This window comes from Flavobacterium sp. Root935, from assembly GCF_001429295.1.
GTDB lineage: Bacteria > Bacteroidota > Bacteroidia > Flavobacteriales > Flavobacteriaceae > Flavobacterium.
Window position 1 is genome coordinate 985,461 of sequence record NZ_LMJL01000012.1, and the last position, 115,343, is coordinate 1,100,803.

At 33.5% G+C, this 115,343-nt stretch carries 92 protein-coding genes and 2 pseudogenes (2 of these 94 cut by a window edge); 50 read left to right on the forward strand and 44 right to left on the reverse strand.

Features of this window, described 5'->3' with window-relative positions; genetic code table 11:
* The 6 genes from serC to ASE40_RS19000 form a co-directional block, all read left to right on the forward strand.
* A protein-coding gene (serC, locus tag ASE40_RS18975) for a 3-phosphoserine/phosphohydroxythreonine transaminase (RefSeq protein ID WP_057118723.1) crosses the window boundary here: on the forward strand, positions 1 to 696 show its 3' portion. The gene continues 375 nt to the left of window position 1, outside the view; 696 of the gene's 1,071 nt are visible here — the last part of the coding sequence; its start codon lies off the left edge, out of view; it ends in the stop codon at positions 694 to 696.
* Between the two features lie 144 nt (positions 697 to 840).
* A complete protein-coding gene (locus ASE40_RS18980; protein WP_057118726.1) occupies positions 841 to 1,791 on the forward strand; it encodes a D-2-hydroxyacid dehydrogenase in 951 nt (316 codons plus the stop codon).
* Positions 1,792 to 1,894: 103 nt separating this feature from the next.
* Positions 1,895 to 2,458, forward strand: a complete 564-nt coding sequence (locus ASE40_RS18985) for a DUF937 domain-containing protein (RefSeq protein WP_057118728.1) — start codon at positions 1,895 to 1,897, stop codon at positions 2,456 to 2,458.
* 177 nt (positions 2,459 to 2,635) lie between these two features.
* Entirely contained in the window at positions 2,636 to 3,073 is a 438-nt protein-coding gene (locus ASE40_RS18990; RefSeq protein ID WP_057118732.1) for a DUF6146 family protein, read from the forward strand.
* Between the two features lie 33 nt (positions 3,074 to 3,106).
* Positions 3,107 to 3,412 (forward strand): DUF6787 family protein, encoded by a 306-nt coding sequence (locus tag ASE40_RS18995; RefSeq protein WP_057118734.1) that lies wholly within the window; start codon positions 3,107 to 3,109, stop codon positions 3,410 to 3,412.
* 363 nt (positions 3,413 to 3,775) lie between these two features.
* The gene (locus ASE40_RS19000) at positions 3,776 to 6,556 is read left to right on the forward strand and encodes a T9SS type A sorting domain-containing protein (protein ID WP_057118736.1); all 2,781 of its coding nucleotides are present in this window, start codon (positions 3,776 to 3,778) and stop codon (positions 6,554 to 6,556) included.
* Positions 6,557 to 6,577: 21 nt separating this feature from the next.
* On the opposite strand, the gene ASE40_RS19005 is transcribed toward ASE40_RS19000, so the two are convergent.
* On the reverse strand, positions 6,578 to 6,874 hold the full coding sequence (locus tag ASE40_RS19005; RefSeq protein WP_057118739.1) for a hypothetical protein: 297 nt from the start codon (positions 6,872 to 6,874) through the stop codon (positions 6,578 to 6,580).
* Positions 6,875 to 7,096: 222 nt separating this feature from the next.
* Between ASE40_RS19005 and ASE40_RS22615 the strand changes: the two are divergent.
* The 4 genes and pseudogenes from ASE40_RS22615 to ASE40_RS19020 all read left to right on the forward strand — a co-directional run.
* Positions 7,097 to 7,309 (forward strand): annotated as a pseudogene (locus ASE40_RS22615) (ATP-binding cassette domain-containing protein); the annotation flags it as partial.
* A 216-nt stretch (positions 7,310 to 7,525) separates the two neighbouring features.
* Positions 7,526 to 7,975, forward strand: a pseudogene (locus ASE40_RS22620) (ABC transporter ATP-binding protein); the annotation flags it as partial.
* Between the two features lie 115 nt (positions 7,976 to 8,090).
* The gene (locus tag ASE40_RS19015) at positions 8,091 to 8,855 is read left to right on the forward strand and encodes a TIGR02757 family protein (protein WP_057118741.1); all 765 of its coding nucleotides are present in this window, start codon (positions 8,091 to 8,093) and stop codon (positions 8,853 to 8,855) included.
* A gap of 113 nt (positions 8,856 to 8,968) precedes the next feature.
* The gene (locus ASE40_RS19020) at positions 8,969 to 10,321 is read left to right on the forward strand and encodes a DEAD/DEAH box helicase (protein WP_057118742.1); all 1,353 of its coding nucleotides are present in this window, start codon (positions 8,969 to 8,971) and stop codon (positions 10,319 to 10,321) included.
* 151 nt (positions 10,322 to 10,472) lie between these two features.
* Here the strand turns inward: ASE40_RS19020 and ASE40_RS19025 are convergent, their stop codons facing one another.
* Complete coding sequence (locus ASE40_RS19025) at positions 10,473 to 11,585, reverse strand: lactonase family protein (RefSeq protein ID WP_057118743.1); 1,113 nt, start codon at positions 11,583 to 11,585, stop codon at positions 10,473 to 10,475.
* Positions 11,586 to 11,810: 225 nt separating this feature from the next.
* Here ASE40_RS19025 and ASE40_RS19030 point away from each other — a divergent pair, with 225 nt between their 5' ends.
* From ASE40_RS19030 to ASE40_RS19045, 4 genes are all read left to right on the forward strand, one after another.
* Entirely contained in the window at positions 11,811 to 13,739 is a 1,929-nt protein-coding gene (locus ASE40_RS19030) for a vWA domain-containing protein (RefSeq protein WP_057118745.1), read from the forward strand.
* Between the two features lie 70 nt (positions 13,740 to 13,809).
* On the forward strand, positions 13,810 to 15,060 hold the full coding sequence (locus ASE40_RS19035) for a dihydroorotase (protein ID WP_057118747.1): 1,251 nt from the start codon (positions 13,810 to 13,812) through the stop codon (positions 15,058 to 15,060).
* 4 nt (positions 15,061 to 15,064) lie between these two features.
* A complete protein-coding gene (locus tag ASE40_RS19040; RefSeq protein ID WP_057119856.1) occupies positions 15,065 to 15,391 on the forward strand; it encodes a hypothetical protein in 327 nt (108 codons plus the stop codon).
* A gap of 74 nt (positions 15,392 to 15,465) precedes the next feature.
* Positions 15,466 to 16,110, forward strand: coding sequence for an alpha/beta hydrolase (locus ASE40_RS19045; RefSeq protein WP_057118749.1), 645 nt, complete (start codon positions 15,466 to 15,468; stop codon positions 16,108 to 16,110).
* 72 nt (positions 16,111 to 16,182) lie between these two features.
* Here the strand turns inward: ASE40_RS19045 and ASE40_RS19050 are convergent, their stop codons facing one another.
* Genes ASE40_RS19050 through ASE40_RS19060 form a run of 3 tightly spaced genes read right to left on the reverse strand, consistent with a single transcriptional unit; the run spans position 16,183 to position 17,924 of the window.
* The gene (locus tag ASE40_RS19050; RefSeq protein ID WP_241774394.1) at positions 16,183 to 16,599 is read right to left on the reverse strand and encodes a hypothetical protein; all 417 of its coding nucleotides are present in this window, start codon (positions 16,597 to 16,599) and stop codon (positions 16,183 to 16,185) included.
* Between the two features lie 44 nt (positions 16,600 to 16,643).
* A complete protein-coding gene (locus tag ASE40_RS19055) occupies positions 16,644 to 17,147 on the reverse strand; it encodes a hypothetical protein (protein WP_057118752.1) in 504 nt (167 codons plus the stop codon).
* A 12-nt stretch (positions 17,148 to 17,159) separates the two neighbouring features.
* On the reverse strand, positions 17,160 to 17,924 hold the full coding sequence (locus ASE40_RS19060) for an MBL fold metallo-hydrolase (RefSeq protein ID WP_057118754.1): 765 nt from the start codon (positions 17,922 to 17,924) through the stop codon (positions 17,160 to 17,162).
* 90 nt (positions 17,925 to 18,014) lie between these two features.
* On the opposite strand from ASE40_RS19060, the gene ASE40_RS19065 reads away from it, so the two are divergent.
* A complete protein-coding gene (locus ASE40_RS19065) occupies positions 18,015 to 19,475 on the forward strand; it encodes a hypothetical protein (RefSeq protein ID WP_057118757.1) in 1,461 nt (486 codons plus the stop codon).
* An 825-nt stretch (positions 19,476 to 20,300) separates the two neighbouring features.
* On the opposite strand, the gene bcp is transcribed toward ASE40_RS19065, so the two are convergent.
* The gene (gene bcp / locus ASE40_RS19070; protein ID WP_057118759.1) at positions 20,301 to 20,753 is read right to left on the reverse strand and encodes a thioredoxin-dependent thiol peroxidase; all 453 of its coding nucleotides are present in this window, start codon (positions 20,751 to 20,753) and stop codon (positions 20,301 to 20,303) included.
* Between the two features lie 119 nt (positions 20,754 to 20,872).
* Between bcp and ASE40_RS19075 the strand changes: the two genes are divergently transcribed.
* Complete coding sequence (locus ASE40_RS19075; RefSeq protein WP_057118761.1) at positions 20,873 to 21,550, forward strand: endonuclease III domain-containing protein; 678 nt, start codon at positions 20,873 to 20,875, stop codon at positions 21,548 to 21,550.
* A gap of 44 nt (positions 21,551 to 21,594) precedes the next feature.
* On the opposite strand, the gene ASE40_RS19080 is transcribed toward ASE40_RS19075, so the two are convergent.
* The 3 genes from ASE40_RS19080 to ASE40_RS19085 all read right to left on the reverse strand — a co-directional run bounded on the left by ASE40_RS19080 (position 21,595) and on the right by ASE40_RS19085 (position 24,021).
* Positions 21,595 to 22,659 (reverse strand): tetratricopeptide repeat protein, encoded by a 1,065-nt coding sequence (locus tag ASE40_RS19080; protein ID WP_057118763.1) that lies wholly within the window; start codon positions 22,657 to 22,659, stop codon positions 21,595 to 21,597.
* Positions 22,660 to 23,242: 583 nt separating this feature from the next.
* A complete protein-coding gene (locus ASE40_RS22150) occupies positions 23,243 to 23,386 on the reverse strand; it encodes a hypothetical protein (RefSeq protein ID WP_166669294.1) in 144 nt (47 codons plus the stop codon).
* Positions 23,387 to 23,436: 50 nt separating this feature from the next.
* On the reverse strand, positions 23,437 to 24,021 hold the full coding sequence (locus ASE40_RS19085; protein WP_057118765.1) for an RNA polymerase sigma factor: 585 nt from the start codon (positions 24,019 to 24,021) through the stop codon (positions 23,437 to 23,439).
* 541 nt (positions 24,022 to 24,562) lie between these two features.
* Between ASE40_RS19085 and uvrA the strand changes: the two genes are divergently transcribed.
* A complete protein-coding gene (gene uvrA, locus ASE40_RS19090; RefSeq protein ID WP_057119858.1) occupies positions 24,563 to 27,358 on the forward strand; it encodes an excinuclease ABC subunit UvrA in 2,796 nt (931 codons plus the stop codon).
* A gap of 87 nt (positions 27,359 to 27,445) precedes the next feature.
* On the opposite strand, the gene ASE40_RS19095 is transcribed toward uvrA, so the two are convergent.
* The 5 genes from ASE40_RS19095 to ASE40_RS19115 form a co-directional block, all read right to left on the reverse strand.
* Positions 27,446 to 27,796 carry a hypothetical protein gene (locus tag ASE40_RS19095; protein ID WP_317039113.1) on the reverse strand — a complete coding sequence of 117 codons (351 nt, stop codon included), beginning with the start codon at positions 27,794 to 27,796 and terminating at the stop codon, positions 27,446 to 27,448.
* A 379-nt stretch (positions 27,797 to 28,175) separates the two neighbouring features.
* A complete protein-coding gene (locus ASE40_RS19100; protein ID WP_057118768.1) occupies positions 28,176 to 29,645 on the reverse strand; it encodes a polysaccharide biosynthesis C-terminal domain-containing protein in 1,470 nt (489 codons plus the stop codon).
* 46 nt (positions 29,646 to 29,691) lie between these two features.
* Complete coding sequence (locus ASE40_RS19105) at positions 29,692 to 30,981, reverse strand: glycosyltransferase family 4 protein (RefSeq protein ID WP_057118771.1); 1,290 nt, start codon at positions 30,979 to 30,981, stop codon at positions 29,692 to 29,694.
* Positions 30,982 to 31,045: 64 nt separating this feature from the next.
* The gene (locus tag ASE40_RS19110) at positions 31,046 to 33,499 is read right to left on the reverse strand and encodes a YfhO family protein (RefSeq protein ID WP_057118774.1); all 2,454 of its coding nucleotides are present in this window, start codon (positions 33,497 to 33,499) and stop codon (positions 31,046 to 31,048) included.
* Positions 33,500 to 33,547: 48 nt separating this feature from the next.
* Positions 33,548 to 33,829, reverse strand: coding sequence for a DUF4834 family protein (locus ASE40_RS19115; RefSeq protein ID WP_057119860.1), 282 nt, complete (start codon positions 33,827 to 33,829; stop codon positions 33,548 to 33,550).
* Between the two features lie 123 nt (positions 33,830 to 33,952).
* Between ASE40_RS19115 and ASE40_RS19120 the strand changes: the two genes are divergently transcribed.
* Both ASE40_RS19120 and ASE40_RS19125 read left to right on the forward strand, forming a co-directional pair.
* Entirely contained in the window at positions 33,953 to 34,918 is a 966-nt protein-coding gene (locus ASE40_RS19120; RefSeq protein WP_057118777.1) for a transporter, read from the forward strand.
* Positions 34,919 to 34,963: 45 nt separating this feature from the next.
* Positions 34,964 to 36,082 (forward strand): hypothetical protein, encoded by a 1,119-nt coding sequence (locus ASE40_RS19125; RefSeq protein ID WP_057118779.1) that lies wholly within the window; start codon positions 34,964 to 34,966, stop codon positions 36,080 to 36,082.
* 329 nt (positions 36,083 to 36,411) lie between these two features.
* On the opposite strand, the gene ASE40_RS19130 is transcribed toward ASE40_RS19125, so the two are convergent.
* The 3 genes from ASE40_RS19130 to azu form a co-directional block, all read right to left on the reverse strand.
* Complete coding sequence (locus ASE40_RS19130) at positions 36,412 to 36,897, reverse strand: hypothetical protein (protein WP_057118781.1); 486 nt, start codon at positions 36,895 to 36,897, stop codon at positions 36,412 to 36,414.
* 119 nt (positions 36,898 to 37,016) lie between these two features.
* Positions 37,017 to 38,276: an aminotransferase class I/II-fold pyridoxal phosphate-dependent enzyme gene (locus tag ASE40_RS19135; RefSeq protein ID WP_057118783.1), complete on the reverse strand. Its 1,260-nt coding sequence runs from the start codon at positions 38,274 to 38,276 to the stop codon at positions 37,017 to 37,019.
* A 181-nt stretch (positions 38,277 to 38,457) separates the two neighbouring features.
* Positions 38,458 to 38,982 (reverse strand): azurin, encoded by a 525-nt coding sequence (gene azu / locus ASE40_RS19140; protein ID WP_057118785.1) that lies wholly within the window; start codon positions 38,980 to 38,982, stop codon positions 38,458 to 38,460.
* 325 nt (positions 38,983 to 39,307) lie between these two features.
* Here azu and ASE40_RS19145 point away from each other — a divergent pair, with 325 nt between their 5' ends.
* Together ASE40_RS19145 and ASE40_RS19150 are read left to right on the forward strand one after the other, a co-directional pair.
* The gene (locus ASE40_RS19145; RefSeq protein ID WP_057118787.1) at positions 39,308 to 40,090 is read left to right on the forward strand and encodes an NYN domain-containing protein; all 783 of its coding nucleotides are present in this window, start codon (positions 39,308 to 39,310) and stop codon (positions 40,088 to 40,090) included.
* 37 nt (positions 40,091 to 40,127) lie between these two features.
* Positions 40,128 to 41,642, forward strand: coding sequence for an FMN-binding glutamate synthase family protein (locus tag ASE40_RS19150; RefSeq protein WP_057118789.1), 1,515 nt, complete (start codon positions 40,128 to 40,130; stop codon positions 41,640 to 41,642).
* Positions 41,643 to 41,697: 55 nt separating this feature from the next.
* Here ASE40_RS19150 and ASE40_RS19155 read toward each other — a convergent pair whose 3' ends face one another.
* The 3 genes from ASE40_RS19155 to ASE40_RS19165 form a co-directional block, all read right to left on the reverse strand.
* Positions 41,698 to 42,129 (reverse strand): hypothetical protein, encoded by a 432-nt coding sequence (locus tag ASE40_RS19155; RefSeq protein WP_057118791.1) that lies wholly within the window; start codon positions 42,127 to 42,129, stop codon positions 41,698 to 41,700.
* 254 nt (positions 42,130 to 42,383) lie between these two features.
* The gene (locus ASE40_RS19160; RefSeq protein WP_057118793.1) at positions 42,384 to 42,785 is read right to left on the reverse strand and encodes a hypothetical protein; all 402 of its coding nucleotides are present in this window, start codon (positions 42,783 to 42,785) and stop codon (positions 42,384 to 42,386) included.
* 6 nt (positions 42,786 to 42,791) lie between these two features.
* Positions 42,792 to 43,970 (reverse strand): glycoside hydrolase family 88 protein, encoded by a 1,179-nt coding sequence (locus ASE40_RS19165; protein ID WP_057118795.1) that lies wholly within the window; start codon positions 43,968 to 43,970, stop codon positions 42,792 to 42,794.
* Positions 43,971 to 44,184: 214 nt separating this feature from the next.
* Here ASE40_RS19165 and ASE40_RS19170 point away from each other — a divergent pair, with 214 nt between their 5' ends.
* Positions 44,185 to 44,562 carry a DUF2809 domain-containing protein gene (locus ASE40_RS19170; protein ID WP_057118797.1) on the forward strand — a complete coding sequence of 126 codons (378 nt, stop codon included), beginning with the start codon at positions 44,185 to 44,187 and terminating at the stop codon, positions 44,560 to 44,562.
* On the opposite strand, the gene ASE40_RS19175 is transcribed toward ASE40_RS19170, so the two are convergent.
* Positions 44,547 to 46,325 (reverse strand): ABC transporter ATP-binding protein, encoded by a 1,779-nt coding sequence (locus ASE40_RS19175; RefSeq protein ID WP_057118799.1) that lies wholly within the window; start codon positions 46,323 to 46,325, stop codon positions 44,547 to 44,549. The genes ASE40_RS19170 and ASE40_RS19175 overlap by 16 nt on opposite strands.
* Positions 46,326 to 46,401: 76 nt before the next feature.
* On the opposite strand from ASE40_RS19175, the gene ASE40_RS19180 reads away from it, so the two are divergent.
* The 3 genes from ASE40_RS19180 to ASE40_RS19190 all read left to right on the forward strand — a co-directional run bounded on the left by ASE40_RS19180 (position 46,402) and on the right by ASE40_RS19190 (position 50,085).
* The gene (locus ASE40_RS19180) at positions 46,402 to 46,980 is read left to right on the forward strand and encodes a non-canonical purine NTP diphosphatase (RefSeq protein WP_057118802.1); all 579 of its coding nucleotides are present in this window, start codon (positions 46,402 to 46,404) and stop codon (positions 46,978 to 46,980) included.
* 204 nt (positions 46,981 to 47,184) lie between these two features.
* On the forward strand, positions 47,185 to 49,104 hold the full coding sequence (locus ASE40_RS19185; protein ID WP_057118804.1) for a DEAD/DEAH box helicase: 1,920 nt from the start codon (positions 47,185 to 47,187) through the stop codon (positions 49,102 to 49,104).
* Positions 49,105 to 49,311: 207 nt separating this feature from the next.
* Positions 49,312 to 50,085 (forward strand): carboxypeptidase-like regulatory domain-containing protein, encoded by a 774-nt coding sequence (locus tag ASE40_RS19190; protein ID WP_057118806.1) that lies wholly within the window; start codon positions 49,312 to 49,314, stop codon positions 50,083 to 50,085.
* A gap of 310 nt (positions 50,086 to 50,395) precedes the next feature.
* Here the strand turns inward: ASE40_RS19190 and ASE40_RS19195 are convergent, their stop codons facing one another.
* Positions 50,396 to 51,856, reverse strand: coding sequence for an aminoacyl-histidine dipeptidase (locus ASE40_RS19195; RefSeq protein ID WP_057118807.1), 1,461 nt, complete (start codon positions 51,854 to 51,856; stop codon positions 50,396 to 50,398).
* A gap of 344 nt (positions 51,857 to 52,200) precedes the next feature.
* On the opposite strand from ASE40_RS19195, the gene ASE40_RS19200 reads away from it, so the two are divergent.
* Genes ASE40_RS19200 through ASE40_RS19210 form a run of 3 tightly spaced genes read left to right on the forward strand, consistent with a single transcriptional unit; the run spans position 52,201 to position 54,440 of the window.
* Positions 52,201 to 53,262, forward strand: a complete 1,062-nt coding sequence (locus tag ASE40_RS19200) for a DUF3810 domain-containing protein (RefSeq protein ID WP_057118809.1) — start codon at positions 52,201 to 52,203, stop codon at positions 53,260 to 53,262.
* Positions 53,263 to 53,304: 42 nt separating this feature from the next.
* Positions 53,305 to 53,799 carry an RNA polymerase sigma factor gene (locus ASE40_RS19205; RefSeq protein ID WP_008462500.1) on the forward strand — a complete coding sequence of 165 codons (495 nt, stop codon included), beginning with the start codon at positions 53,305 to 53,307 and terminating at the stop codon, positions 53,797 to 53,799.
* Positions 53,800 to 53,807: 8 nt separating this feature from the next.
* Entirely contained in the window at positions 53,808 to 54,440 is a 633-nt protein-coding gene (locus tag ASE40_RS19210; protein WP_057118811.1) for a hypothetical protein, read from the forward strand.
* Positions 54,441 to 54,574: 134 nt separating this feature from the next.
* Here the strand turns inward: ASE40_RS19210 and ASE40_RS19215 are convergent, their stop codons facing one another.
* Together ASE40_RS19215 and ASE40_RS19220 are read right to left on the reverse strand one after the other, a co-directional pair.
* Positions 54,575 to 55,384 carry a lysophospholipid acyltransferase family protein gene (locus ASE40_RS19215; RefSeq protein WP_057118813.1) on the reverse strand — a complete coding sequence of 270 codons (810 nt, stop codon included), beginning with the start codon at positions 55,382 to 55,384 and terminating at the stop codon, positions 54,575 to 54,577.
* Between the two features lie 126 nt (positions 55,385 to 55,510).
* Entirely contained in the window at positions 55,511 to 56,161 is a 651-nt protein-coding gene (locus ASE40_RS19220) for an NUDIX hydrolase (RefSeq protein WP_057118815.1), read from the reverse strand.
* Between the two features lie 91 nt (positions 56,162 to 56,252).
* On the opposite strand from ASE40_RS19220, the gene ASE40_RS19225 reads away from it, so the two are divergent.
* Positions 56,253 to 56,693: a DUF4268 domain-containing protein gene (locus tag ASE40_RS19225; protein ID WP_057118817.1), complete on the forward strand. Its 441-nt coding sequence runs from the start codon at positions 56,253 to 56,255 to the stop codon at positions 56,691 to 56,693.
* Between the two features lie 84 nt (positions 56,694 to 56,777).
* On the opposite strand, the gene ASE40_RS19230 is transcribed toward ASE40_RS19225, so the two are convergent.
* Genes ASE40_RS19230 through mnmA form a run of 5 tightly spaced genes read right to left on the reverse strand, consistent with a single transcriptional unit; the run spans position 56,778 to position 63,212 of the window.
* A complete protein-coding gene (locus ASE40_RS19230; RefSeq protein ID WP_057118820.1) occupies positions 56,778 to 58,958 on the reverse strand; it encodes a T9SS type B sorting domain-containing protein in 2,181 nt (726 codons plus the stop codon).
* A 33-nt stretch (positions 58,959 to 58,991) separates the two neighbouring features.
* Positions 58,992 to 59,402, reverse strand: a complete 411-nt coding sequence (locus ASE40_RS19235) for a hypothetical protein (RefSeq protein WP_057118822.1) — start codon at positions 59,400 to 59,402, stop codon at positions 58,992 to 58,994.
* A 20-nt stretch (positions 59,403 to 59,422) separates the two neighbouring features.
* Positions 59,423 to 60,367: an NAD(P)H-dependent flavin oxidoreductase gene (locus ASE40_RS19240; RefSeq protein WP_057118824.1), complete on the reverse strand. Its 945-nt coding sequence runs from the start codon at positions 60,365 to 60,367 to the stop codon at positions 59,423 to 59,425.
* Positions 60,368 to 60,376: 9 nt separating this feature from the next.
* Complete coding sequence (locus tag ASE40_RS19245; protein WP_057118826.1) at positions 60,377 to 61,984, reverse strand: S8 family serine peptidase; 1,608 nt, start codon at positions 61,982 to 61,984, stop codon at positions 60,377 to 60,379.
* A gap of 40 nt (positions 61,985 to 62,024) precedes the next feature.
* Complete coding sequence (mnmA, locus tag ASE40_RS19250) at positions 62,025 to 63,212, reverse strand: tRNA 2-thiouridine(34) synthase MnmA (protein WP_057118828.1); 1,188 nt, start codon at positions 63,210 to 63,212, stop codon at positions 62,025 to 62,027.
* Positions 63,213 to 63,354: 142 nt separating this feature from the next.
* Between mnmA and ASE40_RS19255 the strand changes: the two genes are divergently transcribed.
* Positions 63,355 to 65,232 (forward strand): PEP/pyruvate-binding domain-containing protein, encoded by a 1,878-nt coding sequence (locus ASE40_RS19255; protein WP_057118830.1) that lies wholly within the window; start codon positions 63,355 to 63,357, stop codon positions 65,230 to 65,232.
* On the opposite strand, the gene ASE40_RS19260 is transcribed toward ASE40_RS19255, so the two are convergent.
* Positions 65,229 to 65,786: a DUF4956 domain-containing protein gene (locus tag ASE40_RS19260; RefSeq protein WP_057118832.1), complete on the reverse strand. Its 558-nt coding sequence runs from the start codon at positions 65,784 to 65,786 to the stop codon at positions 65,229 to 65,231. The two genes, ASE40_RS19255 and ASE40_RS19260, sit on opposite strands and share 4 nt — an antisense overlap.
* An 89-nt stretch (positions 65,787 to 65,875) precedes the next feature.
* Positions 65,876 to 66,586, reverse strand: a complete 711-nt coding sequence (locus ASE40_RS19265; RefSeq protein ID WP_057118835.1) for a toxin-antitoxin system YwqK family antitoxin — start codon at positions 66,584 to 66,586, stop codon at positions 65,876 to 65,878.
* Positions 66,587 to 66,862: 276 nt separating this feature from the next.
* Here ASE40_RS19265 and ASE40_RS19270 point away from each other — a divergent pair, with 276 nt between their 5' ends.
* The gene (locus tag ASE40_RS19270; protein WP_057118837.1) at positions 66,863 to 67,843 is read left to right on the forward strand and encodes a fasciclin domain-containing protein; all 981 of its coding nucleotides are present in this window, start codon (positions 66,863 to 66,865) and stop codon (positions 67,841 to 67,843) included.
* A gap of 70 nt (positions 67,844 to 67,913) precedes the next feature.
* On the opposite strand, the gene yidC is transcribed toward ASE40_RS19270, so the two are convergent.
* From yidC to ASE40_RS19305, 7 genes are all read right to left on the reverse strand, one after another.
* On the reverse strand, positions 67,914 to 69,827 hold the full coding sequence (yidC, locus tag ASE40_RS19275) for a membrane protein insertase YidC (protein WP_057118839.1): 1,914 nt from the start codon (positions 69,825 to 69,827) through the stop codon (positions 67,914 to 67,916).
* Positions 69,828 to 69,905: 78 nt separating this feature from the next.
* Positions 69,906 to 71,519: a CTP synthase gene (locus ASE40_RS19280; protein ID WP_057118841.1), complete on the reverse strand. Its 1,614-nt coding sequence runs from the start codon at positions 71,517 to 71,519 to the stop codon at positions 69,906 to 69,908.
* Between the two features lie 241 nt (positions 71,520 to 71,760).
* Entirely contained in the window at positions 71,761 to 71,991 is a 231-nt protein-coding gene (locus ASE40_RS19285) for a DUF3820 family protein (RefSeq protein ID WP_057118843.1), read from the reverse strand.
* A gap of 353 nt (positions 71,992 to 72,344) precedes the next feature.
* The gene (nagB, locus tag ASE40_RS19290; protein ID WP_057118845.1) at positions 72,345 to 74,273 is read right to left on the reverse strand and encodes a glucosamine-6-phosphate deaminase; all 1,929 of its coding nucleotides are present in this window, start codon (positions 74,271 to 74,273) and stop codon (positions 72,345 to 72,347) included.
* A 27-nt stretch (positions 74,274 to 74,300) separates the two neighbouring features.
* Entirely contained in the window at positions 74,301 to 75,677 is a 1,377-nt protein-coding gene (locus ASE40_RS19295) for a sugar MFS transporter (protein WP_057118847.1), read from the reverse strand.
* A gap of 165 nt (positions 75,678 to 75,842) precedes the next feature.
* Positions 75,843 to 76,724, reverse strand: a complete 882-nt coding sequence (locus ASE40_RS19300) for a sugar phosphate nucleotidyltransferase (RefSeq protein WP_057118849.1) — start codon at positions 76,722 to 76,724, stop codon at positions 75,843 to 75,845.
* A 5-nt stretch (positions 76,725 to 76,729) separates the two neighbouring features.
* Positions 76,730 to 77,821, reverse strand: coding sequence for a mevalonate kinase (locus ASE40_RS19305; RefSeq protein WP_057118852.1), 1,092 nt, complete (start codon positions 77,819 to 77,821; stop codon positions 76,730 to 76,732).
* Positions 77,822 to 78,054: 233 nt separating this feature from the next.
* Here ASE40_RS19305 and ASE40_RS19310 point away from each other — a divergent pair, with 233 nt between their 5' ends.
* The gene (locus ASE40_RS19310) at positions 78,055 to 79,095 is read left to right on the forward strand and encodes a LacI family DNA-binding transcriptional regulator (RefSeq protein WP_057118854.1); all 1,041 of its coding nucleotides are present in this window, start codon (positions 78,055 to 78,057) and stop codon (positions 79,093 to 79,095) included.
* Positions 79,096 to 79,338: 243 nt separating this feature from the next.
* Here the strand turns inward: ASE40_RS19310 and ASE40_RS19315 are convergent, their stop codons facing one another.
* Positions 79,339 to 79,980 carry a carbohydrate-binding family 9-like protein gene (locus ASE40_RS19315; RefSeq protein WP_057118857.1) on the reverse strand — a complete coding sequence of 214 codons (642 nt, stop codon included), beginning with the start codon at positions 79,978 to 79,980 and terminating at the stop codon, positions 79,339 to 79,341.
* A gap of 681 nt (positions 79,981 to 80,661) precedes the next feature.
* Here ASE40_RS19315 and ASE40_RS19320 point away from each other — a divergent pair.
* From ASE40_RS19320 to ASE40_RS19355, 8 genes are all read left to right on the forward strand, one after another.
* Positions 80,662 to 83,748 carry a SusC/RagA family TonB-linked outer membrane protein gene (locus tag ASE40_RS19320; RefSeq protein ID WP_057118859.1) on the forward strand — a complete coding sequence of 1,029 codons (3,087 nt, stop codon included), beginning with the start codon at positions 80,662 to 80,664 and terminating at the stop codon, positions 83,746 to 83,748.
* A gap of 35 nt (positions 83,749 to 83,783) precedes the next feature.
* On the forward strand, positions 83,784 to 85,295 hold the full coding sequence (locus tag ASE40_RS19325; protein ID WP_057118861.1) for a RagB/SusD family nutrient uptake outer membrane protein: 1,512 nt from the start codon (positions 83,784 to 83,786) through the stop codon (positions 85,293 to 85,295).
* 99 nt (positions 85,296 to 85,394) lie between these two features.
* Positions 85,395 to 86,801 carry an aryl-sulfate sulfotransferase gene (locus ASE40_RS19330; protein WP_057119861.1) on the forward strand — a complete coding sequence of 469 codons (1,407 nt, stop codon included), beginning with the start codon at positions 85,395 to 85,397 and terminating at the stop codon, positions 86,799 to 86,801.
* 96 nt (positions 86,802 to 86,897) lie between these two features.
* Positions 86,898 to 87,896 (forward strand): c-type cytochrome, encoded by a 999-nt coding sequence (locus ASE40_RS19335; protein ID WP_057118863.1) that lies wholly within the window; start codon positions 86,898 to 86,900, stop codon positions 87,894 to 87,896.
* 40 nt (positions 87,897 to 87,936) lie between these two features.
* The gene (locus ASE40_RS19340; protein ID WP_057118865.1) at positions 87,937 to 90,936 is read left to right on the forward strand and encodes a glycoside hydrolase domain-containing protein; all 3,000 of its coding nucleotides are present in this window, start codon (positions 87,937 to 87,939) and stop codon (positions 90,934 to 90,936) included.
* Positions 90,937 to 91,144: 208 nt separating this feature from the next.
* Positions 91,145 to 94,240 (forward strand): DUF5107 domain-containing protein, encoded by a 3,096-nt coding sequence (locus tag ASE40_RS19345; protein ID WP_057118867.1) that lies wholly within the window; start codon positions 91,145 to 91,147, stop codon positions 94,238 to 94,240.
* A 20-nt stretch (positions 94,241 to 94,260) separates the two neighbouring features.
* A complete protein-coding gene (locus ASE40_RS19350; RefSeq protein ID WP_057118869.1) occupies positions 94,261 to 96,444 on the forward strand; it encodes a M1 family metallopeptidase in 2,184 nt (727 codons plus the stop codon).
* A 96-nt stretch (positions 96,445 to 96,540) separates the two neighbouring features.
* Positions 96,541 to 97,920, forward strand: a complete 1,380-nt coding sequence (locus ASE40_RS19355; RefSeq protein ID WP_128415000.1) for a Gfo/Idh/MocA family protein — start codon at positions 96,541 to 96,543, stop codon at positions 97,918 to 97,920.
* Between the two features lie 134 nt (positions 97,921 to 98,054).
* Here ASE40_RS19355 and ASE40_RS19360 read toward each other — a convergent pair whose 3' ends face one another.
* The 4 genes from ASE40_RS19360 to guaA form a co-directional block, all read right to left on the reverse strand.
* Positions 98,055 to 98,456 (reverse strand): OsmC family protein, encoded by a 402-nt coding sequence (locus ASE40_RS19360; RefSeq protein WP_057118871.1) that lies wholly within the window; start codon positions 98,454 to 98,456, stop codon positions 98,055 to 98,057.
* The gene (locus ASE40_RS19365) at positions 98,456 to 100,531 is read right to left on the reverse strand and encodes a LysM peptidoglycan-binding domain-containing protein (RefSeq protein WP_057119863.1); all 2,076 of its coding nucleotides are present in this window, start codon (positions 100,529 to 100,531) and stop codon (positions 98,456 to 98,458) included. Before ASE40_RS19365 ends, ASE40_RS19360 begins: the two co-directional genes overlap by 1 nt.
* A 96-nt stretch (positions 100,532 to 100,627) precedes the next feature.
* The gene (locus tag ASE40_RS19370) at positions 100,628 to 102,544 is read right to left on the reverse strand and encodes a LysM peptidoglycan-binding domain-containing protein (RefSeq protein WP_057118873.1); all 1,917 of its coding nucleotides are present in this window, start codon (positions 102,542 to 102,544) and stop codon (positions 100,628 to 100,630) included.
* 63 nt (positions 102,545 to 102,607) lie between these two features.
* On the reverse strand, positions 102,608 to 104,137 hold the full coding sequence (gene guaA / locus ASE40_RS19375; RefSeq protein ID WP_057118875.1) for a glutamine-hydrolyzing GMP synthase: 1,530 nt from the start codon (positions 104,135 to 104,137) through the stop codon (positions 102,608 to 102,610).
* A 219-nt stretch (positions 104,138 to 104,356) separates the two neighbouring features.
* On the opposite strand from guaA, the gene ASE40_RS19380 reads away from it, so the two are divergent.
* From ASE40_RS19380 to ASE40_RS19390, 3 genes are all read left to right on the forward strand, one after another.
* Complete coding sequence (locus tag ASE40_RS19380) at positions 104,357 to 104,884, forward strand: hypothetical protein (RefSeq protein ID WP_057118876.1); 528 nt, start codon at positions 104,357 to 104,359, stop codon at positions 104,882 to 104,884.
* A 295-nt stretch (positions 104,885 to 105,179) separates the two neighbouring features.
* The gene (locus ASE40_RS19385) at positions 105,180 to 106,916 is read left to right on the forward strand and encodes a thiamine pyrophosphate-dependent enzyme (RefSeq protein WP_057118878.1); all 1,737 of its coding nucleotides are present in this window, start codon (positions 105,180 to 105,182) and stop codon (positions 106,914 to 106,916) included.
* A 16-nt stretch (positions 106,917 to 106,932) separates the two neighbouring features.
* Positions 106,933 to 108,195, forward strand: a complete 1,263-nt coding sequence (locus tag ASE40_RS19390) for an MFS transporter (protein ID WP_057118880.1) — start codon at positions 106,933 to 106,935, stop codon at positions 108,193 to 108,195.
* A gap of 53 nt (positions 108,196 to 108,248) precedes the next feature.
* Here the strand turns inward: ASE40_RS19390 and ASE40_RS19395 are convergent, their stop codons facing one another.
* Positions 108,249 to 108,962, reverse strand: a complete 714-nt coding sequence (locus ASE40_RS19395) for a hypothetical protein (RefSeq protein WP_057118882.1) — start codon at positions 108,960 to 108,962, stop codon at positions 108,249 to 108,251.
* A 307-nt stretch (positions 108,963 to 109,269) separates the two neighbouring features.
* On the opposite strand from ASE40_RS19395, the gene ASE40_RS19400 reads away from it, so the two are divergent.
* The 7 genes from ASE40_RS19400 to ASE40_RS19430 all read left to right on the forward strand — a co-directional run.
* On the forward strand, positions 109,270 to 110,196 hold the full coding sequence (locus tag ASE40_RS19400) for a DnaJ C-terminal domain-containing protein (RefSeq protein WP_057118885.1): 927 nt from the start codon (positions 109,270 to 109,272) through the stop codon (positions 110,194 to 110,196).
* Complete coding sequence (locus tag ASE40_RS19405) at positions 110,186 to 110,491, forward strand: chaperone modulator CbpM (protein WP_057118887.1); 306 nt, start codon at positions 110,186 to 110,188, stop codon at positions 110,489 to 110,491. The genes ASE40_RS19400 and ASE40_RS19405 overlap by 11 nt, the downstream gene beginning before the upstream one ends.
* 150 nt (positions 110,492 to 110,641) lie before the next feature.
* Positions 110,642 to 111,025 carry a RidA family protein gene (locus tag ASE40_RS19410; RefSeq protein WP_057118889.1) on the forward strand — a complete coding sequence of 128 codons (384 nt, stop codon included), beginning with the start codon at positions 110,642 to 110,644 and terminating at the stop codon, positions 111,023 to 111,025.
* Positions 111,026 to 111,177: 152 nt separating this feature from the next.
* On the forward strand, positions 111,178 to 112,419 hold the full coding sequence (locus ASE40_RS19415) for a voltage-gated chloride channel family protein (RefSeq protein WP_057118891.1): 1,242 nt from the start codon (positions 111,178 to 111,180) through the stop codon (positions 112,417 to 112,419).
* A gap of 322 nt (positions 112,420 to 112,741) precedes the next feature.
* On the forward strand, positions 112,742 to 113,746 hold the full coding sequence (locus ASE40_RS19420; protein ID WP_057118893.1) for a DHH family phosphoesterase: 1,005 nt from the start codon (positions 112,742 to 112,744) through the stop codon (positions 113,744 to 113,746).
* A 5-nt stretch (positions 113,747 to 113,751) separates the two neighbouring features.
* A complete protein-coding gene (gldI, locus tag ASE40_RS19425) occupies positions 113,752 to 114,429 on the forward strand; it encodes a gliding motility-associated peptidyl-prolyl isomerase GldI (RefSeq protein ID WP_057118895.1) in 678 nt (225 codons plus the stop codon).
* 16 nt (positions 114,430 to 114,445) lie between these two features.
* Positions 114,446 to 115,343: the 5' portion of a peptidylprolyl isomerase gene (locus tag ASE40_RS19430; RefSeq protein WP_057118898.1), read on the forward strand. Its footprint extends 179 nt past the window's final position; the window shows 898 of its 1,077 coding nt (coding positions 1-898); it begins with the start codon at positions 114,446 to 114,448; the stop codon falls past the right edge of the window.

A 115,343-nucleotide genomic window follows, 5' to 3' on the forward strand; every position in this document is an offset into this window, starting at 1 on the left:
AATTATACTCATATTCCAAAAGGTTACGAAATCCCAGCTGATGCTGATTATTTCCACTGCACAAGTAATAACACCATTTTTGGAACTCAAATGAAAGATTTCCCAGCAACAAATATTCCTGTTGTATGCGATATGAGTTCTGATATTTTTTCACGCGAATTAGATTTTTCTAAATTTGATTTGATTTACGCTGGAGCTCAAAAAAATATGGGACCTGCTGGAACTACTCTTGTTGTGGTTAAAGAAGAAATCTTAGGCAAAAACGGAAGAACAATTCCTAGTATGTTAGATTATGCTAAACATATCAAAGCAGAAAGTATGTACAATACTCCTCCTGTTTTCTCTGTTTACGTTTCTCTTTTAACTTTACAATGGATCAAAGAAAAAGGCGGAATTGCTGCTGTTGAAAAATTAAACAACGCAAAAGCAGCTTTACTTTACGCTGAAATCGACAGAAACCCATTATTCAAAGGTGCAGCAGCAGTTGAAGATCGTTCGAATATGAATGTAACTTTCTTATTGAACAATCCAGATCATACAGCAACATTTGATGCTTTATGGAAAGAAGCAAATATCTCAGGATTACCAGGACACCGTTCTGTTGGTGGTTACAGAGCTTCTATCTACAACGCAATGCCAATCGAAAGCGTTCAGGTTTTGGTTGATGTAATGAAAGCGTTGGAAACTAAAGTTTAATCTTTTTTTCGGTTAATCGTTAATTCGTTTAACTGTTTAATCGTCAAAATGTTTCCTTTAGAAAAATATCAAAAAAGAAAAATCAAATAGCTGGTTTATCGATTAAACAAATAAACGATTTACCAAATAAACAATAAACACACAATGAAAGTATTAGCAAATGATGGAATTTCTAAAAGTGGAATTCTAGCCTTAGAAAAAGGCGGATTTGAAGTTATAACTACAAAAGTAGCTCAAGAACAAGTAGCTAACTATATAAATGAAAACAATATTGACGTAATTTTAGTTCGTAGTGCAACTAAAGTTCGTAAAGACATTATTGACGCTTGTCCTGGTATTAAAATTATCGGACGTGGTGGTGTTGGTATGGATAACATTGATGTTGACTATGCTAAAAGCAAAGGAATCCATGTAATCAATACTCCAGCTTCATCTTCAGAATCTGTTGCTGAATTGGTGTTTGGTCACTTATTTAATGGTGTACGTTTTTTACATGATTCTAACAGAAATATGCCTCTTGAAGGAGATACTAATTTTGACGGTTTGAAAAAAGCTTACGCTAACGGAACTGAATTAAGAGGTAAAACTTTAGGTATTGTTGGTATTGGCCGTATTGGCCAGGCTACTGCAAAAATGGCTCTTGGTTTAGGAATGAAAGTTATCGCTGCAGATAGTTTTATTCCAGAAGTAGATATTAAAGTTGAATTTTTCGACGGACAATCTATCACAACTAAAGTAGTTTCTCAATCTTTAGAATCTTTATTTAAAGAAGCTGATTTCATCACATTACACGTTCCTGCTCAAAATGGTTACATCATTGGAGAGAAAGAATTTGAAATCATGAAAGATGGTGTTGGAATTGTTAATTGTGCTCGTGGAGGTGTTATTGACGAGGTTGCTTTAGTAAAAGCATTAGATTCTGGAAAAGTTGCTTTTGCTGGATTAGATGTTTTTGAAAACGAGCCAAAACCAGAAATGGCAATTTTAATGCACTCTAAAATCTCTTTGACGCCGCACATTGGAGCTGCAACTGGAGAGGCACAAGATAGAATTGGTACAGAGCTAGCTTCACAAATTATTACTTTGTTAAGCTAATCAATTATAATTAAATCACTTACAAGGGATTTATTAACATCGTTTAATAAATCCCTTTCTTTTTTTTGTTTAAATTTGAGTTCTAATCTAAATCCTAAAAATCATGTTTGAACAATTAACCCAATTAGTACAACAATATGGAGGCGATGCAGTTGTAAACAATAACGCTGTTCCAAACGAACACAACGAAGCCGTAATCAATGAAACCAGTAGTTCTATTTTTGAAAGTCTAAAAAAGATTGTTTCTGAAGGCGGCACCGAACAAATTGCAGGATTGTTTAGCGGTAAAGAAGCTATTGATAGTTCAAATCCTGTAGTACAACAAATTCAACAACAATTAAGCGGCAGTCTTGGTCAGAAATTTGGACTAAGCAGTGCAGACTCAAACGGAGTTGCGTCTAATTTAATTCCGCAGATTTTAGGTTCTTTAGTTAATAAAGCAAAAGATCCAAACGATAATAGTTTTCAAATTTCTGACATCATCAATTCTATTTCAGGAAACAGCGGACAAGCTTCAGGAATAATGGATACAATTTCTAAATACGGAATGCAATTCGGTCTAGACCAAAACAACGACGGAAAAGTAGATGTTGCTGATGTTCTTGTAGTAACCAAAAGCAAAGGCGGTATAGCTGGATTTATTGGGAAATTGTTTGGAAGTAAATAGTCGTAAATAGTCTAAATACAAAGGTTCAAAGTGACAAAGGAACAAAGGCCTTAAGAAAACTCTAAAAACTGATTGCAAATTGTAATCAGTTTTTATTTTTATAAGTAAGAAGTTAAACCTTTGTGACTTTAAACATTTGTTCCTCTGAACCTTAAAAAAAATTCGTAAATTTAAATCATGAAAAAATGCGTTTCCATATTGATTGTAGTATTAACAGTAATTGCTTGTTCAACAGCTTCGCAGAATAATATTGCGAGCAATAATAATGTAGTAAACAAAAAAGGAAATGATACTGTTAGAATTGCAAACGATTCTTTAGAATACGAAGTGATAATTATAGATAATGGTTTCAATACTTGGTTGAATTCTCGTGCGCTGCCCAGACATTATTATACATTAAATTATCTCGAAAATAAAAATTATCAATATGTTGTGGAATGGAACATTCGAGCTTCACAACCCAATCGTTACAATCCGAATTTATACGAAATGACTATAGATTACCAACCGCAGATTCGTTATGGATACGAAGTGAATTATTTAATTTATAACTATATGATTTATTTTCAAAATACTTACAAACAAAAGCTCGCGGGGTATGTTCCGCAAAGATAATGTTAGTATATTTGTAATGGTTATAAATAAATAATGGACAGACTTAAAAAACGCTGGGGAATCACATCCAACCTACAAGCCATAATCATATTTATTGTTTTTGCTATCACTGGATCAGCATCTGCATGGATTTCTAGACCTTTCTGCGACTGGATCGGAATTTATAAAGAAGATTTCGGGGCTGTTTGGTTTACTTTAATCCGTTTATTAATCATTTTTCCTATTTACCAAGTTTTATTAGTTGCCATAGGAACCTTATTTGGTCAATTCCGTTTCTTCTGGAATTTCGAAAAGAAAATGCTCAAAAGAATGGGGCTTGGATTTCTTTTTAAAGATTAATTTTATTATTTCTTTTAAAACAAACCGTTCTGGTTAAGACCTATTCTTAATCACAATATTTTATTTATTTTAATTTCTTCAAGTCAATAAATCTTTTTCTCTCAAACCAATTCATTTTTACTCAATCCCTTTATTTATCTAATATAAACAATGTAAAAATTTATATAAAAAAAGTATAATCCGTTTTTTTTATATTAATTTACTACGAAAACAGCATACAGAACAGGATGGTGCAGGATAGTTTGTTTTGAAGTAATAATAATCTTTACAGTAGTGAAAATCGTTTTTTAAACCTGATAATCAGTTGTTTAAAATTATTTTCTAACTAAGATTATTTTACTTACTAACCAAACCACCATTGACATGCTGAAAAATTACTTAAAACTCTCCGTGATAGCGGCCATAACCTGCCTCATTGCGCCGATGACTTTAATTTTTGCCCAAAATCCAATCGTCAAAATTGACTTTGATCAATCAGGAAGACCTAAAGCCGAAGTAAACGATCCAGATTATACAGCCTGGGTAATAGCTTCTGTAAACACAAGTACTTATACCGAAAATGGAATTACATTTACCGTTACTAGAGTTGGAGACAAAGGAGATGCTCTAGGAACAAACTGGTACAAAGCAGGAATACAAGCTCCATACTATGCCAGATTAGTGAGCGATGGTCTAACTGTAAAAGGAACAACTGCAAATCTAGGAGCACAGATAGAACTTAAAATAAGCGGATTAACAACTGGCGAACATTCCTTTTTAGCGTTTTTTAATGCTGTAGACAGTCCGTCTGGAAATAACTTTAGCCCAATTGATATTTCTATTAATGGAAATTTGGTTGTCGATAATTTAATTCCGTCTGTAAGAGCTCTTAAAACTGCCGATGCCAAATCTACTTATTTAAAATTTCAAGCTGTAACAGGCACAGATGTTGTGATTTTAATTGCTGCAGAAACCTCAGGTACAGAAAATATTAAAAATATTATGCTTAACGGTTTTGAACTTAATACCCCTAATATTTTTTATCAAGCCACAAATCCAAATCCGAAACAAAATGACGAACATGTTGAATTAACCTCTGGCGGTAAATTACTGCAGTGGACAGCGGCGGCAAATGCGGTTTCGCACAACATCTATTTCGGTACAGATCAAGCAGCTGTAGACAATGCCACGACATCTTCGCCAGAATACAAAGGAAATCAAGCTTTAGCAAACACTTCTTATCAAGTAAACGGACTATATACTGGAGCTACTTATTATTGGCGCATTGATGAAGTTCTTGCAAATGGAGTTGAAAAAGGAAATATCTGGCGTTTTCGTCCAGCACAGCTTGCATTTCCAGAAGCTGAGGGATATGGGCGCTTTGCAAGAGGCGGACGAGGTGGAAAAATAGTTGCCGTAACTAATCTAAACGACAGCGGACCTGGAAGTTTCCGTGAAGCTGTTACAAATGATATTGGACCAAGAACCATCATTTTTAATACATCAGGAATAATCCAATTACAATCTCGTCTTGTTTTAAGTCAGCCTTACGTTACAGTTGCAGGACAAACCGCGCCTGGCAAAGGTATTTGCATTCGCTCTGCTCCTTTTGGAGTTACTGGAAATGATGCCGTAGTCCAAAATCTAAGAGTTCGACTTGGCGCTGGACCAACTTTTGACGGAATGGGATTAACTGGTGCTGACAATAGCATTATTGATCATTGTTCCATCAGCTGGACAATTGATGAATCTTTCAGCTCTAGATCAGGAAAAAATATAACTCTGCAAAAAACACTTATTTCTGAAGCTCTAAACGCTGCCAATCATCAAAATTATCCAACAGGAACAGAACATGGTTATGCAGCTACAATTGGTGGAGATATTGGTAGTTTTCACCATAATTTACTAGCACACTGCTACGGTCGTAACTGGAGTCTTGGCGGCGGATTAGACGGAAGCGGTGCCTATACCGGCAGAATGGACATCACAAATAATGTAGTCTACAACTGGGGAAGCAGAACAACCGACGGTGGAACCAAAGAAGTGAATTTTGTAAACAACTATTATAAACCAGGCGCAGGCTCAAAAATATTTGTAGCATTTAATCAGCAGAATGAAGGCGTTGGAACTGGAATGCAGCAATGTTATTTTAACGGAAATGTGATGCCAGGCTACTTCGACGAAAGCAATCAAACTGCTGGAAGAAAAGCTTCAGGAAATACTGTTACATATGAAAATTTTGTCAATACTCCCTTTTTTCCTTCTTATGTAACTACGCAATCTGCCAAAAATGCTTATAAAATTGTACTGTCGGATGTGGGATGTACACAGCCTGAATTTGACGAACATGACCAGAGAATTATCACAGAAACTTTAAACGGAACCTATTCTGCTGTTGGAAGCGTAACTGGAAAACCTGGATTTCCAGATAATGAAGCTGATGTTGGAGGATTTGAAATTTACCCAATTGTAAATAGAGATGCCAATTGGGATACTGATCAAGACGGACTTCCAAATTGGTGGGAAACTATTATTGGAACTAATGCAAACTCTGCAATTGGTGATTTTTCAGATGCAAATGCTGATAACGATTTAGATGGATACACAAATCTTGACAAATACCTGCAATGGATGTCTTTACCACATTATCAATCTCCAGAAGGAACAAAAATTGACATCAATATTCAAAAATTATCAAGAGGATTTACAAGTGGTGTTTCATATGCTATTTCAAATGTTGTGAACGGAAACGCAGTACTTAATACTGATACAGTTGCATTTTCACCAGCAGCCAACGGATTATGCTCTTTTGAATTTACAGTTACCGATTCTGAAGGCGGCACTATGAAACGAAAGGTAAATATTATAAGCGGACAAAGCTTAACTTTAGGTACTGAAGAAATTATTAGCGAAGCAAAAAGCAACTCTTTTAAGGTATGGCCTGTGCCAAGCAGTGGCTCTTTTTCGATCTTCATTGACAATCAAGAAACAGAAACTGCCGATCTTAAAATCTATGATATTGCTGGAAAAGAGTTAATACAACAAAATATTAGAACCAATACAGCCGAAACAATTCACTTATATTCAAAAGGAGTGTTTCTAATTAAAGTTGTTAATCCTCAAACAAAGAAAACACAATACATCAAAAAAATAATTGTTCAATAAAAGACATGATTAAAGACGGTTTTATAAGCCGTCTTTATTTTTTTGAAAGAAATAAGTATAAATCCATGTTAATGTAAAAGAAGGAATTACATCCGTAAAAGGTATAATTTCTTCTACAAAAGTCAAAATACTTGCCACCCTTCCTACGCGTCCTTTATACATTCTAGTCATAATAAAAGCAGCAATTGGCGCCCAAATCACATCCGAAAATTCGCCCACAAGCGGTATCGAAAATGAAACCATACCAATAGCATCCAAAATTAAACCGATTATTAATTTGGACGTTCTGTTATCTTCAACAACATTTAAATCTTGCATTTTGATCTGTATTTGAAGTTTATTCGAAATTAAAAATAAACCATTAAATCCTGTTATTTCTTTTTCCTATTTAATTTCCACAATTCCCATATCAAGAAACGTACCTTTTTATGATAGATTTCAATCCGATCTTTAATAATATTAAATTGGAAATTGGAATTTAAGACATTGAAATTTGATTGTATACATAATCTTCGTTTCTTTGTAAAAAGAGTTTTCTAAATGATACACGCAAAAAACATACATAAATTCTACGACAAACTTGAAGTTTTAAAAGGAGTCGATTTACATATTAAAAAAGGCGAAATTGTTTCAATCGTTGGTGCTTCAGGCGCTGGAAAAACGACTTTACTGCAAATTTTAGGAACTTTAGACAAACCAGATCATAGTCCAGATTCATCATTAACGATTAATGGTAAAAATGTACTGGAATTACAAGATCTCAAAAACGATAATTCAAAACAAGAAAAGACGTTTAAAATCATTACTTGGGCTGGCTCTCTTTACATTGTTGTTTTGGCCGTTTATTTGATGTTTTTCAGAACCAAAGTTTTCGATGATACACTTAGATTAGTAGTAGTTGGAGTCCTTTTTCTGCCAATATTTTCAATGCTTATTTATTATAACAGATATTTTAAAAAGAAAAGCAGACAAGACAAAACATTATCCGATTTTAGAAACTTAAACCTTGGTTTTATTTTCCAGTTTCATCAGCTTTTACCAGAGTTTACAGCTCTAGAAAACGTTTGTATTCCAGCTTATATTGCTGGAAAAAAAACTTCAGAAACCGAAGCCGAAGCTAAAAAACTGCTTACTTATTTAGGACTTTCACACAGAATTAATCATAAGCCAAGCGAACTTTCTGGCGGAGAACAACAGCGTGTGGCCGTTGCAAGAGCTTTGATCAATAAACCAGATGTTATTTTTGCCGATGAACCTTCTGGAAATCTAGACACGCATTCTGCCGAAAACCTGCATCAATTATTTTTTCAGCTTCGAGACGAATTCGGGCAGACTTTTGTGATCGTAACCCATAACGAAGAATTGGCTAATATGGCTGATAGAAAATTGATAATGGTCGATGGCTTAATTAGTAATTAGGAGCTATTTCCTGCTATCCGTTTCAATCTTTTATGCCGCTAAAGAAGCGTCATAAAAGGATTTTCACTTCTATCAGGGCTAGGGCACTCGAATAACAAGAACATTTCATTTAAAAATGAATAAAAAAGAACTCAAAGAATTTTTAGACGAAAAAGTCATTCAATATAATAATCAGGATTTTATTGAAAGTGATCCTGTACAGATTCCGCATCTTTTCAGCCAAAAAGAAGACATTGAAATTGCTGGTTTTTTAAGCGCATCAATTGCTTGGGGAAATCGCAAAATGATTATTAAGAATTCGCATAAAATGATGGAATTAATGGGCAATACACCTTATGATTTCGTCATGTCACATTCTGATGAAGATTTGGCCAGACTTGAAACTTTCGTCCATCGAACTTTTAACGGAAATGATTTTTCTGGTTTTATAAAAGGTTTAAAGCACATTTATGCAAACCACAACGGACTTGAAGCTGTTTTTGCTAAAAACCAACAAGAAAATAGTCTGCAGAAAAGTATTCACGAATTCAAAAAAATATTCTTTGAGATCGATCATTTAGCGAGAACGCAGAAACACATTTCAGATCCGTTAAACAATTCGGCTGCCAAAAGAATTAATATGTATCTACGCTGGATGGTACGTCAAGATACAAAAGGCGTTGATTTAGGAATCTGGAAAAGTATTTCTCCTGCTGCCCTATCTTGTCCGCTTGATGTACATTCTGGAAACGTTGCCCGCAAACTTGAAATTCTTTCGCGAAAGCAAAACGACGCAAAAGCTTTACTGGAATTAGATACAAAATTAAGAGAAATGGATGCGCAAGATCCTGTAAAATATGACTTTGCTTTGTTTGGATTGGGAGTTTTTGAAGGGTTTTAAAATTTTAAATCTGTATGTCAGGCTGACATTCAAGATGGTAATAAGACATCAAAAATTACAAATTCAACAAAAAACCGTGAATTTAACGTACATTTGCACAAAATTTAAAGCAAATGAGCACTTTCGAAAAATTTAATCTTCCAAAATCAGTACAAAAAGCTATAGACGATTTAGGGTTTGTTACACCAACTCCTATTCAGGAAAAATCTTTTTCAGTGATTACTTCTGGGCGAGATATGATGGGAATTGCACAAACCGGAACTGGTAAAACACTTGCTTATTTACTGCCGCTTCTAAAGTTATACAAATTTACCAACACCAATACACCTAAAATTGTAGTTCTTGTTCCAACCAGAGAATTAGTAGTTCAGGTTGTAGAAGAAGTTGAAAAACTGACTAAATACATGTCGGTTAAAACTTTAGGAATTTACGGAGGCGTAAACATTAACACACAAAAGAAAGCCGTTTACGAAGGTGTCGATATTTTAGTGGGAACTCCAGGTCGTACAATGGATTTGGCTCTGGATGCTGTAGTTCGTTTTGACGAAACTCAAAAACTGGTTATTGATGAATTTGACGAAATGTTGAATTTAGGTTTCCGCGCGCAATTGACAGCTCTTTTGGCAATGATGAAACCAAAACGTCAAAACATATTATTCTCGGCAACAATGACAGACGAAGTTGATGCGATTTTAAATGATTATTTTGATTTTCCTGAAGAAGTTACCTTAGCTGCTTCTGGAACTCCGTTAGAAAAAATTACACAGATTACGTATAATGTTCCAAACTTTAATACCAAAGTAAATCTTTTAAAGCATTTACTAGAGACGGACGAAAGCATGGAACGTATTCTGATTTTCGTTAATAATAAAAAGATTTCGGACATGCTTCATACTCGTATTGAAGAAATGTTTGAAGGACAGTTTGGAGTAATTCACTCTAATAAATCGCAGAATTATCGTTTAAGTACAATGGCAGAATTTCAAGAAGGAAATCTGCGCGGATTAATTACTACCGATATTATGGCGAGAGGTTTGGACATTTCTAATATCTCTCACGTTATAAACTTCGAACTTCCAGAATTACCAGAACTTTACATGCACAGAATTGGGCGTACTGGTCGTGCTGATGCAACAGGAACAGCGATCAGTTTTGTTACACCTCGTGAAGAAGAATTTAAAATTGAAGCCGAAGTTTTAATGAATCAGGAACTTAAAATTGCAGATTTCCCAGAAGAAGTTGAGATTTCATCTAAATTAATAGAACCTGAAAAAGACAGACAGCCAATTAAGTTTTTAATGAAAAAACCAAAATTAGACGGCGATGGTGCTTTTCATGAAAAATCGAAAAAGAACAAAAAAGTCAATCTTGGAGGCCCTTCAAAAACAAAAAAGAAAACACATGGTTCTGTTAACAGAAATATGCTGAAGACTAGAGATAAGAAGAGAAAAGATAAGGATAAATAGATTTTCTTAAAAGTTACAAAGGTTCAAAGAGGCAAAGCTTCAGAGGTTTTGCTATTTTTAAATATAAAAAAGGCTCAAAAATAAAGTTTATTTTTGAGCCTTTCTTGCCTTTGAACCTTTGTCTCTTTGAACCTTTGTTCCTTAAAAAAAGCTATATTTTAGTAAAAACCAATCCAACCGGCGAACACAACTCGATTCTTTTTCCGGTGTCTGTGATTTTTCCAGTTGTTTTATTTCTTTTAAAAATAATGATATCATTAGTATATTGATGACCAACTAAAAGATAATTTCCTGTTGGGTCAATAGCGAAATCTCTTGGACCTTTTCCTAAAGTGCTTTGCTGCTCTACCAATTCAATGGCTCCTGTTTTAAGGATTTTATAAACCGAAATAGAGTTTGCGTCTACACGATCAGAAACATATAAGAAGTTTCCGTCTGGAGAAATTTTAATTGCCGCTGCGCCTGTTCCGCCAGTAAAACCTTTTGGAAGAATGCTTGTTTCAGCAATTAGTTTTAGATTTCCAGTTTTATCATAACTAAAAGTCGTTAAAGTTCCGTCTAATTCCTGAACTAAATACACGAATTTCCCATCTTTACTAAAAGTCAAATGTCTTGGTCCGCTTCCTGCTTTTACATCGACACTTCCTTTAAGAGTCAGCATTTCGTTTGTAGAATTCGGATTGTATTTATAGATAAAAACTTTATCTAGACCTAAATCATTAGACAGAACGAATTTTTTATCTGGTGAAAAAACAACCATATGCACGTGCGCTTTTTCCTGACGCGCTGCGTTTGGTCCTTTTCCTTCATGCTGAATTATTTGCTGCACTTCAGTAAGACTTCCATTTGGTTTTTTCTTAAAAACGACAATGTTTCCGCCAGAATAATTGGCAACAATTACATTTTTATCATCATTAATTAAATGACATGGATCTGCACCTAAAGAAGCATTTGTATTTAATAACTTTATTTTTCCTGAAGCTGAATTATAACTAAAAGAACTGACAGCACTTTGAGTTCCGTTTTCGTTTACAGCGTAGATAAATTTATTATCAGCAGAAACCGATAAATAACTTGGACTGATAACATTTTCTGAAGAATTCTTTAATTTTAAACCGCCGGAAGATGCATCAAATTCATAAACATAAATTCCGTTGCTTTGACAGGTATTTGTGTAAGTTCCAACCAATAAGTTGAATTTATTTTGAGCTTTTACCGTGGTCAGGGATAAAGCAGAAAATAAAAATAAATATATTTTTTTCATAGTTTGTTTTTTTGAATCAGCTAAAATAAGGAATAAAAATCGTTTTGAAATAGTTTCTTTGTTACAAAAGAAATGGCAAAAGTTACATTTTTCGAACTCCATAAAGTTTATCCAGCAATAGTTAATCTCTTACATAAACTTATAGGGTTTAAATAATTTTTAATTCGTATTTTTGACCAGCATCTTCGCGAAAAACAAAACGTAGTGAAGTAAATCGAAGCCAGAATGCATTTTAAACATCCCGAAATTCTATACTTTCTGTTTTTATTGATCGTTCCAATTTTGGTTCACTTATTTCAATTAAGACGTTTTAAAACCTCTTTTTTTACCAATGTTCGATTCTTAAAAGAACTTGCAATTCAGACACGTAAAAGTTCTAAAATTAAAAAGCGACTTTTATTGGCTACGCGCTTATTACTGCTGACTTTCATAATTTTAGCTTTTGCACAGCCTTTTTTTCAGGCAGTCGACAGCAAAAATGCTTCAAACGAAATGTATATTGTTTTAGACAATTCGTTTAGTATGCAGGCAAAAGGCAAAAAAGGCGAATTGTTAAAAAGAGCTGTTCAGGAATTGCTTGAAAACACTCCAGAAAACACTCCATTTTCTTTATTAACTAACACCGAAAATTTCTGGAATACCGATATTAAATCTGCTAAAAGTGCTTTACAAAACCTAAAATACAGTGCTGCGCATTTTGACCTTTCGGCAATAACTGCAAAAATTAAAGCACACAAATCTGCACATAAAAAAGACATTGTAATCATTACAGATGCTGTAGGTTTAAAAGAAAAAGATGTTGCAACTGTAAATTTTGAAGAAAAACCATATTTCATAGTTCCAGAAGCAGAACAAAAAAATAACGTTTCGATCGACAGCGTTTACATTAATCAAACTTTAGAGAATTTCTATGAAATCGGAATTAATTTATCAGCTTACGGCGAAGATTTTAAACCAGTTTCGACTGCTTTATACAATCAAAATAAATTGATTGCCAAAACGATTATCAATTTTGACACTAAGAAAAAGAAAATCAATTTTACGATTCCAAAAGAAGCTTTTCACGGATATGTAACGATCGAAGATAACGGCTTAACGTATGATAACAAATTGTTTTTCAGCATTTCTAAAAACAAAAAAACAAACGTTATCAGTATCGGCGAACCTGAAAAAAGTAATTTCTTATCTAGAATTTATACTCCAGGCGAATTCAATTACCACAATTATTCGATTAGTTCTTTAGATTACAATAGTTTAGAAAAACAAAATACGATTATTTTAAACGAATTGAATGAAATTCCGCAGGCTTTGCAGACTACTTTAAAAGCTTTTGTTTCTAAAGGCGGTAATTTGGTTGTAATTCCTTCTGAGAAGAGTTCAATTGCTAATTTAAATACTTTGCTGAGTAATTTTGGAAAAGTTCAATTCGGTAATTTAGAAAACAACAGTAAATTAATCACTAAAATTAATTTTGATCATCCGTTATTTTCAGGAGTTTTTGAGAATAAAATAACGAATTTTCAATATCCAAAAGTAAATAGTGCATTTGCCGTTTCAAGTTCATATCCTGCTGTCCTTTCCTTTGAAGATCAGACACCTTTTGTAACTTCTGTTCAAAATCAGGTTTCTGGAATAACGGTTTTTACAGCACCAATAAATAGTACAAATTCAAATTTTCAGCAATCACCTTTAATTGTTCCGTTATTTTATAAAATCGCTCAGAACAATCAAAAAACTGGAGTTAACGCATTAACAATCGGAAATAATAAACCTTATTTTGTGGATATTTTATTAACTAAAGACGCTATTTTGGAAGTAAAAGGAAATGATGATTCTTTTATTCCGATTCAGCAGATATTGAACAATAAAGTAAAATTAACCTTTAATGATTTTCCTGAAACTGCTGGTAATTACGGTGTTTTCGATAAAAAAGAATGGGTTGAAAATATTAGTTTTAATTACAAACGAACGGAAAGCGATTTGAGTCAGGTAAACACAAATGTAGTTTCTGACTTTAAAACCGCCGATACCATTTCGACCATTTTTAATACCTTACAAACTGAACGAACTGACAGCCAAATTTGGAAATGGTTTGTTATCTTTGCACTGTTATTTTTAGCACTAGAAATGGCAATTATAAAATTTGTAAAATAGAATTCGAGTTTGTTTTAAAGGCATTCAACTTTTTACAAAAATCATCTTACGACAAAAAAATATCTACAATATGAAAATAATCATCAAAAGCGCCAAAATTATCGACTCAAAAAGTCCGTTTCACAATCAGACCGTTGATCTTTTAATTGCAGATGGTTTAATAGAAAAAATAGGCGTTTCACTTCCAAACGATGATGCAGAAATTGTACGTTTCGATGACCTTCACGTTTCGCAGGGCTGGTTTGACAGCAGTGTTTCACTAGGAGAACCAGGTTACGAAGACAGAGAAACCATTGCAAACGGTTTAAATGTTGCCGCAAAAAGCGGTTTTACCGCAATTGCACTTCAGCCTAACTCTTTACCAGTTATTGACAATCAGTCTCAGGTCAGCTTTGTGAAAAATAAAGCAAATGGTTTTGCAACAGAAATTTTCCCAATTGGAGCATTAACTAAAGCAAGTGAAGGAAAAGATATGGCAGAACTTTTCGATATGAAAAATGCCGGCGCTATTGCTTTTGGAGATTACAACAAAAGTATTGACAATGCTAATATCTTAAAAATCGCTTTACAATATGTACAAGATTTTGATGGTTTGGTAATTGCTTACTCGCAAGATCCTAATATTAAAGGAAATGGTGTTGCGAATGAAGGAATTGTTTCTACAAGATTAGGTTTAAAAGGAATTCCAAACTTAGCCGAAGAACTGCAGATTTCAAGAAACTTGTTTTTATTAGAATATACTGGCGGAAAACTTCATATTCCTACTATTTCTACAGCAAAATCGGTTGAATTGATTAGAGAAGCTAAAGCTAAAGGACTAAACGTAACTTGCAGCGCATCTGTACATCACTTGGTTTTAACAGATGAAAAACTAGACGGATTTGATACTCGCTTTAAAGTTACGCCTCCTTTAAGAACTGAAGTGGACAGACAAGCTTTATTAAACGGAATTGCTGACGGAACTATCGATACAATAACATCAGACCATAACCCGATCGATATTGAATTCAAAAAAATGGAATTTGATACAGCTAAAAACGGAACTATTGGTTTAGAAAGCGCTTTTGGAGCTTTATTAACGGTTTTACCATTAGAAACTGTTATTGCAAAATTGACTTCTGGAAGAACGCTTTTTGGTCTTGAAAACAATACAATCGAAGAAGGTGCAAAAGCAAATTTCACCTTATTTACTCCAGAAGGAAAATCAATATTTACAAAAGAAAACATTCTTTCAAAATCTAAAAATTCTGCTTTTCTAGGAACAGAAATTAAAGGCTCTGTTTACGGAATTTTAAATCAAAATCAACTTGTTACAAAATAATAACATGAATAATTCAGTCGAAGAAGGAAAATCAATTGCCATTACCAGTTACATTCTAATTATTGGTGTTTTGATCGCCATGAGTATGAATTCTGAAAACAAAAATAGTTTTGCTTCTTTTCATATCCGTCAGGCTTTAGGATTGTCTTTAACCTTTATTTCATTGGGCGCAATAATCAGCAATTTCGACAGCTTTTTTATTACTTTCCCAATGTGGATTTGTATTTCAATTCTATGGACTTTTGGTATTTTTACTGCCATTCAGGGACAAACAAAACCAATTCCGTTAGTTGGGGAATTATTTCAAAAATGGTTTAAAAAGATTGGCTAATTTTTTAAATTTCAATTAAAAAATTCCAAATTCCAAATTCGGAAAATTCACAATTCACAATTCACAATTAAAATATGAATCTATCTTTAGAATATAAAATACAAGAACCAAAAGTAATTTTAGATAAAAATCCGTTATTGCTTTTATTGCACGGATACGGAAGTAATGAAGCTGATTTATTTTCATTCGCTTCTGAACTTCCAGACAACTATTACATAATTTCTGCCAGAGCGCCTTACGATTTACAATATGGAGCATACGCTTGGTACGCAATTAATTTTGATGCCGATCAGAATAAATTTTCAGATAACGAACAAGCTAAAACTTCAAGAGATTTAATAGCCAAATTTATTGACGAATTAGTTGCAAATTACCCAATTGACGCTAACAACGTAACTTTAATTGGATTTAGCCAAGGTTCAATTTTGAGTTATGCAACAGCACTTTCTTATCCTGAAAAAATTCAGAGAGTGGTTGCAATGAGTGGTTATTTTAACGAAGAAATCATCAAAGAAGGTTTTAAAAATAACGATTTTAAAAACCTTAAAATATTCGCCTCTCACGGAACTGTAGATCAGGTTATTCCGACTGAATGGGCTAGAAAAACTCCAGCAATTTTAGAAAAACTAAATATCCCAGTTACTTATAAAGAATATCCTGTTGGTCACGGAGTTGCTCCACAGAATTTCTTTGATTTTAAGAATTGGCTGGGTTTGTAGTTTTCAGTTTTCAGTCGCAGTTTACAGTTTGTTAAGATTGAAAACTGCGACTGAAAACTGTAAACTTTATTCTCATGTATAAAAAATCTTTCCGTTTTTCTTCAAAACATAACCTTTCCAAGGAATTAACTGCCAATCGCCGTTAACCCAAGAATCGCCTTCAGATTTTCTTTCTAAAATGATGGATTCTTTTTGAGTGTCCAGAAAAAGTTCAGCTTTGTTTCCATCGAAAATTACGTATGATGCAGTAGTGTATGTTTTACCATCATCATAATGTGACAGTTTTGTTCCTTCAAAAATTCGGATACATTCTTTTTTAAGAGTTGACCAAGTATATCCAGCAGAAGCTTTACAACCGTGAGAATCGGCATCTGCTCCCACAACAGTCTCTTTCACCGGCTCTTTTGGAGTATTTACATTTTCCTGAGAAACTTTTTTGGCGCAGGAAAACGCGCTCGCCATAATCAAAAACAAAAACATCTTTTTCATAATCCTATTGATTTAAAGGTCAAAAAAAATAGGATTATAAAATACTATTTTTGATATAACCAAGTTTGATTTACTTCAAAAGTAATATTATCATCGTTATCAACAAAATATTTTAACAAGACTTCTCCCCATAATTCGCCATTACTGTAATCAGCAATTATCCAACGGTGGTTTAAAATTTTAACTTTGTTGATGATAAATTTATTTGGACCAATCTGATCTTGACCTGTATACGGATTCCCTTTTGGATTTGCATTGAAATCTAATAGTTTCTCCGTAACAACTGGAATCAGTTTTTCATACAAAATTACTTTTCCGCCAGAAGCACTGTTGTCAAAGTAGTTTTGAGCATTTTCGTTATGTTCTAAAGAAAAATAATCAGCTTCGGCCAATTTTGTTTTTACTAGATTGATGCTGTCTCTTAGTTTCTTAGTTGTTTTATCGTATCTATTTTCCGCAAATTTTACTTCACTATTGTAAAAAGCATAAGTAAAGACATTCATTAAAACGGCTAAAATCAGAAGATAAAGCATTAAGGATTTTTTCATTTTGTGGTATAATTAAATTGTAATTTCTAAATTGTCGTAAGCCAGAAAAACATTTTCAGGAAGTTTCTTTTGAACTTCTTCATGAAAACCTAAAACGTGGCTAATATGCGTTAAATAAGCTTTTTCGGGTTTAACGAGATTAATAAAATCTAGTGCTTCCTGCAAGTTAAAATGCGTATCATGAGGTTCAACTCTTAAAGCATTTACAACCAATACTTTCAAGCCTTTCAGTTTATCAATTTCAGCTTGTTCGATTGTTTTTACATCTGTTAAATATGCAAAATCATCTACTCTGTATCCAAAAACCTGCAAATCGCCATGCATAGCATTTATTGGCATCGCCATTTTATCTCCAATTGCAAAAGGCGCATTATTTTGCACTTCGATTGTTTTAACGCTTGGAGCTCCAGGATATTTGTTTACTGTTTCGAAAACATAATCGAAACGACGTCTTAGATTATCTAAAACGCGTTGATGAGCATAAATAGGAATTTCTCCCTGCCTAAAATTAAACGGACGTATATCGTCTAAACCAGCAGTGTGGTCTGCGTGCTCGTGAGTAAATAGAATTGCGTCGAGTTTTCTACAGCCGCAGGAAAGCATTTGCTGTCTAAAATCTGGTCCGCAATCGATGACATAAGAATGCTCGCCCCATGTAATCCAGATGGATACACGAAGCCTTTTATCCTTAGCATCAGTGCTTTTACAAACTGGATGATCGATCCCGATAATCGGAATGCCTTGAGAAGTACCTGTACCTAAAAAATAAACCTTCAATTGAACTTAATTTTTTTACAAAAATAGGATTATTTCTCTTTCATTAGAAGCCTAATTTACTAACTTTGTAACAAATCTATTTAAAACAAAATGGGTACAGAAATAAAACTCAAGGGTGACAAGGTCATCGAACAGATTCCTTCTATAAAAGACAAAGCTTTACGTATTAATTTAAACGAAAATATTTACGGAACATTTGCTGAAATTGGTGCTGGACAAGAGACTGTTAGACATTTTTTCAGATCCGGAGGTTCATCGGGAACAATTGCAAAAGCAATGTCTGCCTATGATAAAGATTTTAGTGATGCGGTTTATGGAGTGGAAAGCGATGGACGATATGTGACCGAAGAGCGTTTAAAAAAAATGCTTACCCATGAAGGACAGATCATCGAAGAGCGTTTAAGCAGAGAAAAACACCCAACAAAACTTTTCTTTAGTTACGCCAATACTGTAGCCACAATAGATTTTGCTAAACAATTTAAAGGTCACGGCTGGGTTGGAATTCGATACCAAATTGAACCAGACGAAGCTTATAACGAAATTATTCTTCACATTCGTTTTAAAGAAACTGACGCTAGACTGCAACAAGAAACACTAGGAATTTTAGGTGTAAACTTAATTTACGGTGCTTTTTACAAATACAATGATCCAAAACGATTACTTCGTTACTTATACGATCACTTAGATAAAGACCAATTAGAAATCGATACTATCAACTTTTCTGGACCTCGTTTTGCCGATGTTGACAATCGTTTGATGAGTTTGCAATTGGTTAAAAACGGAATGACAGATGCCGTAATGTTCAATCCAGACGGAAAGAATGTTTTACCAGCAGCTGTTTTATACAAAAAAAATCTTCTTGCTTTTAGAGGAAGTTTCCGTCCGGTTACAAACGTAAATCTGGATATGTATGAGAAATCATTAAAAATGTTTCTCGAAGAGAGTAAAGTTGAGAAGAATAATACACTTGTTATTTTTGAAATTACACTTTCAAACTTACGTTCAGACGGTGAGATTGATGAAAGGGATTTTATGGACAGAGCCGAATTACTTTGTTCGCTTGGCCAAACTGTTATGATTTCTAATTTTCAGGAATATTATAAAGTGGTTGAGTATTTTTCTAATTATACCAAAGCCCGAATGGGATTGGCAATGGGTGTAAACAACCTTGTTGATATTTTTGATGAGAAATACTATCGTCATTTAAGTGGTGGAATTTTGGAAGCTTTCGGAAAACTATTCTATCGTGATATGAAAGTATTCTTATACCCAATGCTCGGCGATAATGGTGAAATTATAACTTCTGATAACCTAAAAGTTCATCCTAGAATGAAAGAATTGTACAAATTCTTTAAATTCAACGGTAAAGTTGTCGACATTAAGGATTATAACCCAAATATATTGAATGTATTCTCTCGTGAAGTACTAAAAATGATCGGACAAGGAAAAACCGGCTGGGAACCAATGCTTCCTTCTGGTGTTGCTGAAATTATAAAAGAGCATCATCTTTTTGGATATCATCCGCAAAAAGAGCTTGAACAAAATGCTTAATAAAAAGTCCCAAAATGAAATTTCTTTTTGGGACTTTTTTTGTTTTTAACGCGTGCCCTTCGACTTCGCTCAGGGTGAAAAACTTTTTTTAAGTTTCATATTGATCTTGCGGTTTAATTTTTTAACGCAAAGCACGCTAAGATTTTTTGATAAGCTAGGTTTTAGAAAAACATAAAGTTCGCAAAGCTTTGTGTTGATTGAACTTTGCCAGATAAAACTTGAAATAAAATTTTACTACAGAGCACACTAAGATTCTTTGATAAGCTAGGTTTTAAAAAAACACAAAGTTCGTAAAGCTTTGTGCTGATTTAGCTTTGCCAGATGAAAAACTTGAAATANTTGATAAGCTAGGTTTTAGAAAAACACAAAGTTCGCAAAGCTTTGTGTTGAATTAGCTTTGCCAGATAAAAAACTTGAAATAAAATTTACCACAGAGCACACTAAGATTTTTTAAATAAGCTGGGTTTTAGAAAAACACAAAGTCCGCAAAGCTTTGTGTTGATTTTGGCTTTGCCAGATAAAACTTGAAATAAAATTTTACAACAGAGCACACTAAGATTTTTTGCTAAGCTAGGTTTTAGAAAAACACAAAGTTCGTAAAGCTTTGTGCTGATTTAGCTTTGCCAGATGAAAAACTTGAAATANCAATAAGCTGGGTTTTAGAAAAACGCAAAGTCCGCAAAGCTTTGTGTTGAATTAGCTTTGCGAACTTTGTGTTTATAAACGCCACAGATAAAATAAAAAACTTAGCGTGCTTTGCGTTAAAAAATTCACACGCCAAAATTAACATGAAACCTGAAACAAAGAAAACCTGAAACAAAAAATTTACTTCAAAATCTGAGAGGCGTGCTCTTTTGTTTTTACATTTTCTATTACTTCTTCAATAATTCCTTTTTCGTCAATTACGAAAGTTGTTCTGTGGATTCCGTCGTATTCTTTTCCCATGAATTTTTTTGGTCCCCAAACTCCAAATGCATTGATAACCGATTTATCTTCGTCTGCAATTAAAGGGAAAGGAAATTCGTATTTATCTTTAAATTTAGACTGTGCTTTCTGACTATCGGCACTAACACCTAAAAGTTCATAATTATTAGCTTTAAAACGCTCAAAATTATCTCTCAAATCACATGCTTCAGCTGTACATCCTGGCGTACTTGCTTTTGGATAAAAGAAAACCACTAATTTTTTTCCAGCATAATCTGCCAGTTTATGCGCTTTTCCATCTTGATCTACTCCCGAAAAACTTGGCGCTTTATCTCCTGCTTTTAATGTTGTCATATTTCTTATTTTAGATTGTTACTTTTAGAATTTAGATTAAAAATCAAAGATAACTTATAACCCGCAAATCTAACTCATAACTTAGAATTCATTATTTTTACGGGATTAAAATTACGGAAATGAATAAAGAAGCTCGCGTACAATTTGTTATAAATACGTTAAAAGAACTCTACCCTATTATACCTGTCCCGCTAGATCATAAAGATGCTTATACACTTTTAATCGCTGTTTTGCTTTCTGCTCAATGTACCGATGTGCGTGTAAATCAAATTACTCCCATATTATTCGCAAAAGCTGATAATCCGTATGACATGGTTAAAATGTCTGTGGAGGAAATCAAGGAAATTATTCGTCCGTGTGGTTTGTCTCCAATGAAGTCAAAAGGAATTCACGGATTATCAGAAATTTTAATTGAGAAATATAACGGAGAGGTTCCACAAAGTTTTGAAGCACTTGAAGCTTTACCTGCAGTCGGCCACAAAACAGCAAGTGTTGTTATGTCTCAGGCTTTTGGAGTTCCTGCTTTTCCTGTAGACACCCATATTCATCGATTAATGTACAGATGGAACTTATCGAACGGAAAAAATGTGGCTCAAACGGAAAAAGATGCTAAAAGACTATTCCCAAGAGAATTATGGAACGACTTGCATCTGCAGATTATTTGGTACGGACGTGAATATTCACCTGCTAGAGGATGGAGTTTAGAAAAAGATATCATCACAAAAACAATCGGAAAGAAATCTATCATTGAAGAAATGGAAAATCCAAAACCTTCCAAAAAACAAGACACAAAATAAAAACTTTGTGCCTTTGCTTCTTTGTAACTTTGTACCTTAAAAAACTACATTCCCGCTTTTAAGGCATTATATTCTGCTGTCATATCAAGAGATCGATAAACACCTAGTAATGTCTTTGTGGCATCTGGATTCTTAGGTTCTAAAGTCAGAACCTTTTTCAGATACGGGATTGCACTTCTTGTAATATCATCTTTTCTAGCATTTAGCTTATCATATTTCTGCATTTCTGCAGGAGAAGTTCCTAGGGATGAAATTTCTTCAGCTAAATCTTTTTTCATCTGCAATTTTAAGTAAGCCAAATTTATATACGCATCAACATAATTCGGATTTAACTCTAAAACATAGTTATAAACCGCCTCTGCTTTTGGGTAATCTTTGTTTTCAAGATAAGCATATGCTAAGTTATTATTAACTTCTATTTTTTTAGAAGGAACTGATTCTGTTCTTGGTTTTTCATAAAGTCCTTGCTGAATAGCTGATTCTCTTGCTTTTGGCGAAATAAAAACATCTTCTTCTTTTGTCTTCTTGTTTGTCGCGTAATATAAAACTCCTTTTCCAGAAAAATTAATCTTTTTCAGTAATTCGTAATAAGTGATTGCAGAGTTGTAATCTTTAGCATTTATAGAAGAGGCTGCTGCATTTACTAAATTCAGGGTATCTTTTTTATCAAATAAGTATACCTTATAACTTTTCTCAGCACTTTCTTTAAATTTACCAGCTTTAAAATCTTCCATTGCGCCATTTACAAGACTGGCTTTCATATCTTTTAATGCCATATTAGCTTTAACAGTAGATTTAAATTTACCTGATTCGTTCTCATATAAAAATACATCTTGATAAGCTTGTGCTGCCATTGTAAAATTATTGGCTGCATCAATATTTTTTATAGCTAAATCTTTTAAGACATTTCCTTTTAAGAAGTAAAAATCAGATTTATCTTCATCTGGAGCATTTAAAATAAGATATTCTGTTTTGTTTAAAATAGCTAAAGATTCCTCGCTTTTTCCTTTATCATACAAAGATTGCGCTTCTTTAATTCGTTCTTTTTGGGCAAATACGCCAATGCTTATCATAAGAAGGCATGACAGCACTCTAAATTTCTCTTTCATTTTGCGGTTAAGTTTTGGTTGATTAAATGATTTTCATGTTTATTATTGATAGATAGTTTTTAGCAGATAATTAAATTGGTTTAAAAATTATCTGAACTATTCTGGCAAAAAATATTTTCTGGCTCAAATATTCTATGCTCAAAAATCAAAAGACAATAAACTTAACAAAATAAAGCAGGGTAGTTTTTCTCCATATTTAATCTGGTTTTGGGTTAAGTATTTAATTTTTAATTAATTGATATTTTAAATTATAAATTGAAGCAAATGTTTCAATACGAAAAATACTTCAAAAATTCATTTTTAATGAATATAAAATTAGTTTTTAACTAAAATAAAATTAAAAATTAAATAAACATATAAAATCGGGTCAAAATATTAAATTTTAACAAAACTGCTAAAAAGTGATATAAAAAACTTATAAAAAATTTATTCCACGAAAATTGAATTTGTGCATAAAGAAATTACTTCACTATTTCACATAAAAAAACTCACTATTAGTATTTACATACGAATAGTGAGCTTTTCAACCAAAACGACCATTTGGTTTTATTTTAATAAACATCCGACAGGAGCAGCGGGGTGTTTAATTAGCTATAATCTCAAAAGTTTTTTCTTCAATCTTAACCACAGTCAAGGCTTGAGAATAATTCAATAAGAAAGAAACGACTTCTTTTTTAGGTTTAAGATTTTTTGAAGCTAATGCTTTTTTTGAGTAAATTTTCGCCATACTGTAAAAATGTTTTATACTAGTATAACGAGCTAATTTCCAAAATAGTATTAGTTGGTTAAAATAATTTGATGTTTATCAATTATTTTTCTCAAATTCATTAGAGCATAACGCATTCTTCCTAATGCAGTATTGATACTTACACCTGTAATCTCAGAGATTTCTTTAAAGCTCATATCTTGATACATACGCATTACCAATACCTCTTTTTGATCTTCTGGAAGTTCTTCAATAAGTTTTTTTAAATCAATCTCAACTTGGTCCACAATCATTTTGCCTTCAATAGTCAAAGCATCATCTGACATTATCGAAAAAATAGAGAACTCTTCTGTTTCTCTATACATTGGCATTTTTTTGGTTTTGCGAAAATGATCCACAATCAAGTTATGTGAAATACGCATTACCCAAGGAAGGAATTTACCCTCTTCGTTATAAGAATTGCTTTTTAAAGTTTTAATAACTTTAATAAATGTATCTTGAAAAATATCATTTGAAATATCTCTATCAGCGATCTTAGAATATATAAAACCATATATCTTAGATTCATGCCTTTTTATTAATGTTGCCAGTGCAGCTTCACTGCCGTCAACATAATTTTTAACTAATAGAGCGTCTGGAATATGCAGATCAGCCATAATACTACTTTTTTAGTTTCTGTTTTAAAATTTGGAGTAATTTTTTCTAAAAAGTAGTTTTATTATATAGGCGAATCTTTTTTGAGTTGTGTTAATATTTTGGCCAAATTTAACAAATAATTATTTTAAAAAGCAAATTAAATTGCCAATAATTATTAGTAAAACATTTATTAAAGTAAAATAAACTTAAAATTTACATTGAAAAGGCTAAAAATCTACAAAATTAAAAACAAATGAATTGCTTTTGTAAACAGACGTAAATACCTTACAATAAATTAAATAAGATGATATTTTAACTTAAAACCAGATTTAAATTACAATTTTTTTCTTGATTAATTGATCCCAATATATAAATATTTTTTCTATTTAGCGGTTTTAATTCAATTAATTGTTAAAAATAATTCTCAATTTTCTCCAATCACCTTTATTTAAAGGAGTTTTGCAATGCTTTGACATTATGGTAAAATAGTTAAAATTTGGAACTATGTCCTTAACAAAATCCAATTCAAAATTGATTACTTTTGTAAAAATTGACTTTTTTATGCAAATTGATCTTTCTAAAACAGACCCAAAATCAAATATTATAATAAAAGGAGCACAAGTACATAATCTAAAAAATGTAGATGTGGTTATTCCGAGAAACAAACTTGTTGTTATAACAGGTCTTTCTGGATCAGGAAAATCGAGTTTAGCTTTTGATACTTTATATGCCGAAGGACAAAGGCGTTATGTCGAAAGTTTATCTTCGTATGCACGACAGTTTTTAGGTCGTTTAGACAAACCTAAAGTTGAATATATTAAAGGAATTGCCCCTGCAATTGCTATTGAACAAAAAGTAAATACAACCAACGCACGTTCGACTGTTGGAACATCAACAGAAATTTACGATTATATTAAACTTTTGTTTGCCAGAATTGGACGTACATACTCTCCTATTTCTGGACAAGAAGTCAAAAAAAATACTGTAACAGATGTTATCTCTGATGTAAAAACTCTGCCAATTGACAGTAAATGGCTTTTGCTCTCTCCTATTCATCTAGAAGAAGGAAGACAGTTAGAAGACAAATTAAAAGTATTACTGCAGCAAGGTTTTGCTCGTATTCTTGTTGATAATGAAATGGTTCGTCTGGATGAATTTACTCCTTCAGATCTTCATAAATTTGATAACAAAGATATACTGCTGGTTATTGATCGTATCATTGTAAAGGAAGAAGAGGAATTTTATAACCGACTTTCGGATGCCGTGCAAACAGCTTTTTTTGAAGGTAAAGGCATTTGTTATTTACAAGAACTCAATTCTGATAAAAGATTTTCTTATTCGAATAAATTTGAACTGGACGGAATCAATTTCTTAGAGCCAAATGTTCACTTATTCAGCTTTAACAATCCTTATGGAGCTTGTCCAGTCTGTGAAGGTTACGGAAATATTATTGGTATTGATGCCGATTTGGTCATTCCAAATACTTCCTTATCAGTTTTTGAAAGCGCCATTTATCCTTGGCGAGGTGATAGCATGAGCTGGTATAAAGACGAATTGGTTAAACATGCTTATAAGTTTGACTTCCCTATTCACAAACCTTATTTTCAACTTACTGATGAACAAAAAGATTTAATCTGGACAGGAAATCAATATTTTCAAGGGCTTAATGATTTCTTCAGAGAATTAGAAGAGAAGAATTATAAAATTCAAAACCGTGTAATGTTATCGCGTTACCGTGGCAAAACAAAATGCCATGTTTGTAAAGGAAAACGCTTGCGCGAAGAAGCATCTTACGTAAAAATCAACGGAAAAACAGTTTCTGATTTAGTTGATTTGCCAATAAAACATTTGGTTACTTTCTTTAAAAACATCGAATTAAATGTTTACGAACAGCAGATTGCAAAACGTTTAATGGTTGAAATTAATAATCGTTTGTCATTCTTAACCGAAGTCGGATTAGATTATCTTACTTTAAACCGAAATTCAGCAACACTTTCTGGTGGTGAATCCCAGCGAATTAACCTTGCGACTTCTTTAGGAAGCAGCTTAGTTGGATCTATGTATATTTTAGATGAACCAAGTATTGGTCTTCATCCTAAAGATTCTGAACGTCTTATAAAAGTTTTACTTTCTCTTCGCGATTTAGGAAACACCGTGATTGTAGTGGAGCACGACGAAGATATTATGAAAGCGGCTGATATGATTATTGATATTGGTCCCGAAGCAGGAACTTTTGGAGGAAATCTTGTGGCACAGGGAACTTATGATGAAATTTTAAAATCTGAATCGTTAACCGCTAAATATCTCAACGGAGATTTAGAAATTTCTGTCCCTAAGAAAAGAAGGAAGTTTAAAAATCATATTGACATTGTTGGAGCGCGCGAAAACAATTTAAAAAACATCAATGTTACTTTTCCTTTAGATGTACTAACTGTTGTTACAGGAGTTTCTGGAAGCGGAAAAAGTACCTTGATCAAAAAGATTTTGTTTCCGGCAATGCAGAAAAAACTAGAAAGCGCTTCTGAAAAAGCTGGTCAATTTACTGAGCTTACAGGTTCGTTTTCTCAAATCAAACATATCGAATATGTAGATCAGAATCCAATTGGGAGAAGTTCACGTTCAAATCCTGTAACGTATATTAAAGCTTATGATGATATTCGAGATTTATATGCAAAAGAGAAATTATCTAAAATAAGAGGATATCAGGCCAAACATTTTTCTTTTAATGTTGATGGAGGCCGATGCGAAACTTGTAAAGGAGAAGGCTCTATAAACGTCGAAATGGTGTTTATGGCCGATGTTTCATTACCATGTGAAACTTGTGGCGGAAAACGATTCAAAAAAGAAATATTGGAAGTTACTTTTGATAATCAAAACATCAATGATATTCTAACCATGACTATTGATGATGCAATTGCTTTTTTCGAAAAAAATAAACAATCTAAAATTACGCAGAAATTACAGCCGCTGCAAGATGTTGGTTTAGGATATGTACAATTAGGGCAATCTTCTTCTACTCTTTCTGGCGGTGAAGCACAACGTATCAAATTAGCTTCTTTTTTAGTAAAAGGAGCAACAAAGGATAAGGCATTATTTGTTTTTGATGAACCAACTACTGGTCTTCATTTTCATGATATTAAAAAACTTTTAGCTTCGTTTGATGCCTTAATTGATAAAGGACATTCTATTATTGTAATCGAGCATAATCTTGACCTAATTAAATGTGCCGATTGGATTTTGGATTTAGGTCCTGAAGGTGGAGAAAATGGCGGGTATCTTCTTGCTTCTGGAACACCAGAAGATATAGTAAAAGTAAAAGAATCAGTTACAGGAGTTTATCTAAAAGATAAATTATAGGAGAAATATTTCCTAAAAATAATGAAGCCATAAATACAGTTGATTAAGTTGTATTTATGGCTTTTATTTTTTTTGTTTTTTTCAATGCTAAGCTACTAAACATCTTTCCTCAAAAGGAAATCCGTCTTCATCAATAGCTACTAAAATCTTTTTTTGTTTTGAAGCCTCAATTGTAAGATATAGCCAAGCAAATGACCATAGTCCAAGAGTCAAACAAAAAATCATGAAATTTAAACTGTGGTTAACCACTTTACCTCCTTTAGATAAAACTGCGAAAAGCAATTTATCATTTCTTTCTTCCAGCGTAAATCCATTATGAACTTTATTTGATATCATATTAGAAAATACCTGCATGCTTTGTTCTTGGCTGAGATGATTGTCTTTCATAATTATTAATACTACAATTAATTCTAATACTTTATTTGTAATTTCTTGCAAAATTATTGAATTCTAAAAAATAAAAAAATACCTACATTTCATCATTTTGTTAGAAAAAAAACTGCAATTGCATGAAAGTAATGCTAAACTTTCATGATAAAGTTAATTTTTATTAAATTAATTACAAAATATTCAAGTGTTAAAATTTAAAAATTAATCACTCGTTTTCAATTAATTAACTTTATGCATCAAAAACAATGAAGTAAGAATTTATTCATAATCCTTTACATGAGGTCTTACATTCGTGAAATGCCTTTATAGAAGGAAATGATATGAAGCATCTGATTTTTTCTATCCAAAAACAAAAAAGAAAGAATATACTGATATTAATCATTAAGACGACCTCTTATTCTTTGATAAAATCAATATAAAAATGGTATTAGATTTTAATTCCTATCTTTTTAAAAATTGTATCAATTACATTATTGATATCTGGAGAGATTTTAAATTTATAATTCAGATACACATATACAATCGTTACCAAAATAGATTTTAGGGCAATGCTTATTAACTGGAAAAAAGGAAACTCCCAGAAATAAAATACTAAAAACAATGCGAAAGTTAAAAGTATCGAATAAATTGTCTCTTTGGTAAAAGGATAAAGATGAAGTTTTTTAACCACAAAAAGTAGTTTTGCCAAGCTATACAAAGTAATAGACAAAAGGGTTGCAAAAGCAGAACCGAAAATTCCGAAAATAGGAATAAAAATCATGTTCAAAACTATTGTCAGAACAACTAGCATTAATCCTAAATATAAAACCATTCTGTAATATTTGGTATTGAATATGATGGCATTATTGTTTCCTAAAATCAAATCAAAATATTTTGAAAGACCAATCATAAATACAACTGCAATTCCGCCGCTGTATTCCTTTGGAACTAATTCGTACAATTGATTAATATTAACAAAAATACATAGCATTACAAATCCGCCGACCATTTGCAGATTTATAGATGTCTTTTTATAAAGCTGGTTTAATTCATCGTGTTTGTTTTCGTGCATCAATTTAGCCGTAATCGGATAAACGATTTGGTGCATCGCACGGCTTGGAACCGAAATTACCAAAGCAATATAAGTTGCCACAGAATAAAATGCAATGTTATCGATAATCATATATTGATTCAATATCATTTTATCTCCGTCTAATAGTAAATTAGCGACACTTCCCGACAAAATAATATAAAATGTATAAACGAGTATATCTTTTGTGTTTTTTGGTCTAGCAATCTGAAAATGCGGTTTTTTTACACTAAAAGCATAAAACATGGTAACTAAAAATGCTAATAAATATAATACTGCAGTTGCATATACAAATCCTTCAACACTGAGTACATTATAGTAAACCGCTATCAATAAGAATAAGGAAAACAATCGTAAACCAATTTCCTTAATAAAATTTCCAAAAACAGAATGCATATGAACACGTGCCCAAGCATAAAAAATTTCGAAATACGCCATAGTCAATCCGATAAACGGGATCAACCATACGTAAGTTTTTACAATTGCATTCTTTTTTGACAAAAAGAACAAAATTTCATCATAGAAACAAAGTCCGATTAATAAGAGCGGAATTATTAATAGAATCGGAAACAAGACCGTAAAAGATAAAAATTGAGATTTTTCTTCCTCGGTTTTGTATTGAGAATAAAACTTTACTAATGTATTTTGCATTCCAATAGCAAACAAAGGCATTATAACATTTGCACTTGAAGTTATATAGTTAGTTAAACCATAAAAGGTTGCTCCAAGGAAAATTGGATATAAATAAAGTGTATTAATGGCTCCGATGCCAAAGCCAATATATGTAATTACAGTATTTTTAAAAGACTGATTTAAGACAATACCCATGTTTGGATTTCTGAATTTAGATTTTTAGATTTTAGATTTTTACAATCTATGATTTACTAATCAGCTGTGCTAACTGTTTGGTTAAATTTTTTCTGGAATATTGCTGTAAACCAATTCCGTGTGCTTGTAATTTCCCTTCCAAAAACTGATTAAAAAAGTCCAAAATTACACTTTTTAACTTCGCTTTTTCAGAATAATCAAAAAATACTCCTGTATTGGTCTGCGTCACAATATCTGCAAAGTCAGAACCTTGCGGTCCGATAGCGATAATTGGACGATTTGAAACCATGTATTCGAATAATTTTCCAGGAATAATGCTTTTAGTATCTTCAGAATTAATCTCTATTAAAAGTAAAACCTGAGATTTTCTTTGATGTGCAACTGCTTCCTGATGGGAGACATAACCCAGCAAATTTAAATAATCATTTAATTGATGGTCTTTTATTGCGTCTAGCACTTCCTGGCTTACTGCACCAATAAGTTTGATTTCTAAATGTGATTTAAACTCTGGAACTTCTTTTAGCAACTCAACCAAAACCTCCCACAAAAATGGCGGATTTCTGTCTGATAAAAAAGAACCTATATGAGCTAAACTAAATTTACTGTCTAAAGTCTGTTTTTCGACAGTTTCGACATCATAACCATTTGTAATTACTGTAATTGGCTTGTTGGTAATAGCCTCAAACTCTGTTTTTGTGGTTTTGCTTGTTACAATAATTTCATCAGCAGAATTAAGGACTTTATGCTCTAGACTTTTATGCTTTTTTTCAGCGTAAGAAGATAAGCGAAGTGCTTTATGATAACCAATCGTTGTCCAGGGATCACGAAAATCGGCAAACCATTTTACTTTTAATTTCTGCTGTAATTCTAAACCAATTAAATGTAAACTATGTGGCGGACCAGAAGTTACAATGGTATCGATATTATTCTCCTGAATGTATTTTTCAAGATAAGACACTGATGGTTTTACCCAAAAAACGCGGGCATCTGGAATAAAAAGATTTCCTCGAACCCAGAGAAAGGTCTTATCTAAAAATGTCTGTTTTTTCTTTTGCGGAAAGATACCAGAACTAATTTTTTTAGTTTTATTTTTTGAAAAAACAGAAGCCAATTGGTATGGCTCCCATATTTTATTCTTTAGAACAATTACTTTGTCTGATATTTCACTGACCAAACCTTCGTCAACAATTGGATATGTAGGGTTTTCTGGAACATAAACTATTGGCTGCACATCAAATTCTGGTAAATATTTCACAAATTTCAACCAGCGTTGCACACCAGGTCCACCAGCGGGCGGAAAGTAATAGGTAATTATTAAGAGCTTTTTTTGTTCCATTTAGGATTTATTCAGTTCCACAGAGATTCACAAAGTATCCACTAAGTGTCACAAAGATTTTAAATTATTTTTGAGTATCTCCGCTATTACTTTTTGAATCTTTACGAAATTTTTCAAAATAAATTCCTCCAGCTAAAAGCAGTAACATTCCAATTGAACTAATCAAAGTAATTGTTCCTCCAGTTTTAATAACTTGAGGTTCAAATTTAAACTCTATAGTATGTTTTCCTTGAGGAATTTCCATTGCTCTTAAAACATAATCTACAGGAAAATGATCTGTCAATTTACCATCTACATAAGCATTCCAGCCATTTTTATAGTACATCTCAGAGAATACAGCTAAGCCATCTCCTTTATTTTCAGATTTGTATTTGATGTAATTCGGCTTATAAGTAACTACTTTTATTGTTCCTGTTGTATCCCAAGCTTTCTTTAAACGAGCGTTTTTAAATTTACCTTCATGTTCATGAACATTAAAAACTGCGACTTTTTTAGTATTTAAACTATTAAGCGCTTTCATGACATCGTCTGCTTTGTTGACCAATTTTACAGAACCTACAAACCAAGCGTTTCCGTTAGCATCTGGATTTTGAGTCGGAATCTGGTTTCCTTCTTTATCCACTTGAATTACATACTTAACATTTAGCATATTAAGCACTTCTAAATTATTCTTAGCAATTTGGTAATCATACAACTGCTGCATTCTTCTAGGCCTTACGGCACTGTATCCTCCAATTGTTTTATGGAAATATGAAGATCTTCCTTGTAATTGCCCTTGAAGATCAAAAACACGGTAAATTGATGTATCTTTTAAAATTTGAGAATCGGCAGGTGTTTCTTGAAAAGGCGCAGCAATTTGAACTGGGCTTACAAAATCTTTAGCCGAAACATATTTTTTGTCCACAAAAAACAAATCGAAAATCATCACGATTCCAACTATTATTAAAGTTGTTGTCTGTGAAAATTTATTTTTAATAAACATCCAAAGAATTACAAAAGTAACTACGATTAAAAATCCAGATCTTAATAAATCTGCGTAATACATTGTCATTCTGTCTTCTTTCAGCGCATCAACAAATTCTGGTCCGTAGCTTTCTAGGAAATATTGGTCGCTTGCTCCTGTAAAATGGAAAAAGCCTTTAGCAACGAGCAAAATAACTAGAATTCCTAAACCAAAAACTCCTGTTTGAACTAATGCTTTTTGCTGCAATTTCGGTTCATCTTTAGCTTTAAAAAAGGATTGTAAACCCATAACAGCCAGAACAGGAAAACACAGCTCTAATATGACTTGAATAGAAGAAACGGCTCTAAACTTATCGTACATTGGAACATACTCTATGAAAAAATTTGTCAGTAATGAGAAATTTTTTCCCCAAGAAAGTACGAGTGTAAATAAAGCTCCTGCTAAAAACACGTATTTGATTTTTCTTTCGTCGATAAACAACGCTAAAACTGCCAAAAAGAACACTACTGCTCCAATATAGGCTGGTGCAGAAACTATTGGCTGATCTCCCCAGTAAGTAGGCATTGCTGAAACAAAATCTTGTGCTTGACTGGCTGGTACGCCTTTTTCCAGCATGAATTCATACATTCGGCTGTCTGTACCTACATTTTCATGGCTTGAACCTCCAAAAATACGAGGAGCAATTAAGTTCAAACTTTCCGCAATACCATAACTATATTCTGTAATATAATCCGTTGTCATTGACGCAGTGGTTTCATTTTTAGATCCATCTGGATTAAAAGTCAACTCACTTTTGTCTCTGATACTATATTTTGCGTATTCGCTAGTTGCTAATAAATTTCCTGCATTGGCTCCAATTGCAAAAATCCCCGCAACAATCAAAGTACCAATTGAAATTAAAAGCGGCTTATATTCTTTATTTTTAATGAAATCAAAAGCAAAATAACCTGAAAGTATCAATAAGAAAATCAATAAATAATAGGTCATTTGGAAGTGGTTGGCATTAATTTCTAATGCCACTGCAAACATGGTGAGCAAACCTCCCCAGACATATTTTTTCTGAAAGACGAGTATAAAACCAGCAATTACCAAAGGCATATACGCAATAGCGTGAGCTTTAGCATTGTGTCCAACTCCTAAAATAATGATTAAATAAGTAGAAAAACCAAACGCAATGGCTCCAATAAAAGCTTTTAAAGGATCGGTTTTTAAAACTAATAACAAACCATAAAAACCAAGAAAATATAAAAATAAATAATCTGCAGGACGTGGCAGAAAACGCAGTACATCATCTATCTTTCCAACAAAATCATTTGGATAATTTGCTCCAAGCTGATAAGTAGGCATACCACCAAAAGCTGAATTTGTCCAATAAGGTTCAGCATTTTCCACAGCTCTAAAGTCATTTTGCTCCTTTGCCATTCCGGTGTATTGAGCAATATCAGATTGGAAAATTTGTTTTCCTTGCAGAACTGGATAAAAATAAATTAATGATACAAGGATAAAGCCCAGTACAACAAGGGCGTGCGGATAGAACTTATTTACTATTTTCAATTTTGGCTGGTTTGGGTTAAAATGATCCTAAATTTTCAGGACACAAATCTAATCTATTTCTTCGTAATCAACATACTCTCCCACTTTTTTGGTTTCGCGCGGGTTTTTAGCATTTGCAGTATTAATAATTATTTCGTCTTTAGTATTGTTATTATTATTCTGCCAAGTATTGCTTTGATATTGCTGTTGTCTCTGAAAATTTTGACTTGCGTTTTCAACAGCCTTTTTCACCAAAACTGGTAAAAAGATTCTAGCTAAGAATTTAAAAATGTAATAAAAGGCAATAATGCCAATAATTAATCTTAAACCTGAAAATGATGCTTCTTGCATAACTGTAAAATTTTTTCCAAAATTAATAAATCCGTTGTTTAAAAATAAAATATGAATCTTAAATAAATAATAAAATATGTACATTTGATATGCGTTATTATATTTTAATCCAAAAAAAATTATATGTTCAAAATTAAAAACTTACTTGCCCCGGTACTTTTTTTTATTCCACAATTGTTTTTTGCACAATATACTGATGTCATCAACTCAAATCGCCCAGGCGAAACTATGTCCGCATACGGTGTTGGAAAATCAGTAATCCAAGCCGAATTAGGAGTTTACGGCATCAAGGAAAAACATGATCTATTAAATTATGATGCCAGCGGTTTTGGAACCGACTTTTCGCTTAGATACGGTGCTTTTTTTGAACAATTAGAATTTGTTCTTGATGTTCAATATCAAATGGAAAATTTTGACACTCCATTTACCAGCTACAAAAAAAATAATTTCAGGCAGACTGTCTTAGGTGCCAAATATCTTATTTACGATCCTTACAAAAATAAAAGAGAAGTAAACATCTACAGCTATAAAGCCAATCATAGTTTTAATTGGCGTGAATTAATCCCGGCAGTTTCTATATTTGCAGGAGCAAATTTTGTTGGGGCTGATAATCCATATTATTTCTCTCCTGATGGAGCGATTTCCCCAAAAGTTTCTTTGATTACCCAAAACTTATTTGGAGGAGGAAAATGGGTTTTTGTAACCAATATTATTGCTGATTATATTGGAACTGATTATCCAAGTTACGGATATGTATTAACTTTGACACACGGATTTAACGAAAAATGGTCTGGTTTTGTTGAAAATCAAGGCTATAAAAGTGATTTTTACAGCGATGCAATTGTTCGAGGCGGAGCTGCTTATCTTCTTTCTCCAAACATGCAGGTTGATGCCTCTATAAGTACTAACTTTAAGAATACACCGTCTGTTTTATATGGAGGAGTGGGAATATCATGGCGTTATGATGGATGGTACAAAGATAAACAAGCATTAAATAAAGCTCAGGAAAAAGCAAAGAAGAATCCTGAAAATGAAAAAAATGTGGATTACCAAGAAAAAGAAAGAAGACGTAAAGCTAAATACGAATAAAATAATAACACAACTCAACTAAAAGAGACTCTCAATACCACTTGAATGATTACAATTAAAGAAGCCAAAAGCAAAAAAGAATTAACCGAATACATTAAATTTCCTTTCTCATTATACAAGGATAATCCGTATTGGGTACCGCCAATTATTGCAGACGAATTGGAATCTTTTGATAAAACCAAAAATCCAGCTTTTGACAATGCTGAAGCTTATTTTTATTTGGCTTACAAAGACAATAAAATTGTTGGTCGTATCACTGCTATTATCAATTGGTCTGAAGTTAACAATCAGCATAAGAGAAAAGTACGTTTTGGCTGGTTTGATGTAATTGATGATATTGAAGTAACAAAAGCTTTGCTTGAAAAGGTTTTTGAATTAGGAAGAAGTCATAATTTAGAACATGCAGAAGGCCCAATGGGGTTTTCTAATCTCGACAAGGTTGGCCTTCTGACAGAAGGTTACGATCAAGTCGGGACAATGATTACCTGGTACAATCATCCTTATTATGTAACTCATTTAGAGCAGTTAGGTTTTCAAGTTGAGAAACAATATATCGAGAGTATATTTCCTTTTTCGAATGTAAAACCGGAGTTTTTCTTAAAAGCACAGGCTTTAATTAAAAAACGTTACGAACTGCGAGCACTTAATTTTACTAAGACAAAAGACATTATGCCTCACGTAGACAAAATGTTTGATTTGTTTAATGAAACATATGCCAACCTTGCATCGTTTGTAGCAATTTCAGACGTTCAAAAAGAATATTTTAAAAAGAAATATATCAGTTTTATCAATCCGGAATATATAAAATTCGTTGTTGACAAAGATGACAATTTAGTGGCCTTTAGTATTGTAATGCCAAGTTTTACAGAAGCTTTACAAAAAATAAAAGGTAAATTATTTCCGTTTGGTTTTTTACAATTATTGAAAGCCAAAAAACATAGTAAAGATGTTGTTTTTTACCTAATCGGAGTTCATCCTGATTATCAAAACAAGGGGGTTACGGCAATTATTTTTGATGAATATTATAAAACATTTTCAGAAAAAGGAATTCGAAATTGTATTAGAACTCCAGAGTTATTAGAGAACAATGCGATTCATTTGCTTTGGAAAAACTTTGATCCAGTTATTCACTGTCAGAGAAAGACTTATTTGAAGAATCTTTAATTAGTTTTCAGTCGCAGTTTTAAGTGTTCAGTTTAGTACAATATGGTTTTAGATAAGTACTCAATAAAAATTTGTGAAGAATGTAAAAGTCAATTTTACGAAAAATCATCTCAAATGAAGAATTTATGTCCTGAATGTGCTCATCAATTGTATGGTTATAAAAATTGTAAACATGAATTTAATAATCATCGTTGCTCAAAGTGTTATTGGAACGGAAATTCGAGCGATTATATAGACAAACTTAAGACTAAAAACTAATCCTAATTACAATAAAAAAATCCATTCGCCCCCAAACGAATGGATTTTTACATTAAAGCACTCTTGTTTATTTACTCTACTTTACAATCTACTTTTGTCAATGTATTTTTTGCGTCAAATTTTAATTTTGATTTATCTTTAAAAGAAACTTTATCGTTTGCTGTTACTACATCGCCGTATCCTTCAATAAAAGTACCATCTTTTTGTAAAAAAGCAACCTCTCTAACAGATGAAGCTCCTTCAGAACTAAAGGTATAATCGGCAATTAAAGTATCGCCTTTCATATTACCTATCAATGTTCCTTCATTTTTATCTTTTCCTACTAAGTTGTAGCTTAGTTTCCCGTTTACTTCTTGATGTGAGTTTACATTAAAACTCATTTCAATAATACTTCCATTAGCTCTCCACGCATAGCATTGATCACCAGCTGGTTCTACAATCTCTGCTTCTTTTGGCGGGCTTGGTGCTATTTGTACTGGCTCTGTCGTTGTAGTTTCTTTTTTACAAGATACAAGAACCGTCAAAATAAGGGTTGTTAGTATTAATACTTTTTTCATAATTGTTATTTTTATTTTGTGATTATGATATAAAGTTACCTTAAATAAAAAAAAATCCATTCGCATAACGAATGGATTTTTTACATAATTCCCACCTAAGGAAATTCTATTTCTGGTAATTAAGAAACGTCTACAGTCGTACGTTCAGCAATTTCTTTATAAGTTCCATTTACCAATTTCTCACGAATTGCTTCGAAAGCAGTTAACGTTTCTTCAATATCAGCAAGTGTATGAGAAGCTGTCGGAATCATTCTTAACAAAATAATTCCTTTTGGAATAACTGGATAAACAACAATAGAAAGGAAAATACCGTAGTTTTCTCTTAAATCGTTTACCATTACCATTGCTTCAGGAATACTTCCTTCTAGGTAAACCGGTGTAATACAAGTGTTTGTATCTCCAATATTAAATCCTTTTTCTTTAAGACCGCTTTGTAATGCATTTACATTTTCCCAAAGTTTATCTTTAATTTCAGAAGAGTTACGCAATAATTCTAAACGTTTCAAAGAACCAAGTGTCTGGATCATTGGTAACGCTTTTGCAAACATTTGAGAACGTAAATTGTATTTTAAATAATCAATAACTGTTTTATCAGCCGCTACAAAAGCACCGATATTAGCCATAGATTTTGCAAAAGTAGAGAAGTAAACATCAATATCGTCTTGAACTCCCTGCTCCTCACCTGCTCCAGCACCTGTTTTACCAAGTGTACCAAAACCGTGTGCATCATCTACCAATAAACGGAAATTGTATTTTTGCTTTAAGGCAACAATTTCTTTTAGTTTTCCTTGCTGTCCACGCATTCCAAAAACACCTTCGGTAATAAATAAAATACCTCCGCCTGTTTCTTCGGCCATTTTAGTAGCACGCTGCAAGTTTTTCTCCATACTTTCAAGATCATTGTGTTTGTATGTGAAACGCTTACCCATGTGCAAACGAACACCATCAATGATACAAGCATGTGAATCAACGTCATAAACAATGATATCATTTTTAGTAACCAAAGCATCAATGATAGAAACCATTCCTTGGTAACCAAAATTCAATAAATAAGCAGATTCTTTCATTACAAAAGCAGCCAATTCATTTTCTAATTGTTCGTGATACGTAGTGTGTCCAGACATCATACGAGCTCCCATCGGATAAGCCGCACCAAACTGAGCTGCTGCATCTGTATCTGCCTTACGAACTTCTGGATGATTTGCTAGACCTAAATAATCATTTAAACTCCAGTTTAAAATATTTTTTCCATGAAATGTCATTCTAGGACCCAACTCTCCTTCTAACTTTGGGAAAACATAATAGCCCTCTGCTTGAGAAGCCCATTTTCCTAAAGGTCCCTTATTGTCCTGAATTCTTTCGAATAAATCTTTTACCATAATATAGTGTAGTAATTTTTTTAACTTAATCAGCGAGCAAAAATAATCATTATTATTCTAAAATTCAGAGTGTCATTTATTTTTATTTAAAATTTTCTGCGGTAAAATTTTAACAAGATTTAACCTCAAAATCACTTATACAGATTTCATAAGAACTAATTCCGTAAAGATTCAGGAATAGCTACTCTACAATTAGTACACCTTTCATCATAGCCACATGGCCAGGGAAAGAGCAAATATATTTGTATGTTCCTTTCTTATCAATTGTAAATTCGATTGTGTCTTCTTCTCCGCCTCCTAACAATTTAGTGTGAGCAATAATCGAAGCTTTTTCAGATTCAGGTATATAATCAGTCGCCGCTGCATCATTTGCTTTAAGCGCAAAAGCAGCTTCATCTGTTCCTTCTTTCAATATTACTAAATTATGTCCCATTGCCTCTTTTGGAATTTTTCCAACATGCTTTAAAGTCAATTTAATTGGTTTTCCGGCAACAGCATGTAATTCATTTGTGTTGAACTGCATTTGGTCATTTCCTTCAATAATTAATACATTTTCTTCTGTTGATGTTACTGGTGCCGCTTCTCCTTCTGTTGATGATTCACTTTTTTCAGTCTGGTCAGCTGGAGTTGTTTCTTTTTTTCCACAAGAAGTTATTGCTAAAAATCCCATTAGGATCATTATTGAAAATTTTGTTTTTGTATTCATTTTAAGATAATTTATAAATGTTATTGTTTGTATTCAATATATTATTCCGAGCGGAATTCTTTTAAAGGTTTATTCTTTTAAAACTAAAGTTCTAATTCTCTGCTCACACTCTTTAAAAGCATGAATTTTTCAATTAAAACCAGCACAAATATAGATAGACATAAAACAAAAGACAACCGTATCTTTAATTCATTTTTAACTCTACAAACATTATTTATAATGAAAATAATTAGTGTTAATAAAATCACTAATTCATCATTCGATTCTTATAAAAACCAATTTTAATTTTAACTTTGAGAATCCTTAATTTTCTAATATTGAAATAATGCCTTTAAGCAACTCAAAAGATTTAAAACTGGCTGTTCTTATTGATGCGGACAATGTGCCTTACAGCAATGTAAAAGGTATGATGGAAGAAATCGCAAAGCTGGGAACTCCAACCACTAAAAGGATTTATGCCGATTGGACAAAACCAAATGCTAACGGGTGGAAAGGTGTTTTATTAGAACATGCCATCACTCCTATTCAGCAATATAGTTATACAGTTGGTAAAAACTCTTCAGATTCAGCATTGATTATTGATGCTATGGATCTTTTATATTCAGGAAAGTTAGACGGTTTCTGCATTGTTTCGAGTGACAGCGATTTTACGCGTCTCGCAATTCGTTTGAGAGAATCCGGCATGAAAGTAATTGGCATTGGCGAAAAGAAAACTCCAAGTTCGTTTATTGTTGCCTGCGACAGATTTATCTACATTGAAGTTTTGGACGGTGCAATTCAGAAGAAAAAACCAAAAACTCATACTGCTGCCGACACTAAAAAGCCAGTTGAAAAACCAGCTGAAAAAGCACTCCATAAAGTTGACAAACAAACTATAGAACTTATAGAAGCTACAATCGAAGATCTTGAAGATGATGACGGATGGGCATTTTTAGGAGATGTAGGAAACTTGGTTGTGAAGAAAAAACCTGAATTTGACCCTAGAAATTATGGCTACTCTAAGCTTACGCCAATGTTGAAGTCATTAACAGATATTCTGGAGATTGATGAAAGAGAATCTGACAAAAAAGGAATCAAACACGTTTATGTGCGTTTACGATTCAATTAATTACCCGCATTTATTACATATTTAATTTTTTAAAAACATGAGAAAGAAATTCTTTATTTACGGATTCTTATTGTTTCTAATTGTTGCAGCAATTTACCATTATACCGGACGAGGTTATTTACTCGTTTTTATTATTCCTGCTTTATTGATTATTGGAGCCTACAACGCTTCTCAAAAAAAACATGCTATTTTAAGGAACTTCCCTGTTCTGGGTTATTTTAGATATTTATTTGAAATGATTGCACCAGAGATTCAGCAGTATTTTATTGAAAGATCTACAGACGGAAAACCTTTCTCTAGAAATCAGCGCTCTTTAGTGTATCAAAGAGCTAAAAATATTGATTCTAGCACTCCTTTTGGAACGCAGTTAAACTTAAATACTGAGAACTACGAAGGAATCAAACATTCTATTTTCCCAGCACAAGTAAACGAAGAATTACCTCGAGTATTAGTTGGTGGAAAAGATTGCAAACAGCCTTATTCGGCTTCTTTATTTAATGTTTCTGCTATGAGTTTTGGTTCTTTGAGCGAACATGCAGTTCGTGCCATAAATATTGGTGCTAAAAAAGGAAATTTCTACCAAAATACCGGTGAAGGCGGATTAACAGAATTTCATCTTGCAGGCGGCGGCGATATTACCTGGCAGATTGGTACTGGTTATTTTGGATGCCGTGATGCAGAAGGAAATTTTAGTCCTGAAAAATTTTCAGAAAAAGCAAATCTTCCGAATGTAAAAATGATCGAAATTAAACTTTCGCAAGGTGCAAAACCAGGTCACGGAGGTGTTCTTCCTGCTGCTAAAAACACCGAACAAATTGCTAATATTAGAGGTGTTGTACCGCATACCATGATTCTATCGCCTCCAGGTCATCATGCTTTTTCTGATGCAAAAGGATTAATTCATTTCATCAAACAATTACGTGATTTATCTAATGGAAAACCAATCGGATTTAAATTATGTATTGGAAACACAGCTGAGTTTGAAGCCATCTGCCAAGAAATGATTGCAGAAGATATTTACCCAGATTTTATCACAGTAGATGGTGCAGAAGGCGGAACCGGCGCTGCGCCTCTTGAATTTGCTGATGGAGTTGGAATGCCTTTTGAACCAGCATTAATTTTCGTGAACAAAACTCTGGTTCGTTTAGGAATTCGTGATAAAATGCGAATTATTGGTAGCGGAAAAATAATCTCTGGTTATTCTATTCTACATGCCGTAGCACTTGGAGCAGATATGTGTAACAGCGCCAGAGGATTTATGTTTTCTTTGGGCTGTATTCAGGCTTTACGCTGCCATAATAATGAATGCCCAACTGGAGTGGCAACTCAAAACAAAATGCTGATGAAAGGTTTGGTTGTGACGGATAAATCTGAGCGTGTATATCATTTCCATAAAAATACACTGCACTCTGCAAATGAACTTTTAGCAGCAGCAGGAAAGAAAAGTTTCGCCGATGTGGACATTAATATTTTTATGCGCGGTGACGAATTTGCTAGTTTATCCGATATGTATTTCCCGGATAATTTGAAAAACGTTACGCAATTCTCATAAATAACAAAGCCTCTTTAAAATACTAAAGAGGCTTTTTTTAATTCCATTATTTAAATTACAATTTTGCAGTTTCTTTACTTGGTTCTGCGGTTCCTTCTAATACCGCTAATTCTTGTTTGTCTACTACTTGCTGCGCCAAAATAGCATTATTATAAGCTAGGAAATAAACATCAAAAGATACTCCTTCATTAACTAACTCAGTAGAAATCTGGTCATTTTTAATCATTTCTTTTAATAAATCAGGAAATGATTCTTTGTAGGCAATTCTGTTGGCATCCGTCTCTTCTAAATTCGTTTCAATTCTAATTTCGATTTTGTTGTCATTCAAAAAAGCTTTTGCTGTTGTACTTGTAATTCCGTTTCCTTTTATAGAAGAAGAATTATTATAAGTACTTACATGTTCCTGAATTTTTTGCTTGGTGTTTTTACAGCTAACTAAAAACAATGCAAAAGAGAGCACGAATGCGATTTGGGTAATTTTTTTCATAAATTATTGGTTTTATAGTTATTTTTTAACTCAAACATAATTAATTTATGATACAAAAACAATGTTTTATCAACAAAATACAATAGATAATTAATTGAATACAAATTGATTATCCTTTAAAAACAAAAAAAAATGTAAGAATTCAAAAAGCTGTTTTTTGCTTTATTTGAAGTCTAATCATAAAAAAGTCTCTTTAAATAACAAATTAAAGAGACTTTTTTATGTAGGAATTTAAACTTTTTAAAGTACTGTTTTTACTTCAAAAAATATTTAAGAGATTCGCCATTTAAGATTTCTTTTCCCAGAACCGTGTTGTCATTGGCTAAAAAGTAAACATCAAACTGAACTCCTTCTTCAATCAATTGTCTCGGAATCTGATCTTTGGCAATAAGTTTCTTTATTAATTTCACAAAAGCGATTCCTGTAGCTAATTTGTTTGCCTCATTTTGTTCTAAGTCGGTTTCAAAACGCAGTTCAATTTTATTATCGTTTAGGTAACCTCGGGCTGTTGTTAATGTTACATGGTCGGCTCTAAAGCTTGGCGCAGTTTTATTATATTCCGTAACATATTCCTGAAGTTTTTGTTTGGTATTTTTACAGCTGGCAAGCATCAATACCATCATTATTGCAAATACAATTGGGCTTATTTTCTTCATGATATTTTATTTTAGTTTTTGAAGTCTTAATAATGCCTCAAGATAGTAATAATCTGCGTAATTTATAGAACAATCTATTTCACTTCCTGCAGGTTTATGACCTGTTGAATGCAATAAAAATGCTGAATTAACATCATGGCTTTGATAATGCTCTGAGAGTGAAACAATCATCTTTTTGGCTTTTGCCAAATACTCTATTTTCAAATTTTTATCTTTTGTATAAGAACTCAACTCCAAAAGCGCCGAAGAAACAATCGCTGCCGCAGAAGCATCTCTAGGTTCGTTAGGAATATTGGGCGTATTGAAATCCCAGTACGGAATTAAATCTTCTGTTGTTAATTTATCCAAATAAACACGAGCTAATTTATGTGCGAAATCTAAAAATTTAGGATCTTTAGTTTCTCTATAAGTCATTGTAAATCCATAGATTGCCCAAGCCTGTCCGCGCGCCCACATACTGTCATCGCTGTAACCTTGAGCCGTTCTGCCTTTGATCTTTTTCCCAGTTTCAAAATCATAAATTACAACATGATAAGAAGTATTGTCTGGCCTAAAATGATTTGCCATTGTAGTTTCTGCGTGTTTAACGGCAATATCATAAAGTTTTTTGTTTCCTCCATTTTTTGAAGCCCAAAACAGAAGTTCCAAATTCATCATATTATCAATGATCGTATTATGACCTCCCATTTTATTATGCGGCCAAGATTGGATTGTTCCCACTTTCGGATTAAAAAGTGTTGCCAGCGTATCTGCTGTTTTCAGTATAATTTGTTTGTACTCTGGATTTTTAGTCAATCGATATCCGTTTCCAAAACTATTAAAAACCTGAAAACCTAAATCATGGTCATTTGCTTTGCTTACAGATAAAGGCGTTAAAAAACGGGTGAATTTGTCGGCTTCTTTTTCCCATTTTTTGTCTTTTGTCGCTTCATACAAAAACCATAATTCGCCAGGCCAAAATCCGCTTGTCCAGTCTTTATAGTCAACAAATTTCCAATCTTTACTTCCGTTAGGAACTGTTCTCGGAGAAGTCCCGTCATTCGGAATCACTTTTAAAGTTTTAGAAGCCTGTGCTGCACAATATTCTAATTGCTTTTGAATATTAAATGATTTGTCTTTTTGAGAATAGCTTAGATTTCCGAAAAGAAATAAAGATAAAATCATGGGAAAAAATTTTGAATTCATGTGGCTATTTTTGATAGTAAATTAATTGAACTGATAAATTTATGAAATAAAGTCAATCAATTGAGGATTTGTATTTTTCGTTCCCTAAAAACGTACTTTAAGTCCACTTCTTTTCTCTTTTTCAAAGTTTAAAAACTTTGAAAAAGAGAAAATCTTCAATATCTTGAAATAAAAGATTTAGTATAAATTTGCTCCTAACTAAACATTACTAAACTTGAAATCCAGAGTCTATTACTTCATTATTTTCCTCAGCATTATTTTCCTTGGAATCCTTTCCAGAAAAATCTCTTTTATTCCCTTATGGATTGGCGATTTTTTGTATGCAGTTATGATTTACTTTTTGGTTCGAATTTTTCTTCCACTTAAAAAGGCTTTTTTAATTGCTTTACTTTCTCTCCTAATTTGTTACAGCATTGAGTTTCTACAATTGTATCAAGCAGAATGTATTGTTGAACTTAGAAAGACACTTTTTGGAAGGTATGTTTTAGGTCAGGGATTTTTATGGTCGGATATTCTTGCTTATACTTTCGGAATTGCTGTCGCTTCTCTCATCGAAAAAAATAGTTTTAAATTATATCAGTCAAAAGTCTGAGTGATTTTTTCGATATTTAAACTATTGGCCATCGCCATAAATATTTGATAATACGTTCCTTTATTATCATATAATTCATCATGAGTTCCTTTTTCGACACATCTTCCTTTTTCTAAAACGATAATATTTGAGGCATCAATAATTTGAGAAATACTGTGCGAAATTATAATTACAGTTCTATCTTTTTTTATGGCGTCGAGAGACTTTTTTATTTGTTCTGTTGCAATCGCATCTAAACTCGCGGTTGGTTCATCTAAGAAAATTATGGGCGGATTTTTTAAAAACAATCTCGCAATCGCAATTCGCTGCTGCTGTCCGCCAGAAAGTAAATGCGCATCAGAATCATATCCTTTTGGCAATTGAATTACTTGTTCGTGAATATAGGCTTGTTTGGCAGCTTCGATAATTTCCTCTTTTGATGCTTCTGGCTTTCCGTATAAAATATTCTCTGCAATTGTGCCTTTAAAAATATGGTTTTTCTGAAGCACCAATCCAATATTTTTACGCAGAAAATCTGTATTATAATCTGCTAAATCAACTCCATCTAAAAAAATATGACCCGACGAAGGCTGATAAAATTTATCCAGCAAATTAATAACAGTACTTTTTCCCGCGCCGCTTAATCCGACCAAAGCTGTCGTTTCATTTGGTTTGACAGTAAAATTAATATCGTAAAGTGCCTGTGTTCCGTTTGGATACACAAAATCTACATTTTTAACCTCTATTAATCCGCTAATTTTTTCTGGAATAAAATCTCCAGTTGTTTCTATTTCCTGTTCTGATTCTAAAATATCAAAAAAGCCTTCAGAGTAAATAAGAGCATCGTTTACTTCATCGTAAATTCGGTGTAATTGTCTAATCGGAGACGAAACATTATTAAACAACATAATATGAAACATTATGGCACCAATTGTCATCTGGTTGTTCAACACAAAATAAGCTGTTAATATAATGATAATCACTACTCCTATCTGCTCGACAAAACTTTTAACGCTTTCAAAAATAAAACTCGTTTTTCTGGTTGCTAATTGATTTTCGGTCATTTCATATTGAATCTTTTCGTGGCGTTCTGCTTCTGTCGATTCTCGAACAAAAGATTTAATGACCGTAATAGATTCAATTAAACTTATAATTCCGTTGTTTTTAGTTTCGCGGTAATTACGCATTCGTCTTCTAAATCCGCTTAATTTTCTCGCCTGCAATTGACTTATGTAAAAATAAATCGGAATAATACACAAACTCACCAAACCAACATAGACATTGGCATAAAACATTATCACCAATGCCACAAAAGCATTTGCAAATAATGGCAGAATATCAATAAAAAAGTTTTGGACCAATCGTGTTAAACTGCTAATGCCTAGATCGATTCTGGTTTGAAGTTTTCCGCTTTCATTTTCATCAGAAGTATAAAATTCCATTCTATAACTTAGGATTTTTTCAACAATGGTTTGAGAAATATCACGGGTTATAAAAATACGGAGTTTTTCTCCGTAGAATTTTTGCCCAAACTGTACAACTGAATTAACCAATTCTTTAATTAACAACACAATACTAATAATACCTAATAAATGAAAGCCTTTAGAAAGCGGCTCGTGTGCGACCATTAAATTATTGATGGTATCGACAGTGTATTTTAGAATTAAAGCATTTACCTGAGCCGCAAATGAACCTAAAAACGTAAGCAGTAAAGTAGCAATTACCATTTTTCTGTAAGACTTTACAAAAGGCATTATTTTTTTATAAAGAACCGATAACTGCATTTATTTTATTTTTTAGGTAACATATCAAATATAAGAATTCTAAATTTGTGTTGAAATCATTTAAACAGATAATTCTATGAAACTCGTTTTCGCTTCAAACAACAAAAATAAAATCGCAGAAATACAAAGTATGCTTCCTGAGAGCATTAAAATATTAAGTCTAGAAGATATTAACTGCCTTGAAGATATTCCTGAAACTGCGGAAACAATTGAAGGAAATGCTATTTTAAAAGCCGATTATGTAACTCAAAAATATGGTTATGATTGTTTTGCTGATGATACTGGCTTAGAAGTAACCGCATTAAATGGCGAACCTGGCGTTTATTCTGCGCGATATGCTGGCGAACAAAAAAATGCAGATGACAATATGAATAAGCTTTTAGAGGCATTAAAAAATGAAGAAAATCGCAGCGCCCAGTTCAAGACCGTTATTACTTTAAACCTTGGAGGAAAACAACATTTATTTACCGGAATTGCCAAAGGAACTATTACCTCAGATAAAATGGGAACAAATGGTTTTGGATATGATCCTATTTTTAAACCTGAAAATTTTGATGAAACCTTCGCTCAACTGCCATTAGAAGTAAAAAATAAAATAGGCCACCGCGGAAAAGCAGTTCAGCAACTAATTGATTTCCTGAGTGCCGCAAAATAATTGTTTCAAATACAACATTTTAAAGACTAAATTTTAGATTTCATGACGTGTTTTTTGTGTGTTTTCTGATTTTTTTATTAAAAATCATTTTAATAAAAATGTAACTTTTTGAAAATCAAATCATAACAAATACATAATTCTTGAATTACCATTAGTTTATCTGAATAATTAACAGTAATTTTGCACCCTATTTTAAATACATATATGAATAAATTTGAACAATTAGGATTGAATGAATCGTTACTGAAGGCGATTTTAGATCTAGGATTTGAAAATCCGTCAGAGGTACAGGAAAAGGCGATTCCCCTATTATTGGAAAAAGACACAGATATGGTTGCGTTGGCTCAGACAGGGACAGGGAAAACGGCAGCTTTCGGTTTTCCGCTAATTCAAAAAATTGATGCTGACAACAGAAACACACAAGCATTAGTTTTATCGCCAACACGAGAACTTTGTTTACAGATTACCAACGAACTTAAAAACTACTCAAAATACGAAAAAGGTATTAATGTGGTAGCAGTTTACGGCGGGGCTAGTATTACAGAGCAAGCTAGAGACATTAAAAGAGGAGCGCAGATTATCGTTGCAACTCCAGGAAGAATGCAAGACATGATTAATAGAGGTTTGGTTAACATTAAAAATATAGATTACTGTATTCTTGATGAGGCTGACGAAATGTTAAACATGGGATTCTATGAGGATATCGTATCTATTTTATCAGATACTCCAGACGAAAAAAGTACATGGTTGTTCTCTGCAACTATGCCGCAAGAGGTTGCTAGAATTGCAAAACAATTCATGAGTGACCCAGTTGAAATTACTGTTGGAGCCAAAAACTCAGGTTCTGCAACAGTTTCTCACGAATTTTACTTAGTAAATGCTCGTGACCGTTATGAAGCTTTGAAACGTTTAGCTGATGCTAATCCAGATATTTTCTCTGTAGTTTTCTGTCGTACAAAAAGAGACACACAAGCTATTGCTGAAAAATTAATCGAAGACGGATACAGTGCTGCTGCTTTACACGGAGATTTATCTCAAGCACAGCGTGATGGTGTAATGAAATCTTTCCGCGGAAGACAAATTCAGATGCTTGTTGCTACTGACGTTGCTGCGCGTGGTATTGACGTTGATAACGTAACACACGTTGTAAACTACCAATTACCTGATGAAATTGAAACTTACAACCACCGTTCTGGTCGTACTGGTAGAGCTGGAAAATTAGGAACTTCTATTGTAATTGTTACAAAAAGTGAGTTGCGTAAAATTTCTTCTATCGAAAGAATCATCAAACAAAAGTTTGAAGAAAAAACTATTCCATCTGGAATTGAAATCTGCGAAATCCAATTATTGCACTTAGCAAATAAAATTAAAGATACTGAGGTTGATCACGAAATTGACAACTACTTACCAGCAATCAACAATGTTCTTGAAGATTTATCTAAAGAAGAATTGATTAAGAAAATGGTTTCTGTAGAATTTAACCGTTTCATTACTTATTACAAAAAGAACAGAGATATCTCTGCTCAATCTGGAGAAAGACGCGAAAGAGGAGATTCAGAACCAAGAGAATTCAATAATAACGGAGCAGTTCGTTATTTTGTAAACATCGGTTCCAGAGACAATTTTGACTGGATGTCATTAAAAGATTACTTAAAAGAAACATTAGATTTAGGTCGTGATGATATCTTTAAAGTTGACGTAAAAGAAGGCTTCTCTTTCTTTAACACTGATCCACAGCATACTGACAAAGTAATGGACGTTTTAAACAACGTACAATTAGAAGGTCGTCGTATCAATGTTGAGATCTCTAAAAATGACGGAGGCGGAAGACGCGACCACAACAATCGTGGCGGCGGAAGAAGTTCTGGACCAAGAAGAGAAGGAAATTTTGCTCCAAGACGTGAAGGTTCTGGAGGCGGATTTAGAAGCGACAGAAATTCTTCAAGAGACGGAGGATCTAGAGAAGGTGGTTTTAGAAGCGACAGAAATTCATCTGCTCCAAGAAGAGAAGGTGGTTTTAGAAGTTCTGCTCCAAGAAACGAAAATGGTTCTTCAGAAAGAGCTCCAAGACGTTCTGAAAACTTTGGCGACAGCCCAAGACCAAGAAGATCTAGAAGAGATTAATAATTTAGTATCTCAAAATACAAAATCCCAAATTCCAGATATAATTGGAATTTGGGATTTTTTTATATTAAGAATCTTACTCTCTATGAATGAGTTTTGTAATTACTAAAGCAAGACTGCTTCCTTTGTTAATTTTCTTATAATTAAATTCCAAGACTGCAAAATATTTAATCCCGATTTACTACTTTTAGAGCTTTAAATCAGGATATGAAATATTTCGCAGTTTTCTTTTTTATTCTTCTAGCTAACATTGGTTTTGCGCAAGATACGCAGCCAACTGTTCCTCAAAGAGTTTCAGGTTATATTATTAATGACAACAGTAAACAACCTCTTGCCGGTGTAAACGTTATTAACACTAACAAAGTTCGCGGTGCAAAATCTGACGAAAAAGGATATTTTGAAATTGATGTTCAGGTTAATGACACACTTCACTTTTCTATTCTAGGGTTTCAATCTCTAAGAATTAGAGTTACAAATGACTGGATAAAAAATAAAGTAACCCGTATTCAGCTTACTGAAAAAGCAATTGCTTTAGAGGAGGTTATCATTGCTCCGTTTACTTTAACAGGATATCTTGAAATTGATTCTAAATTAATTCCAACAAAAGAAAACTATCGTTACAGCATTTCTGGACTTACACAAGGTTATGAAGCAGGAGAATATGCTCCAAATGCATTTGGTAAGGTACTAGGATCGATTTTTAACCCCGCGGATATGCTCTATAATTTCTTTGGAAAAAACGGTAAAGAACTCAAGAAGCTAAAGGAGATGAAGAAAGATGATACGGTACGAACACTTCTGGAATCTAAATACGACCGCGAAACAGTTGCCGTGTTATTAGGAGTCAGCAAAGACGAGATTCCTGAAATCATGCACAGATGTAACTATTCTGATTCTTTTATACAAACTGCAAATGATCTTCAGATTATGGATGCCATTAGCGCTTGTTATGAGCAGTATAAAGTATTAAAACGTAATTAAGAATCTCCTTCATAAGGAAAATATTTAAATCCTCAATTCTAAAATTGAGGATTTTTTTTGGCGTTTAAGTTTTTAAAAGCTTTACATTTACTAAAACACCATCAAAATCAATAAATTATGTCAAAGGGTCAAGATGCTAAAAAAACAGCAAAAAAAGAACCGTTAAAAACGGCTAAAGAAAAGAAAGAAGAAAAAAGAGAAAAGAAAAATACTCCTAAGAGAGATTAAGTTTTTTAGTCGCAGTTTACAGTCACAGTTTACAGTTTTCTTAGAAACTGAAATTAACTGTGACTGAATACCGTGACTGAAACTATTTAACTGGAATATTCGAAAGAATTTCTAATACAAATTTCCAATATTTTTGAGCTGAAGAAATACTAGCTCTTTCGTCTGGAGAGTGTGCTCCATGAATTGTTGGGCCAAAAGAAATCATATCCATATCTGGATAATTTGTTCCTAAAATTCCGCATTCTAAACCAGCGTGGCAAGCTACAACCTTAGGCTGTTCTCCATTTTGCTTTTCGTAGATTTCTTTTAAAACTTCTAATATTTCAGAATTAACGTTTGGAGTCCATCCTGGGTAAGAACCAGAAAGTTCAACTTCGCATCCTACTAATTCGAAAGCAGAACGCAATGAATTTGCTAAATCAAATTTTGAAGATTCAACAGAAGAACGCGTTAAACATCCAATCGAAATTTCTCCGTCTTTAATAATTACTCGCGCGATATTATTTGAAGTTTCAACCAAATCTGCCATATCAGCGCTCATTTTGTAAACGCCATTATGTGCGGCGTAAATCGCTCTGATGATTCCTTCCTGAACCCCTAAATCCATTACTTTTTCAGGTAATTCTCCTTTTACAATTTCAATTGATAAGTTTGGCTCAGTTGTTTTGTATTCAGCTTTGATGTCAGAAATAATTTCCTGCATATCATACACATAAGCTTCATCAAACATTTGAGAAATAATTACTTTAGCAACACTTTCTCTCGGAATTGCATTTCTTAAACTTCCACCGTTTACTTCAACAATCTGTAAACCGAAGTTTTCAAATCCATCAAATAATAAACGATTCATTATTTTATTAGCATTCCCTAAACCTTTATGAATATCCATTCCTGAATGTCCTCCGTTTAGTCCTTTTACTGTAATTGTGTAACCAACAGAGCCTTCTGGAACTTCTTCTTCATGATACGTTCTTGTAGCCGTAACGTCAATTCCTCCTGCACATCCGATATCAATTTCATCGTCTTCTTCGGTATCTAAATTCAATAAAATCTGACCTTGAAGAATTCCGCCTTTTAGGTTTAGCGCACCAGTCATTCCTGTTTCTTCATCAATTGTAAACAAAGCTTCAATTGCTGGATGCGGAATATCTTTACTTTCTAAAATTGCCATAATTGTAGCTACTCCCAATCCGTTATCTGCACCTAGAGTTGTGCCGCGAGCGCGAACCCAGTCTCCATCAACATACATATCAATTCCCTGCGTATCGAAATCAAAAACTGTATCTGCATTTTTTTGGTGAACCATATCCAAATGCCCCTGCATTACAATAGCTTTGCGATTTTCCATTCCTGGTGTAGCCGGCTTTCTGATGATTACGTTTCTAATTTCATCTTCGAAAGTCTCTAAACCTAAACTGTTTCCAAAGTTTTTCATAAACTCAATTACGCGCTCTTCTTTTTTTGAAGGACGAGGAACGGCATTTAAATCTGCAAATTTATTCCAAAGTACTTTTGGCTCCAGATTTCTTACTTCTTGACTCATTATATTTTGTTTGATGTTTAACAATTAAGAGCTTCAAAGTTACAAAGTTTAAATGCTTTTTTCGATACAAATTATAGGATATTAATCCAGAAATCTTTTCCCTTTTTATGCCACATAGTGGCATTTCGTTGGTAATAAAATAAAACAAGGAGCTATCATGCGTTCCTATGGGAACGCTTGGCTTCAATATGCATAAATTCTCTACCAATCAATTGTGCCTGACGGCACATTTAAATACCAATATTTAAAAGTTTTTATATTGTAATTCATTTATAGAATGATAAAATTTCAAAAAAATAAACTCAACTTCTATTTAATTATTATTTTTATAAAAAACCTAAACCGTGAGATCAAAATACATTTTACCTATATTTCTTCTTGTTCAAATTATCTTTTTAAGAATCCTCGCCTTCTTTCCAGACTTTGTTGAAGGTTTTTACAGTAACAATTTATTTGTTAGAATTTCTCATTTTTTAAGGATAGCACTAGGAAAAGTTCCATTTTCTATTGGAGATTGTATTTATGCTTTTCTAATTTTAGGTATAATTGGCTGGTTTTGGAAAATCCGTAAAACATGGAGAACAGATTGGAAAGATCATCTTTTAAAGATATTAAGCAAAATTTCTGTTTTTTACTTTTTCTTTCATCTTCTTTGGGCGTTCAATTATTATAGAGAGCCTCTTTTCGAAAAAATGGAAATCAAGAGAGAGTATACAGATGCTGATCTTTTAGCTTTTACGAAAAGATTAATTACAAAAACGAATGAAGTTCAGTTTGCAATTACTAAAAATGACACAGCAAAAATTGTTTTTCCTTACTCTCAAAAAGAATCATTTAAAATGATTTTAAACGGTTATGACAATTTAGCGAAGGAACATCCTTATTTTAAATATGAAATTTTAAGCGTTAAGAAATCCCTATTCAGCACACCATTGACTTATATGGGTTTTGGCGGTTATTTGAATCCGTTTACCAATGAGGCTCAGATCAATTATTTACTGCCAATGTACACTTTTCCTCAAACTACGGCGCACGAAATGGCGCATCAAATTGGTTTTGCCAGTGAAAGTGAATGTAATTTTATAGGCTTTTTAGCTTCCGCTAAAAATGATAATCTTTATTATCAGTATGCTGGATATAGTTTTACATTGAATTATTGTTTAGGAATCTGGAAATTCAAAAACGAGAAAGTTTTTAATCAATTAAAGAAATCTGTACATATTGGTATCTTAAAAAATTATAAGGAGAGTCAAGATTTTCACAAAAAGTATGATACTTTTCTCGATGAGGGATTTTATTTTCTTTACGATAATTTCTTAAAATCAAACAACCAAAAAGATGGTATGGACAGTTACAGCAAATTCATTGACTTGGCAATTAATTATTATAAAACCAGAAAACTTTGATTCAACTGTAACAAAAATGATTTCATAACTACTAATACTTTTATGAGCGAAAATCTAGAACAGTCATTTGTTGCGCAATTGCAGGCAAATCAGAATATAATCCACAAGATTTGTAGATTATATACTGCTGGAGAAGATGCTCATAAAGATTTATTTCAGGAAATTACCATTCAGCTCTGGAAGGCTTATCCAAAATTTAGAGGCGACAGTAAATTTTCGACTTGGACTTATCGCGTGGCTTTGAACACCGCGATTACATTATACCGCAAAACCAAAAGAACTATTTCTACCGTAGATTATGAAAACCACCAGCATTTTGTAAAAGATGTTGACTACAATTACGAAGAAGAAGAACAGATAAAATTGATGTACAAAGCAGTTTACCAGCTTAACGACATCGAAAAAGCATTAGTTTTTATGTATTTAGAAGACAAAGATTATCAAGAAATAGCTGAAACCTTAGGAATCAGCGAAGTGAATGCGCGCGTGAAAATGAACAGAATTAAAGGGAAACTTAAAAAAATACTAAATCCTTAAAAATTATTATGAAAGAACTGGATTTACTAAAAAAAGACTGGCAGAAGAACTCAGGTTCTTTTCAACAAATTTCTGAAACTGAAATCTATAAAATGATTCACAAAAAATCATCTTCCATAGTAAAATGGATTTTGATTATCAGTATTTTGGAAATTTCGTTTTGGACTTTTTCAAACTTATTTATTAATACGGATGATGTTTTGAAAAAAATCAATCATCCAGAAATTATCATGGCTTTAGAGTTTCTAACATACTTTAATTATATTGTCGTTCTCATTTTTGTGTATATTTTTTATAAAAACTACAAAACGATTTCGACTACTGTAGCCACCAAATCATTAATGAGCGCCATTTTAAAGACTAGAAAAACAGTTCAGTACTATGTTTGGTATAATTTAGGAATGATTGTAATAACGGCTATTTTAAGCTTCTTTATTGCTTTTGTTTACAATCCAGATATGGAATTTCTGAGAGAAAAATTAGCCTTAAACGGAAGAGCTATGTTTGTTACGATAGGAATATTATTCTTGGTAATTTTAGGCTTCTTCGGTTTATTCTGGTGTTTCTACAGAATAATCTACGGAACTCTTTTAAGAAGATTATATACTAATTATAAGGAGTTGAAGAAAATAGATTTTTAAGTTGCCAAGGTTCTGAGATACGCTAAAGTTCTGAGATACTAAGATACTAAGATACTAAGGTTCTAAGTTTTTTTGACAACTTGAAACTTGAAACCTGAAACAATCTAAAATCTAAAATCAGAAATCTAAAATCACTAATAATCCCACTGTCTGAGTTTATTAAGTTCTTCCTGTGCTTTAATTTCTTCTGCTGGAATTACTTTTAAAAATGAAGGATGCTGTTCGATTGCGTATTCTACTTTTTCTACAATTTGTTCGATTGTATCGTTTTCATAATCAATATCAAGAGGTTCTTTGATGATGAAAGACTGCAGGATCCCTTTTTTCTTCATTCGAAGTCCTTTTTTATCGAATGATCTTCGGAAACCATCAATTACAATCGGAATTACAATTGGTTTATGCTGTTTGATAATATGAGCAGTTCCTTTACGAACAGGCTTAAAAGATTTTGTAGTTCCCTGCGGAAAAGTAATAACCCAGCCATCTTCAAGAGCAATTCGAATGTTTTCGGTATCGTTTGGATTTACATCGCGTTTCTCTGTAACATCAACGCCTTTAGCACGCCAAGTTCTTTCGACTGTAATTGCTCCTACATAAGCCAAAATTCTTGGCAGTAATCCTGCCTGCATGGTTTCTTTTGCAGCAACATAATACAAATTCATTTTAGGCTGCCACAAATAGCCAATGTTCTTAATAGTATCTTGACGTCCGCTTAAACTTGCGTTAAACACATGAAACATTGCAACAACGTCTGCAAAATAAGTTTGATGATTGGATATAAATAAGACATTAGAATCTGGGAGTGTTTTAATAATTTCAGATCCTTCAATCTGCAAATCGTTAAAACCTCTATATCTTCTATGCGTCATGGCACCCAAAATTCGGATTAACCATTTCTTGATGAATAATATATGCCCAAAAGGATTTCGTTTAAACAATCCCATAACTAATTTATCTTATTTTTTTGTTAGGTCGCAAACATACAAAAATTATTCTTTTAGCAACACTTTAAAACAATTTCTCCAATTTACACCTATTAAAATGAATATCAAATTGTTAAATAAACATTTTTAAATTTCATGCTCAAAAGTCATTTTTAATACATCTCTCAATTCGCTCAAGATCATTGCTGTTGCACCCCAAACCACATGATTTTGAATATTGAAAGCCGGCACTAAAATATTAGCACCATAAGAAGTTGATAATCTGGCCTCGATAATTATTTCATCATTTAAAAAAACCGATAAAGGCAGTTCAATAATATCTGCAACTTCTCTAATATCCGGATAAAAAGAAAGTTCTTCTTTTGAAATTCCTAAAAATGGATGCACCAAAAAATTACTGGGCGGAATATACATGGGAGAAAAATGTTTGATTATTTCTATTTTATCACTGGCAACTCCAACTTCTTCCTGAGTTTCGCGCAGTGCAGTAGTTTCAAAATTCAAATCTTCTTTTTCATATTTTCCTCCAGGAAACGCAATCTGAGCAGAATGCACTCCATCATAAGCATTTCTTACAATCAAAACTAAATGTGTTTTTTCCTGCTTTGGGTAAAATAGCATCATTACTCCTGCCATTCTAGCATTCAGTGCTTCAATATCAAGATTTTTTAATCCCTCAATGCGTTCTTTTGGAGCCATTTTTAAATGTGATTCGACCGCTGGCAGTTCAACCGGAATAATATTGGGAACATATTTCAAAAAGTCTTGAAAATTCATAATCAAAGCTTATTTTTGTACTTTTAAATAAAACATAAATATACTCTAGAAAACGCAGTACCACAAGTTTTCTAAAATTAAAGCCTAAAAAATGTACAGCAGAGAAGAATCACAAAAAATTAAAAGAGAATTTTGGGTAGCTTTTGCAGAAAAATATCCTCGCAAATGGGTGCTTTATGATACAAAGATTAAAGACTTCTCTTTTAAATTTTATGTTGATAATAAGAAGGCTCAGGTTTTAATTGATATTGAACATAGAAGTGATGAAAAGCGTACAGCTTACTTCGAAAAAATAGAGGCTTTAAAAAACATTCTGGAAGAAGAATTTATTAAAGATTTGGTTTTTGAAAAAAATTACACTCTAGAAAGCGGTAAAACAATCAGCAGAATCTGGGTTGAAAAAACAGGTGTTGGTTTTAGCAACCGAAATAACTGGGATACAATTTTTGATTTCTTTAATGAAAATATGCATGCTCTAGAAATGTTTTATCTTGAGTATGACGAGTTTATTAAAGATATTGATGTATTGTAAGAAAGGCTCTGAGTTTCTGAGAGACTAAGGTTCTAAGGCGTATATAATAAACCCGATAGATTTTAAAAACCTGTCGGTGTTTTTTTACCTCTTTAATGAAAAATGTCCTTTTTTTATAATTCCATTTTCCAATACCAATTGAAACCAGTAATCAGAAGAAGGTAACGCATTTCCATTATAATTTCCGTCCCAGCTGCCATTTTTTCCTAAAGTCTTTAAAAGCTTACCATATCTATCAAAAATATGAACACTATAATTTTGATTTTCCAGCCCCTTAATCTCCCATGTATCATTAAATCCATCGGCATTTGGCGTAAAAAACTGGGGAATTATATAGCTATAAGTTTCCTCCTCTTTTTTGCAATCTGCACCAGCATTAGAGACATACAGATTTATTTTCGATTTTGCACTGCAATTAGTACTTATTTCTGTTACATTAACTACAATTTCCTGAAAGTTTTTAGTAGAATTAATATACGATTCGTTAATCAAAGAACTAATATCATTTCCGTTTTTGTCAAAATATGAAAATGTAAAAAGTGACGGATCATTTACAAGAACAGAATTAACTTTTGACAAATCGAATGTTGCAAAACCTGTTCCGTTCAAATCGCAATTATATAGATCAGGAACAATGTTTAATGTGAAAGAAGAGATTGTTTCCAATTCAATTTTAGTATCTTCATAACAGCTTGGATTGTTTTTATTTGCCACTCTAATATTAATATTTTCAGAGAAAGGATTAATATTAGAATAATTATTTGGCAAAGGTGAAGGTAATTTATTACCATTTTTATCTGTGTATGTAAAAACGTAGTTTTCAGGGTTTGCAACTAAATCTTTTTCAATAGTTGACATATCAAAACTCGAAGAAAAACCATTTCCTAAATCAGCACATGAAGTTAAAATAGGAATCGTATTTAATACTGGTTTTGAGGAATTTAAATATTCATAAGTATTAAATATGTAAACAGCTCCAGCATAACCAACATAATTTTGTTCATTTGCGTCTAATGCCGCCCAATAGGCTCCAACAAAAAAATCATCGTTATACAAGGAAATTGAGCTTCCAAATGAATCACTATTATTTTTTATAATTGGATGAACAATCTGGTACTCAACCCACTTATTATTACTTTTATCTTTTTGAAACATATATACACGACCATAAACTTTTGATAATGCTCCCAAATTATCATACACCCTTTCACCCCCTACAACTGCCATTTTATCATTAGAGATTTCTATCTTACCACCTAACCCAGCTGTAACAGAAACATCAGAAGCTCTTATCTTCTGAAACCCCGTCCATTGGTTACTTGCGTTTTTTCTAAAAACATAAATTGAGCCTGCAAATGTCAATGGTCCTCCTCCATCTCCGCTTTCAGAAGAATCATAATCATCTTCTCCTGGAGCAGAAATCACGATATCATCTTTAGCAACTTTAACCGTTGCGGCAAATCTATCCTGTAACCCTCTAAAATCGTAAGCTGTTAATTTTTGAACTTCCCTCCACGTATTTGAATTGCTGTTTTTTTCAAAAACATATGCAGCTCCTGCCCAATTAACTCCTTCTTCAACTGCACCAACCACAATGGTATTTTCAAAAATAGAAACTGAATTTCCAAAATTGTCTCTTCTTTCTCTATCACTTGCAACAATTTTTTGGACAAAATCCCATGTACCGGTATTGTTTCTATGATATATATATGCAGCCCCTGCATTCTCTAAATAATTAGCAAAATTACCATCTGTACTATTATAAAAAGCACCTACAACCATAAAATCTCCAGACATGGCAAGAGTTGTTCCATAATTGTCATAAATAATATTTTCAGATCTGGTTATTTTTTGCTTTAATTTATATAAATCATCCGAATCCCTTTCGTACATATATACTGCTTTTCCACCAAGTCCCAAAACAGGATCACAACCTACAATTGCAAGTGTTTTTCCTTCCATGACAATCAAAGTTCCGAAACCACAATAATTTATAGCATCTGGAAGAGTAAGTTCTTGATAAATTGACCATCCATCGCAATCTTGTTTAGCGATATATATTTTACCTGCATTTTCTACACCAGCAATATCAACTTCATCTGCTGAATACGCAGCATATCCATCAAAAGTAGAAACAGAAAATCCGAAGCTATTATCTCTAATTCTTATAGGTTCAACAATTTTAAAATTTTGTTTCCATTGTTGAGATGAAGCAGATAATACGATAAAAAATAATAAAAAAGAAGTGATTTTTTTTACACTCATAGCGACATATGCACGTTAAACAAATCTTTTTAGCTAGACTGTAAAAATATTATAAACAATAATATGGTCATCGTAATTAATATAAAGCTGTTTACGATAATCCTGCTTTTTACGTGTTATAATGGAAAGTTTGCATTCTCTACCGTCGTTGTCTTTGCACACAAAAGAATACACAATATCGGTATCATTCTCTTCACGCTCGATATAATCTAAAATACTAAAAAGCTGGATTTCCTGTGAATAAACAACGATTCTATGTTTATTTGTATCTAAAACAACGGAAAGATTTACTAAATCCAAATTGGACCATTCGCCCCATTTCCCTCTTTCATTTTTCTCTAAAACGCTAAATCCTGAGGTTTTAAAATGATAAGACTGACTTTGAGCCTGCTGGAATCCAAATACCAGAAAAAGTATTACTATATAGGTGCGTAAAAAATTCATAGATATTTTCTTGCGGATAATTAAAACTCAAAAGTAGTCTTTTCTTTGCATGCGACTTCAAATTCGGCGATCATTTGTTGAATAATTTCTTCAACTGGTAAAATTTTATGAATCAATCCTGCCACTTGTCCAATCTCAAGTTCGCCTTCATCCAGATCGCCTTCAAACATACCTTTTTTAGCTCTTGCACGACCTAAAAGCTGTGCTAATTCTTCTTTTGAAGGGCAGTGTTTATACAATTCCTGAACGTCTTGGTAAAACTTATTTTTGACTAATCTAACTGGAGCTAATTCTTTCAATGTCAATTGCGTATCTCCTTCTTTAGTATTAACTATAGTTTCTTTAAAATTATTGTGTGCAGAAGATTCTACAGAAGCTGCAAAACGACTTCCAACTTGAACACCATCGGCACCCAAAATCATTGCAGCCAGCATTCCTCTTCCTGTTGCAATTCCACCCGCGGCAATTAAGGGAATCTGAATTTTTTCTTTCACCATCGGAATCAAAGTCATCGTCGTGGTTTCTTCACGTCCATTATGTCCTCCAGCTTCAAAACCTTCCGCCACAACAGCATCTACACCTGCGACCTGTGCTTTTAGGGCAAAAACACTGCTGCTTACCACATGCACTACTGTAATCCCCTTTTCTTTTAAAAATGAAGTCCAAGTTTTAGGATTTCCTGCAGAAGTAAAAACAATTTTTACGCCTTCTTCAATCACGATATTTATGATTTCTTCAATGTTTGGGTATAACATTGGAATGTTGACACCAAAAGGTTTGTCCGTAGCTTTTTTACATTTTTGGATATGTTCTCTCAAAACTTCTGGATACATAGAACCTGCGCCAATTAACCCCAAACCTCCAGCATTACTAACTGCCGAAGCTAATTTATATCCGCTGTTCCAAATCATTCCGCCTTGAATAATTGGATATTTTATATTAAAAAGTTGTGTGATTTTATTCATTCAAATAAATTATTGCTTGATTAGCTTTCCTGTTTTATGCAGATTATCAGCATCAAAACTATAAAAATAGAGTCCGCTTTGTAAAGATTGCAAAGAAAGAACTGGATTGGAATTATTAATTTTTTCTTCAATTAATTTTTGGCCTAACACCGAATAAATAGTGACAGAGGCTGTGTTATTTTCGGTTAAAAAAGAAAAAGAAACTTCATTTTTAACAGGATTTGGATATACGGCAAAAGAAGCTTCTGCAACAAAATCATCAACACTTAAAGTCGCACCGAAATTCGGAATTCCGTAACCATAATTATTATCTGGGTTTGTGAATCTGTCAGAAGAAGCCAAAATCATTTGTCGAATTTGTTTATTAGTTTTAGTTGGAAAAGCCTGCCATAAAGAGGCTGCCATTCCAGCCATTATCGGGCAAGAAAAAGATGTTCCATTTGCGGTTCCAATATTTCCGTTTGGATCAGAGACTACTGAAGCCACGCCTTGCGCCATAATATCTGGTTTTATTCTTCCATCATAACTTGGTCCAATCGAACTTGAACTAGCCCTCACTTTAGTAGCATTAACAGAACCTATAGCCAATACCGAAACTGCATCGGCTGGAGAGCCAATATGTTTTTCAACCTGAATTCCTTCATTTCCAGCAGAAGCCAAAACTAAAATCCCTTTACTAAATGCTGTTTCTGCACCACGCGAAATGAAATTGGTAATTCCATTCATATCGCTGTAAGTATGATTGTATCTAGACTCGTCGCGATCACCAAAGTATCCTAACGAAGTAGTAATTATATCAACTCCTAAAGCATCTGCTTTTTCGGCAGCTTCAACCCAAAGCGATTCTTCTACCGGATTTTCTAAAGCACCAATTTCTGTAATAAAAAGATAATAAGAAGCATTTGGAGCTGTTCCAACTAACGAATTTTCTTTGTAACCGCCCATTGTAGAAAGCACCTTTGTCCCGTGATCACTGCCTGTGTAGAAATTGGCATTTCTTGTTGTATAATCATAACCGCCTAAAATTCGGTTATTATTTCTAAGATTCTCAAAAGGCTGTGCTGTGTTTACGCCTGGAAAACCCCCATCAAAAACTGCAATAATTTTTCCTTCTCCAGTAAAATTCTGCTGATGCAAAATTTGTCCGTTCAGCATCTGAATTTGATTTGCAGAATTGCCATACGAATAATCTATTGCCGCCTCCAGCTTATTGAGACCTTTCGCTGTTTTAGTTTCCGAAACTTTTTTTGCTGTAGTGTTTAAAGTTTTATCAGCAAATTCTATTTTCTGGACAAAAGGCAATGTTTTTAATGCATTTATGTTTGCCTGAGTTCCCTGAATATGAAGTGCATTCAACCATTTGGACTGGGCCATAACTGTTATACCGGCACTGGATTTAATTTGGCTTACATAAGTAGTTTCCAAAGGAGCATCTGTAATATCTAAAGCGATATTTTGATTGGTTCTTCGATCTAAAGCTTTCTGAGAAAGTTCTGTCAACGGATTATCAAAAAACAACTGCGCATTCGGTTTTCCGTTAAAATAAACCCACGCATCTTCTTGTGCAAATACCGCAAACGAAAGAAGTAATAAAAGGAAAGTAAAGTTATATTTCATAGCGTACCTTTGAGGAATTTCTTCCAAATAAGGTATAAAGCTAAGAAATTACTCCCGAACCAACTAATTCATTTTCTAAATACCAAGCAACAAATTGTCCTTCTGTAATGGCAGACTGTGCTTCTTCAAATTCAACGTACATTCCGTCTTCAAATTGATGTAAAATTGCTTTCTGCAATGGCTGACGGTAGCGAATTCTAGCCATCACTTCCATTTTCTCACCTGCTTTCAAAGCCAAATCTTCTCTAACCCAGTGTACTTCAGATTTTCCAACAAAAAGTGCTTTTTTAAATAATCCTGGATGCAAACTTGACAAACCTGTATAAATAGTGTTCGTTTCAACATCAGTAGCAATTACAAATAATGGATCTGTAGTTCCTCCAACATTCAATCCTTTTCTTTGCCCGACAGTAAAATAATGCGCTCCTTGATGTTTGCCCACTACTTTGCCCATTGTTGGAACGTAGTTTAACTTTTGAGATTCTAATTTTAAATCTTCTTCTAAAGAAATTCCAGCTGGTTTTTCACCAACATAAATAGCATCATTTTTATCAACTTGAACAATTTTACCTTCTTTAGGCTGTAATTTTTGCTGTAAAAATTCTGGAAGGCGAACTTTCCCTATAAAACATAATCCTTGAGAATCTTTCTTTTCTGCGGTAACCAATTCCATTTCGGCAGCGATTTCGCGCACTTCTGGTTTTGTCAAAGCACCAATTGGAAACAACGCTTTAGACAATTGCTCTTGTGACAACTGACATAAAAAATAAGATTGATCTTTATTTACATCATTCCCAGCAATTAATTGATAAACTGTTTTTCCGTCAACTTCGATTTCACTTTTTTGGCAGTAATGTCCAGTCGCAACATAATCTGCTCCAAGACTTAGAGCGATTTTCATAAACACATCAAATTTGATTTCGCGGTTACAAAGTACATCAGGATTTGGAGTTCTTCCTTTTTCGTATTCGTTAAACATATAGTCAACGATTTTTTCTTTGTATTCTTCGCTTAAATCAACAGTTTGAAACGGTATTCCAAGTTTTTCAGCAACAAGCAACGCATCATTACTGTCTTCTAGCCAAGGACATTCGTTAGAAATAGTAACCGAATCATCATGCCAGTTTTTCATAAAAAGGCCAATAACTTCGTATCCTTGCTGCTGTAGTAAATATGCCGCCACACTAGAATCTACTCCGCCTGAAAGTCCAACAACTACTCGTTTCATTTTGAAATGTTTAATTTTTTAAGGTTGCAAAGGTACGCCAAATAATAGAAAATCGCACAAAGGTTTTCATTACTTTAAGCAATCCCGCAGTAGATAAAACTTATTACTTTTTTAAGTACATTTAATCTTCAATTTCAATAGAATGAAAAAATACATTTACAGCCTACTTTTCTTGTTCGTCTTAACAACTTTAAGTGCGCAGCGATTTGTTTCGTCTCTTCCTAATTACGAAGCTTACAAAGCATTTAGAGGAAAACCTTTGTCTGATAAATTTTCAAATATCGAATCGGTTAAAGTTATTTATGACTTGCGAAAACAGAAGATGTATTATTTCAACAGTAATCTTATTTTACTGCATTATGATTTTGTAACAGGTTATTTGGGTTATAATCAAGATCTCGATGTTTTTAACAATAGAAACTATAGCAACACAGAAAAAGACAGGGATTTTCTGCTCGGAAATTTAAATCACATTAAAGGAACTGAAAAATGGATTTTCGAACTCGCTGCCTCTGATCATATGCCAATTCCATTAATTGAACGATTTTTCAATTTAGTCAAGAACTCCACTTTTATCGGGCAGAATTTAAAATTCTATTTGAATAATCCTGAAATGATGGAATGGTCTCGGCAAGATAAATTTTCAATTCCCTGTGTGAAATCAGATTATATTTTTAATGAAATTAAATACCAAGAAGTTGTTGGCGGCAGCAACATCGGAATTCTAAAAAAATATAAAATCAAAGAATTAGAAACATTGAAACCTAATTCAGATGAAATTATCATTTTGGATGGAACACCTGACATCCTCCCAAATGTAAGAGGAATTATTGTAAATGAACTTCAAACTCCATTGAGCCATTTGGTTCTATTAGGAAAAAACAGAAAGATTCCGATAATGGCCTATACGGATATTGAAAAAGATAACAATATCAACAAACTGCTTTCTAAAAAAGTAGAATTAAAAATTGAAGTTGATACTTTTTTCATCAAAGAAACCACCAAAAAAATTCCAACAAAATCTGCTGGAAAAAAGAAAAAGCTAGTTATAGACAATAGCGTTACAGAATTGGTCAATCTATCTGAAATTCGAAAAAAGGGAATTAATTATATCGGTTCGAAGGCGCAAAACATGGCGTATTTAATTGCAATTTCTAAAGAAATTCCCTTTAAAGTTCCAGAAAATGCACATGCTATTCCGTTTTATTTTTATACGAAGCATATTCAGAATCCTGCCATTTCTCCATTAATTGCAGAGCTTTTAGCTTCCTCTCAAAAAGATTCCACGGTTTGGGTTAATAAACAGCTAAAGAAAGTTAGAGACGCTATTAAAAAAGAACCTATTGATCCTGAATTAATATCGAAATTGAATATGGCTTTTAAAGACGCCAAATTAAAAAACTTCAGATTTCGATCTTCTACAAATGCAGAAGATCTGGATGATTTTAATGGCGCTGGACTGTACGATTCTAAAACAGGAATTCTTGGTGACAGCATCAAAACATTCGAAAAAGCTATAAAACAAGTTTGGGCAAGTGTTTGGAATGAAGCTTCATACAACGAAAGAGAACTTTTTGGAATCGACCAGCAAAACATTGCTATGGGAGTTTTGGTTCATCGTTCTTTTCCTGATGAATTGGCAAATGGCGTAATTATCACAAAAAATATATTCAGAGAAAACTTTCCTGGGATTACGGTTAATGTTCAAAAAGGAGAAAATTCTGTTGTGAAACCCGAAAAAGGCGAAATCTGCGAGCAATTTGTTGCTTATCATTTTAATGACGGAAAAGACGAAACAGATTTTGATATTGATTATACTTCAAACTCCAATTTGAATAATAATGAACCTTTATTGAGCAGAAAAGAAATGAGTAATTTATATACTGTCAGTAAAAAAATCGAAACCAAAATATATCGTTATTGGCGTAAAAACCAATTTCATCCGGTAGATATTGAGTTTAAGATTGTCGGCGAAAAAAGAGATCTGTATATTAAACAGGTTCGCCCTTTTAATGATTAATAAAAAACCAATAAATCTATTTCGTTTGCAGCGGTGTTGATTAAGACAATTCTAAAATCAAAATCTTCTATTTTAATTTTTTCTTTAATTGATTTTCTAATGAATTCCTGATTCAGAGAAAAGTTCTCGTCAAGCGGAATTTTAACATCGACTGAATTTAAGTATTTGGAAGCTTTTTTATTGACAATAATTGAAGCGATAACATAAAATCCGATTATGATAATTTGAAAAAATAACAGCAGTTCGATCTTTTCAAAAGGATACATAATATCTAAAATCGATAATGTAATTGTCGCAAAAAGAAAGATTACAGCATTTACGGTAAAAGATTGCGTTCTAAATCGAAGTATCGAAAAAATCGCAAACAATCCAAACCCAATTCCAACTCCGATTTCTATTTTAGTAAAAAGATAACACAGTGAAAATGTACACAACCCAACAATTACCATTAATGGATTTATGGTTGCATTATCCTTTCTATTGGAGAAAAAATACAAAACCAAAATTGAGAAAAACAACAGCAGAAATCTTCCTAAAAGTTCGCGTAAATCCATTGGTTAGAATAAATTGGTTACCCAAATGTAAACAATTTATTCTTTTTCTTTTTTATTTTGAATGAAGTAATTACAAATGTATTAGATGACTATTTTTTGGGTGCCGGCCCTTTTTCAGAAGCTTTGTTGGTGTTTTTTGGATCACTCATATTTACTTCTTTGACCAATTTTCCTTTTTGATAAAACTGCCAAATTCCTGCTTTTTTACCATTTACGAATTTGCCTTTAGAAGCAACAGATTTATCTGAATCATAAAAAACAGCATCGCCGTTGTATTCGTTGTTTTTAAAATTCGACTCTTCCAAAAGTGTTCCATCCTGTCCCATCTTTTTGTAAGCTCCTTCTTTTAAACCATTTTTATACATCATCTCCTCTGCCACTTTTTCATTAGGATAATAAATGGTTCTCAAACCTTCAAGCTTTCCGTTTTTATAATTTTCAACAGTCATCAAAACTTTAGAAGCTTTGTGGTAATATTTCCATTCGCCTTCACGAGATTTTCCAACTTCTTTACCTTCGCTTACCTTGTTTTTATTCTGATCATAAAAAATAGTATACGAACTTCCATCATTGGCACTAAAATCCCTAGTAGCTATCACATCTCCTTTTTTGGTATCATCAAAAAATTTGAAAATCCCCGTTTCTTTTCCGTGACTAAAAGTTCCTTCATAACGAGGTCGCTTAGATTCGGTGTAAATTCCTTTCCAAAGCCCATCTTTTTTACCGCTTGCATCTACCTTGTTAGATTCTTGTGAATAAGCCGCAATACTTATTAAAAACAAAAGCAAAAATTTTTTCATAATCTATTTTTTCTATATAACAACAAATATTGAGTTTTATTATTACAAAAATATAACCATTTTAAGGATAACAAGAGCCTTTTAAGCAAAAAATATGATTTAACATTTTTAAGGCTATTCCCACTAATTAAAAAGTGCTAAACTCATAATTAACTAAAAACCAATAGCATAAACAAAAGTTAAATAATTACTAATTTTAATAAATGTTTAATTATTTTCTTTTTTCGTTAAACAAAAATAGATAACTTAGTAGTAACAAACACAAAAAACTATATTATGAAAACAATCAAAATTAAATTAATTGCTTTATTAGCATTAGTCGCTTTCGTCAGTATTTCATGTAACAACGATGATGATGATAATGATTCACAACAACCGCAAACAATTGTGGCGATCGCAAAAACAAATTCTAATCTTAGTTCATTGGTTGCAGCTTTGGAAAAAGCAGATTTGGCTGCCACGTTGAACTCTTCTGGTACTTACACCGTTTTTGCACCAACGAATACTGCTTTTACCGCTTTTTTACAAGCAAATGGATATGCTAACCTTAACGCAGTTCCTGTTCCTGCCTTAAAAGAAATTCTATTGAACCACGTTTTAAGCACAAAGGTAAAATCCTCTGAAATAGCTACTGGATATGTAAAAACTTTAGCTAAAGGAAGTGCTTCAACTTCGAACACTATCAGTATGTATCTGGAAAAAGGCACAGGAGTCGACATTAACGGCGGGAAAACAAATGGAGGTGCGATGGTAACTACTGCAGATATTGAAGCTTCTAATGGTGTTATTCACATAGTAGATGGCGTTATCGGATTACCAACAATTGTAAACCATGCAGTGGCCAATAAAAACTTTACCACACTGGTTGCTGCTTTGACATACAATGCCTCATCTGGTTTTGCTGCAACTTTATCAGGAACTGCAAATTCTCCATTTACTGTTTTTGCTCCTACAAATGCTGCTTTTACAAGTTTCCTAACCGAAACTGGTTTTTCAGGTCTTCCTGCTATTCCTGCTAATGTTTTAGAAACTACTTTAAAATATCATGTAGTTACTGGTGCAAATGTTCAATCATCTGCTTTAACAAACGGACAAGTGGTAAGTACTTTTGCTGGTCAAAATTTTACAGTTAACTTAACTGGCGGTCCAAAAATTACTGACGCTAGTAATAGAGTAAGTAATATTATAGCAACAGATGTGCAATGCTCAAATGGAATAATTCATGTTATCGACAAGGTTTTATTACCGAAATTTTAAATAAAACTAATTGTAAAAAAACCGTCTCGTTAAAAAACGAGACGGTTTCTTTTTATATACTAAAAAAGTATTATTTCTTTTTATTCTGAGCTTTTGCAGCTTCTTGTTGTTCCATTACATCTTGAAGACGCTGTTGAAACTTACTTGGTTTCTTAGGCTCTCTTAATTTATTTTCTTGAATCTGAGCGTGAATTTTTTCGCTGTCTACGATGTAGTTTTTAATCACGAACATAATACCGATTGTAATTAAGTTTGAGATAAAGTTATACAAACTTAAACCTGCACCATAACTATTAAAGAAAATTAACATCATTAATGGCGAAACATAAATCATGATTTTCATCATTTTTGCCATATCCGGCATACCTTCTTGTTGAGGCGCTGCCATTTGCTGATCTCCAGATGTCATTTTCATGTAGAAGAAAATCGCAATTGCCGCCAAAATTGGAAACAAACTGATATGATCTCCATACAACGGAATAGTAAATGGTAATTTTACAACTGAGTCAAAAGATGATAAATCGTCTGCCCAAAGGAAACTTTTTTGTCTTAATTCAAAAGCCGCTGGGAAAAACTGGAACGATGCATACATAAAAGGAAGCTGAATCAATGCTGGGATACATCCTGCCATTGGGTTTACTCCTGCTTTGTTGTACAGTTTCATTGTTTCTTGCTGTTTTTTCATTGGGTCTTTTTTGAATTTTTCTCCCAACTCTGCAATATCAGGTCTTAAAACTTTCATTTTAGCCTGAGACAAGAATGACTTATACGTAATTGGCGACATAGCCAATTTGATAATAATTGTAAAAATAATGATTGCGATTCCTAATGACAATCCCATTGTTGAGCTTAAAAACCCGAATAACGGAATAAAGATAAATTTGTTAATCCATCCAAAAATTCCCCATCCTAAAGGAATGATTTTTTCGAAATTTTTATCGTAAGATTTTAATGTTTTGTAATCAGCCGGACCAAAATACAAACTCATTTTGTAATCAATCTCACCATTTGAGAATGCTAAAGGTAAATTTGCTCTAAACTGTTTTGTAAAAACAGTGTCAATTTTTTCATCTTTAACTAAATCGTCAGATTGTAATTTTGAAGTTTCAAATGGTTTCTCCGTAGCTAAAATAGTCGTAAAGAAGTGCTGCTTGAAAGCTACAAAACTTACTTTTTCTGGAGTTTCTTCTTTTCCTTGTCCGTGAGAACTTACGTTACTGTATTTTGATTCGTTGTATTTGTAATCAATTTGAGCATAACGATTTTCGTAAGAAATACTTTTTTCATTTCTATACGTTTTTAAATCCCATTGTAAATCAACTGGTTTAGCAGAATTTAAAACTCTGTTTAATCCTTGAGAACGAATATCAAAACCAACTAAATAATCGTTTGGTTTCAGAATGTATTTGTACTCTAAAAATTCATTTGCACCTGCTTTTAAACGCATAGATAAAACTTGATCTGCACCAATTTTTTCTAATGTTGGTTCAAAATACAAATCTTTAGAATTTAACGTTCTATTGTCTGTAGTAAGAAGCTGTAAATTTAAGTTTGAATTATTGTTTTTGATTAATTCAACTAATTGACCTGAACCTTTTTTAATTTTTTCGAATTCTTTTAAAGTAGCCTCAACAATATAACCACCTTTATTAGCGATTTTAAGTTTAATCTTTTCGTTTTCGATTGTAGTAAAAGCTTCTTTCGCAGAAGGAAGTGTTGCAGAATAAGCAAATCCGCCTAAAGTTTTTTGCAATTGAGCTAATTGTACTGTATCGCCAGGAATTACCGCTGCAGCTGGTAGTGATGCTGTTTTAGCTTTATCCGCTTTTGCTTGTGCCTCTTGTTTAGCAACTAATTCTTTCTTGGCTTTTTCAGCAGCAATTTCTTTATCAGAAGGCTGATTTTGGTACATTATCCAAATCAAAATTCCAAATATCAATACAAAACCAATGATTGAATTAAGGTCAAATTTTTTTTCTTCCATTATTTTTAAAAAAAGTTATTCGTTTGAGGTTATTAGTTATTCGTTTGATTAAAAAGTTACACCTCTTAGAATGAATTATTATTTTTTATGCGCATTTACCGCAGCTGCCACAAAGTTTACAAATATAGGATGCGGATTTGCAACTGTACTTTTGTATTCTGGGTGGTATTGTACACCAATAAAGAATGGGTGATTTTCAAGCTCAACGATCTCGACTAAACCTGTATCAGGATTTACTCCAGAAGCTTTTAAACCAGCTTTTTGCAATTCATCAGCATATTTATTATTGTACTCATAACGGTGGCGGTGACGCTCCGAAATAGTTTTTTCTCCGTAAATTTTGTGTGCTAAAGTATTTGGTTTAATATCGCATTTCCAAGCACCTAAACGCATTGTTCCTCCTTTATCAGTAATGGTTTTCTGCTCTTCCATTAAATTCACAACAGGATGAGGCGTTTTATCGTTCATCTCTGTAGAATTCGCATCTGCATAACCTAAAATATTTCTAGAATATTCGATAACAGACATCTGCATTCCTAAACAAATTCCGAAGAAAGGAATATTGTTTTCACGTACATAACGAACTGCTTCAATTTTTCCTTCAATACCTCTTTCACCAAAACCTGGAGCAACTAAAACTCCGTCAAGACTTCCTAATTTTTCTTCAACATTATCTGCATTGATATGCTCTGAGTGAATAGAAATTACGTTTACTTTTGTTTCGTTTGCAGCTCCTGCATGAATAAACGCCTCTAAAATAGATTTGTAACAATCCTGCATTTCTACATATTTACCAACCAAACCAATATTTACAGTTTGTTTTGGATTTTTTAATCTTTTTAAGAAAGTATTCCAGTTTTTAAGGTCTGGAGATGCTTTTTTAGGTAAATCTAATTTCTTTAAAGCCACAACATCTAATCCTTCTTCAAGCATTAAATTTGGAACTTCATATATTGTAGAAGCATCAATTGACTGAATAACTGCTTCTTTTTTCACATTACAGAACAAAGCTAATTTCTGGCGTAATTCCTGAGACAATTCATGTTCAGTTCTACAAACCAAGATATCTGCTTTTATACCGCTTTCCATTAAAGTTTTAACAGAGTGCTGTGTTGGTTTTGTTTTTAATTCGCCTGCTGCAGCCAAATAAGGAACTAATGTCAAGTGAATAACAATTCCGTTATTTTCACCTAATTCCCATACTAACTGACGAACAGATTCTATATAAGGTAAAGATTCGATATCACCAACAGTTCCACCAATTTCAGTAATTACAATATCATAATCGCCAGATTTCCCTAGCAATTGCATTCTGTCTTTGATTTCGTTTGTGATGTGAGGAACAACCTGAACTGTTTTTCCTAAAAACTCTCCTCTTCTTTCTTTTTCAATAACCGAAAGATAAACTCTTCCTGTAGTAACGTTATTAGCCTGAGAAGTAGGAACGTTTAAGAAACGCTCGTAATGTCCTAAATCTAAGTCTGTTTCGGCTCCATCATCTGTCACATAACATTCTCCGTGTTCATAAGGATTTAGTGTTCCTGGATCAACATTAATGTATGGATCAAATTTTTGAATAGTTGTACGGTATCCTCTTCCTTGTAACAATTTTGCCAAAGATGCCGCGATAATTCCTTTTCCTAATGAAGAGGTCACACCTCCTGTAACAAAAATATATTTTGTTTGATTCATTCTGTTGTTGTTTGTAAGTAGTTGTGTAAAAAACTTGGCAAAAGTACAAATTTAATTAGACAATTTGAACATTAGACTTCTTAGATTTTTAGAATTTTAGATTGCAAGATTTTTGGCTTTTTCAAATCAAAAGAAAACCATTCAATATATTAATCTTTATCTATCTTTTATCATTTTTTCAAAGAATAAAACCAAAATTTTATCCAATTATATAAAAATCCAACAATCTAAATAATATCTATTATGGCTTTGGATATTGCTTCTTTATATTGCGAATTAATTCTTCTAACCCATTCAATTTCAATTCGTAAATCAATTGCAGCTGCTGTCCAAGCTCTCCTTTTGGAAAACCTTTATTATGATACCAAACGACGTAATATTCTGGAAGATCAATTAAAAATCTGCCTTCGTATTTCCCGAAAGGCATTTTGGTGTGTGCTAATTTGATGAGAAGTTTTTTGTCTTGTTCCATTTTTTTTAAAGAAAAAAGAAGCAAGAAGAAAGAATATAGATTTTCTCTCTTCTTGCTTCATAGGTACAAAGCTATTATTATTTTTCTCTTTTGCCACAGATTAAGAAATAGTTTTCAGTCTCGGTCTCTGTTTACAGTTAAAAAAAGAAGCAAGAAAAAAGAATATAGACTCATTCTTTCTTCCTGCTTCTTATCGCGTACAAAGCTATTTATTTTTTACCACAGATTAAAATAATTTTCTAATCTGTATATTTTTTTGCCACGAATTTCAAGAATTCACACAAATTTTTTTATTAGTGTAATTCGTAGCGAAAAAAAAACTTAGAATCTTAGTATCTCAGAACCTCAGCCTCTTAGTAATGCCATCTCACAAAAGCTTCCATCGCTGCATAAGTTGCTAAACCTAATTGGTGATACAAAGCTGCTGTTTCGCGGTTTCTGTCTTCTGCTCTTTGCCAGAACTCCCTTGCATCTGTCCCTTGGAAAACAACTCCGTCTTTTTGAGATTGGTGTTTGAAGATTCCGTGACGTTTTTCTAAAACCTGATCTGGACTCATTGGAACAGCCATTTCAACTTCGTCAATCCCCCATTCCTGCCAAGCTCCACGGTATAACCATAACCAGCAGTCGTTCATAAATTCTTTTGGTTTTAAAACTTTTACAGCTTCAAAAATGGCATCTAAACAAACTTTATGTGTTCCGTGCGGATCTGCTAAATCTCCAGCAGCATAAATTTGGTGCGGTTTAATTTTTTCGATTAAATCTACAGTCAATTGAATATCTTCTGGTCCAATTGGTTTTTTCTCAATTGTTCCTGTTTCATAGAAAGGTAATTCCATAAAATGAATCTGGCTGTCTGGCAGACCAACAAAATGACTCGTTGCTCTCGCCTCACCTTTTCTAATTAGACCTTTGATGTAACGAACTTCAGGAATATCAATTTCACTGTTCTTTTTATTCTCTAAGAATGTTTCTGCTTTTTTGTAGATATTATCTGCCTCTTCACTTTTGATTCCGAATTTTTCATTGTAATCAATTACGAATCTTGCAAAACGAAGTGCTTCATCATCTGCAACTGCAATGTTTCCAGATGTTTGGTACGCTACGTGTACTTCATGCCCCTGCTCTTGCAGACGCATGAAAGTTCCTCCCATACTGATAATATCGTCATCTGGATGCGGACTAAAAATTAATACACGTTTTTTAGCCGGCTCTGCTCTTTCTGGACGATTTGTGTCGTCAGCATTTGGTTTTCCACCAGGCCAACCTGTAATTGTGTTTTGTAATTTATTGAAAATCTTAATATTGATGTCATAAGCCGGACCAGAATCTGCTAATAAATCGCTCATACCATTTTCGATGTAATCTGCATCTGTAAGCATTAAAATTGGTTTTTTAAGATCCAATGCCAATCCTAAAACCGCTTTACGAGTTAATTTATCTGTCCAAACAATTTTCTCAACTAACCAAGGTTTGTTAATTCTTGTTAGTTTAGAAGAAGCTTCTTTATCTAAAACAAATACTGCGTTGTTATGTTCTTGCAAAAATGACGCTGGTACTCGGTTTGTAACTTCGTCTTCAACAGATTTTTTTACAATGTTTGCTTTTCCTTCTCCCCAAGCCAATAAGATTACTCTTTTGGCTTCCATTATTTTTTTCACTCCAAGTGTAATGGCAGTTCTTGGTGTATTGTTCAAACCGAAGAAATCTTTACTTGCCGCAACTCTTGTAATATGATCTAATGCAACCAAACGAGTTTTAGAGTTTTGAAGCGAGCCAGACTCGTTAAATCCGATGTGTCCGTTACCTCCAATTCCTAGAATCTGTAAATCGATTCCGCCTAGAGCTTCGATTTTTGCTTCATATTCGTGGCAGTAATCTGCAATTTGTTCCTTTGTTAAAAGTCCGTCTGGAACGTGAGCGTTTTCAGGTAAAATATCGACATGATCAAACAAAAGCTCTTTCATAAAACGAACATAACTATTGATTGAATTTGGCTCCATTGGATAGTATTCATCCAAATTAAAACTAATTACGTTTTTGAAACTCAAACCTTCTTCTTTATGCAGACGAACCAATTCTGCATATAATCCTTTTGGAGAAGAACCAGTTGCTAATCCTAAAATACAAGGTTTGCCTTCTTTTTGTTTTGATTGAATTAAAGCTGCAATTTCTTGCGCTACTTCTTTTGAAGCATCTGTTGAGTTTTCAAAAACAACTGTATTAATGTTTTCGAATCTTTTCTCGAAACCTGTTGCTTTGTCGATTTTACTTTTTAACATGATATATTAATTTTTATTTTTGTTCAACTATTTCCATTTCCTGTATTTATGCCCTTTTACAGCATAAAATAAAATCATTATATAAGAGGGTAATAATATCAAATAAGCTACCTGATTGCCGCTTCTAGAAACGTTTTGCATATTTTTTGCAAGATTTGCAGCATTCACACTTTCGGTAATCATTCCATAAAATAATGGAAAAACTGCTCCACCGATAATTCCCATAATCAAAATGGCGCTTCCAATCTTTGTGTAACCGCCCAAATCCTGCAAGGCCATTGGCCAGATTGCCGGCCAGCATAAAGCATTTGCTAATCCTAAAAGTGCTACTAAAAGAATTACCAATGGTATTTGTGGAATTCTAGGAAGAGTAACCAATATTTTTGGCGAAATCAAAACAATTGTCAAAACCAGTATAATTCCTAAAATTCCTGAGACTTTTAAAGCTGTAACCTGCGAAACATATTTAGGAATTAAAACGATCCCAAGTACATATCCAATAACCATTGCCGACATGGTAAAAGAAGTTAATTTTAGATAAAAATCTCCATTATTACCATAGACTCCAAGCTGTTTTCCAAAACCTCCAATGGAGTCTCCGGCTAAAACTTCTGCTGATAAATAAAGCATTAAAGTAATTACTCCTAAAACTAGCTGAGGATGTTTAAATGCGTTTTTGATTTGTTTGAAAATGTTTAAATGAGATACATTTCCTTCTTCATCAAGATCAATTTCTGGCAAAGGAGAAAATTTTACCAACAAAGCTAAAACTGTTATAATCAACCCCATATAAAGATACGGTCTTTGCAATTGCAATGCAAGTGAATTTAAAGCATTTGTTTTGGACACCTCATCCATTAAAGCAATTTTGTCTGCCGTAAAGTCCTTCATATTAGACAAAACCAGAACTGTAAGTACAAGTGGCGCTACGAATCCTGCTACTTTATTAGCAATACCCAAAACGCTGATTCTAGCCGCAGCGCTTTCTCTTGGTCCAATTACCACAACGTACGGATTTGAAGCTGTCTGCAAAACCGCTAAGCCAGTTCCCATTACAAACAATGCTAATAAAAAGAAGAGAAATGTTCGACTTGCAGCAGCAGGATAAAACATAAATGCTCCAGCAGCGATGATTAATAATCCCAAAGAAATTCCATTCTTATACCCCACTTTTTCAATAATATAAGAAGAAGGAACTGCCATTACAAAATAAGCAATATAAAATGCAAAAGTCACAAAGTAGGCTTGAGAAGAAGTTAGTTCGCAAGCCAATTCAAAAAACGGAATTAATGGTCCGTTCAGCCAGGTTACAAATCCTAGAATAAAGAATAGCAAGGTTAAAATTACCATTGGAACAACGGTATTCTTTTTTTCTAACTGTAATGTACTTTGAATGTTTGTCATAATTTTTGGGTTGATTGGTTATAGATTTAGTTATTTCAAAATCTAAATTAGAATCAACGCTTTAATTACCTTATGCGTAATTTATGCAAATATCTGCATTTTTTTTGCAAAACAAAAGTAGTACATTAATTTTCCTTAATCTCTAATTTAGATATGAATATTTTGTTAATTTTTGGTATTCCAATTTAAATCAGGGTAATATTTTGCCAAATACGCTTTTACATCGGCAATATCTTCTTTGGCAGTTAGGTCTGGAACATGCTCAGAAAACGGAATTCCGACCGTTGTATTCGGATTTTCTTTAACTGAGTTTAAAAGTACTGTTGGTAACTCCTTCTCGTCACGCTCTGGATGAACAGGGCAATTTTTAAGATGTGTATATAAGGTCTTGCCGTTAAACTTAAAAGCATTCATGCTTACTCGTATTTTTCCTTCGCTGTCTTTGTATTGTTCCAAAACATCTTCAGAAGGTTTTTCCAAAATATCCAAAAGCTGATTATTCTCGTCTAATTTTGCAATTGCAAAACGCGAAATACGTTCCTGCGGAAATTCCATTGCATCTCGGTCATAACTAATAAAGGCATTCGGACTTTCGGTTTCTCTTAAAGCACGAAGAGCTGCTGCCGAATACAAGTTATCACTATTACAAACCGAATAAAATTGAGAATTGAGTTCTGGATATTGTTCTACTGCCTGAAACAGTGCATCTGCAGTTCCAAAAGGTTTTACTCTTCCTTCTGGAATATATTGTACAGCAAACGAAATATTTAATCCGTGAAAATCATTATTTTTCATTTGACTTCCGTAAAACTGTTTAAATAATTCTCCTTGTTCACCTATTATAATATAGATATTTTTGTAACCAGCTTTTTTTGCATTCCATAAAAGGTAATCTAAAAGAGGCCTTCCGCTTGCTCCTACTCCAATTAAACCTTTACTTCTTTCGTTAGCCTGCGCTATTTCTTCAGCAGATAAATTATTTAATACGGCTTCTTTTTTCATGCGTGAAGAAGCTCCACCTGCTAAAATCACTAAATTGTCGTGCATCTTATTTAAATTTCAATATTATCAATAATTCGTACTCCAGGATCAACATTTACTGCGTAAGCTTCTTCTGCCCCAGCGTTTAATATTGCTTCTATTACTACGTCTTCTTTTTTAGGATCTGCAATCACTACAATACTGCCGCCGCCGCCAGAACCTACAATTTTTGCACCGTATGCTCCTGCCTTCAAGGCTGCATTAATCATTGCATCAATTCTTGGAACTGTAATTTTTAGCAGATCCCGCAAGATTTCATGATGTCCATTCATTAAAGCACCAATTTTCTGAAGATCTAAAACTGGTTTTTCGAATTCCTTTAATGCTTCTTTAGTATAATGGTAATTTTTGATGGCCGCTTCAAAATATGGAATCAAACGATCTGGCAGACAATTTCTATACTTATCCAAATCTTCGATTTCTGATGTATTGAGATCAAAATCAGGATAGTTTTGTTTGACAATGTCGATTGCCATTAAAGCATTTCCTTTCAACTCGCCAATTAAGCCAATTGTTTCTTTGGGAACTCCAGAAACTCCTGTTATTAAACCTTTTAATCCAGTTCCGATCACATCGAAGGAAAAAGGTTTTTTAGTATTAATGTACACAATATTTCCAACACCAATACTAAAATGGTCCATCATTCCGCCAGGTTCTCCATGTTCTAAAACTTCCGATTCGTAACCTAATTTAGAAAGGAATTCGGGCGTAACTTCGTGATCGATTCCAAAAGCTTCAATCAAAAATCGAATCCAAGCCATTAATAAAGCTGATGAACTCGACGTTCCAGAATTAATTGGAATATCTCCTGTAATTGTTATGGTATAACCAGTTGTAGGTATACAGCCGTATCTGCGTAAAACACGCAGCGAGGATGCAAAATAATCTCTGGGTTCTAATTTTTCGAAAGACGCATGAATATCTATTACTCGAATTTCGTTTATATCGATCATATTTAGAACAAACGATTCGGTCTGATTTTCTTTAGCAATTAATTTAATATTTCGATCTATGGCGCAGGCTATAACTGGCAGTCCTAAATAATCTTGATGATCTCCAAAAAGACAGGTTCGGCCGGGAGCTAATGAAGTAATTTTTCTCACTTAAGAACTTTGTATTAAAACATTGTAATCCAACAAATTACAACATTATTAGGTTATGGTTTTATTTTAAATTTTCGGTTTTGATTCTACGAAACTATATATTATATTTTTATAAAACAAGAAAAAACAAAAAAAATGTGCTCGAACACACTAAAATAATGTTCTCGAGCACACAACATGAATTCTTCTAAAATTTTTACGTTTATTAAATCAAAGTTTTTATATTTGCTTATATGGATAAAAAGTACACAATTAAGGATATTGCGCAAATGGCTGGAGTTTCTAAAGGAACTGTAGATCGCGTACTGCATAATAGAGGAAAAGTTTCTCCTACGGCGCTAGAAAAAATTAATGAAGTGCTGAATGTCATTGATTATGAGCCCAACTTAATTGCACGAAATTTAAAAAACACAAAGGTTTACCGCATTTGCGTTTTACTTCCAGATCCTGAAATTGATCCGTATTGGCTTCCTTGCGTTAACGGAATTCAAGATGCTGCAGCAGAGTTTAAAGCTTACAGCGTCGTAATTCAAACTCATTACTTTAATCCAGAAAGCACCAAATCTTTTTTAAAAACCCACGAGGCAATTATTGCTCAATCACCAGATGCTGTTTTGCTGGCTCCGCTGTTTCATAAAGAAACTATAGAAATCATCAAACAATATGATGAATTGGGAATTATGGTAAATACTTTTAATAACCAGGTAGAATCTTCTTCTATTAAAAGTTTCGTCGGACAGGATTTATACAAAAGCGGCCGTGTTGCTGCGAGTTTAATGAATTTGATTTTGCCTAAAGGCCAGATTGCGATTATTCATATTGATGAAAGTCTGAAGAATGCTGTTCACATGCAGGAAAAAGAAAAAGGTTTCAGAAGTTATTTTGATGAAAAAAAACTTTCTGATTTCTCTTTGCTTACACTGAAACTCAAATATTCTAATATCGAAACTAAGTTTGCTGCTTTTATAGAAGAGCATCCAGATTTAAGCGGTATTTTTATTACTACTTCTAAGGCTTATCAAATTGCCTCTATCCTATCTACTTTAGAAAATAAAAAAATAGCCTTAATTGGTTACGATTTAATTGAGAAGAATGTCAATTTTTTAAATCAGGGTCTTGTTCATTTTTTAATTCACCAAAATCAAAAAAGACAGGCTTATTTAGGAATCAGTACTTTGGCAGAACATTTTATATTTAGAAAAGATATTCCTGAAACAATTTTGCTTCCTATCGATATTATAAATGTCGAAAATGCTTCTTTTTATGTGTCTTGATTTTTTTTCTAGGGACAAAGATACAAAGGCTCAAAGGTGCAAAGTTTGAAGGTTTTTAATCTCGCAAAGGCGCAGAGTCGCAAAGGTTTAATTTGAAAAGGCTTTATCTAAAATATTTATTGTTTTTGGCTAAAGCCTTTTCGAAATTGCAATAAATTAATTAAAAAATCTACTAATATCTGCTTACATCTTTTAAAATCTGCGTGAATAAAACTTTACAATTCCGCGAGATTAAAACCATATTTATTCTGAAGTCAAAACAAACTTCCCAAAAGATGAAGCAACATGAAAATTGGGTTCTGGAGTGTTTGGATTTACCCAAGTAATCCAAGTTGGTTCATAATTTTGATTTTCGTCTTTAGAGAATTTCGCTCTATATACTCCTGTTTCTATACTATTATTGTGAATTAAATCAAGTCCTTTTAAAGATGCTATGCTGATTTTCCCGGCAACGGTAAATGATGTTTCATCTTTTGAAGAATATAATTTAATATGTTCTTTAGGCCATTTCCATTCGTAATCAAATTTTTTATTGGGGCGTGCTTCAAAATCTAACAATCTTGTTGAAGGATCAATCTCTAAACAGTAATAGGGATTTATAGCGTCGTTTTGACGGAAAAACAGCTCAACGCGATCAGAATTGCAGATACTGTCCACACTATTGTCTTTTGTATCGATATAAATATCTGTATCAAACACCCTGAAATGAAAATAGAAATTTTGCTGATCCCAAAGGGCTCGAAATTCAATTTTTGAAAATGTTTCAGTTTTCCAAGGAGACAAAAAATCGGTAAGACAATTAGCTTTTTTCCAGAAAATTGAATCTAAAATTTCGACTTCATTTATTTGATTTTTATCTATTAAAATTACTTGATATTCTTTCACAATTTTGACTCTAAAATTTTGTTAATTCTCAATTCTTAAAAAGTCAAAATGACCATAAATTAAGTTTCAGATTTTGGCTTTTTTCGAGATGACCAAGATAGTTTAAAATTGAAGACAAAAACACTCTTCTTTTTACAAATAAAAATCAAATTTTCAGTCCATAAAACTCATCAGAAAAGACTGCTTAATTTTTACGTTTTTCGAATCATGATTGCGAAATTCATAAGTTTTTACAAAATCGTCATTTATAATTCAAAAAAGCCTCAATTTATTAAGTATCCTTATTACCAAAATATTTTAAAAAAATCACATCATTTTAAGTCAAAAAAAACGTTTCGCACAATTTTATGTGCTCGAGAACATAAATTTTGTGTGTTCGAGCACATTTTTTGTGTTTTTTCTTGTTTTATAAAAATATAATCTATAGTTTCGTCAGAGATTAATCTTAAAACTAAGTTAATTATGTAAAAAATGAGGTGATTTTAAGGCTTCAAAATCGAAGAAAAACGAACTAAATAAGCAGTATTTAGAGCCGAAAATAAGACACTGTTTTTATGTAAAAATCAATTCAAATGAAAACTCAATTAAACACCAAAATGACTCTCCTGATCAAAAAAGAAATCTAAAACCTACAAACAAGAAAAAAAAACAATTAAACATTAACCAAAACCAATTTTAAGTATGAAATTATTAACCCAAAAAAAACCAAGAGATTTTCGGATTAACAATTTATCCCGCAAAGAAATTAAACTAACAATTCTATCGTTACTCGTTTTTACATTTCAAGCTTCGGCAGCTTCTTCAATAAATACTTCAGATAAAAACTATACCGCATTATTTTTCGAAAAAATAGTAAAAGGTAAGGTTACAGACAAAGATGGTTTGCCTCTTCCTGGTGCCAATGTTGTGGTGAAAGGAAGCAATAAAGGTGTTCAAACAGATGTTGATGGAAGCTTTTCGATTACTGTAGCCGATAATGTTACTAAACTTGTGGTGACTTATATTGGTATGGAAGATCAAGAAGTAACTATTGGAAATGCACCGCTAAAAATTGTCATGAAAGAAGCTGGACAAAAATTAGATGAAGTAGTTATTGGATACGGAAAATCTAAGAAAAAAGACCTTACAGGTTCTGTGAGTTCTCTTAGCAAAGACAATTTGAATTTAGGCGGAACTATTGCCAATGTAGGACAGGCGTTACAAGGACGTGCTTCTGGGGTTCAAGTACAGCAAAATAATTATGCACCGGGAACCAATCCGTCTGTAGTAATTAGAGGAGGAAATTCTATAAATACTTCTAATGCGCCTTTGTACGTAGTGGACGGATTTATTACCAGCACTGGAGCTTCAATTAGTCCAAACGATATTGAAAATATTCAGATTTTAAAAGATGCCGCTTCTACAGCAATTTATGGTGCACGCGGTGGAAATGGGGTTATCATTATTACAACTAAAAAAGGAAAATCAGGAAAAATGATGGTGGAAGCCGAAATTTCAGATGGTTTTCAAAATATTATAAAAGAGCCTTCATTGTTAACTGGACAACAATATGCTGATATTCAAAATGCAATTGCGGGTGAAAACGGAAGACCTCCGGTTTTTCCATCAAGTTTTCCAATTGCGAATACCAATTGGTTTGAAGCAGCGACACGTCCAGGAGAAGTGTTGAACAGAACGCTTACTTTTAGCGGAAGCGATCAAACTTCTAAATTCTTTCTTTCAGGAAACTATTTGAAACAAACGGGAGCTATTGAAAACACTGATTATGAAAGATACAGCGTTAGAATGGGTGCCGAAAAAAGATTTAATGAAAGATTAAATATGGGTGCTAATTTTTATGGTGCTGCAGCTGAAGGAAATAACAGCGATTTTGGAGATAATATCCTTTCTCCGATGTTCTCTATTCAAACTGCTCCTCCAACGATTCCGATCTACAATGCTGATGGCTCATATTATAAATATCAAGGAAAAGATAATGCATTGGCTCTTTTACTTGAACCAACAGACCACACAATCAATAGATTAGCAAACGGAAGTATGTTTTTAGATTATGAAATAATTAAAGGTCTTACTTACCACTTTGGTTCTGGTGCTGAATGGCAGGAAAACATTCAAGGAAAATATACTCCAAGTACATTAGTAGCTGGAGCTGCGTTAAAAGGTTCTGGATCTGAAGAAAATAAAACATATTTTAGATGGAGTACAGAACAATATTTAACGTACAAGTTTAATATCAAAGAAGTACATGCCATCACTGCAATGATTGGAACTTCGAACCAAAAAGATACTTATGAAAGAGTAAGAGCTGCAGGTACAGGATTTTCTAATGACTTATTAACGTATTACAATCTTCAAGGTGCAGCGGTTTATTTGAAACCTGAAACTGAAAAAACAGAGACAAAACTTACTTCTTATTTTGGAAGGTTAAATTATGCTTTTAATGACAAATATTTAGCAACTTTTACAATTAGAAAAGACGGTTCTTCTCGTTTTGGTCCAAATAACAAATTTGGTATTTTCCCTTCTGGAGCTGTTGCATGGAAGTTGTCTAACGAATCTTTTATGCAGAATGTAAAAGCTATTTCTGAACTTAAATTAAGAGCCAGCTATGGTATTACAGGAAACGACGGAATTGGCGATTACTCTTATATGAACCGATTGACTTCTTGGGGTGTAACTATTGCACCTGATGATTTTGTTGCTGGTACAGAACCTGCGAATTTGGCAAATCCGAACTTGAAATGGGAAGAAACAGCTCAAACCGATTTAGGTTTAGATTTAGGTTTATTTAATGATAAACTTTCGATCACAATTGATTACTACAAAAAAAGAACTTCTGATGCTCTTTTAAATGTTCCTGTTGGAGGATGGTGGGGATTTGGCGCTCAAAGAGTTAATTCTGGAGTTATTGATAATAAAGGTATTGAGTTAGGAATTAGTACTGAAAATATCAGAACTACTAATTTTTCTTGGAGAACGTCATTAAATGTTGCTTACAATAAACAAGAAATTGTATCTCTTGCTGATAACGTAAAAATCATTAGTACAAACACTTCTAACCCAAGCGGAACTGTTTCTGGGCAAGAGTTTACAAGACTAGAGCCGGGAAAAGAAATGGGAGTTTTATACGGATACAAATATGCAGGCGTGATCAAAACGGGAGAAACATACGCAGCTCAGCCATTGTCTGTCCCTGGAGATCCGAAATATGTAGATGTTGACGGAGACGGTACTATTACTGCTGCCGACAGAACTTATTTAGGAAATTCTATTCCGCATTATGTTGCTGGTTTTAATAACGATTTTAAATATGGAAATTTTGATATGAATATCTTTTTCCAAGGTGCTTTTGATTATTCTGTATATAATATGACTGCAATGGTTGGTGAATCTTCTACAAGTACAGATGCATTAAATCGCTGGGTTGCGGGAGTAAATGAAAATACAGATATTCCAAGAGACGGCTACTACAAAAGCAAATATGGAAGTTATGTGAATTCGAAATTTGTTGAAGAGGCTTCTTACTTACGTTTAAAAAATGTTTCTATAGGATATTCAATTCCCGAAAGCGTACTAAAACAAGTAAAATTCATTGACAGCATCAGACTATATGCGATTGGACAAAACTTATTGACGATCACAAATTACTCTGGAAATGACCCTGAAGTAAACGGGCATTCAACAAACAATTTAGGCGGAGGAATCGATTTTAACTCGTTCCCAGCATCAAGAACTTTTATACTTGGAATTAAAGTCGCAATTCACTAGTCAAAAGGCTTTTTAGTAACATTAAATTTATTAAAATGAAAAAATATACACTATTATTACTTTTACTTACCGCCGGAGTAGAGATTTCGTGCAACCAAGATCTAGATCCCACGGTATACAGCAGTTTGACTAATACCAATGGGTATCAGACAAAATCAGATGCAGTTGCGGCCATTAATTCAATTTACGGCAGATTAAAAGGGCCTTCTGTTGGAGATAACTTTTCATACTGGGCAACAAGACACTTCGCTTTAACAGATATTGCTACTGATTTAGGACACTGCCAATACGGAGGAGATCCCGGACAATTGTCTTTAGGAACTTGGAGTTCGACAAACGGTCTTCTCTTGGAAGATTGGAATGCGATGTACAAGTTAATTGCCAATGCAAACAATGCTATCTTTAACATTCTGCCAATGACTGGAATTACTGCTGCAGAAAAAGCACAGTTTATTGCCGAAGCTAAATTTTTAAGATGTTCTGCTTACATGGATTTGACTGATGCTTGGGGACCAGTAATTTTAATTACCGAAGCCAATTTAGGAAATCCAGGTTACCTAGATCAAACTCCTCCATCGTCTGTTGAAGAAATTGATGCTTTCATTATTAAAGAACTAACAGAAGCTGCAGATGTACTGCCAGTAAATTATAAATCAAATGACATTTATGAAAGTAACGATGTTGGCCGCGCAACAAAAGGTGCAGCACTTACATTACTAGCTAAATTACACATGCGCAGCCATGAGTGGCAAAAAGTTGTTACATTGACACAGCAAGTAATGGATTTGAACGAATACAGTCTTTATCCTTCTTACTTAGGTTTGTTTAAAGAAAGTAACAAATGGTGCAGCGAAAACATCTTCTCTTCTTTGAGTGATGCAAATACAAACGGAACAGAATTATTAAATCACTTTGGACCAATCGATCATCCTGTTGTACAAAACAGATGGCAGTATTATACTGTAAACTGGGATTTCTACAACACTTTTGGTGACGAAGATGAGAGAAAACAATGCTTTTTCCCAGAATTTATGGGAACAGACGGTTTACTTCATAAACAAGCTCCTTCATTGGGTGCACAGCCGCCGGCTGGTGAGTTTTATATGCCAGACGTTTCTACAAGAAAATATGCCGATGATGAAACAACAACTTATTATGACGGTCATAGTGTAAACATTCTTCGTTATGCAGATGTATTATTGAGCAGAGCCGAAGCATTAAACGAACTCAGTGGACCAACAAGTGAAGCGATCGGATTAATTAATCAAGTTAAGGCAAGATCTCATGCAAAACAATTAGTTTTATCTGACTACAATCAAAACACTTTAAGAGACGCTATTTTACAGGAAAGAGGCTGGGAGTTTTTCTACGAAGGAAAACGTCGTCAGGATTTAATTAGAATGAACAAATATGATGTTTTGGTAAATGCATATCATCTTAGAGTTGGTGAAGCTGCTTTAATAAAAATGCCGCAAAACAAATATTATACATATCCACAGAGTCAAGTAAACCTTAATCCGAAATTAAGCAACGCTGATAGACAATAAAGAATACCCAATCAAGAATAGACAGTAAAAAATGTCTGTCTATTCTTGATTTTTAATACAGATGAAGTACTTTTCTGTTTCACAAAAGAAGCTTTTCAGATGATCAAAAAACTATTACTTAAAGGAAGTTTTATTTTAGCCTTACTTGCATTGGTAAGTTGTTCTAAAAATCAGGATATATCCAATATCAATATTGGGACTCATGGCAACAACGAATTGAAAATTCAAATCGATGTTACTACGAATGACAATGTTCAGGTATATGCAGAGTATTGGTCTGACCAAAAAGGAACTCAAAGCAAAATAACCACTCCTATCTCAAAATCAGGGCTTAAACATACTTTAGTTCTCTGCAATATTACTCCAGAAACGAATTATAACTATCAGCTTGTTACAGTTGCAGACGGCGAAAAAAAGCCCAGTAAAGTCTATACTTTTAAATCTAGAAAACTTCCAGAATGGCTTCAAAAACAATTTAAAGCCAATTGCCCGAAACCAGAATTACTGCCGCAAAATTTCAAAAAGGGCTTTATGCTTTTGGCAAAAAGAGAAACACCTGGAACAGCTTATATAGTAGATTACAAAGGAAACTTAAGATGGTATCATACTATTGAAGGAACTGGGTTTAAAGTAGCTCATTTTACAAAGGAACAAACAATCATTTCTATTCTTGGCAAAAATGACGAACCAACAAGTTATGGAAGTGAAATTCTAGAAATCAACTTACAAGGAGATACTTTAACACACATCAAAAAAGGACAAGGCGATTTAAAACAAGTTCTTCACCACGAAATCATAAAAAAATCGGCTAATGAAATTGTTACTTTAACTGTTGATCAAAAAATAATCGATTTAACTTCTATTGGAGGAAGAAAACAAGATACGATCAACGGAGATGGAATTTTAATTTTAGATAAAAAGGGAAAACAACTTTGGAAATGGAGTGTTTTTGATGATTTAGATCCCTTTAAAGATAAAGATTTACTGAAAACCAAAAAAGATTGGACTCATGCCAATAGTTTAAATTACGATAAAGATGGAAATTTCCTGATCTCATTTTACAATAACGGACAAATTTGGAAGATCAATTCTAAAACTGGAAAAGTAATCTGGAAATTAGGAAAAGGAGGAACTATGAAAATGGCTCCAGATACCAATTTCTCTCAGGCGCATGCCGCACACATTAATCAAGAAGGAAGTTTATTGTTTTTTGATAATGGGGTCGACAAAAAACAGTCTTCTGTATTTACCTTAAAAGTCGACGAAAAAAACAATGCAGTTAAACTGGATTATCAAATAAAATTACCAAAAGACATTTACAATGACAGAATGGGAAGCGCTTATATGATTGATAAAGATGCCATATTATGCTGCTGCTCGAAAAGACATATCACGGTTTTAACGAATAAAAAAGGAGTGCTTTTATGGGCGTTAGAATCTGAGATTCCGCCTTATCGCACACAGTTTATTCCCGAAGAAAAATTGAAACCATTTATTCAAAATTAGAAAATGACGTTCCTGCAAGGTTTCTAAATCTTGTAAGCATAAAATAAGTTATAACAAATACAGGTTTTAGAACCTGTTAGGATAAAAATAGTAAACATGAAAAAAATAATTCTGATTGGTCTAGTTGCAGCATTGCCAATGGTTGTTTTCAATTCTTGCAATACTTCGACTTCACAAACATTAGCAGCCACAAAAACAGTTGAAGCTGATGATGAAGGTTATATTACAATTGATACTTCAAAAATTCCAGACGATCAATTCGGAGAATCTGTTCGCTACGGAAGAGAATTAATGCTCAAAACAGCCTATTATATTGGACCAAACGGTAAAAACGGACAATATTTGGGCAATAAAATGAATTGTACCAACTGTCATCAAGATGCTGGTACAAAACCACATGCATTCAATTTAATGTCTTCACACGATAATTATCCACAATATCGCGGGCGCGAAAACAAAGTGCTTACACTGGCAGAAAGAGTTAATAACTGCATTATGCGCCCGCATTCTGGAAAACCGCTTCCGTTGGACAGTAAAGAAATGGTGGCCTTTTTATCTTATTTTAAATGGATCAGCAAATTTGTGCCTAAAGATGGTAATTTTAAAGGAGCAAAAAATCTAGAAATCGAATTTCCCGATGTTGCTGCAAGTCCAGAAAGAGGAAAAGCATTATTTACTGAAAATTGTGCGCGCTGCCATGGAAATAATGGCGAAGGCGTATATAATGCTGATAAATCGGGTTACATCTACCCGCCTCTTTGGGGAGAATACGGTTATCAGCCGGGTTCAAGCATGCACAGAGTTATCAAACAAGCACAATGGTTAAAAAATAATATGCCTTACGATAAAGTACTTTTAGGAAAACCTTATCTCACAGACAAAGAAGCACTTGATATCGCTGCTTATGTAAATGATGATAAAATTCACACAAGACCAAATCCTAAAACATTCGATTATCCAAATAAACTCGGCAAACCTATCGACTATGCGCACAGTCCTTTTGTAGATAATTTTTCTGAAGAACAGCATAAATACGGACCTTACAAACCGATAATTGCGTACTGGAAAAAGAATGGCTGGAAAGCTGTTTATTAATTTTAAATTTTAGACTATTTAAACCTGAACATACATTACAATGAAACTAAACCTAAAAAACAGACCTCTTTTAAGCAGAATAATGATAATGTGCTTTTTCATTCTCACTATTCCAATGGCGGCACAAATAAAATATTCTGACGGAAATGACAGCTGGAATCCTAATTTACTGGGCAATCACCGCGCTGTAATTGCATTTTCCGGTTCAGGAAATATTGCCAAAACAACTATTGAATGGCGAAGAAGAGATCAAAATCCAGAACTTAAAAAAATTATTGTTCAAGATGCATCAGGAAAAGAAATTCAAAATATAAAAACAGAAAATATCAATAGAGAAAACGGTACTATTTTCTTTGAACCTATTTTGGGAAAAGGAACATATTACGTTTACTATATGCCATATATCGACGAAGGAACTGCCAATTATCCAAAAGGAATTTATGCCAAACCAGAAAACAAAGCCGATGCACAATGGTTATCTAAAATTAAAACAAATACGGCAGATAATGCTGCAGTTACAGAAATTCAAAGTGTAAATGCTTTCAATAGTTTTTATCCAATGGAAGTCATTGCAACGGCTGCAGAAACAAAAGCTCTTATTGCAAAAAACAGCGGAAACTCATTTTTAGTTTTTCCAGAAGACAGATTGCATTCAATTAAAATGAAAACCGATTTACCGCAGCGCTGGATTCAAAAAGGTGTTCAAAGCACTTTTTCAGATACCGCTTTAAAAGGCGAATATTTAGCTTTTCAATTAGGTATTTACGCTCTTGAAGATGTAAAGAATGTAAAAATTACCTTTTCGAATTTAGTAAGTCCTTCTGGAACAATTGATGCAAAAAACATCAGCTGTATAAATACTGACGGAATTCGTTACGATGGATCTATTTTCACGAATACTGTTTCGGTTTCTAAAGGAAAAATTCAAGCAATGTGGTGCGGAATCGAAGTTCCACAAACTACAGCTGCTGGAACTTACAAAGGAAAAGCGACAGTAAACGCTGACGGAAAATCAAAAGAAATTGAACTTCAAATTACAGTTACTAATGAAGTTACTAAAAATGGCGGAATTGACAGTCCAGAAAAAATGACGCGTTTAAATTGGCTAAACTCAACTTTAGCTCAGGAAAATACGGTTATTGCGCCTTACACTCCATTAATTGTAAAAGATGCTGAAATCTCTTTATTAGGAAGAAAATTAATCCTAGCGTCAAACGGATTTCCAGCGCAAATTCAGACTTTCTTCACTCCAGAAATGACTTCAGTAACTACCAAAGCCAATGACATTTTAAGTTCTCCAATTGATTTCCATTTTTTTGATGCTTCAGGAAAAGAAGCACAATGGAAAAATAGCGGTATAAAATTTACTAAAAAAGAAGCTGGAAAGGTTTCTTGGGAAAACACCTCGACTTCAAAATCAGTTCAAATGGATGTTAACGCTTCTGTTGAATTTGACGGTTTTGTACATTATACAGTAAAAGTTACCGCTCTTGAAGATGTTTCTTTTAATGATATCAATTTCCAAATGCCTATGCAGCCTGCTTCTGCAAAATACATGATGGGATTAGGTCAAAAAGGCGGAGATCGTCCTGCAACTTTTGACTGGAAATGGGATGTTGCCCATAAAAATCAAGATGGTGCTTGGATTGGTGCTGTCAATTCTGGATTGCAGTTTTCATTAAGAGATGAAAAATACAGCCGTCCGTTAAACACTAATTTCTATTTGCAGAAACCATTACTACTGCCAACTTCTTGGGGTAACGAAAATAAAGGAGGAATTACCATTACACCAAACCAAAAATCAGTTTTAGTAAATGCATACAGCGGCGCTAGAACGATGAAAAAAGGCGATGTATTGTATTATAATTTCAACTTATTAATCACACCGTTCCATACAATCAACACAGATTTTCAATGGGATACGAAATTTTACCACAAATACAGTCCGATAGATTCAATCGCAAAAACTGGTGCAACTGTGATTAATATTCACCACGCTAATGCTATTAATCCTTATATCAATTATCCTTTTATTGAATTTAAAAAGATGAAAACGTATATCGATGAAGCACATGAAAAAGGACTAAAAGTAAAAATCTATAATACCGTTAGAGAGGTTTCAAACAAAGCATACGAAACTTTTGCTTTGAGAAGTTTAGGCCACGAAATCTATTCTCCAGGAAAAGGCGGCGGATTCTCTTGGCTGCAAGAACACGTTGGAGACGATTATATCGCTGCATGGTTTGTTCCTGAAATTAAAGATGCTGCAATTGTAAATAGCGGTATGAACCGTTGGCATAATTATTATGTTGAAGGAATGAATTGGCTGACTCAAAATGTTGGTATTGATGGAATTTACCTAGATGACGTTGCTTTTGACAGAATCACAATGAAACGTATCAAAAGAGTTTTAACTAAAGATGGTCATCCTGGAATTATCGATTTACACAGTGCGAATCAATACAACAAAAGCGACGGATTTAATAACAGTGCCAATTTATATATGGAACACTTTCCGTACATCAATAAGTTATGGTTTGGAGAATATTTTGATTATGAGAAAAATCAGCCGGACTTTTTCTTAACAGAAGTTAGCGGAATTCCTTTTGGATTAATGGGCGAAATGCTTCAAGACGGTGGAAATCCTTGGCGTGGAATGGTTTTCGGAATGACGAACAGATTACCGTGGAGCGATGGTGCTGACCCAAGACAAATCTGGAAATTATGGGATTCTTTCGGAATTAAAGGTTCTGAAATGATTGGTTACTGGAGCGAAAATTGTCCTGTAAAAACAAACAATGATAAAGTGCTGGCTACAGTTTACAAAAAGAACGGAACAGCATTGATTTCTATTGCAAGCTGGGCAGATGCTGATGTAAATGTGAAATTGAATATTGACTGGAAAAAACTAGGAATCAATCCGTCTAAAGCAACTATTACGGCTCCTGAAGTTCTTAATTTTCAGCCTGCAAAAACGTTTACAGCAAAAGATGAAATAACTGTTCCTAAGGGAAAAGGATGGTTGTTAATTGTTAAGTAAATTAATAGACCCATTAGTCTAAGCTCCAGAGGAGCCTAATATTTATAGATAATTCATCACGATTTTATAAAGCTCCAGCGGAGCGAAATATATCGCCCCGCTGGGGCTTCTATCGACATAAAATTGTATTTCTATAAATATTACGTCCCGCTGGGACTTTCACACAATAACTATTACGAAATAACCACAAATAACCAAGCTCTCCATCATGAAACTTAGACCATTCTTATCCCTTTTGCTCTTTGGAAGCCTTTTTATAAATGCACAAAACAAACCCACTATAAAAGAATACAAAAAAGTATTTACCACATACCCTTTTTCAGATCCTGACCCAATTCCGAAACCAGACACAAAATTTTATCCTTATTTCCGTTTTGACGGCTTTACAGACAAACCAGTTCAGAAAGAATGGAAAGTAATTGAGATAGAAAACGATTACATCAAACTGATGATTTTGCCTGAAATAGGCGGAAAAGTTTGGTCGGCTGTAGAAAAATCAACTGGAAAAGACTTTGTTTACAATAATCATGTAATCAAATTTAGAGACATTGCCATGCGCGGACCGTGGACCAGCGGCGGCGTTGAAGGCAATTATGGAATTATTGGTCATACCCCAAATTGTGCAACTCCAGTAGATTATAAAATTATAAACCGTGAAGACGGAAGCATCAGCTGTGTTATTGGAGTTTTAGATTTATTAACGAGAACTTCTTGGAAACTAGACATCAATTTACCAAAAGACAAAGCTTATTTTACAACCAATTCGTTTTGGTCTAATTCGACAGAATTACAGCAGCCTTATTATACTTGGATGAATACAGGAATTAAAGCGGCTGGAAACCTGCAATTTATTTATCCTGGACAGACTTATATTGGCCATAACGGCGAATATAATTCTTGGCCGATTGATAAAGAAAACGGCAAAGATTTATCTTATTACAAAAACAATGATTTTGGCGGTTACAAATCATATCACGTATTCGGAAAATACAATGATTTCTTCGGAGGATATTGGCATGACGAAGATTTCGGAATGGCAAGATATGGTAATCACGATAATAAACCCGGCAAAAAAATATGGATATGGGGATTATCACAGCAAGGAATGATTTGGGAAAAATTATTGACCGATACTGACGGACAATATACAGAGGTACAAAGTGGTAGATTATTTAATCAGGCGAGCGAAGGCAGTAATTTGACACCTTTTAAACAACGTTCGTTTGCGCCTTATCAAACTGATACTTGGACAGAATACTGGTTTCCTGTAAAACAAACCAAAGGTTTTGTAAAAGCCAATAATTATAGTGCCGTTAATATAAAAAATGAAAATGGCTGGCTGAAAATTTATTTTTCTCCGCTTCAAAAATTAAATGAAAAATTAGAAATTTTTGAAGGTGAAAAGAAAATCTATTCAAAAGATGTTGCGCTTACCACCATGCAGTTATTCAAAGATTCCATTCAGGTTTCTGTTGATACAAACAAGCTGAAACTCGTTTTGGGTGAAAATAAATTGGTTTGGAATGCTGATCCACAAGATGGAAATATTAATCGTCCTGTGGAGATTCCGAAAGGTTTTGATCACAATTCAGTTTACGGATTGTATCTGCAGGGAAAAAATTATATCAGTTTTAAAGATTATGTAAAAGCAGAAGAAAACCTTACAGCTTGTTTACAAAAAGATCCAAACTTTGCTCCGGCCCTTTCTGAATTAGCTTCTTTACAAATTAGAAAATTTCAATACAAAGAAGCTGTAGAAACTGCTAAAAAAGCTTTAGCAATTGATACTTACGATGCTGGTGCAAATTACAATTATGCTTTGGCAAATCTTCATTTAGGAAACACAACCGATGCAAAAGATGGTTTCGATATTGCAGCAGCTGGTGTAGAATACAGAAGCGCCGCTTATACATCACTAAGTAAAATTTATTTAGCTGAAAACGAATTACCTAAAGCTATTGAATATGCCGAAAAGAGCTTAATAAACAATCAATACAATTTAGAAAGTCTGCAAGTATTGGCAGTTTTGTATCGTCTTCAAAATAATTCAGACAAAGCAAATGCAGCTTTAAAAACAATTAGTGCACTTGATCCATTAAATCATTTTGCAGATTTTGAAAAATATCTTTGGAACAGTTCAAATGATGCCAAACTTAATTTTACAGCTGCAATTCAAAATGAAATGCCAGAGCAGACTTATCTGGAATTAGGAATTTGGTACAATAATATTAGCAGAAAAGAAGAAGCTCTAAAAGTGTTTTCTATAGCTGAACCAAGTGCCGAAATTATTTATTGGAAAGCATTTTTAGAAAACAAATCAGTTGATTTATCTAAAATCAAACCTGGAACTACTTTTCCGTTCCGCGCAGAAACGGCTTCCATTCTTAAAACATTAATTAAAACCAATGATCAATGGCAGTTAAAATACCATTTAGGTCTAATCGAATGGAATCGCAATAGTATTTCTGAGGCAAAAGAATTGTTTACACAATGCGGCTCAAAACCTAATGATCCAGCTTTTTATGGTGCCAAAGCTTCTTTATTTAAAGATGACGCTGCAACTGTGGAGGCAAGTCTTCAGCAGGCTTTAAAACTAGATCCACAAGGCTGGAGATATCATAAATTATTGGCAGAACATTATATCGTTCAAAAACAATTTGACAAAGCACTTTCAACAACAGAATCTTTCTACAAAAAACATAAAGAGAATTATTTAATTGGAATGCTGTATGCAAAAACGCTGCTGTTAAATAAAAAATATGCTGCTGCAGATGCATTTCTAACCAAATTACAAATTCTTCCTTTTGAAGGTGCAACTGCAGGAAGACAATTGTACCACGAAGCGAAATTGATGCAGGCTTTGGCAGAAATTAAAAACAAACAATATAAAAAAGCATTACAATTTATTGGCGATGCAAAATTGTTTCCAGAAAATTTAGGAGTAGGAAAACCTTACGATGAAAACATCGATGAAAGACTTGAAAACTGGCTGGATTATCAATGTTATACCAACCTTGACAACAAAGAAATGGCTGCTAAATCTTTACAAAAAATCGTTGCTTTTACTCCAAAGGTTGATAATACAGTTATGAACTTTTTACCAGCAAATGATCTTGTTTCGGCTTGGGCAATCGAAAAAACATCTTCTTCTCAAGAAGCAGAAAAATGGTTAAAAAATCAAGCCGATTTATATCCAGAAAACAAAATTATTCAGTGGAGTTTACTCGTCTATACGAAAAAACAATCGAATATTTTAAATGAAGATGAAAAAGACGGTGAAGTCAGAATTATCGAAAAATTGTAAAGAACTTTTAAAACAATAAAATGAAAAAGCATTTTTTAAAATATACTTTTTTGGGTCTTATTTTCATTGTAAGCCCAAAAATTGAAGCGCAAAACAAACAGGAAAAACCAGATGAATTAAGTGTTTACAGAGTTACACCTTTAAAAACTAATGATTTAATTCATACCAAACTCGAAGTCTCATTTGATTACGGAAAACGTTATTTGTATGGAAAAGAATGGGTTACTCTAAAACCTCATTTTTATGAAACCGATTCGCTGCATTTAGATGCAAAAGGAATGGACTTTAAAGAAATTGCTATTGTAGATGGAAAAAAAACTATTCCGCTAAAATATACTTACGATAACGAACAGCTTTCAATTCAATTAAATAGAAAGTACAAAAACAACGAAAAGTATACGATTTTCATCGATTATACAGCAAAACCAGCAGAACTTAAAAGCAAAGCTGGCGAATCAATTACCAACTCAAACGGATTGTATTTTGTTAATCCTGACGGAAAAGGAGACAAACCAACACAAATTTGGACTCAAGGAGAAACAGAAGCTTCGTCTTGCTGGTTTCCTACAATTGATAAACCAAATCAAAAAACAACTTCTGAAATTGCAATGACAGTAGAATCAAAATATACTACGCTGTCTAACGGGAAATTAACTTCACAAAAAGCAAATAAAAACGGAACTCGTACTGATGTTTGGAAAATGGATCAGCCAAACGCTCCTTATTTATTTATGATGGCAGTTGGAGATTTTAAAATCTATAAAGATTCTTATAACGGAAAAGAAGTAAGCTATTATTTAGAACCTAAATACGCGCCATTTGCGAAACAGATTTTTGGCAAAACGCCTGATATGATGAACTTTTACGGTAAAATGCTTGGTGTAGAATATCCTTGGGCAAAATACTCGCAGATTGTTGTAACAGATTTTTTTGGAGGTGCAATGGAAAATACTTCTGCAACTGTTCACGGCGGATATGTACAAAAAACCGAAAGAGAATTATTAGACAATAACGAAGAAAGTACCGTAGCACACGAACTTTTTCATCAATGGTTTGGAGATTTAGTAACTGCTGAATCCTGGTCAAATTTAACAATGAACGAATCTTTTGCCACATTTGGAGAAGTTCTTTGGCACGGTCATGACGCTGGACAAGATGCAGAAGACAGATCTCGTTATGAAAAACTGCAGAATTATCTTCGTTCACAAAAAAATGGAGACAGTCCAATTTTAGCACGTTTTCATTACAAAAATGCAGACGATATGTTTGACAATATCAGCTATTCTAAAGGCTCGATTATTTTGTATGCCATGAAAAACCAAATGGGTGATGAAGCCTTTTTTAAAGGATTGAATCATTATTTAACCACTAATGCTTACAAATCTGGAGAACCGCATCAGCTGCGCTTATCGATGGAAGAAGTGACTGGAAAAGATTGGCTTCCTTATTTTGATCAGTGGTATTACAATGCTGGAAGTCCGATTCTTGATGTAACTTACAAATACGCCAACGGAAAAATTATTATTACGATTAGTCAATCTCAGGATAGTGCAGTGCAAACCTTTACGTTGCCTTTAAAAGTTGATTTTTACGTAAACGGAACTAAAATAAGAAAGGATATTTTAATTACTAAAAGAGAACAAAGTTTCAGCTTTGACCTTCCTTCAAAACCTGAATTTATAGATTTAGATCCAGATAAAATCCTAGTGGGCGAAGTGAATGTAGATAAAAAAACTCCTGCTGATTATCTTTTTCAATATAAAAATGCGCCATCGTATTACAACCGAATTGAAGCTATAAAATTTGCTTCAAAAGACAGAACTCAGGAGTCACAACTTATTTTATTGGAAGGTTTGAAAGATCCTCAAGAAGACTTACGAGTACTAAGTATTAAAGCAATTGATTTAAATGAAAAAGAAACTAAAGATCAGGTTTTAAAAACACTTCTTGACATTGCTAAAAACGATAAAAAGACCATTGCAAGAGCAAATGCTATTGTAAAATTAGCTTCTACTGCCGATGCATCTTATAAAGCATTGATGGAAGAAAGTATTAAAGAGCAATCTTATAACGTAATTGCGGCAGGAATTTCAGGATTAACAAAATATGTGCCGGCCGAAGCTGATAAAGCATTGGCTTCATTAGATGACGATACTAAAAAACATGTAACGCCATTAATGAAAAGATTTAGTAGTCAAAAATAATTATAAGAATCCTTTGAATCTGTTTTGTTTTTGAAAACCTCTCTAATCTGGTTCATTAGAGAGGTTATTTTTAAAAATTATCTAACAAAATCACTCATGAAAACTACCTTTATTAAAACTACCATAATTCTTTTTCTTTTGTTCGGATGGACAATCGCTTCTGCACAAATGATAAAGACCAAAACGCCTTCACGTAGCAAAGGCCAGCAAGATGTACTAAGAATGGCAGCAGAACCAATTCCGACAGTTCGTGTAGCTTTTATCGGTCTCGGAATGCGCGGTCCTGGAGCAGTAGAACGCATGACACATATTCCCGGTGTAGAAATTGTAGCGTTGTGCGACATGACTCAGGAAAACACGTCGAAAGCAAATGAGATTTTAACCAAAGCTGGTTTCCCAAAAGCGCAAGAATTTTACGGCGATGAAAATGCATGGAGAAAAGTAACGGCATTGCCAAACGTAGATTTAGTTTACGTAGCAACAGACTGGCTGCATCACGCTGTTATAGGAGTTCAGGCAATGAAAGACGGAAAACATGTTGCTATTGAAGTTCCTAGCGCTTTAACCATGAAAGAAATTTGGGAACTTATTGACACTTCAGAAAAAACAAGAAAACATTGCATGCAATTGGAAAATTGCGTTTATGATTTCTTTGAACTAACGACTTTAAATATGGCACAGCAAGGTTTGTTTGGAGAAATTCTTCATGCAGAAGGTTCTTATATTCATGGTTTACAGCCATTTTGGGGCGAATACTGGAACAACTGGAGAATGGATTACAACATTAAACACAGAGGCGATGTATACGCAACACACGGAATGGGTCCAGCATGTCAGGCACTGAATATCCACCGTGGTGACAAAATGAATTTCTTGGTATCTATGGATACAAAAGCGGTTGGAAATCCTGCTTACATCAAAGAAAAATCAGGAAAAGAAATAAAAGATTTTAGAAACGGAGATCATACCATGACGATGATTCGTACTGAAAATGGTAAAACAATCCATATTCAGCATGATGTCACTTCTCCTCGTCCCTACAGCAGAATGTATCAATTGAGTGGCACAAAAGGTTTTGCCAATAAATACCCGTTAGAAGGTTATGCTTTGGACGGAAAAGAATTAAGCGATGATGTAAAGCCAAATCACGAAAAATTAAGCGCACACTCTTTTGTTCCTGAAGAAGTTAAAAAAGCTTTAATGGAAAAATACAAACATCCAATTGCAAAAGGTATTGAAGAACAAGCAAAAAAAGTAGGCGGTCACGGCGGTATGGATTTTATTATGGACTATCGTTTAATTCATTGCCTGCAAAAAGGATTGCCGCTGGATATGGATGTATACGATTTAGCAGAATGGTCTTGTTTAGGTCCGTTGACTGAAATTTCATTAGATAATAATTCAGCTCCGGTAGAAATTCCAGATTTCACCCGCGGCGGCTGGAATAAATTGAAAAAATTAGAATTTTCAGAATAAATATATATTGGTTAGTTAAAAGAAGCAAGAGGGCACCATTAAAAAAGTGCTCTCTTGTTTATTTTAAGTCTTTTCACCCCAAAAAAAATGCCACCTGATTTTATTCAGATGGCTTTTATTATTGCTTTAAAAAATTACTTCCAGTTAAAAGTAATATTCTTTTCGATTTCACTGCTTAAACTTAAGAATACAGGACAAGTCATTGCAGCGCGTTCCAAAATAGTTTTATTCTTTTGATCAGCAACGCCTTGCATTTCAAACACAATTTCTATTGCGCCGATTCTTCTTGGTTCTGCATTCATGATTTTTGTTACTTCGGCTGTAGAGCCAACAAAATCAACATCTAAATCACGAGCTTTAATTCCCATAATAGTCATCATGCAGCTTGCCAAAGCATTTGCAACTGTATCTGTTGGAGAAAAAGCCTCGCCTTTTCCGTTATTATCTAATGGTGCGTCAGAAATGATTTCGCTTCCTGACTGCACATGAATTGATTTTGTTCTTAAATCTCCTAAATAGGTTACTTTTGATGTCATTAATTTGCTACTTTTAAAGTTAAGTCACTGTCATAGTATAAGATGTAAACACCTTTGTTAGCGTGCCCGCCATCTTCTTTTCTATAATATTGAAATTTATTATCTACCTGCTGTGTAGTCATTAAATCTGCTGTTTCCTGAAAAGTTTTTCCCTGTACCAAACGCATCATCGTATCAAAAGTGACATCGAAACCTCTTGTTGCATAAGTAGTTGGGTTTATTTTGTTTTTCAGACGGTATTGCTTTTCATAAATTAAAACTGCTTGTTCGTCACTTTCACGAGTTACAGAAGGATACATTAATTTTAATTTCACTAAGTTATCAAAACTAATTTCATCAGTATCCAATGTACTGTTCGGTTCTAGAATTACCAGTTGAACCTGACACGTTTTCTGAGAATCAATTAGTGCTTTAATGGTAGTTTTAATCATTGCAGTATTTGCCGTTTCCATCACCACATAATTCATTCGGTTTGGAATTAAAAGGCTTTTTAAATTCGCAACATCCAGACCTCCAGTCTCAGTTAAAGATGCAAATGCAACACCTTTCTGATTTTGTTTAATATAATTAACAACAGATTCTTTTTTCTTATCTACAACAGCCACAATATTTCCGTTTTTAGATCGCATATAATCAAAAACAGCATTTTTAATTACATCATTTGATGGTATAGACTGATACAAATTCTCAATCGGGTTTGCACTGTCTTTTGATAATGGAGAAATAACAGGAACATTATACAAACGAAGTGTATTAGCTGTTGATTCAGCATTATTTTGGTAAAATGGTCCTATAACTGCATCAGCATCTTGAAGTTTACTAATTAAACTAGGCACATTTGAAGTCGTTTTTGTTTCCTGAGAATCATATATAGCCACATCAATTGGCAGTTTCAATGTTTTCGCAGAGTCAATTGCCATCATCGCTCCAGAATAAAAATCTAAAGTCATGTTTAAGAACTTATCATTTTTAATTCTGTTAGCAGTTCCAGAAGTATCGCTTTGTACTTTAGCCAAATTAAAAGGAAGTAACAAAACTACTTTTTTACGTTCATTGGCACCTCTTTTTTTGCTCAGCTCTACAATTTCTGGATTAGCATTTTCAGATGATTTTACCTTGTCAATAATTTTAATTCCTCCTCCAGTGCTTTCAATAGGTTTGTCGATTGCAGAATCAGCTGTTTTTTCAACTGGAACCTGCGCTGCAATAATTGGAGCCGGTGCCACATATCCTGCAGGAACTTTTAAAACCATTCCTTCTTTTACACCCTCAGAAAGTGAAGGATTTAATGCCACTAATTCATCTTGCGTTAAATGAAAAACTCTTCCTAAACTATAAAAAGTTTCTTTTGGCTTTACCTGATATTCCATGTAAGTCACTGCTTTTTTAGAAGTTTCAGCAGGTTTTTTACTTTCTACAGATTTTGCTGTTTCAACTGAAGCAGTTTCAGTTTTCGGCGCTTTTCCTTTGATTGTCAATCTATAACCAACAGGCAGACTAGCAACAATATCTGGATTGCGTTTTTCTAATTCTTCCACAGTCATATTATACTGTTTTGCAATGCCAAATTTAGTCTCTTTTGGCTGTACATCGTGATATACATATTTTTCTGAACCTTTTTCTTTTGCAGGTCTTGCTGCTGTTTTTGGAGCAGATCCTTTAGCAGGAATGACTAATTTTTGTCCAATTTGAACACCTGTTTTTTCTAAAAATGGATTCGCTGCTTTTAAAGCTTCGTCTGATATTCCGTATTTCTTCTCAATGCTGTAAAAAGTTTCTTTTGGCTGCACTTCATGAATCACTTCTTTTCCAGAAGCTGCAGGAGCTTTTGTTTCAGAAACTTCCTTTTTGGCTTCACCTGTTTTCGTCGGAATCAACAATACCGAATTAGGAGTCAAACCTGTTCTTGCATCTGGATTTAATTGATAAATATCAAAAGGCGTTACCTTAAATTTCTGCGCAATCTGATTAATAGTTTCTCCACTGGAAACCTTATACTTAACCACCTTTTCCTGAGAAAAAGCATTTGAAGAGATAAAGAATACAAAAGACAATAATGTTAAATAATATTTCATAATAAGGCTTAAAAACAATTTAATTTCTAATTCTAAAAGCAAGTTACAAATTTTCCTTAAAGCAAAATTCGCGCCGTTTGTTTAATCGTTCAAAAATTACCTCAAATCAATTTCTACTTTGGCAATAATGACTTCTTTATATAACTCATCTTCTTCTTTTTTCTTGCATTGATAAAGCACTTCTTCCATGTTTTCGAATTTATCGCTGTACACATAGTATGAAAGGCTGTTAATATTAAAGAAGAAACTAGCGTTAAAATCGCCAGAATCAATGAGTTTCATAATAAACTTATCGCGGTCAACTGCGTCTGTAAATATACCCAAAACTAAGTAATACCCATTCGAAACTTCTTTAAGATTATCATAAACTTCCACTTTTACTGTTTTATCAGCTCTTAACGGATTGTCTTTCAATTCTTGTTTCATTTCTTCCAATGAAATTGTTTTTGAACTTTCGGAAGAAGAATTTTTATTCTGTTTTTTAACCGCTTCATCTTGATACTTTTTCAGTTTAACCAAAGCCAGTTTGTCATCAAATTTTCTGGCTTCCATACTATAATAAGCAGCTTTACTGATATGTCTTTTTACTTCAATTTTTTTCTGAATATCGAGCGAGTCAATTTTTGCAATCAAAAGCTGATTTTGTGCATCACCCTGCTCCTGCTCTATTTTATAACGTTTAATTTCTTCTAACGACAAACGCTGCTGCAAAGAAGCTGCACTATTATTTTTTTCGCTTTCGCGGATTTTCTTCTTATACTCCTGATTTTCCTCAACTGCAATTCGTTCTACTTTATTCATCAAACCGGCATAAGCTTTTCTATTTTCTGCCAGTTCTTTCTTTAATTGAGAAGATAATTCATTGGTTTTATTGATTCCCTCAGAAGATTGTTTTTCCAATCTTTTTGATTCATCAACATTTAAAATATCCATTCTCTTCAATTCTTTCAAATCATTATTCATCGAATTGACTAATGAATCTAATTTTGCCATTAAAATATCCTGAACATTTTTATTGGCTTCTAATACCAAACGCAGTTTTTCTACCGAATTTTCTTTCGAACCATTCATCTCATTCAGATTGACTTTCAAATCATTAATTTTTATAATTTTCTGATTCATCTCTTTCTGAACAATAAGACGATCTTTTAAATCATCGATCTCAACCGTTTTTGCTTTTGTTTTTTCAACCACAACCTGTTTTTCTGCCAAAGCCAGCATCAATTCTTCACTTTCGTTTGCTGGTTTTATTGCTGTTGTATTGATTGCCAATTTGTTGCCAACTACCAATCCGTTAACAATTTCCGGGTTTTGAGATTCAAGCTGATCAATTGAGATTCCGTATTTCTTTGCAATAGAAAACTTTGTTTCTTTTGGTTCAACCACATGAAAAACAGTTTCTTGATTAATGACACGAACTCTTCCGTCTAAAGTTTTTCTTTTGTTTGGAATGACAATTGTCTGACCAATCTGCAGTCCGTTTTGAAGTATTTCTTTATTTAAGTTTTCTAAATCCTGAACCGAAACATTGTATTGTCTCGCAATACTAAACAAAGATTCTTTAGCCAAAACCTGATGAGTGGTTTTAGATGAAACAACAGTTTCCTGCTTAGATGAATGTTCTGAATTTTGAGGAATTATTAATTCTTGACCGATTTGAAGTCCGCTGGCAAGAATTTCTTGATTAGCATTTTGAATGGCTTCTACAGAAACATGATATTTTTTAGATAAGCCGAAGAGCGTTTCTTTGGGCGCAACAATATGTGTTTTACTTTGCTCTTTAATTATGGTTTGGGAGTTGTGAACTGGAATCTTTATAATCTGATTATCCTTGATTCCATTTTGCGATTCGGGGTTGAGTTTGTAAATCTCATCTATAGAAACCTTATACTTTTGGGCAATAAAATAAGCAGTTTCTCCTTTTTGAATCTTGTGCTCAATAATTGAATCTTGCGCAGTTATTTTGTTAAAAGACAAAATAAAGACAAGAGAAATTGTTAAAAGTTCTCTCATAAATAGTAGGTTATAAAAAATTAAGGCCTTACAAATGTAAGACCTTAATTTTAAAATACGCTGCTATTCCCACTCAATTGTTGCAGGTGGTTTTGAACTAATATCGTAAACTACACGATTCACACCTTTTACCTTGTTGATAATATCGTTCGATACTTTCATCAAGAAATCATACGGTAAGTGAACCCAGTCAGCAGTCATACCATCTGTTGATTCTACTGCTCTAAGCGCTACTACTTTTTCGTAAGTACGCTCATCGCCCATAACTCCAACACTGTTTACCGGAAGCAAAATCGCTCCAGCCTGCCAAACTTTGTCGTACAATCCCCAAGATTTTAATCCTTCGATAAAAACAGAATCAACATCTTGTAAAATTTGTACTTTCTCTGGAGTAATATCTCCTAAAATTCTAATTGATAATCCTGGTCCTGGGAAAGGGTGTCTTCCTAATAATTCAGGATCTATTCCTAAAGTAGCTCCAACTCTACGAACTTCGTCTTTAAACAACATTCTAAGCGGCTCTACAATTTTTAATTTCATATAATCTGGCAATCCACCAACATTATGGTGCGATTTAATAGTTGCAGATGGTCCTTTTACAGAAACAGACTCGATAACGTCTGGGTAAATTGTTCCTTGTGCTAACCATTTTACGTCTTCAATTAAATGCGATTCGTCATCAAAAACTTCGATGAAAACACGTCCAATAGTTTTACGTTTAGTTTCAGGATCACTAATTCCTGCTAATTCAGAAAGAAAACGATCTCCTGCATCTACACCTTTTACGTTTAATCCCATTCCCTTATATTGGTTCAATACATTTTGGAATTCGTTTTTACGTAAAAGACCGTTGTTTACGAAAATACAGTAAAGATTTTTACCAATTGCCTGATGCAATAAAACCGCAGCAACAGTAGAATCTACACCGCCTGATAATCCTAAAACAACTTTATCATTTCCTAATTTCTCTTTTAATTCTCCCACCATTTCTTCTACGAAAGCATTTGGTGTAAAGTTTTGAGGAACTTCGGCAATTTTAACTAAAAAGTTTTCCAGCATTTTTGATCCATCTGTTGAATGGTAAACCTCTGGATGGTATTGAATGGCATAAGTAGTTTCGCCTTCAATTTTGTAAGCTGCAAATTCTACATCATGCGTGCTTGCTAATTTTACAGCATTTGTTGGAAGCGCTTTGATACTATCACTGTGGCTCATCCAAACTTGACTGTTTTCTGAAACTCCTTCAAAAAAAGTTTCATTCTCTTTAATATAAGACAAGTTTGCTCTACCGTATTCTCTGGTATTTGATGCTGCTACTTCTCCACCGCTGAAGTGCGCTAAATACTGCGCTCCGTAACAAACGGCAAGCATTGGAAGTTTGCCTCTAATTTGCGATAAGTCAGGATGTGGTGCGTCTTCTCCTCTAACAGAGAAAGGGCTTCCTCCTAAAATTACGGCTTTATAACTTGATAAATCACTTGGAATGTGATTGTAAGGAAAAATTTCGCAGAATATATTTAATTCGCGAACTCTACGCGCAATAAGTTGAGTATATTGCGATCCGAAATCTAAAATAAGTACGTTGTGTTGCATGCGCAAAAATACTTTTTATATTCGAAATTGAAAAATGGAATTTTGATTTTTTTTTTAGAAAGGTTCTAAGGTTCTGAGATACTAAGGTTCTTAGTTTTATTTATAACCTAAAAAAGAAAAAACTTAGCGCCTTAGAACCTTAGCAACTTAGTTTCTGTAAAAAAAATCTAAAAAAGAAAATATTTCGTATATAACGAAGAACCCAATTACAATTTAACTATGAAATCAAAATTTGTTGCCGTTACCCTATTATTATCGTTAGTTTTAACTTCTTGTGATGCTGTTGATGATCTATTAAGTTTCAATATTTCGAATGAGACTTCTATTAAAATTAAGAGCACATCTCCTATCAATTTACCTTCGGAAATAATCACTCCCGATGTTACAACCAATTCTTCAGCTGAATTTGAAAACAATAAAACGAAGGCTAGTTTGGTCAAAGATGTAAAAATCAGATCACTTAAATTAGCCATTTCCGAACCTTCCGATAAAACTTTTACGTTTTTAAAGTCGGTTCATCTATATATTTCGACAACCAATTCTGATGAAGTTGAATTAGCTTACCAAGAAAACATTAATACAAGTGCAAATACAATCGATTTGATTTGCACCGATAAAAAATTAGATCAGTACATAAAAGCAGACAGCTACAAAATTAGAACTCAGGTAACCTTAAAAGAAACCCTTACAAAAGATGTGACCGTAAAAGCAGATATGAAGTTTAGAGTGACTGCGGATCCGTTCTAATCTTAGAGGCTAAGGTTCTGAGATGCTGAGATGCTGAGATGCTAAGTTTCTTAGCTGAAAGGTTCAAAGAAAAAAGGTTTAAACTTTTTTCTTTGAACCTTTTTTTATACTTGAAAAATAAAATCTTAGAATCTTAGCATCTAAGTATCTTAGAACCTCTACTAGAAAAACCAAATCTTTTCCTTAATTTTATAGAACCCCTTCAGATCACTGCCAAATACTTTAAAATATAATTATTAAGAAGTAAACCATAACCAATGTGCACTTTCGAAATATTAATTTTAAAATATAACTCATGAGTAAAATAGTTGCCGAACAATTAGTAGATATGTTGGTAGAAGCTGGAGTGAAACGCGTTTATGCGGTTACTGGCGATAGTTTAAATCATTTTAATGATGCAATTCGCAGAAGCGGAAAAATAAAATGGATTCATGTACGCCATGAAGAAGTCGGCGCGTATGCTGCAGCGGCCGAAGCAGAATTAGACGGTTTTGCTGTTTGCGCTGGAAGCTGTGGTCCCGGTCACGTTCATTTAATTAATGGATTGTATGATGCACATCGTTCGCATGTTCCTCTTTTAGCAATTGCTTCTACGATTAATACTAACGAAATGGGAATGGATTATTTTCAAGAAACCAATACCATTAAACTTTTTGACGATTGCAGCCACTATAATCAAATGATTATGACGGCGGAGCAAGCACCTAGAATTATCCAAACGGCCATACAACATGCTTTAGGCAAAAAAGGCGTTGCTGTTATTGGTTTACCGGGCGACGTTTCTCAATTAGAAGCAGTTGAAAGTAATATTTCTACTCAATATTTTCATTGTAATCCTGTTATCCGACCTTCTGATACTGAATTACAGCATTTAGCAAAAGCTATTAATGAAAGCTCAAAAATAACTTTGTTCTGTGGAATTGGAGCTGAAAAAGCACACGATCAGGTGGTGCAGTTATCACAACATATTAAAGCTCCTGTTGGATATTCTTTTAGAGGAAAAATGAGCATTCAGCCGAATAATCCTAACGAAATAGGAATGACAGGTTTACTCGGTCAGCCTTCTGCTTATCACAGTATGCACGAATCACATTTGGTTTTATTATTAGGAACTGATTTTCCTTATGATAAATTCATGCCTTCAGACAATAAAATCATTCAAATTGACACAAGCACAGAACGTTTAGGAAGAAGAGCCAATCTCTACATGGGTTTATGCGGTGATGTTGCCGATACGATAGAAGCTTTACTGCCGCTTTTGGAAGCAAAAACAGATGATAGTTTTTTACAAGCGCAGTTAAAATTATACAGCAGTGTAAAAGAAAGCATGAATACTTATATTAATGATAATGGCGGAGAAGACACTATTCAGCCTGAATATGTGGCGCACATTATTGATAAACTGGCAGATCAAGATGCAGTTTTTACCGTAGATACTGGTATGAGCTGTGTTTGGGGAGCTCGTTTTATTAAAGGAACGGGGCAGCGAAAAATGCTGGGTTCTTTTAACCACGGTTCTATGGCAAACGCGATGCCGATGGCAATTGGAGCCGCTTTGGCACATCCGGAAAGACAAGTTATTGCGATGTGCGGCGACGGCGGTCTTTCCATGCTTTTAGGCGACTTGGCAACCATTCATCAATACAATATTCCAATCAAAATTATTGTTTTCAACAACCGTGCTTTGGGAATGGTAAAACTTGAAATGGAAGTCAGCGGTTTACCCGACAACGAAACAGATATGGTAAATCCTGATTTTGGTCTAATTGCTCAAGCAATGGGATTTCAGGGCGTAAATGTTCATAAACCTGAAGAAGTTCAGGGAGCAATTGAAAATGCTTTCCGCCATAATGGTCCTGTTTTATTAAATATTTTCACCAATCCAAATGCCCTGGCAATGCCTCCAAAAGTAGAATGGGAACAAGTAATTGGAATGGCAAAATCGATGACAAGATTAATGCTGGGCGGTAAAATGGAAGAAGTTTTAGACACCATTAAATCCAACTATAAACATTTAAAAGAAGGCATTTAAGCTTAATTAAAGAATCATGGATATAAATACCAATAAATCATACACCAAATACTATGTTATTGCCTGGATATTTGGTTTGATTTTCTATTTTTTAGATTATGTAATTCGTTCTGCTCCAGCAGTAATGTTTCCAGAACTTTCGCAGAGTTTTTCTGTAAATGAAATTAAGCTAGTAGAAATTGTCGGCACTTATTATTATACGTATTCCACCTGCAGTTTAATTGCTGGAATTGCTCTGGACCGATTTGGAGCTAAATATTCACTTTTTGCAGGAGCACTTATTTTAGGAATCGGCTGTTTATTATTTATGATTTCCAGTCAGTTTAGCGGCGTTGTCGGCCGATTGTTTCAAGGTGCGGGATGCGCTTTTGCTTTTCCGGGCTGTGTATATTTGGCCAGTAAAGGATTTTCTGCAAAATCACTCGCAACAGCCATTGGATTTACACAATGCCTCGGAATGCTTGGTGGTTCTGCAGGACAATTTGTTGTTGGGCCGTTGATTGAAGAAGGAATGAATATCAATACGTTTTGGCTCTCGACTGGAATTTTCACAATCATTGTAGCTTTCGGACTTTGGTTTATAACTCCTTCCAACATCACAGATAAAAATATAGAAAGTACACAAAAGAAACAAAGTTTGCTAAATCCCTATAAAATCGTTTTTAGCAATCCGCAATCTTGGTTTTGCGGCATAATTTCGGGATTGCTATTTGCGCCGACAACTATATTTGCGATGACTTGGGCAGTAGATTTCTTTCAAAAAGACCGTGCTTTCGACTTTCATACGGCAACAATATCGAGCGCCATGGTAGCTTTTGGCTGGGTTTTCGGATGTCCGCTATTAGGATATATTACAGACAAAATAAATAAACGAAAACCAGTTTTGGTATTTGGTGCTGTCTTTATGATTATAACTTTAATTCAATTATTATATTTCCCAAATATGTTTCCAGCAAAATACAGTATGTTTTTATTAGGAGTTGCTTCTGGAGCTGCTATGATTCCATATTCTATAATTAAAGAAGCCAATCCAGATAATGTAAAAGGAAGTGCTACAGGAGCCATCAATTTTATAACTTTTGGTGTAACAACGCTCTTAAGTCCTTTATTCAGTCGCTTATTCGGCAGAACTCTTGACGGAACTTTGGATAAAACAAATCACTTTCAGCAGGCAGGACTATTTTGGATTATCGGAATTTCAATAGCCATTTTAGTGAGTTTTCTATTGAAAGAAACTGGGAGCGGAAAAAAAACAGATGCTGAAAAAGTTATTATATAAGAAGATAACAAACATCAATAAGATAAAGATAGGATCAAGAAAATGATCTTATCTTATTCTTTTGTAACTACAATTGAAGCTTTAAAGCCAGCAGCTAGATTATCCCAGTAATCACTGGTAACCATTGTGCCTTTATCGTCATATACTTGGATCTCGGCAGTATTTCCCCCAAGCGTTCCAATATTTAAAGCTTCGAAATCTAATTTATTAAAACCTGGATTAAGATTAATTTTTACTTGTTGAAAATTAGAATCTAATAAAAGTCGATCTCGCACTACAAGTTCATTTGAAGAAACTTTCACTAAATCCCCATCAATAGCTCCAAAATCACGGAACTTCACAATAAAATATTCTGATTTGGTTTTAAAATCACCCAGCGAAATGTTTTTCTTCACCAAAACACCTCTGCCTTCTCGCAATCCGGCATCTTTTAAAGATTTATCAAGATCTTTTTCCATTTTTGCCACATAGCGATCGCCTGGATTGGCAAAATCGGTTTCTGTAGACATGGTAAATTTGCTTTTTTCTTCTCCAATCTGAAATTTAGATTTTTGAGTTATCGTTGTATTTTCAAAAACGTTTGGGGTTTTAATACTTGGAATATCATTTAATTCTGCCTGTGGATCTTTTGTCTCAGGAGCTGGAATTTTTTTTGGTTTTGCACTAAACTTTGGTGCGGGAATAGCTTTGAATTTAGAATTAAATTCGGCTTGGGCTGATACTGACAACGCAGTAAAAAACAATATGAAAAATAAAATGTGCTTCATTGAAAAAGTATTATCGAATCGGCTTTTATAATTAGTCTTAAATAATAGTCCAGCATCACAAAAATAGCATAATTTAATTAGGCATTGCAACTTTAGGACTTTTATAACAATAAATTAAGCTAATTTTTGGAATCAAAAAACCTGCCAAAATTTTTCTCTTTGATTAAAATAAATTTCTAACTCTAAAATTTCAAATTCCAATATCTCTGTCTTTAATATAGAGTTTCTTTAAATTTACTATTTTGATAATTAACAACTTATTCTTAACTTCAAGACTTTATTTTACCATTTACAAAAACTCAATAAAATGGATTATATCGATTATTACAAAGTATTAGATGTTACAAAATCTGCGACCGAAGCAGAGATCAAAAAAGCATATAGAAAACTGGCCAGAAAATACCATCCCGATTTAAATCCGAATGATAAAGAAGCCGAAAAAAAGTTCAAAGAAATTAATGAAGCTAATGAAGTTTTAAGTAATCCTGAAAACCGAAAAAAATACGACAAATACGGTAAAGACTGGAAACATGCTGATGAATTTGAAAAAGCGGGTTACGATCCTAATCAGCAGCAAAGCAGACGACAAACCAGTTCTCAATATTCTGATAGTGATTTCTCAGGTTTTGGAGGCGGCGATTTCTCTGGAAGTGATTTTTCAGATTTTTTCAATTCGATGTATGGCGGAGGCAGAAGCAGATCGCAGTCTAAATATAGAGGACAGGATTTTAATGCCGAACTAGAATTAGATCTCAAATCGGCTTACACCACACATAAGCAGAGCTTAACGGTAAACGGAAAAAATATCAGAATTACTATTCCAGCCGGAGTTGAAAATGGCCAGATTATAAAAATTCCAAATCATGGCGGACCTGGTGTAAACGGCGGTCCAAATGGTGATTTATTTATCACTTTTTCTATTGCCAACAATTCAGAATTTAAACGAGAAGGCAATAATTTATACGCCGATGCACCGCTTGATTTGTATACTGCGGTTTTAGGAGGCGAAACGTACATCAATACTTTTGACGGAAAAGTAAAAATCAAAGTTCCTGCAGAAACACAGCCGGGAACGAAAGTAAAACTGAAAGGAAAAGGTTTTCCTGTTTACAAAAAAGAAAATCAATTTGGTGATTTGTATATTACTTATACGATAAAAGTTCCAACAAAATTGTCGGATAAAGAGAAAGAATTATTTGAAGAATTAGCAAAACTAAGAAGTCATGAAAAATAAAAATTTAATCCAGATAAAGCAGTTTTGTTTGTATCACGAAATTGAAAATACTTTTATAACTGAACTTAACAACTATGGTTTAATCCAAATTATTAGCGAAGAAGACGATGAATATTTGGAGCCTGAGCAGCTGCCAACGGTCGAAAAAATGATTCGCATGCATTACGACCTCAAAATTAATCTGGAAGGAATCGATGCCATAGCCCACTTATTAAACAAGATAGAAAACTTACAGCAGAGTCTAAATACGGCACACAACAAACTTCGTCTTTACGAAGAAAGACATATCGACTAACAATTTAATATCACAAAAAAGCTTGATTTCCGATTTGATTTCAAGCTTTTTTTAATGGATGCCAAAAGCAGAATTCTTAAATTGCGACATCTTAATTAACCTGAATTTGCTCTTTTAAAACCATATAGACAAATTCGCAAAATATAAAAAATGAAAAGAGAAAACATCTTAACTGGATCTCCGTGGGAAGACAAAATGGGATATTGCCGTGCAGTACGAATTGGTAATATTATTGAAGTTTCTGGAACCGTGGCAATTGTTGATGGTGATAAAGTAAAAGCAGATGATGCTTATGCTCAAACTTATAATATATTAGAGCGAGTTGAAAAAGTTTTAGAAGATCTAAATGTCAGCATGAAAGATGTCATTAGAACAAGAATTTTCACAATCGATGTTTCGACTTTTGAAGAAGTAGCCAGAGCACACTCTGCTTTCTTTAGAGATGTAAAACCAACAACCGGATTTTACGGAATCAGCCAATTAGTTGCACCAGAATATTTGGTGGAAATAGAATTCACTGCTGTTGTGCAGTAATTTTTTTGCCGCGAATTACACGAATTTACATTAAAAACTTCGCCACAGATTGAAGGATTGTAAATTCATTTATAATTCCTTCACTTAAAAATATATTAATTCGTGAAAATTCGTGAAATTCGTGGCTGAAAAACTTTTCATAAAAAACATCCATGACTTTAAACCTAAAAGAAACACTATTATCTATTCCAAAATGGATTATAATCTGTGCTTTAATAGGTATATTTTCAGGATCTGCATCGGCCTTATTTTTGGTTTCTTTAGAATGGGTAACACAATTTAGAATGCAGCATGATTGGATTATCTGGCTTTTGCCTTTCGGCGGATTTCTAGTTGGGCTGAGTTATTATTACTGGGGAGAATCTGTAGTTAAAGGAAATAATTTACTACTGGAAGAGTACGAAAATCCTAAAAAAGTTATTCCTTTTAGAATGGCGCCTTTGGTTCTTTTAGGAACATTAATTACCCATTTATTTGGAGGTTCTGCTGGCCGAGAAGGAACGGCAGTACAAATGGGAGGCGCAATTGCCGATCAATTCACTAAAATTTTTAAATTAGATAATTCCGAACGCAAAATTCTTATCATTCTTGGAATCAGTGCTGGTTTTGCTTCTGTTTTCGGAACGCCTTTGGCAGGTGCTATTTTTGCTTTAGAAGTCTTATATTTTAGCAAAATTAATCTTAAAAGCACTGTACTTTCTTTTTTAGTCGCTTACGCTGCTTATTTCACAGTAGAATTCTGGAAAATTAAACATACACACTACAGCATTCCTATTATTCCAGAACTTAGTTTCAACAACATTATTTTCACCATAATTGTTGGAATTCTTTCTGGATTTGCTGCTTTATTATTCGCAAGAAGTACTCATTTTTGGGGTTTTCTTTTTTCCAAAAACATTAAATATCCGCCGCTTCGTCCCGTTATTGGCGGCGTAATTTTAGCGATAGCTTTTGCAGGTTTTGGACTTACCAAATTTTCAGGATTGGGAGTTCCTGTACTTGTAGATTCGTTTTCGAATACAAGCGAATGGTATGATTTTCTGCTTAAAATTCTTTTCACAGGATTTACTTTAGGAGCCGGATTTAAAGGCGGAGAAGTAACTCCTCTATTCTTTGTTGGTGCAACTTTAGGAAGCGCATTATCAATAGTAATTCCAATGCCAATTGCACTTTTAGCCGGAATCGGATTTGTTGCTGTTTTCTCTGGAGCAACCCACACTCCTATCGCCTGCACTATCATGGGAATGGAACTATTCGGAATTGCTCCTGGAATATTCATTGCAATAGCCTGCACAATTGCCTATTTTTCTTCGGGTTCTATCGGAATTTATAAATCGCAGATTGTTAGAGGAGCAAAATATAGGTTGTATGAAAGGTTAAATTCCAATTTTTAAAATTCCAAATTCCAATCTCCTAGTTATAGTTCCTACGGAACATAAAGATAAAACCTTAAATCTCTCCTACGGATCAAAATCCGCTGCTACAAATGTAATGTACCTACGAAACTTAAAAAGTTTCTAAAAATAAAAAAAACAAAAATCCGTTGAAATCTGTGTTTTCGCGATAGCGAATCTGTTTCATCCGCGTTCAAAATTCATACGCAAAATTTAAATTCCAAAATAAAAATCCATATCTATTGAAATAGACTGAATACTAAAGAAACTGTGACTAAAAATATTTTCAGCATTACATTAAAAAAATGTAAATTCGCACACTATGAAAATACAAGACATTCAAGCGATTCAGTTATTACTCGCCACTCCAAAAAAAATCGTCATCATTCCGCATAGAGGACCAGATGGTGATGCAATGGGTTCAACATTAGCTTTATACCATTTTTTAATTAAAAATAATCATCAGGCAACAGTAATTGCTCCAAATGATTTCCCTAATTTTCTAGCTTGGCTTCCAGGATCAGAAACTGTAAAAATATTCGAAAAAGATACCGAAAACTGCACCAAGATTTTAGAAGAAGTAGAAATCGTTTTTACGCTTGATTTTAATGCTTTTCATCGTACAGGTGAAATGGAGCACACTTTAGCAAAGCTAAATGCTATTTTCATAATGATCGATCATCATCAAAAACCTGATGATTATGCTACCTATACCTACTCTGACCCTTCATACGGATCTACCTGCGAAATGGTTTACAACTTTATCACTTTCTTAAACAAAAAAGAAGATATTGACAAAACCATCGCGACTTGTATTTACACAGGAATTTTAACCGATTCAGGCTCATTCCGTTTCCCTGGAACAACAGGAAACACTCATAGAATTATCGCTGAATTAATTGATCTGGGTGTAGAAAACACACAGATTCCAGTTTTATTATTTGACAATAGTTCCTTCAGCAGATTACAACTGTTAGGCCGAGCTTTACAAAATATGAAAATATTCGAAGAGCATAAAACTTCTTATATGACGTTAACACAAGAAGAATTAGATTCTTTTAATTATGTTAAAGGTGATACAGAAGGAATTGTTAATTATGGCTTGAGTATAAAAGATATTGTTTTTACTGCTATTTTTATCGAAAATAAAGACGAAGGAATAATTAAAATTTCATTTCGTTCGCAGGGAGGTTTTGATGTAAACCAATTTGCAAGAGATCATTTTAACGGCGGCGGACACAGCAATGCAGCCGGCGGAAGATCTGAAGTTTCGATGGAAGAAACTGTAAAGAAATTTGAAGATTTAGTAAAAAAACTAACACTATAGCCCACATGAATTACCTAAAACTTAGCATTTATAGTTTGCTTTTTGCTGTTTTGTTAATCAGCTGTAAGCATCATGAAGAAGCCAGAAGACCTATTTCCAGCGCTTCAGGAACATTCATGAAAAAATCTGCAGATCGAAATAAGAAATTAGTGGCTAATGAAGAAGATGTCATTAAGAAAATAATAAAAAGCAATCCGAAAGTAAAATACTATGCCACTCCAAAAGGGTATTGGTTTTATTATGATGAAAAAAATGCTACAGAAACTGCATCACCAAGAAAAGGCGATATTGCTTATTATAATTTAGAAGTTAAAGATATAAAAGGCAATATAATTTATTCTGATTCTGACCTTGGTCCGCAGACTTATTATGTAGACAAACAAGACATTATGATGGGACTTCGCGACGGAATTAAAAGAATGCATAAAAATGAAACTGTGACATTTTTATTTCCATCGCATATGGCTTATGGTTATCATGGAGACAACAAAAAAATTGGTACAAATGAATCTTTGATGGTTACAGTTACATTGAGAAATTTTGTTCCAGATCCAGCTCAGACTAATGCTCCTGCTCAAACTACTGCTGTAGCTCCAGCAGGACAAGCTCCTAAAACAACAACACCGAAACCTGTAGCTCCAAAACCTGCAGCTCCAATAAAAAAAGATACATTAACTCCATAAAAAACAATCTCTTAAAATGAAAAAGATTATTTTATTATTACTAATAGCCGTTAGCTCATTTTATTCTTGTAAAGACGATCACAGTAATCTGCCAGATGGTTTGTATGCCGATATCGAAACAAACAAAGGTCATATTATTGTTGAACTTGATTACAAAAAAGCTCCAATTACTGTTGCTAACTTTGTGACTTTGGCTGAAGGTAAAAACGAATTTGTAACGCATGAAAATTTAAAAAAGAAACCTTTTTTTGATGGTTTAAAATTCCATAGAGTTATAGAAAGCTTCATGATTCAAACCGGAGATCCTTTAGGAACTGGTTCTGGAGATACTGGATATAAGTTCAAAGACGAATTCTCAGATTTAAAATTTGACAAAGCTGGTGTATTGGCAATGGCCAATAACGGACCTGGAACAAACAGCAGCCAGTTTTTCATCACACACGTAGAAACTCCTTGGTTAGATAACAAACACACTATTTTTGGTCATGTTGTTGGTGCAAAAGATCAAGAAGTTGTAAACAAAGTAGTTCAAGGTGATAATATCGTTTCGGTAACTATTATTAGAAATGGTGAAGCGGCTAAAAAGTTCGATGCTGTAAAAGTATTTCACGACTATTTTGCAGAAATCGCAAAAGAACAAAGCAAATATGCAGGAGTTCAGAAAGAAAAAGTAGCTTACTATGCTTCTATTAAACCAAAAGTTACTAAAACAACAAGCGGTTTAGAATATTTTATTACTGAAAAAGGAACTGGTAAAAAACCTGCAGCAGGAACTCAAGTATTTATTGCTTACGCTGGTTTTCTTGAAGACGGAACTTTATTTGACACAAGCATAGAAGATGTTGCAAAACAATTTGGAAAATTTGATCCTGCAAGAGCTGAAGCAAAAGCATATCAGCCAATTCAATTTAAAG

What these genes read in the sequence shown, in the direction of transcription:
- ASE40_RS19235 (WP_057118822.1), bottom strand. Translation starts at nt 59,402, where the DNA reads ATGAATTTTTTACGCACCTATATAGTAATACTTTTTCTGGTATTTGGA.
- ASE40_RS19130 (WP_057118781.1), bottom strand. Translation starts at nt 36,897, where the DNA reads ATGAAAAAAGTATTAATACTAACAACCCTTATTTTGACGGTTCTTGTA.
- ASE40_RS19300 (WP_057118849.1), bottom strand. Translation starts at nt 76,724, where the DNA reads ATGCACGACAATTTAGTGATTTTAGCAGGTGGAGCTTCTTCACGCATG.
- ASE40_RS19405 (WP_057118887.1), top strand. Translation starts at nt 110,186, where the DNA reads ATGAAAAATAAAAATTTAATCCAGATAAAGCAGTTTTGTTTGTATCAC.
- gldI (WP_057118895.1), top strand. Translation starts at nt 113,752, where the DNA reads ATGAATTACCTAAAACTTAGCATTTATAGTTTGCTTTTTGCTGTTTTG.
- ASE40_RS19245 (WP_057118826.1), bottom strand. Translation starts at nt 61,984, where the DNA reads ATGAAATATAACTTTACTTTCCTTTTATTACTTCTTTCGTTTGCGGTA.
- ASE40_RS19195 (WP_057118807.1), bottom strand. Translation starts at nt 51,856, where the DNA reads ATGAGTCAAGAAGTAAGAAATCTGGAGCCAAAAGTACTTTGGAATAAA.
- ASE40_RS19205 (WP_008462500.1), top strand. Translation starts at nt 53,305, where the DNA reads ATGAGCGAAAATCTAGAACAGTCATTTGTTGCGCAATTGCAGGCAAAT.
- azu (WP_057118785.1), bottom strand. Translation starts at nt 38,982, where the DNA reads ATGAATACAAAAACAAAATTTTCAATAATGATCCTAATGGGATTTTTA.
- ASE40_RS19025 (WP_057118743.1), bottom strand. Translation starts at nt 11,585, where the DNA reads ATGAAAAAAATATATTTATTTTTATTTTCTGCTTTATCCCTGACCACG.
- ASE40_RS18980 (WP_057118726.1), top strand. Translation starts at nt 841, where the DNA reads ATGAAAGTATTAGCAAATGATGGAATTTCTAAAAGTGGAATTCTAGCC.
- ASE40_RS19260 (WP_057118832.1), bottom strand. Translation starts at nt 65,786, where the DNA reads ATGGATTTACGCGAACTTTTAGGAAGATTTCTGCTGTTGTTTTTCTCA.
- ASE40_RS19005 (WP_057118739.1), bottom strand. Translation starts at nt 6,874, where the DNA reads ATGCAAGATTTAAATGTTGTTGAAGATAACAGAACGTCCAAATTAATA.
- ASE40_RS19015 (WP_057118741.1), top strand. Translation starts at nt 8,091, where the DNA reads ATGAATAAAAAAGAACTCAAAGAATTTTTAGACGAAAAAGTCATTCAA.
- ASE40_RS19030 (WP_057118745.1), top strand. Translation starts at nt 11,811, where the DNA reads ATGCATTTTAAACATCCCGAAATTCTATACTTTCTGTTTTTATTGATC.
- ASE40_RS19230 (WP_057118820.1), bottom strand. Translation starts at nt 58,958, where the DNA reads ATGAGTGTAAAAAAAATCACTTCTTTTTTATTATTTTTTATCGTATTA.
- ASE40_RS19225 (WP_057118817.1), top strand. Translation starts at nt 56,253, where the DNA reads ATGTACAGCAGAGAAGAATCACAAAAAATTAAAAGAGAATTTTGGGTA.
- ASE40_RS19125 (WP_057118779.1), top strand. Translation starts at nt 34,964, where the DNA reads ATGATTACAATTAAAGAAGCCAAAAGCAAAAAAGAATTAACCGAATAC.
- ASE40_RS18985 (WP_057118728.1), top strand. Translation starts at nt 1,895, where the DNA reads ATGTTTGAACAATTAACCCAATTAGTACAACAATATGGAGGCGATGCA.
- ASE40_RS19020 (WP_057118742.1), top strand. Translation starts at nt 8,969, where the DNA reads ATGAGCACTTTCGAAAAATTTAATCTTCCAAAATCAGTACAAAAAGCT.
- ASE40_RS19120 (WP_057118777.1), top strand. Translation starts at nt 33,953, where the DNA reads ATGTTCAAAATTAAAAACTTACTTGCCCCGGTACTTTTTTTTATTCCA.
- bcp (WP_057118759.1), bottom strand. Translation starts at nt 20,753, where the DNA reads ATGACAACATTAAAAGCAGGAGATAAAGCGCCAAGTTTTTCGGGAGTA.
- ASE40_RS19400 (WP_057118885.1), top strand. Translation starts at nt 109,270, where the DNA reads ATGGATTATATCGATTATTACAAAGTATTAGATGTTACAAAATCTGCG.
- ASE40_RS19045 (WP_057118749.1), top strand. Translation starts at nt 15,466, where the DNA reads ATGAATCTATCTTTAGAATATAAAATACAAGAACCAAAAGTAATTTTA.
- ASE40_RS19330 (WP_057119861.1), top strand. Translation starts at nt 85,395, where the DNA reads ATGATCAAAAAACTATTACTTAAAGGAAGTTTTATTTTAGCCTTACTT.
- ASE40_RS19075 (WP_057118761.1), top strand. Translation starts at nt 20,873, where the DNA reads ATGAATAAAGAAGCTCGCGTACAATTTGTTATAAATACGTTAAAAGAA.
- ASE40_RS19085 (WP_057118765.1), bottom strand. Translation starts at nt 24,021, where the DNA reads ATGGCTGATCTGCATATTCCAGACGCTCTATTAGTTAAAAATTATGTT.
- ASE40_RS19050 (WP_241774394.1), bottom strand. Translation starts at nt 16,599, where the DNA reads ATGAAAAAGATGTTTTTGTTTTTGATTATGGCGAGCGCGTTTTCCTGC.
- ASE40_RS19220 (WP_057118815.1), bottom strand. Translation starts at nt 56,161, where the DNA reads ATGAATTTTCAAGACTTTTTGAAATATGTTCCCAATATTATTCCGGTT.
- ASE40_RS19160 (WP_057118793.1), bottom strand. Translation starts at nt 42,785, where the DNA reads ATGAAGAAAATAAGCCCAATTGTATTTGCAATAATGATGGTATTGATG.
- ASE40_RS19175 (WP_057118799.1), bottom strand. Translation starts at nt 46,325, where the DNA reads ATGCAGTTATCGGTTCTTTATAAAAAAATAATGCCTTTTGTAAAGTCT.
- ASE40_RS19135 (WP_057118783.1), bottom strand. Translation starts at nt 38,276, where the DNA reads ATGGTAAAAGATTTATTCGAAAGAATTCAGGACAATAAGGGACCTTTA.
- ASE40_RS19100 (WP_057118768.1), bottom strand. Translation starts at nt 29,645, where the DNA reads ATGGGTATTGTCTTAAATCAGTCTTTTAAAAATACTGTAATTACATAT.
- ASE40_RS19295 (WP_057118847.1), bottom strand. Translation starts at nt 75,677, where the DNA reads ATGACAAACATTCAAAGTACATTACAGTTAGAAAAAAAGAATACCGTT.
- ASE40_RS19390 (WP_057118880.1), top strand. Translation starts at nt 106,933, where the DNA reads ATGGATATAAATACCAATAAATCATACACCAAATACTATGTTATTGCC.
- ASE40_RS19210 (WP_057118811.1), top strand. Translation starts at nt 53,808, where the DNA reads ATGAAAGAACTGGATTTACTAAAAAAAGACTGGCAGAAGAACTCAGGT.
- mnmA (WP_057118828.1), bottom strand. Translation starts at nt 63,212, where the DNA reads ATGAAACGAGTAGTTGTTGGACTTTCAGGCGGAGTAGATTCTAGTGTG.
- ASE40_RS19415 (WP_057118891.1), top strand. Translation starts at nt 111,178, where the DNA reads ATGACTTTAAACCTAAAAGAAACACTATTATCTATTCCAAAATGGATT.
- ASE40_RS19320 (WP_057118859.1), top strand. Translation starts at nt 80,662, where the DNA reads ATGAAATTATTAACCCAAAAAAAACCAAGAGATTTTCGGATTAACAAT.
- ASE40_RS19240 (WP_057118824.1), bottom strand. Translation starts at nt 60,367, where the DNA reads ATGAATAAAATCACACAACTTTTTAATATAAAATATCCAATTATTCAA.
- ASE40_RS19340 (WP_057118865.1), top strand. Translation starts at nt 87,937, where the DNA reads ATGAAACTAAACCTAAAAAACAGACCTCTTTTAAGCAGAATAATGATA.
- ASE40_RS19145 (WP_057118787.1), top strand. Translation starts at nt 39,308, where the DNA reads ATGCCTTTAAGCAACTCAAAAGATTTAAAACTGGCTGTTCTTATTGAT.
- ASE40_RS19355 (WP_128415000.1), top strand. Translation starts at nt 96,541, where the DNA reads ATGAAAACTACCTTTATTAAAACTACCATAATTCTTTTTCTTTTGTTC.
- ASE40_RS19360 (WP_057118871.1), bottom strand. Translation starts at nt 98,456, where the DNA reads ATGACATCAAAAGTAACCTATTTAGGAGATTTAAGAACAAAATCAATT.
- ASE40_RS19285 (WP_057118843.1), bottom strand. Translation starts at nt 71,991, where the DNA reads ATGGAACAAGACAAAAAACTTCTCATCAAATTAGCACACACCAAAATG.
- ASE40_RS19065 (WP_057118757.1), top strand. Translation starts at nt 18,015, where the DNA reads ATGGGTACAGAAATAAAACTCAAGGGTGACAAGGTCATCGAACAGATT.
- ASE40_RS18990 (WP_057118732.1), top strand. Translation starts at nt 2,636, where the DNA reads ATGAAAAAATGCGTTTCCATATTGATTGTAGTATTAACAGTAATTGCT.
- ASE40_RS19410 (WP_057118889.1), top strand. Translation starts at nt 110,642, where the DNA reads ATGAAAAGAGAAAACATCTTAACTGGATCTCCGTGGGAAGACAAAATG.
- ASE40_RS19185 (WP_057118804.1), top strand. Translation starts at nt 47,185, where the DNA reads ATGAATAAATTTGAACAATTAGGATTGAATGAATCGTTACTGAAGGCG.
- ASE40_RS19420 (WP_057118893.1), top strand. Translation starts at nt 112,742, where the DNA reads ATGAAAATACAAGACATTCAAGCGATTCAGTTATTACTCGCCACTCCA.
- ASE40_RS19385 (WP_057118878.1), top strand. Translation starts at nt 105,180, where the DNA reads ATGAGTAAAATAGTTGCCGAACAATTAGTAGATATGTTGGTAGAAGCT.
- ASE40_RS18995 (WP_057118734.1), top strand. Translation starts at nt 3,107, where the DNA reads ATGGACAGACTTAAAAAACGCTGGGGAATCACATCCAACCTACAAGCC.
- ASE40_RS19180 (WP_057118802.1), top strand. Translation starts at nt 46,402, where the DNA reads ATGAAACTCGTTTTCGCTTCAAACAACAAAAATAAAATCGCAGAAATA.
- ASE40_RS19055 (WP_057118752.1), bottom strand. Translation starts at nt 17,147, where the DNA reads ATGAAAAAATCCTTAATGCTTTATCTTCTGATTTTAGCCGTTTTAATG.
- ASE40_RS19345 (WP_057118867.1), top strand. Translation starts at nt 91,145, where the DNA reads ATGAAACTTAGACCATTCTTATCCCTTTTGCTCTTTGGAAGCCTTTTT.
- ASE40_RS19255 (WP_057118830.1), top strand. Translation starts at nt 63,355, where the DNA reads ATGAAAAAATACATTTACAGCCTACTTTTCTTGTTCGTCTTAACAACT.
- ASE40_RS19380 (WP_057118876.1), top strand. Translation starts at nt 104,357, where the DNA reads ATGAAATCAAAATTTGTTGCCGTTACCCTATTATTATCGTTAGTTTTA.
- ASE40_RS19165 (WP_057118795.1), bottom strand. Translation starts at nt 43,970, where the DNA reads ATGAATTCAAAATTTTTTCCCATGATTTTATCTTTATTTCTTTTCGGA.
- ASE40_RS19155 (WP_057118791.1), bottom strand. Translation starts at nt 42,129, where the DNA reads ATGAAAAAAATTACCCAAATCGCATTCGTGCTCTCTTTTGCATTGTTT.
- ASE40_RS19035 (WP_057118747.1), top strand. Translation starts at nt 13,810, where the DNA reads ATGAAAATAATCATCAAAAGCGCCAAAATTATCGACTCAAAAAGTCCG.
- ASE40_RS19350 (WP_057118869.1), top strand. Translation starts at nt 94,261, where the DNA reads ATGAAAAAGCATTTTTTAAAATATACTTTTTTGGGTCTTATTTTCATT.
- ASE40_RS19000 (WP_057118736.1), top strand. Translation starts at nt 3,776, where the DNA reads ATGCTGAAAAATTACTTAAAACTCTCCGTGATAGCGGCCATAACCTGC.
- ASE40_RS19335 (WP_057118863.1), top strand. Translation starts at nt 86,898, where the DNA reads ATGAAAAAAATAATTCTGATTGGTCTAGTTGCAGCATTGCCAATGGTT.
- ASE40_RS19040 (WP_057119856.1), top strand. Translation starts at nt 15,065, where the DNA reads ATGAATAATTCAGTCGAAGAAGGAAAATCAATTGCCATTACCAGTTAC.
- yidC (WP_057118839.1), bottom strand. Translation starts at nt 69,827, where the DNA reads ATGGAAGAAAAAAAATTTGACCTTAATTCAATCATTGGTTTTGTATTG.
- ASE40_RS19265 (WP_057118835.1), bottom strand. Translation starts at nt 66,586, where the DNA reads ATGAAAAAATTTTTGCTTTTGTTTTTAATAAGTATTGCGGCTTATTCA.
- ASE40_RS19310 (WP_057118854.1), top strand. Translation starts at nt 78,055, where the DNA reads ATGGATAAAAAGTACACAATTAAGGATATTGCGCAAATGGCTGGAGTT.
- nagB (WP_057118845.1), bottom strand. Translation starts at nt 74,273, where the DNA reads ATGTTAAAAAGTAAAATCGACAAAGCAACAGGTTTCGAGAAAAGATTC.
- uvrA (WP_057119858.1), top strand. Translation starts at nt 24,563, where the DNA reads ATGCAAATTGATCTTTCTAAAACAGACCCAAAATCAAATATTATAATA.
- guaA (WP_057118875.1), bottom strand. Translation starts at nt 104,137, where the DNA reads ATGCAACACAACGTACTTATTTTAGATTTCGGATCGCAATATACTCAA.
- ASE40_RS19280 (WP_057118841.1), bottom strand. Translation starts at nt 71,519, where the DNA reads ATGAATCAAACAAAATATATTTTTGTTACAGGAGGTGTGACCTCTTCA.
- ASE40_RS19105 (WP_057118771.1), bottom strand. Translation starts at nt 30,981, where the DNA reads ATGGAACAAAAAAAGCTCTTAATAATTACCTATTACTTTCCGCCCGCT.
- ASE40_RS19150 (WP_057118789.1), top strand. Translation starts at nt 40,128, where the DNA reads ATGAGAAAGAAATTCTTTATTTACGGATTCTTATTGTTTCTAATTGTT.
- ASE40_RS19190 (WP_057118806.1), top strand. Translation starts at nt 49,312, where the DNA reads ATGAAATATTTCGCAGTTTTCTTTTTTATTCTTCTAGCTAACATTGGT.
- ASE40_RS19370 (WP_057118873.1), bottom strand. Translation starts at nt 102,544, where the DNA reads ATGAGAGAACTTTTAACAATTTCTCTTGTCTTTATTTTGTCTTTTAAC.
- ASE40_RS19215 (WP_057118813.1), bottom strand. Translation starts at nt 55,384, where the DNA reads ATGGGATTGTTTAAACGAAATCCTTTTGGGCATATATTATTCATCAAG.
- ASE40_RS19365 (WP_057119863.1), bottom strand. Translation starts at nt 100,531, where the DNA reads ATGAAATATTATTTAACATTATTGTCTTTTGTATTCTTTATCTCTTCA.
- ASE40_RS19115 (WP_057119860.1), bottom strand. Translation starts at nt 33,829, where the DNA reads ATGCAAGAAGCATCATTTTCAGGTTTAAGATTAATTATTGGCATTATT.
- ASE40_RS19080 (WP_057118763.1), bottom strand. Translation starts at nt 22,659, where the DNA reads ATGAAAGAGAAATTTAGAGTGCTGTCATGCCTTCTTATGATAAGCATT.
- ASE40_RS19395 (WP_057118882.1), bottom strand. Translation starts at nt 108,962, where the DNA reads ATGAAGCACATTTTATTTTTCATATTGTTTTTTACTGCGTTGTCAGTA.
- ASE40_RS19270 (WP_057118837.1), top strand. Translation starts at nt 66,863, where the DNA reads ATGAAAACAATCAAAATTAAATTAATTGCTTTATTAGCATTAGTCGCT.
- ASE40_RS22150 (WP_166669294.1), bottom strand. Translation starts at nt 23,386, where the DNA reads ATGGCGAAAATTTACTCAAAAAAAGCATTAGCTTCAAAAAATCTTAAA.
- ASE40_RS19325 (WP_057118861.1), top strand. Translation starts at nt 83,784, where the DNA reads ATGAAAAAATATACACTATTATTACTTTTACTTACCGCCGGAGTAGAG.